We start from the raw sequence: 115,343 nt of genomic DNA on the forward strand, positions 1-115,343 counted from the left end.
TATTCCTGATGCCATTCATGGCCCAGGGCGTCGCGCAGCGTGGTGACTAGGTCCAGCGGGTTGTATTCCAGCGTGGTGGCATGGCCCATGGCGTCGATGATCTGGACCAGGTTGCCGCGTGCATCGCGGCGCAGGATGGTGCGGCGGCCCAGGGGGTCTATGCGGCCTGTGGAGGCGCCGGTGGCATCGGTGGGGGTCTGCTCGATGATCTGTTCGGGCGTGCCTTCCGCGATGACGGTGGCAACGATGTTGAAGCGCGCATCCCAGTGGTAGGCGGTGGTGCGGCCCAGGCCGTCCGTGTGGCGCGTGACACGCTCATGGGGCAGGTAGGTGAAGCGGTCGTCGTCCTCGCCGGGCACCGGCGTGTCGGCGCACCAGGAGCGCAGCACGCGGCCTTGGGGTCCTTCGATGTCGTACTGGGCGAAGTAGCGATGCCCGCTGGATTTGCGGTAGCCCACCAGCACGCCGGAGCGCCAGGCGTATTGGCGGTAGGGCTGGCTGCCGTGGTGCGTGGAGATGAGCTGGCCCTGGGCGTCGTAGGCTTACTGGGCCAGGGTCTGCGGGGCGTGCTCCGGGGCATGCAGGACCACGGCAGTCAGGCGGGCGCCGGCAAAGGCGTCCAGCGGCAGTGTGCCTGGCGCGCTCCAGTGCAGGTGCAGGCGGCGGCCTGCGGTGTCGCTCAGGCCGGCGAGCAGGGGGCGGGCAAAGGGCGCGGGTGGCTTGCCCTGTGTGGCGGGGGCAGCACCCTGGCCTGCGGCGTAGCGTGCACTCCAGGTCTGCATTGTGACGGGTTCGTCCGAGCCCAGGGCGTATTTCCAATGGAATTGCACGGTGTTGCCGTCGCGGTCCTGGAGCGCGGCCAGCGGCAGGCGCCATTGCTCGGGTGCTTCGCGGCGGAAGAGGCGGGACAGGCCTTCCTTGTAGGTGATGGCCCAGAGGTCGGGTTCGGGGTGGCTGAGCGTGAACTTTTCATAGATGTCGAAATGCTCGGCTCCCACGGCCAGGGAGGGCAATGTGACGTACAGGCCTGTGTCGTCTGCCAGCACGCACCGCGAGTGGCATATCAGATTCTGTAGTCAATAAAAATGACCATTTCTTAGCAGCTGTCTCTGGAATTAATTACTCGGATAGAATTGCTGTTATGGAGTTATATTGGAAAACCCGTGAAACTTAAATGCGTGGTAAGGCTTAAAAATACAAAAGAAGCCGTTTTTATGATTTTGATGAATTATCTGGTAATACGGATTTGATATTTTCCTGTGCATGCAGTGTTATTCTGGCCAGTTGCCAATCTATTAAGCTGAAAACTGCCTGAATTATAATATTTGATGGTAGTCGCCAATACAGCGAAAAAAGCGTTTCGCTATCTGCTCTTCTGTCGAAGGGTATTGCCATTTTTCTCATCACTACATCAGGAATTTCCCCAAATGACAGGCGAAAAGGAAGCAGACCTTCATATCCGAAGGATCCGAGATCTCCTCGTCTTTTGTATGTAATGGCACTTATTGCATTTTTTGATGAATTCTTGCTGCCATCATTCATTTTTTTCAGGTAAATTATAATCCCTTGAGATCTGCTGAGAGATGAAAATTCTTCAGGGCAGTCATTGTCATCAATAGACTGATGTAGTCCATGTTTTGAAAAAAAATCCAGCACTTCCGGAGCATCGTATGCTTTTCCCAAATGAATGCTGCCAATCATGTCTGGGAACGATGCTGCTGCCGTATCAAAATTTGGTTTCAGCATAACCTTGTCATGTATATTTTTCTTTCTTATATGGACGTGAGCTAAGCATGAACTACCTTTTCCCATGAATCCAAAATTGACAATCAGGTCGTATATGTGAAAAAGCTCCACAGGAGTATCGTAAATTATTCTGCTAGCTATTGGATCTCCAAAAAAGGTGTACGCGGGATCATTTTTCTTTGTCTCCATTGTGATGCCCGACAGAAAACTGCCCTGAAATCCTTGATAGGTTTGTACGCCATTGGCGAAGAAGGCAATCTGCTCAAGCACAAACGGGTCAGAGAAGGTTATTTGCTCTGAGTGCGTTAGTTCATAATCCTCCCTTTTCTTGAAAATGAGGCAAAATCCATTCCGTTCTGATCTAATGATCAGCGAATCTTTGGACTTTTGAGTTAATTCGTATTCGGCATCTGTATCCTCCTTGTCATCTGCGTCTTCTAGTAACTCCAATTCTTCCACTGTCATCGGGCGATCATGGATGTTATATTCTTCAAGAAAATCTTCCAAACGCTGATCTTTTGAAGAGCAACCAAGGAAATTAATTAGCGCCGAGGAAATTATGGAAGATGGGGTTTTCATGATCTGAGGCGGTTTATCTGATTTTTAGCAAGTCAGATTACTAGATATGGACGCATAAATATCCTGCTTAATCAGGGGCAAAGTCCATGTTTTCTTTTGCCATTTGTAGGAACGCCAAGCTGAAAGAATTCCAATTTACCCTCTTCGAAAGCGACTGTCCATACAACTCCGTCAAGAAAATAATTATCAATCTCCGGCATTCTGCGCTTAAGTTGTCCCAGTTTTTTTTCTATCGCATCCCTGCTGTCATTTGCGTTTAAACCATAAGGTAAAGGTCCGGTGTAAATTCCATTCTTTCCGACATCTCCAGATATTCTAATTTCAAGTTGACTAAATATGAATGCGCCTTCACTTTTGGGTGCTATTCCATTTCCTTTTGCATCGATTTCGAATGACATTGAAAGACCTTGTCCTTTTATTGGGATAAGCGTGTCCAATGACCGTCCTATTTTCGGTCGGCTCTTAATGCCATTTTTGGTTAAAAACTCGTCGAACGGTTCATGCGTGCTACTATGGCCTAAAAAAATCATCAGTTCTATTGCATTCATTTCTTTGCCTTTGTTCCGTTGGTGATGGCGTCCTGAATATATTGATCCCAATCCATGTTTCTCAACTCTTGAGCAGCTTTGTCATAGGCATCCTTGCATCCATGATCCTTGTTTTCCATAGCCTTGGAGATGGCATCTGTATTCCTTTTTACAGCTTCATTGAGGTTTCCCGCATCCTGAGAGATTCTTTCAGGAGTGTTTTTATACCGCCAAGTTTGTCCTTCAGCATGAATATCTGGAGGAACAGCAATTGTGGGTGCATTGTTTCGGACAGATTTTCTAATTTCTGAAGCTTGAGCATCGCTAATTTTTACACCAGAATCCCTTAGTTCATTGATCTTGTTTTCGGCAGCTTTTTCGAGAGCGGCACCTGAAGGAGTATGGTCTTTCTCTAGCCCGCTGCCTTTGAGCGATTTTTTGTCGTTGTAAGGCACCTTTTTTCCACAGTCCTTGTGCCTTTTGGGCTTACCTTTGTCCTTTCCTCCACCCTTACCGTCTGCTTTCTTTGCACCTGTTTCCTTGGCAGCCTTCCCTGCGGCTTCTTCGCTTGCTTCTCGTCCTATTTTTTTTCCTACAGCCTCTGTTGCCGCTGCTGCTGCCTTCTTCCCATACTTGGCCCCGGTGGCCGCCATCCCCGCGCCCGGGATCATGGCTGCCGCGCTCAAGGCAGCGTTGACTTTATCGCCCTCGGCAAGATAGATCAAAGCGTTGGCGCCGTCGGCAATTTCGCCTACGCCGGGGATGAGGCCCACGACATCCAGACCTGTGTGCACAACGTCGCTGCCCCAGCGCTGCCACCAGCTTTTTTCCTGGGCGACGGGCTTGATGGCGGGAGCCGTGGCTCCGTGGAGGTTGGGGGCCGTGTCGGGGATGACCAGTCCCGAGGTGTTGCCTATCGGCCCTGGAGAAGGGTAGGCGTTGGGCTTGACCTGTGCAGTTTGTGACTGCGCTGCAGGCAGTTGTTTTTTTCTGGTGGCCATGGCGCTTCAGGGCTTCTTCCAGTTCATCCACATCTTGTCGCCGGTGCGCACGATGGCCCGGCCATTGACGTAGACGGTCTTGCTGTGGTCAATGTCGTGGCTGATGCGCATATTGGTCTGGCTGACCACGCCCTTGCCTTGTCCGGGTTCATCGCCCATGACGTTGTCGACATAGCTCTGGTTGTGAAGGTAGACAGGCTTGCCTTGCAGGAAGACGTTGGGAGAGCACTGCCTGCTCTGGTTCATCTGGTGCGTGATGGGGTAGGGCACCGGGACGCCGTTCTTGCTTGGTGTCAGGCATACATCTGGGGTGAGCGAAACGATGCGAAACCGCCCGTCCTTGGATGCGATGTTTTCGTCAGCCACGGCGTGCCTCCTGAGGTTTCGCGCGTTCGCTGGCTGCGCGCTGCATTTCGGCATCCAGTTCCATGCCTGTGCCTTTGGGCCAGGTGCCCAACTCCAGCTGCCTGACATCTGTCTTGGCGCTGATGATTGCCCGCCTGACGGTAGTCACAGTGCCAGTCGCTAAATCCAGGATCACCGTGTCTATGTTCATGGGCGCAAACATCACCACGCCCACATTCAGGCGTACCAGCAGTTGCAGCTCCTGCGTGGGTAGCTTGAAGCGGAAAATGCCCTGGTATTTGTCGGCTGGAATGAGGTTCAGGAGCATGACCTCTTCGCCACCCTGCGGGTAGTCGATCTGCTGGTCTTCCGGCGCACAGTTCCAGTAGCGGTAGTCATGATCCAAAGGACTTTTGGGCCACTGGGATTGCTTCCATGCGTCGTCATGCGTCCCGGCTAGGGAAACCCGAGGACTCCACCAGCGTCCGATGGCGCCCACGCCTACGACCGGATAGTCCTGCTGTCCGTCATAAGGCTGGTTCAAGGCCTCAATCTGCGGCGCTGCGTAGTGCTGCGCGGACTGGGGCTGCTGCTGTGTGTGGGTTTCCAGTTTCGCAATGGCTTTGTCGGCGTCGTGGACCGCCTCGGGAAGCCTGCCGCAACCAATCGGATTGGGCGTGTAGAAGGCGGGGAGCGCGTCATGCGCCTGTTGGGCGATCTCGCGTTGGGACTTTGTGATCCTGACGTCGTCCCTGTCATCCAGAAACTCCTGCAGAAGTTGCTCCTGGCGAATGACATTGGGGCCCCCGAAGGCCAGCTCATAGCACAGCGGCACCTGAGTGACCGGTTTCGGGGCGCCGGGACGCAGCGCTCCGAGGCTGGTCAGAGAGCGCTCGAATTGCCGCGGTCCGGTGACCTGAAGCGTTTTGATGATGCTGTCTGCAAACCTGAAGCCGGCCGGCCACCGCTCATGAGGCTTGCCGTCTGGCGTATATGCAAAGGCATTGGTGAGGATGACATCGCACTTTGGCTTGTAAGGAGCAAGATCGCTTTCCTGCAGCACGCTGCTGATGTTCACGTTTGCGTAGAACTCGTCTGCGGTGCAAAGCGGTGTCTGTTGCTCGGGCGGCAGGACAGTGGGCTCTATGAGATCGCCATTTTTCTGTACCGCGCGCAGCGTGTAGGAGATGCGGCTGACCATGACGTGAAAGATCTCGCCATGTGGGTCCACATGCTGGAAGTATTGGCTGGGCCAGGGCGTGTGGTTGACCACCTCCGGCAAGGGGGCGGACTCCACCGGACTGGGCATTGCGTGGGAAGGGCGCTCCATTCGGGACTCCTCAGTTCAGGTCAATACGCTTGGAGTCGAGGCCGATGTGCTTACTGCCGACCACGTCGATGTTCTTGCCATTGATGGTGATCGTGCCGTCGCTTTTCATTACCAAGCTGGCAGCGCCCACGGTGATTGAGAGCTCGTCGCCGGCCTGAATGGCGTAGCGCTTTCCTACCGTGGTCTGCTGGTTGCCCTGGACCCTGACGGAACGGTCCACCAGCACCGTCGTGCTCTGGCTCAGCCCCACATTCACCACCATGGCCGCGCCCACATTGACGTTGTAGGCGGCGCCGATGTTCACCATCTTGGCCAGGCCCACGTTCTGCATGTAGGCCAGTCCGATGGTCTCTGTCTTGAAGCTGCCCACCTTGATCGACCAGTTGTTGCCGATCTTGTCCTTCTCGTTGCGGCCTATGGTCTTGCTGCGGTTCTTGCCGATGGAGATGTTCTCGTCGATGCCGACGTCTTCATTGCGGTTGTCGCCGATGCTGATCTTCTCGTTGTGGTCCACCCGCTCCGTGCGGTTGTTGTGCACGGTGATGGTTTCGTCGCGGTCCACGGTCTCGGTGCGGTCCCGGTGGATGACGTTGGTCTCGTCACGGTCCACGGTCTTGCGCCGGTCGTTGCCCACCCATTTGTCCTCGTCGTTCTCGACTTCGGTGAGCTGGTCCTTTTGCGCATGCAGCCACAGTTGTTCGGCGCCCGCCTTGTCCTCGAAGCGGATGGCGTTGGCGTCGCCCTGGCCGTTCTTCAGGCCCGCGCCCGGTGCGCCGCCCTTGCTGGATCTTGTCTTGATGCCCGATTGCGTGGCGTTGGCCGGCAGCGCCCAGGGCGGCATGTTGGAGGCGTTGTAGACGCAGCCCATGACGATGGGGTAGTCCGGGTCGCCGTTGAGGAAGTCCACGATGACTTCCATGCCGATGCGCGGGATGTGCACCGCGCCAAAGCCCGGCCCGGCCCAGCTGGTGGCCACGCGCATCCAGCAGCTGGAGTTCTCGTTCATGCCGCCGATGCGGTCCCAGTGGAACTGGACCTTGACGCGGCCGTACTGGTCGCACCAGATCTCTTCGCCTGCGGGGCCGACGACGACGGCAGTCTGCGGGCCCGTGGTGCGCGGCTTGGCGGTAATGCGTTCGGGTTTGAAGGGCAGGCTGGTGGGCTGGGCCTGGAGCACGAATTTCTGTGTCGAGCCCTCGCCGCTGCCGCCGTCGCTGACGCGCGGGTTTTCTTCGAAGGCGTAGTTCACGGCCGTGACCAGGTAGGCCTGGTTCTGGTCGCCGCGCGGGTAGTTGTCCAGCGTGAAGGTGTAGCCCGGCGCCATGGCGCGGTGGTTGGAGCTGCCCTGCACCGTGCTCTGGCGCGTGAGGCTTTGCTGCAGGCGCACGCGGATGTAGTCCTCGCCGTCGCCGGTTTCGGTGTAGCCGCCCGGCCATTCGTAGATCTCGTAGGCGTCGTGCGCATGGCCGGGCGGGTTGCGCCGCATGTTGGACAGCTCGGCGCGGGGCTTCTTGAAGTCGTAGTCGTCGTTGTAGTGCCGGCCGGGCTTGACGCGCTGGTGCAGCTCCCAGGCGTGTATGCATTCCTCGCGCGCCACGGCGGCCTTGCCGGGCGGGTGGAAGGGGATGACGGCGCCGCCCTGCAGCGGGTCGTGCGAGGCGACGATGTCGTCGCCCAATGTCAGCACGTGCTGGCCCGCGCTGTGCTGGTGGTAGTAGCAGATGCCCTCGTGCTCCATGAGGCGCGAGACGAACTGGAAGTCCGTCTCGTTGTACTGCACGCAGTACTCCCAGGTGCGGTAGGAGCGCGTCAGGCGCTGCTGCATGGGGTGGCCGTAGATGCCCAGGACTTCGTTGATGATGTCCGGCACGGTCTTGTTCTGGAAGATGCGAAAGTCGCTGCGGCGCGTGGCCAGCCACAGCCAGGGCGACAGGCGCGCGCGGTACAGGAAGTTGCGGTGCTCGTCCTGGCCGCGCATGCCGAAGGCCGTGACCAGGCCATCGATGTAGCGTTTGCCGCCGTCCTGGGTCTCCACCACCACGGTGGCGCCCTTGCCCAGCAGGGCCTTGGGATCGATGCTGTCGCTTTCGCTGAGCAGGTCGATCTCCAGGGCGAACAGATGGCTGATTTCCTCGCGACCCTGCAGCCGGCGCAGCTGCAGCTGGTCTGCCAGGGGGGTGTTGATGGTGACTCTGCGTGTCATGGTGTCGGATCTCGCGGTGCTTGGGGTGGAAGAGGGGTCGGGGCTTCAGGCCTGGATGGCGGGGCCTGCGTGCGCCGGTCGATGAAGGGCTTGCATGGGTGGCTGGAAGGTCCTCTGCTGCTAGCGGGCTGCGTACACCAGCCCAGGACGGGCGCCGTCGGCGTCATCCTGGGCGTCATCCATGACAGGGTCGCTGTCGAAGGGCTGGCCCAGCGCAATGAACTGGTAGTTGCCGCGCCGGTCGGTGAAAACCGCCAGGCCGCCCGGCGTCAGGGCTACGTTGAACCAGTCGTTGTCGGTTCCGGGCTGGTCCGGGTCCAGCGAGCCTGGCCGGCTCCGGGCCAGCACGCTGCCGGCCAGGCTCGCCTGGTTCAACGCCCGGGTCTGCCGGCCATCCGCGCCATACAGCCGTAGCTCCCCGGTGGCTTCGACCTTGCGCAGGCCCTCGCCCAGAGGGACGGAGCGCTTCAGGCTGGCCAGCACGAACCGGCCGCCCGGCGCCAGGTGCAGGTCGGGCGGGATGTCGTTGCCACCGCTGCGGAACTCGGCCAGGTGCACGATGCGCGCCTCTGCGCCCAGTGCCAGCGCGGCGCCCATGCCGCGCTGCCCGGGCAAGGCATAGATCAACAGCACATTGCCTGCCGACCATGCCTGGGCGCTGGTCCAGGCCATCGCATCCGCTGCCGCCCAGGCCCGGGCCTGCGTGGCCATGGCGGCGGCCGGATCCTTGTCCTGGGGCTGCACGGCCAGGGTTCCGTCAGCGGCGCGGGCCAGGCGGGGCAATGCATCGAAGCTGCCCAGATTGCGCGCTTGCTGCAGCGTCCAGCCCGGCAGGGCGAAGGTCAGCAGCTGGTAGGGCTTGCGACCGTCCGCATCGGGGTCCAGCCGGCTGCTGGCGACGATGTTCACCACCCCGTCACTGCTGTCCTGCGCATCCTGCGTGACGACAGGGCGGGCAAGGCAGCCGCCAGGTCGAACTCCTGGCCGTGGCAGCGCCGCAATGGCCGCAGGGCTGCCGCTGCGCTCTGACAGTTGAAAACTGCCTGTCTTGGTTTGCTGGACCAGGTCCAGCCTGTCAACGGTGCCGTTGCAGTACACGGCGTAGAGGTAGCGGTGGGGGCTCTGGACGGGTGCTGTGGGACCCGCTGTCTCAGCCATGCCCAGGCCAGGGCACAGCAGCGCCAAGCCGATGGCGCTGGCGGTGACGCTTCGGTGCATGGAAAGGGATTGCTTATTGCGCTGCATAGACCAGACCAGGCAGCCGGCTGTCGTAGTCGTCGGCGTCCAGGCCCACGACCGGGTCCAGGCCGAAGACATGTCCCAGTTCGACGAAGCGGTAATTGCCCAGTGGATCGGCGAACACGGCCAGTCCATCCGGGGTGAGCGCGATGTTGAGCCAGTGGCCGGCCGTGCGCGGTGTGTCGCGGTCCATGTCTTCCTTGGGCATCAAGACCATGGAGGGCCCAGCGACGCGGGCATCGTTCAGCGTGGCCAGCTGGCGGCCTTGTGCGTCGTACAGGCGCATCTCGCCGGTGGCGGCCAACTGCTGCAGGCCCCGTTCCATGGGTACGAGCTTGTTCAGGGTCAACAGCACGTAGCGGCCGCCTGGCGCAAGGCGCCATCCAGGGGCCAGGCTTTGGCCGGGCAGCGCCTGCAACGGCACCGTGAGTGCGCGCTCGCGGTCCGACAGCGCAAAGCCCAAGCCGTCTGCTCCCGGGAGGCGGTAGCTCAGCAGCACGCGGCCTGCCGACGTTTCCTCCGCCCGGAGATCCTCCAGGGATTCGCCACCGGCGTATGCCCTGGCCTGCTGTGTCAACTGCGTGCGCAGGTCGCCATCCGGCTTGTGGACAGCGACAAGGGAGCCGTCTGTGGCCCGGCGCACGTGCGGCTGGCCGTTTTCGAAGCGGCCCAGGTCACGGGTTCCGAGCAAGGTCCAGCCGGGCAGGGAAAACGTCAGCAACCGATAGGACTGTCGGCCATCGGCAGCGACGCCCGTGCCATCGCCTGCCACCAGATTCACCAGGCCTGCGGCCTGATCCTGCATGTCGCCCGTAGCTGCGGGGCGAATCTGGCAGCTGTCGGCGAAGGAGGTACTTGCGCTTTGCACTGGCACCGCAGGTGGTTCGCCACTTCGCTCGGAGAGCTGAAAACTGCCTGTCTTGGTCTGGCTTTTCAGATCGATTCGATCCACTCGGCCATTGCAGTACACGGCATACAGATAGCGATACTGGCTGCGGTCTGTGGGGTCGAGTGCCTTGGCCGTGGCTGCCGTAGCGAGTGTGGCCGAACGATGTGCAGCGGGCCCCATCTGGTCGGCGCTGGAAGAGCAGCCCACGGCCATCGCTATGGCAGCCATGGCTGCGGAAGCCTTCATGAGGTGAATGACGATAGAACGGGCGGGCATGGCTAGAAGTCCTCCCTGCCCAGCACGTTTTCTACATAGTTGGGATCGCCCTTGGTGCCGCGCTCTGAAACCGGAACCTGCTCCCATTCAGCCAGTCCCAGTGTTCCAGCGGGGTTGATCGTGACAAACAGCTGACCGTCCTGCTGGCGCACGCGGTACTCGTGGAGGCCATTGGCATAGCCGTTGAAGCCGCGCAGTGTGTCGCGTTCCAACTGCTCGGCCGTGTAGTCCGGCAGTTCCACGGGAATGGCAGGCAGCCCCTGCCTTGCCCGCGCCTGGTTCCAGGCAGCCACAAGGTTGCTGAATTGCTGGCTTTTGCGCACGGTGCGCGGGTAGTTGCGGGCGAAGCGCTCCTTTTCCTGATAAAGCGTCCAGCCGCCGCGCACATTCTCTTTCCAGCTCCAGGTCTGGTCTGCGGTAGGCGGTGGCGTTGTTAGCTGGCATAGACCCACACCGCCTTTGCCGTCACTGCTGTACTTGGGCCAGTGGCCGGGAGGTGACAGGAACTGATGTAGTGAACTTTCCTGCCGCATCTTCTTGCGGAACACGACTCTGTCTGCACCGATGCCGTTGGCGAATGCTCGAATGGCCGTGCTCGATGGGTTTTGGCCCACGATGAGCCAGCTGACGCTGGCACGGCGCTCCAAGCCTCCAGCACGCAAGATGACTTGTACGGTGAGGCTGCCACCTCGCACTTCGGTGAAGGGAATGCGCCAACTGGCGTTGGCACTGGTCTGCGACGCGATGGGACTGTGCTGGGTGCGCTGCTTGTTTCCGAACCGTGTTTTGCTGACATCGCTGCCGCCGTCGTAAATCAACGTGGCCGACCATTCATAGATGGGTGTGGCTCCCGCAGGCAGTGCTTCGTTCTGCAAGACGGCAGTCACGGTAATGGTGGGCATTTGCGCATCGGCGGTGATGACGAATTGAGATCCTGCGGGTTGGCTCGTAATGGCAAGCGGCATGGTCGAAGCTCTTTGGAATCGGGTGGATTGCGGTCCTAGCGCGATGCCTGCACAGCGCGGTCGCGATCCAGATGGAGCACGGCGGCGTCCAGCAGCGGGTCGCCGCCGGACTGGACGGAGGCGGTGAAGGCCGCGTCCACGGGCACGCGCAGGCGCGGGGTCACGCCTTGGGCTTGTGTTGCGGTGTTGTTGTCGCCAGCGGGGCCGGTTTCTGCGAGCAGGGGGACTTGCACGATGAAGCCGGCCGGCAGGTGCACGCGCGTGGCGGGGCCGGTGGCGCCAGCCGTGGCGCTGGTGGCGACGATGTCGGCACGCTGGCTGTGCTGCAGCCAGGCCGCGAACAGTTCGCAGGGGCCTGCGCAGCCGGGGCTGGTGAGCACGGCGACGGGGGCCGTGAAGGGCGTGCCCGAGGCGGCCAGCGGCAGCTGGGCCGGCAGGCCCAGGCCGCCGCGGCTGCGCCAGACGCGGGCGGCGGGGTCGAACAGGCGCTGGGCGGCGTCCTGCATGCGCAGCGGCTTGTCGCGCGTGTAGAGCGAGGCCAGCATGTGGGGCACCAGCTGGTAGGCGTCATCGCCCCGGTGGGCGCGCAGGTCGATGACCAGGCCCGTGACCCTGGCCTGGGTGGCTGCGGCCAGGGCGCCCTCCCAGCGGTTGAGCTGGCCGGTGGCGCCGTCGGCAAAGCTGTCGAGGGCGATGTAGGCCAGGTTGCCGCCCTGGGCGCTGCGCAGCAGGAAGGAGGCGAGGGCGGGCTCGGCCGCAGGCAGGGCCGTGGTGGCGGCTGCGGCGGCGTCCAGGCGCAGGGTCTGCTCCTGGCTGGCCGGGGGTGCGCCCGCTGCGGTGCGCAGGCTCAGCGTGGCGGGCGTGCCCAGGTCCAGCGCCAGCAGGTCGGCGCGGCGGGCTTCGGCACCGGCGCGCAGCGAGGCGGGGGCAATGCGGTCCAGGTAGCGTGCCGGGCTTTCCCCTTCGATGGCGAGGATGTCGCTGCCGGGCTGCAGGCCCGCCTTGGCGGCGGCAGAGCCTGGCGCCACGCTGGTGATGGCGATGCGGCCGTCCTCGCGCAGCCAGGTGCGCGGCATGGGCAGGTTGACGCTGCCGCGTGCCAGCAGCTGCGGGGACAGGCCCCGGTCTGTGCGGGCAGGCCAGGCCTGGCCGCCGGGCAGCAGAACGCGGTATTGGCCATCGCCCAGGCGCTGGCCCATTTCTGCCAGGGCCTGGGCCTGTGCGGCGCTGTCGCCGCGCTCTGCGGCGGTCTGCAGGCGCTGGCCGTAGTCGGCACGCAGCTTGCCGGCATCAAAGCCGCTGGCGGCGGCCAGCGGGTGGCGCTCGGCAATGAGGCCGATGAGGGCCTGGGCCGCATCGCCTGCGCCCAGGCGGGACAGGTCGATGTCCTGCGCGGGCTGGACGGCGTGGAAGGCCAGGGCGATTTCCCGGGCGCGGTCGAAGCGCAGGCCCTGCGGCTCCAGCGTGACCACGGTGTAGCCGCGCGGCAGGGTGACCATGGGGTCGTCGGCGGTGAACAGGCGCCCGTCGGCGCCAAAGCCGGAAGGGAAGCGCTGCGTGGCATCGCTGGCCCAGACCAGCAGCTTGCCGCCCGTGGGCTCCAGGATGTCGCCGCTTTGGCGCGGCCATTCGGTGCGCACCGAGCTGGCGCGCAGCATGGCGTGCTGCTCTATGGCGTCCAGGCTGCGCCGGCCCGCGCGCTGGGGCACGTCGGCGTGGACGGACAGGGCGAAGATGCGCACGCCCCGGCCACCGGGGCGCGCGCGGCCGGTGGACAGGTCATAGGTCGTGCCTTCGGGGTCGCCGGGCAGTTCGATGGCCACGCCGGTGCTGTCGCCGCGCGGCAGGGCCAGCCATTGCGACTTGGCTGGCGCCACATGGGCGGCCTGGCGCTGCACGAGGTACGGCCCCTGGTCCATGAGCGCGACCACGGCCTGGCCGCGCCGGGCGCTGTCCGTCCAGGCGTCGCCCAGCACGGCCATGACGCGGCGTGGGCCGCCCTGGTCGTCCTGCACGGGGGCGGCGCCTGAGGGCGGCGACTGTGCCGCCTCGGGCTGGGCCTGGTTGCGATCCCACCAGGCACGGGCCTCGCTGGCGGCACCGGTGGCCGCGTTGGTGGCCGTGCTGGCCGCGCTGCGGCCGGCCTCCAGCGCCTGCTGGCCGGCCGTGGCGGCGCCCGAGGCACGCTGCACGGTGTCGGCAGCCTGGCCGATGGCGCCCAGGTCCAGCGCCTGTGCGGCCGGGGCGGCCAGCAGCGCGGCGGCAATCACTGCCGTGGTGGCGCGTGGAAGACGGCGCCCGCTCATGCGGGCTCCGCAGCGCGGGTGCGCACGTCCAGCGTGAAGTCGTCGCCGCTGGCGCCGGCGTGCAGGCTTTGCAGTTCCTGGCCTTCCACGGTGGCCTGCAGGAAGTGGGTGGCCATGCGCGGCAGCAGGTTCTGGGTGAGGATGCCGTCCACCATGCGCGCACCGGACTCGACCTCGCTGCAGCGGCGGCGCACCAAGTCCACGGCGGCTTCGTCGAAGCTGAACTGCGCGCCGTGGCGCTCTTCGATGCGCCGCTGTATGCGCAGCATCTGCAGCCGGATGATCTGCTCCAGCATGGCGTCGGAGATGGGGTAGTAGGGCACCACCGTCAGGCGGCCCAGCAGCGCGGCGGGAAAGGTCTGCAGCAGCGGCTGGCGCACGGCCTGGGCCAGGCCTTCCGGCGTGGGCGCCAGGTCCGGGTCGCGGCACATGTTGGCGATCAGGTCCGAGCCCACGTTGGAGGTCAGGATGATGACGGTGTTCTTGAAGTCGATGTAGCGGCCCTCGCCGTCTTCCATCCAGCCCTTGTCGAAGACCTGGAAGAACATCTCGTGCACGTCGGAGTGGGCCTTTTCGATTTCGTCGAGCAGAACCACGCTGTAGGGGCGGCGGCGCACGGCCTCGGTGAGCACGCCGCCTTCGCCGTAGCCCACGTAGCCCGGTGGCGCGCCCTTGAGGGTGGAGACGGTGTGCGCCTCTTGGAACTCGCTCATGTTGATGGTGATGAGGTTTTGCTCGCCGCCATACAGGGCTTCGGCCAGGGACAGCGCCGTCTCGGTCTTGCCCACGCCCGAGGGACCGGCCAGCAGGAACACGCCGATGGGCTTGCCCGGGTCGTCCAGCCGCGCGCGCGATGTCTGGATGCGGCGCGTGATGGCCTCCAGGCCATGGCGCTGGCCGATGACGCGCTTCTCCAGCGTGTCTGCCAGCGAGAGCACGGACTGCACCTCGTCGCGCACCATGCGGCCCACGGGAATGCCGGTCCACTCGGCCACGACGGCGGCGACCACGCCGGCATCGACCACGGGCTGCAGCAGCGGGGCATCGCCCTGCAGCTCGGCGAGCTGGCGGCGCAGCGCTTCCAGCGCGGCCACGCTGGGGGGCTCGGCAGGTTCGGTTGCGGTGGCTTCGGCGGCCGTTTCCTGTGCCGCAGCGGACGGGGCTGCGGCGGCGCCGGTGGAGAAGACGGGCGGCTTCAGGCCCATGAGGGCGGCCTCGGTTTCCAGGATGCGGCGCGCCAGCGCGCTTTCCTGGCCGAAGCGCTCGGCCAGCGTGGCCTGGCGGTCGCGCAGGCTGGCCAGGTCGGTTTCCAGCGCCTGCAGGCGCTCGGCCGTGGGCAGGCCGAGGGCTGCCTCGCGCAGCAGCACTTCCTGCTCCACGCCCAGGGCCTCGATGCGGCGCTGCACGGCTTCAAGCTGGGCGGGCGTGGCATGCAGGGCCATGGCCACGCGCGAGCAGGCCGTGTCCAGCAGGCTGACGGCCTTGTCGGGCAGCTGGCGCGAGGGAATGTAGCGGTGCGACAGGCTGACGGCCGCGGCCACCGCGTCTGCGGCAATGCGCACCTGATGGTGGTTTTCCAGCTTGGCGGCCACGCCGCGCAGCATGTCCACGGCGCGGGGCTCGTCGGGCTCGTGCACCTGAACGAGCTGGAAGCGGCGGGTCAGGGCCGGGTCTTTTTCGATGTATTTCTTGTACTCGGCCCAGGTGGTGGCGCCGATGGTGCGCAGCGTGCCGCGCGCCAGGGCGGGCTTGAGCAGGTTGGCGGCATCGCCCGTGCCGGCCTGGCCGCCCGCGCCCACCAGGGTGTGGACTTCGTCGATGAAGAGCACGATGGGCGTGGTGCTGGACTGCACGGCGTCCAGCAGGCCGCGCAGGCGGTTCTCGAACTCGCCCTTCATGCTGGCGCCGGCCTGCAGCAGGCCCACGTCCAGCACGCGCAGCTCCACGCCCTGCAGCGGCGGCGGCACGTCGCCCTGGGCGATGCGCAGGGCCAGGCCTTCGACCACGGCGGTTTTGCCCACGCCGGCCTCGCCAACCAGGATGGGGTTGTTCTGGCGGCGGCGCAGCAGGATGTCCACCATCTGGCGCACTTCGTCGTCGCGGCCCGTGACCGGGTCCAGTTCGCCGGCCTTGGCGCGGGCCGTCAGGTCCACCGTGTACTGCTGCAGCGCACCGCCCTGGCCGGGCGCGGCGCCCGTGGCCTGGCTGGCTTCGCCCGGCGTGCCTTCGAGCCCGCTGCCATCGGCCGCGCGCATGCGTGCCTCGGGCGAGTCGGGCAGCAGGCGGGCGAAGGCATCGCTGAGCGCGGGCTCGGAGATCTTGTCGAATTCGCGCGAGATGGAGCGCAGCTCATTGGCCAGCGAGCGCGTGCGCACCATGCCCGACAGCAGATAGGCGCTGCGGATCTGGCTGTCGTTGAACATGAGCGTGGCATAGACCCAGCCGCGCTCGATGGCGGTCTCTATGTGCTCGGAGAAGTCGCTGATCGAGGTGGCGCCGCGGGGCAGCTGGTCCAGACGGCGCAGCACATCGGCGGCCAGGCGGTCGGAGGCGATGTCGAAGTGGCGCAGGATGCGGATCAGGTCGCAATCGTTTTCCTGCAGCAGCTGGTGCAGCCAGTGCACCAGCTCCACATAGGGATTGCCGCGCAGCTTGCAGAACACGGTGGCGCCTTCCAGCGACTTGAACAGCAGCGGGTTGAGCTTGCCGAAGAGGGATTGGCGGCTGATTTCTGTCATGGGTCTTGGGTGCTTAAAAAGAAGGGATAAATGGGCGGTCGGAATTGCCGGCTAGCGGCGGGGGCGGACTTCGACCTTGCGGCCCTTGGCCTGGCACTGCGCCAGCAGCCGGTCGACCCAGGCGCGTTCGACGAGGAAGCTGCTGCCGATGGTTTCCTGCGCCGTTTCACGGACGTCGGTGGCGAGGTGAATAGCCTTGGCTTCGGACAAGGCATCGCCATCCCATTGCGCTTCATCCGGCGATGGTTTGGCGGTGAAGCGGCGCTGTCCCAGATTGGCGATCTGGCCACCTTCGAGCCAGACCATCCAGACCGACGATCGCGCAGGGACTGCGCTGCGGTTGTGCTGTTGCACGAAGCAAAAGCGCTGGAGGGCTGCAGGCTTTCCGTGGCCAGTCGATGCCTGGCGGCTCTTCAAATGGATACGCAGGGCGGCTGGAGAAGGAATCAGGGATTGCGCCGGACGCGAGAAATCGGAGGCCCGCCCGCTTTCAGGCGCTGCCAGCGAAGGCAGGGCCAATCCCGCCAGGGTGGCCAGCAGACACCTTGCGAGCAGGCGACGGCCTTGCCTGAAACGGCATGGCCCGAGGAAGCGGTTGCGTCCGATATGCGGCATGCGGCTATCGGGCAGGAGCCACTTTGATGGTGCGGCCCTTGGCCTTGCACTGCGCCAGCAGTCTGTTCACCCAGGCGCGTTCGACGAGAAAGCTGCTGCCGTAGATTTCCTCTGCCGTTTCACGGACGTCTGTGGCGAGGTGGATGGACTTGCTTCGTGCCAAGCCTTGGCCGTCTTCTTCAGCCTCTTGCGCCGTCGCGTGGACCTGGGCCGGCAGCCGACCCAGATTGAGAATCTCGCCGCCGTCTTGCCAGATCATCCAGACGAAGGGTCCTGGATCTTCAGGTGGCGTGGAGCGCTGCTGGACAAAGCAAAAGTGCTGGGGCCTCCCCGCCATGGATGTGCCTGCACGCCTTTCCTTGAGCTGAAGGTAGGCGCGCAGCACGGTGGGCGAGGGGATGCTTGCCTTGCTGGGGCGCGAAAAGTCGGCGGGAACGGGATCTCGGGGTGCTGCTGGTGTTGGCGTAGCGGTGGGGTTGTCTGCCGTTTCAGATGTATGGGCAGGCGCGGAGACAGACAGAGCCAGCGTGGCCACTAGACATGCAGTCCATCGTATGCGGCAGGCGGGTAGCCAGGAACTCTTGGGTTGTGGCATGGGCATGGTGTCGGGAGTTGGTGGGACAGGGTCTTCAGTCCTGCTTGCGCAGTCGGGCATGCGTGTAGAAGGTGTTGCCCATGAGCGTGGCGTGCACCTTGAAATCCGGACCGGGCGAACCACTGCCTTCCGATCGCCAGGCATACAGGCCGGTGCTTGTGGGATCCGCAGCGAGCGGTTCGGAGGCAACAGTGATGGCCGCTTGTACAAACTGCTGGTACGCCGTCCGCTTGCCATGCAGGCCGTTGTTGGCGATCTGCAGGTAGTCCGTGAGGTTTTCCTGCATGTTTTGGTTCAGCGTGGGATAGGTCGGAAAGCCATGGAACTGCACCATGCCTCGGTCGTTGGCCTTGATGATGTCGGCGATGGTGGTTGCACCGCGGGCCATGAACTCCTCGGGCTTGCCGCTCTTGAGCCGGTTCTCGATGACGCGGCGCATCCAGCGCATGGACGTCAGGACGTCGGAAGCTTTCCATGCGACGTTTCGGGGGGCGCCGTCTGGCGAGAAGTTCTCGGCCAGCAGCAGGCGTACCAGCATCCCCTCCGTCGTCTTCTCCGCAGGCAGCGAAATGCTTTTCTCCACCTGCACGGTGATGGCTGCGGGCATGACGCTGAGCCCGGTTCCCTGCACCGCCACGATGCTGAGCTTGGTGAGCCCGGGCTGCTGCGCCACGAAGTCAAATTGCCAGCTGTCGGCGCGGGCGTTGTGTACGGGGGGCTGGGCCGCAAGAATGCTGGGCGCATCGATCCTGGTGCCCAGCTTGTAGGTCTTTGCGACGGCCTCGATCTTGACGCGCAGACGGTTGCCTTCGACCAGTGTCAGCGTGGAAGGGACCGGGGCGTTGTGCGGGAACTTGATCTGTACGGTGGGCATGTGTGCGAGCAGGGAAGTGGTGATTCAGTGGTTCGGTGATTCAGTGGTTCGAGGGCTGGGGCCGGGGCGCCGGCCCCGCACGGGCTGGCGGCGCTGGCGCAGCCAGGCTTCGGGGTCCAGGCGGAAGTCGCGCGCGTCCTGGGCGGGCTCGGCGTGGGTGAGCCAGGTGGTCCAGCCCAGCTGGGTGCTGCTGCCCAGCCGGGCGGCAGGCACTTCCTGGCGGCGCAGCACCAGCACGTAGTCCCAGGCGAATTCGATGCCCAGGTAGTTGCGCACCCAGTCCACCAGGGTCTGGAACAGTGCGGCCTGGGGCAGCAGCTGCCGGTATTGCTCCAGACCCAGCGGGCCGAGCACCAGGCGGAACTTGCTTTGCGCATCGGGCACGCGCGAGCCCACGACGGCGTCCACGCCCAGGCGCGAGTTGCAGGGGCGGCCCTGCAGCCGGGTCTGCTGCTCGGGCTCCAGCTCCAGGTGGTGCAGGCAGTTTTCTTCCAGCTTCACGGGAATCTGGAAGTAGTGCGACAGGGCCTGGCACAGTCCTTCGGGGTTGCGCGTCCAGCGGGTCAGATGGCCGGCCATGAAGCGCTTGGCGTGGTCTGGCACGTCGTCGCGCGCGCGCTGGCTGGGCAGGCCGGCGCCTATGAAACTGTCTATGTAGCGGCCAAAGGGGTCTTCGCCCGGGCGGTCCAGCGATGCGGTGGGCTGTGCGTCCGACCAAGCGCGGAACAGCAGCAGCAGCATGCGGTGGTGAAAGATGTCGGAAAAGCGTGCCAGCGTGGCGTCGTCATGCTGGCGCAGGCGCTCGCGCACGTATTCGGTGATGTGCGTGGGCAGCGGACCGTTGGGGCCGTAGAGGCCAAAGTTCCAGACCGTCATGCGCTCGGGCTCGCCGGCGCGCGAGGGCAGGATTTCGGCAATGGTGGCGGGGGCGAAGGCCAGCGACGGGTCCTGGCCCAGGCGCAGCGGCTCGTCCTTGGGGCGCGTGGCCTGGCCCAGGCGCGGCAGCGCGGGATGGCGCGCCTGCAGGTAGCGCAGGCTGTGCATCAGGTCGAACTGGTAGGGCTTGGCGCTCAGGCGCTGCCAGAACAGGCGCGCCCGGGCGTCGTCGGGCCCGGCGGCCTGCACGGGCGCACGCGCGGGCGCCGGAGCTTGAGCCGGAGCCGCAGACTGGAGGTGTTCCGGTTCGGGCAGGGGGGCGTGGGCGGCATTGCTCATATGCCGGGCCTTTGTCCGGGGCGCGGAGTCCAGCGCGCGACGGGGCCGCGCTGGCGCGAGTGCAGCTGCAGCTCGGTGAAGCTGTTGACGCCCACATGGCGGGCGAAGAATCGCTCCAGCACATTCGACAGGGGCCAGGGGCTGACGCCGGCCATGGCCGGCTCGTCCACGCTCAGGTGTACGCCCACGCCGCGGCCGTAGACCAGCTGGCGGTGCTGGGGCAGGCGGCGCGTGATGGGTTCGATGCGCATGCCCTGGATGGCGGCGATCTGCCCGGCCAGCTGGTGGTTGCCCAGGTCCAGGTACAGGCGCAGCAGCTCCTGCAGCGTGGCCGCGCCTTCCTCGTCGGACAGATCGGTCATGGCCAGGTAGTTCAGGCTCAGGTGGGAGATCAATCGCCAGGTCAGGCCTCCGTCGGCCACGGCGGGGATGGGCGCGCTGGGGCCGGCGATGGCGCGGGCCCATTCCACGGGCGCCGATTCCTGCAGCGCAAAGTCGCCGCCCGGCTGGTTGACGCGCATGAGCAGGGGCAGGTCGCGGTTGGTGCACAGGGTGTGCATGGACAGCTGCTTGAGGTCGTCGGAGAACGGGGCCTCGCGCTGGTCCACCAGGGAGATGAAGACTTCCGAGCCCAGGTACTGCGTGCGCGGGCCGCTGCGCAGGCTGCGCTCGGAAAACAGCCGGGGCTCGCGCCGCGTGGTGAAGTAGGCCTGCTCGGTGGAGTGCAGGCCGTGCGTGGATGCGTACAGCGGCGCGAATTCGCGGTCCTGGGTCTTGCCTTCGTGGTGGCCGGTGACTGCCTGCACGCCGTAGACCTCGAAGTCCAGCGGCCGCGTGCGGTCGGGGATGACGTGGTACTCGTGCACGTTGGAGGCCACATGCAGGCGGTCCGCCGTGTACTCGAACAGGTTGATGGCCGGAATGCAGTGCATCAGCAGCTTGGCCGCGTCGATCTGCGGCTCCAGCGTGGGCGCGGCGCGGCGCAGCAGCACGGTGATGCCCACGCCGTCATGGGCAATGCGGCGCATGCTGCGCGACAGGCCGTTGATCGAGAAGAACCGCTGCCGTGCGGGAAACGCAAAGTACTCGTGCAGCAGACGGTGGCCCTGGAAGGCGCGGTGCGAATAGGGAATCAGCGCCTGCTCGCTGTCATGGCCTTCGGCGCGCAGTGCATCGGGCTGCAGCACGTCCCAGACCTGGCGCGGGTCCTGCGGGTGGTGGACCACGATGGCCAGCGTCTGCGTGTGGATGAGCTCCTGCAGGTGGGAGGCGACGACATCGCCCGCATGGATGTAGACCCACAGCTGGTCCATCGCCAGCTGCATGCACTGCGAGGCGTCCAGCGTGGCCAGCTGCAGGCGCAGGTGGCCGCCGGCCTCGCCCAGCTGGGGCACCAGCGCATGGGGCAGGTCCAGCGCCGGGCCGCCCAGGCGCGCCTGGCGTATCTCCAGCGGCCACAGCGTCAGCGGCCCGCCGGTGCGGAATTCGCAGATGGTCTGCTCTTCCTGTGACTTGTGGGTGCGCAGCACGCTGCCAGAGGGCAGGGTGAAGCCGTCCACGAGGTTGCCTTCCTTGGCGCTGGGCTTGAGCTGGACCACCACCATGGATGGCGTGGGCGCCAGGTAGTGGGGGCAGACCATTTCCATCATGCGCTGGGACAGGCGCGGAAACTCCGCATCCATCTTCAGCTGGATGCGCGCGCTCAGAAAGCTGAAGCCTTCCAGCAGGCGCTCCACATAGGGGTCGGCCACATCGGTGTCGTGCAGGGAAAGGCGGCCCGCCACCTTGGGGAAGGCGGCGGCGAACTCGGCGCCCAGCTCGCGCAGATAGGCCAGTTCGCGGTTGTAGTACTCGACGAGGCGGGGATTCATGGTGTGTGTGGCGGCGTCCGGGCTCAGGCCCTGAGGTTTTGCAGCGAGACCTGGCCGGTCTCCAGGTCCAGGCTGGTCTTGAGCAGCAGCTCCAGCGGATAGGGCATGGACCAGAACTGGCAGCGGATCTCGAACTGCAGCGTGTTGTGGTGGTTGAGCTGCTCGGTGGAGGCCAGCAGCGTCACGGCCAGAGTCTTGGGCAGGATGCGCGGCTCGAAGGCCAGGATGCTTTCGCGGATGCTGCGCTCCACATGGCTCCAGTCCAGCTCGGAAAGCAGCTGGCCGGCCAGCGGCGGCATGCCGTAGTTGATGACCGAGCGCTGCACATGCTCCAGCCCCTCCATCTCCACGTGGTCCCAGGCATCGCGCGCATTGAGCAGCCAGCCCAGGTCGCGCAGCAGGGCCTCGCGCAGGCGGGATTCGTTCACGAAGACCGCATCGGGCCGCTCGGTGCGCAGATGGGGCTCATGGTCGGTCAGCCGGTCCAGCAGGGCGGGCTGCAGCCGGTCCTTGGCTGCGGTCGCCTGGTTCTGGCGCGTGCGCAGCGTGGGCATGGGGTTGAGGGGACTGGGGCGCATGCAGGGTCCTCAGGAGCTGAAGTGGCTGGAAAGGGAGGGCAGGCTGGAGGACTCTTTCCCCCGCAGCGCCTGCTCATTCACCCATTCCCGGCTTTTGCCGCGCACGCACCATGCGGGGTTGCTGACCCAGTCGGTGAAGTACATGCTGGGATGGCCTTGAAGGATGTTGCAGCGCTCGTATCCCATCCGGGGCATGGCGTAGTGCTGCAGTGGCGCAATCACCAGAAAGGACACGGCAATGGAAAGCACATTGATGGCGAGGACGCCCATCAGTGCGTACTCCACCTTCTTGAGCACGGTCTTGCTGCAGGGAATGGCATTGGCGATGACCGCTGCAACCATCACCAGCGGGAAGGCCAGCGCTGTGATGGCCAGTGGCGACAGCGGCGTGATCCTGACGGCGGGCGCGCGATCGAGCAGGCCCCGGATGTCGGGCGCAATCTCCGCCAGCACCAGGTACGCATTGGCCGCGAGCAGGGCCATGCCAAGGGGGATGGCCCAGATGGCGTTCCTGCGGTTCTGGCGGACGCGGTCTTGCATGGAGTATTCGGTCCCTGTCACTTCTGACGGTTGATGCTGCACAAGAGGCCGGTACTGCCGGGGCCGGGCGCGCAGGCGATGTCGCCGTCGGGCTGCTGACCGTTGTCCTGGTTCAGCTTCTTCCATTCGGGCGACTGGGTGTTGACGCGGTACAGGCCTTGAGGCGTGTCATCGGTCAGGGATTTCAGGGCGGAAATCACCTTTTGCTTGATCTGCCATTTCTGGTCGGCTGCATTCAGCGCCATGCCTGTGACCAGCACGGCCACGGCCATGGCGGCCAGCGGGAGCACGGCCACGGCGGTGGCGCCAGCCACGGCAGCGCCTATGCCAAGGCCCACCATGGTGGCCAGGCCGGCCTTGACGGCCTCCACGCCAATGCCGCCGACCAGGTCGTGCATGGTCTTTTCGTCGTTGAACATGAAGTCCAGCGACTCGATGAGGCTGGAGACCACCACGCCCAGGATGAAGCCGCCCCTGGCCACGTTCTGCAGCCCGCGCATGCCCAGGCCCATCTGCACCATGCGCGGGTTGGAGGCCAGGTAGCGCGTGCCGCGCAGCAGGTGGCCGCGCAGGCCCGCATGGCCCCTGATGATGATGTAGGTGCCGCTGGACGTGGTCTTGACGTAGGAGCCCACGCCGGCCATGCCCAGGGCCTGCAGGGTTCTGGCGATCATGTAGGCATCCATGGAGCCTAGGGCCGCAGGCGCGACCCAGGGCTCGTCCACGTTGGGACTCATCACCTTGGTCCAGTACTCGCCCAGCGGCGTCTGCGCCAGGATGGCGTGCAGCCGGGAGGCGAGCCGCGGGTCGATGCGTGCCTTGTCCGCGAGGATGCCCAGGTACTCCAGGGGCGTGAGCACCAGGACATCCAGCTGGCGCCGTTCCATCTCATCAGCGATGGACTTGGCGTAGTTGACTTGGAAGAGGGTGAAGGCAATCGATGCGGACATTGTGGGCAGGTGTCTGGTCTTGCGGGTGATGAAAAAGGGGCGGGGTATCAGGCAGCGGTGCTCAGCGTGAGCTGGCGCACCTGCAGCATGGGAAAGTCCTCGGAGTCGGTGACCCAGGTGCGCTGGCCGTGGCCGGCGACGTGGCCCGAGGATTCGTCAGGATCGGAGGCATCTGTGTCCAGCGGGCTCCACTGCGTGCGGCGCGACATGCGGACGGCGTCGTCATCGCCGGGCGCCAGCGGATAGCGCGCAGGCATGAAGCCCTGCAGCGCGCCGCCCTCGCGCAGCGTGACCTCGCAGGGCAGCCAGATCAGGTCGCGCAGGTCCTGCACGGGCTCGAAGCCGATCTGTGCAATGGCGTCGAAGGGCAGCCAGTAGTAGCTGCCGTGGGCCAGCAGCTCGCAGACGGGGCCGAGGCGGGTATCGCTGTCGGCCAGCCATTCGAAGCGGTGCTCGCCCATGTGGCCTGCGGTGGCGGGCGCCTCGTCCAGGGCGCGGGCGCGCAGGTCCTGGGCAGCTGCTCCTTCATGGGCCAGGGCGTCGATCAGGCAGGCCAGCCATTGCGCGGGCTCGCCCATGAGAAAGGGCTTTTTCTTGCCGGCGAAGACCTCGGCGCGCAGCACTTCGCAGCGGATGGCCTCGCGGTAGGCGCGCGCCATGGGCTCGCACGACGGGTCGAGCTGGGCGCACAGCTGCAACTGCTCCAGCGCCTTTTGCCATTCGCCCAGCACGCACAGCAGCTGGAAGTAGTAGACGCGCAGGGGCGCCGAGGCCGGGGCCTGGCGGATCTGGTCCTTCAGGGCCTTGAGTTGCTCGTCCAGGGAAAGCTGTGAGGTGAAGCTGGGTAGGGGCATGGTGAAAACGCAGGAAAAAGAGAGGGGCGGGGTGCGGCTGCGCCCCGGTCAGTCGTCGTAGGAGCGGCAGCCCCAGCGCACGGCGTCGGGCGCCTCGCCGGCCACATGGCCGATGACGATGCGCGGTGGCGTCTCGTCCAGGCCTTTTCTGAGCGGCATGGCGCGTGCGTACTGGGCGGGCAGTTCGCCGAAACCTTCCAGGTTCCAGCTGCTGCGCGCCTGTGGCCGGGCCTTGGTGCGCTGGACCAGCGCCTGCAGGCTGCCCGTGGCGCGCGCCGCGACAATGCTGCCGCTGCCGCCGCGCACGGTGATGGAGGACACCTGCGTTCCATCGATCTCCAACGGCGTGGCAAACAGATAAAGCAGGTCCAGGCTTTCGCCGGGCGCGCGGTCCACCACGGTCACGCCCTGGGCGCGCAGGCGCTGGGCCAGCGCTTCGTCGCGGCCGTCGGGAAACTCGATGCGGCAATGCAGGGCGTCGGTGAACAGGGTGGTGATGTCCGCTGCCGTTGCTGTTGTCGTGACGGGGGCGGCCTGCACCGTGGCGCAGGCCGTACCGGCCAGCAGCAGGGTGAAAAAAGCTTTGGAACAGGCGTTCATGGCGTGGCTCAATGGGCTCATCAGGGATGGCGGTAGATCTTGAAAGCGGGCTTGTGGGTGCGGTAGCCGGGCCCTGCCCAGAAGCCGTTCTGCTTGAAGTCCGAGATCCAGACGCTTCCGTCGAACATCTGCATGTGGCCGGCGGGCGATGAGGTGAAGCCCTGCATCACGGCCACATCGCCTTTCTTGTAGCCACCTTCGGGCATGGCGTCGTAGCGTGTGAAGCCGGCGGCCACCAGGCTGGTGCCGTAGTCCTTGGCATCGCGCGTGCGCTGTAGTGCGATGCCGCCAGCGCCGATCGCATCGCGCACATAGCGCGCGCAGTAGCCGGCCGAACTGGCGCGGGCATTGGTCTGCAGGGTGGCGACGGCGTTGTCTACATTCCAGGGCATGAAAAGCCTCTCTGAGTTGGGTCCTGGAGGGGAAAGCTTCTCCAGGCCTGTTTCTTGTTATGGGGCCTGGCCCTGGTGCGAGCGTGTCGGCACCAGGAGCCAGGTAGGCGGGCAGTCTTACTTCGCGCCCTGCTTCACGGAAGGCAGCTTGGACACCAGGCGCAGCGACACGGTCAGGCCTTCCAGCTGGTAGTGGGGGCGCAGGAAGAACTTGGAGGTGTAGTAGCCGGGGTTGCCCTCGACTTCCTGCACCTGCACCTCGGCGGCGGCCAGGGGCTTGCGGGCCTTGGTCTCCTGCGAGGAGTTGGCCGGGTCGCCGTCCACGTAATTCATGATCCAGTCGTTGAGCCAGCGCTCCATGTCGGTGCGCTCGCGGAAGGAGCCGATCTTGTCGCGCACGATGCACTTGAGGTAGTGCGCGAAGCGGCAGCAGGCGAACATGTAGGGCAGGCGCGCCGACAGGTTGGCATTGGCCGTGGCGTCGGAGTCGTAGTACTCGGCGGGCTTGGCCAGCGACTGGGCGCCGATGAAGGCGGCCACGTCCGAGTTCTTGCGGTGCACCAGGGGCATGAAGCCGTTCTTGGCGAGCTCGGCCTCGCGGCGGTCGCTGATGGCGATTTCCGTGGGGCACTTCATGTCCACGCCGCCATCGTCGGTGGGGAAGGTGTGGGCCGGCAGGTTGTCCACCGCGCCGCCCGATTCCACGCCGCGGATGGAGGTGCACCAGCCGTAGTACTTGAACGAGCGGTTGATGTTGACCGCCATGGCGTAGGCCGAGTTGGCCCAGCAGTACTTGCCGTGGTCGCCGCTGTCGGTTTCTTCCTCGAAGTCGAATTCATCGACCGGGTTGGTGCGCGCGCCGTAGGGCAGGCGTGCCAGGAAGCGGGGCATGGCCAGGCCGATGTACTTGGCGTCATCGGACTCGCGCAGGCTGCGCCAGGCGGCGTACTCGGTGTTGGTGAAGATCTTGGTCAGGTCGCGCGGGTTGGCCAGCTCCTGCCAGGATTCCATCTGCATGATGGCGGGCGCCGCGCCCGAGATGAAGGGGCAGTGCGCCGCGGCGGCCACCTTGGCCATTTCACCGAGCAGCTCCACGTCCGGCGGGCTGTGGTCGAAGTGGTAGTCGCCCACCAGGCAGCCGAAGGGCTCGCCGCCGAACTGGCCGTACTCCTCTTCGTACACCTTCTTGAAGACGGGGCTCTGGTCCCAGCCCACGCCCTTGAAGCGGCGCATATTGCGGTGCAGCTCCTTCTTGGAGATGTTCATGACGCGGATCTTGAGCATCTCGTCCACCTCGGTGTTGGTCACCAGGTGGTGCAGACCGCGCCAGGCGCCTTCGAGCTTCTGGTAGTCGTCGTGGTGGATGATGCGGTTGATCTGCTCGGACAGCTTGCGGTCGATCTCGGCAATGATGGCCTGCACCGTCTGGTAGGCATCGTTGGACAGCGTGATCGCCGAGCCCAGGGCCTGCTGGGCCAGCGTCTGCACGGCCGCTTCCACGGCTTCGCGGGCCTGGTCGGTCTTGGGCTTGAATTCCTTTTGCAGCAGGCTGCCGAATTCGCTGCCGGCCAGCGCCTGGGTCGATTGTTCGAGTTGGGTTGCGGTATTCATGACGTGCTTGCCTTCCTGATGTGCTGCCTCAAGCCTCGGATGCAGGGCCCAAGGCCTGCGGGGCAGTGATGTTGGGCGCGGCGGCCAGCGACTTGAGCAGCGCAGGGTCCTTGAGCACCTTGCCGATCAGCTCCTCGGCGCCCTGCTTGCCGTCCATGTAGGAAAGCAGGTTGTGCAGCTGGGTGCGGGCCTCCAGCAGCGAGTTGAGCGCGCCCACGCGCCGCGCGATGGCGGCGGGGGAGAAGTCCTCCATGCTCTCGAAGCTCAGGTCGATGTTGAGCTTGCCCTCGCCCGTCAGCGTGTTGTCCACCTGGAAGGCGACGCGGGGCTTGATGGACTTCATGCGCGCATCGAAGTTGTCGATGTCGATTTCCAGGAACTTGCGGTCGGCGATTTCGGGCAGCGGATCGACGGGCTTGCCCGACAGATCGGCCAGCACGCCCATCACGAAGGGGATCTGCACCTTCTTTTCCGAACCGTAGATCTCGACGTCGTACTCGATCTGCACGCGCGGCGCACGGTTGCGCGCGATGAATTTCTGACCACTCTTGCCGGTTTTGGTGAGCGACATGCGGGTGTTCCTTTCAAGAAAAAAATGGGTCGCAGAAGTAAAAAGCCTGGAGTCCCGCCTTGCGGCGGACCGAAGGGCTGAGGGCGCAAGAGGCCGTGTGGAAACAGGTGGATGGGGTGGGTGTCATGGGGCAGCCAGCTCCTTGAAAGCGAAGTCCGGGTCCAGCAGGTCCGTGTGTGGCCCTCATGTCTGCGGCTCCTGCAGGTGGGCGCCCGTGATCACTTCCACCTGGGCCAGGCTGTCGGGCGACAGTTCGCGCAGGATGTCCATGAAGCCCATGCGCATGAAGCGGGCGGCGCGGCGGATGAGCAGGGGGGCGGGGTTGGAGGGCTCGGTGCGCTCCACGAAGGCGGCGATTTCCAGCAACTGGGCAATCGCCTGTTCGCGGTTGCGCGCCGGGGCGGGTGCCGAGCCTGGCGCGGGGTGGGCCACCGTGCCGCCCTCTGTGCCGGTTTGTGCGGCCGGATCGGCTTCGGCGGCCGTGTCGGCATCGCCTGTGGACTGGGGCTGCCATTGCTTGAGGGCCAGCAGCAGCTGGCGCAGGCCGTCGAGCTCGGGCTGCTGGTGGCTGGGCAGGTGCTGTTCGCAGCAGGCGCGGATCTGGTCGAGTTCCTGCAGCGCAGGGGTGACGGCCAGCAGGGTTTCGTGGCCCTCGGCATGCGCGCGGGCCGAGGCCATGCGCAATTCGTCGGCGGTCAGGTGCGGCAGGTCCTCGGGCACGTTGCCCTTGGCCATCAGTTCGGCGTCGCGCACGCTGATCTGGCCCAGCGCGCCGCGCAGGAAGTCGGCGTTGCGCAGGTCACGCACAAAGCCTGTCACGTCCGACAGGGTGCCCAGGGCGTTCATGCGCATGAAGTAGTCGTCGCCATCCTCGGGCAGGGGGTGGACATGCTCCCAGTGGCGCTCCAGCAGGGCGCCGCACAGCTGCAGGCCCTGCAGCGTGCCGGGCAGGCCGTGCAGGATGGTCCAGGCGCGGCACAGCAGCACGGCCACGCGCAGGTCCTTGGTGCGCTGCATCAGGGCCGAGGCTTGGCGCTCCACGTCGCGCCAATCCGGTGGCTCGGCGGGGATGACGGTGTCGCCGAACTGCTGTTCTACCTTGCCCTGCGCAGCGCTTTCCATGGCCTGGAAATCGTTGTCATAGGTAAGGTCCGGGCCGCAGGGCGGCTCGGCGGCGGTCTCGGTCAGCAGGTCCTGGATATTGGCCATGGGCGGGTCGGTGTTGCTTGGGTATGGTGTGGAGTGGACGGTGCGATCTGGACGAACTCAGGCGCCCTTGAACAGCCGGGTGAACAGGCGGCGGTGCAGCACTTCGTGCTGGACCACCTCGTCAGGGGCGTGGCGCGGCGTGGCCGAGATCCACCAGACGGAGGTGGTGGAGCCCGGGCGCATGCAGGCGCGCCAGTCCATGCGCGGCAGGCGCGCGGCGTTGCCTTGCGAGGCGCCCATGTCAAGGTCCGCCAGCAGGCTGTGAATGGAGGTGCTGTCCGGCGTGCGGCCGTCCTGCTGGAACGGCCATTGCAGGGTGGCCAGCCGCTCATCGAGCTGCTGGGCCGACAGGGGCAGGCGCCGGGCGTCGATGAGCGCATCGCGTGCGCCGCTCAGAAAGCGTTCGATGTCCTGGTCCGACGCCGGCATGCCGGAGCTGCCGTCCACCGTGGCCATGATGGCCAGTGGAAAGAGCCGGCCGATGCGGTCGGAGCTGGGCCCGATCACGCCCACCATGGGCTGGCCCAGGATGGAGGCGGGGCACAGGAAGAACCACAGCGGCGAGTGCACGAAGCGCGTGGACCAGTTGTCGGCTGCATCGCTGCGCAGCTGGTCCATGCCGTTGCGCAGCCACTCGTCCCAGCGCATGGTCAGTGCGTGGGGCATGCGCCGGCCGACGAAATCGCCCTGGCTTGGCAGCTTGCCCCACCAGGCGGCGCAGGGTCGCTGGAGGGTCATGGCGTTCACAGCCGGTCCGGACATTCGAATTCCTCCATGGCCTTGAGCCGGAATGGGTTGAGGACGCTGCTGGTGGTGACTTCCATGCGCAGCTTGCGTCCGTCGATGGTGAAGATGGCCGTGAAACGCTCGGGCGAGTTGCCCGGCAGGATCTGGGCACGGTCGAACAGGCGGTGCAGCGCCCAGGGGCCTTCGGTCACGATGCCGGTGTTCTGGGCGCCGGCGGCCGTGATCTGCAGCCGGGCCTGGCCGGTGCCGCGCGTGCCCGGCCAGGAGACGGCCTTGGGGATTTGCGGGCCGTGCTGGTAGCGCACGATTTCGCCGTCCACGTCCAGCACCATCTGGGAGATGGAGGCGTCCATGTCCAGCGGCTTGATCTCCAGCCGGATGCCGGGCGTGTTGCCGCCTGCGCGGAAGAACACGTCGCGGATGGAGGCCGCGCGCTGGAAGGCGGCCAGCGAGGCAGAGCCTCCTACCGGCGTGCCGTCCACACCCTGCTTGAAGGTCCAGGGCACGGTGGAGATGTTCACCATGGTCTGCAGCTGGGTACGGAAGAACTCGTCCATGGTGCCGCCGGTGGCGAACAGGCGGGCGAAGTCGTCCGTGGTCACGTCGCGCGTGGCGCTGCGCGTGAAGGGGTAGCGGCCCAGGATGGCCCGGCGGCAGAAGTCGCCGATGGTGGCGTTGAGGTTGCCGCCCAGCGTGCTGCGCACGCTGCTTCCCACGAAGGACGAGGTGGACGTGGCCAGGGCCTCGTACATGCTGTTGAGCGGAGGCGGCACGCGCTTGGCTTCCGAGCGCACCTTCTCCAGCGTGCCGCTCAGCGAGGGAGGCACGCCGCCGCCCTGGATCACCTGCTGGCGCGCCGAGGCGATGACGGCCGCAGCCTCGTTGAGCACCTGCAGGCTGGCGGTGATGGGCGCCGGGCCCGAGCCGTTGCTGGTGGCAAGGCGCCGGTATTCGCGGAAGCGGAAGTCCACGATGTCGGCCTCCAGCGTGCCGGTGGCCAGCATGCCGCCCACGTTCAGCGGCTTGCCGGTCAGGCGGCTGAGCTGGTGCTGTTCCTCGCGGATGCGCTGCAGTTTCTCGCCCAGCCAGCTGCTGGTGCTGCCCGAGCTGCCGCCTTCCTGCTGGTCCGGGCGGCGGGCCAGCGTGGTCTCGCGGGCCACGGCGCGGATGAACTGCTCCAGGCTGGAGTTGGCGGACGAGTACAGGCGGGCCTGCTCGCCGGCCTGCTCCAGCGAGGCCGTGCGTATGGGGCGGATGTCGGCCAGGAAGGTTTCCCACAGGCGCGCGTACTCCATCAGGTACAGGCGCTTGACCTCGTTGGCCAGCTGGCCCGTGAGCACTTCCTGGGCCACGCTGCGCCGGCCTTCGGCCTGGCCCAGCACCCAGGTTTCCTCCTTGGCCAGCAAGGTGGTGACCTTGGGCAGCTCGTGCAGGAAGAGGCCGTGGTAGCCGTCATAGGTGAACAGGCCGCTGATGCCCTGGGTGAGCGGCTTGCCGCTGGCACGCGCAAAGACCTGGGGCGCCTCGGGCCCGCTGGCACGCACCACGCTGAAGTCGGGCGGCAGCTTGTCGCCGGTGTTCAGCAGCTGCTTGAGGCGGCTGTAGGCGCGCTGGGCGGGCGACATCTGGGCCAGGCGCTGGCGCACTTCGGCGACCAGGTTGGCGTCGATGGGCTGGGCGGAGACCACCACGCGGCCGTCGATGAGGCGGTCCAGGTGCTCGGACAGCTGGTCCACCAGGCCGGCCTGCACCAGATGCTGGGGCAGGGTGTTTTCCCAATCGCTGCGCAGCCAGGCCTTGACGAAGGTGGCGTCGAAGTGGTCGGGCTCATAGAGCATGAGATAGGCCTTGAGCGTTTCGTAGCTGGCCTCGGGGCTGCCGGTGCTGACCTGGCGCAGCGAGCGCGCGACATGGCTGCTCAGGCGCGGCAGCCAGGCGTCTTCCAGCAGGCGCAGGTAGGTGGCGTGGGCGGCCGTCTGCACCTTGGGCACCTGCAGCAGGCCCCAGCGCCAGCCCAGCGGGGCCGATTCCTCGAAGCGGCTGCTCTGCGCCACGCGCGCCGCGTGGTTGAGCATGGGCACCAGGGCGACCACGTTGTCGGGGTCGGTGGCCTTGGATTCCTCCACGGCCTGGCGCAGCGTGCCGGCGTTGTCGGCCACTTCGTTCAGGTAGCGCTGGTTGTTCTCGTAGCTCAGCGTCCAGGCCAGGGCCGCGCCGCCCAGGGCCAGCAGCAGCGCGCACAGGCCGGCGGCCTGCATCAGGCGCAGCTGGCGCTCTTTCTTGGCGTTGCGCCCGGTCAGGCCGGACTCGTTGAACATCACGTCCTTGAACAGCGACTCCAGGAAGTAGCTGCGGCCCTGCTGCGGCACGGCATCGGCCGGCAGGCGGCCACGCAGCGCAAAGCGGCGCGACAGGGCCGACATCACGCGGTCGAAGGGCATGCCCTCCTGCGTTCCGCTGGTGAAGTAGACGCCGCGCAGCAGCGGCTTTTCCTTGAAGCGCGAGGCGGAGAACGCCGCATCCAGCGTGTCGCGCACCACGTCCTTGAGGCCGGCAAACTGCTGGGGCAGTGCGTAGAGCAGGCTGCGGCGCGCAAGATCGGGCTCGGTCATCAGCCGCTGGGGCAGCAGGCGGTTGATCTGGGCGACCAGTGCGTCGAACTCCTCCATGTACAGGGCGCTGGCGGCCTGCGGGTCGCTGGCGGGCGAGCGCTGGGTCTTTTCGTCATAGGGATAGGTGAAGCCCCAGACCTGGGCGCGCTCCTCGCGGCTCATGGCGCCGAAGAACTCGTTGAAGCCCGCCAGCAGGTCGCTCTTGGTGACCAGCACGTAGACGGGGAAGCGGATGGTCAGCTCCTCGCACAGCTCGCTCAGGCGCAGGCCGATCAGCTGGGCCAGCTGGGCGCGCTCGGCGTCACTGGCACTGAGCAGCTCCTGCACGCTGAGCGTGACGATCACGCCGTTGACGGGCTGGCGTCCGCGAAAGCGCTTGAGCAGCTGCATGAAGCCCTTCCAGGCTGCCTTGTCCTGCTCCGCATCGCTTTCCTGGGTGGTGTAGCGGCCGGCCGTGTCCAGCAGCACGGCCTGGTCGGTGAACCACCAGTCGCAGTTGCGCGTGCCGCCTATGCCGGGGATGGCGCGCTTGCCGAACTGGGCCGCCAGCGGGAAGTCCAGCCCCGAGTTGATCAGGGCCGTGGTCTTGCCCGAACCCGGCGAGCCGATGATCAGGTACCAGGGCAGCTGGTAGATGTAGCGCTTGTTCCAGCGGCCGAACAGGCCGCCTTCGGTCTGGCCGAAGCGGGTCTTGCTCAGCGTGTCCAGGGCTTCCTTGAAGCGCGACTCCAGCTCGGCCACTTCCTCGGAGCCTGCTGCGGGCGTGCCGTCCGCCTCGCGCGGCGAGGTCAGGCGGGCCAGGCCGGTCATGAGGTGCTCGTTCATGCGCTGTGCGCGCCACCAGCGCAGCAGCAGGCGCAGGAACCAGAGGATGAACAGGCCGGCAATGATCCACCAGCGCACGGTGGGGCTGCCCAGCGGCTGGTAGGGCTGGATGAAGACGAGCGGGCCGACGAACCAGATGAGCAGGCTCAGGGCCACCAGGCCCAGAAGCTCCAGCATGTAGCGGTTGAACAGCCATGAGGCGATGCGACGGATCATGGGATCAGTTCCTGGTCTCGGGTGCGGCAGGCAGGGCCTGCAGTTGCTGGTCACGTTGCTGGGGTGCGACCAGCAGGACGATTTCCACCCGCCGGTTCAGCGCCCGGCCTTCTGCCGTGTTGTTGGGGGCGACGGGGTCGCTGTCGGCACGGCCCTCGGCATGCAGGCGCTGGCGGTCGCGCAGCGAGCCGCCCAGCATCTGGGACACGGCCTGGGCACGTTCCTGCGACAGGTTCCAGTTGGACGGGAAGCGCGCCGTGCGGATGGGCAGGTTGTCGGTGTAGCCGTTGACGACGACCTTGCCCGGCACTTCGTCCAGCGCCGCTGCCACGCGGTGGATGACCTGCACGTAGCGGGGCTTGACGACGGTGGCGGCCGGGTCGAACAGGCCGTCTCCGCGCAGGATGACGGTGCTGCGGTCGGCCTCGTCGCGCACGCTGACCAGGCCTTCGCGGATCTCGGGCTCCAGGAACTGGCGCAGCCGCGGCTTGATGGTGGCCACGGTGGCGGCCGCCGAGGTGCGCGGGAACCGGATCTCGTTGATGGCGGCGAACAGGTCGTCCGAACTGTTGGACAGCCGGTAGCTGAACCACAGGTAGATGAAGAACGCCAGCAGCAAGGTGATGGCCGCGGCCACCCACAGCGGCACCATGGCCCAGGGCGGCGAGGCCAGGCGCTGCACGCCACGCCAGTGCACGGACAGCAGGCTGCTGCGGTCGCCGCGCGTGGATTCGATGAGCTGCAGCAGGCGCGCCTTCAGCGTCTCCAGCTGGGCGCGGCCGTTGTCGATCACGCGGTAGCGGCCTTCAAAGCCCAGCATCACGCAGTAGTACAGCAGCTCGATCAGGTCGATGTGCTGGTGCGGCGTCTGCACCAGGCGGGCCAGCAGCTGGAAGAACTTCTCGCCGCCCCAGGTTTCGTTGTGCAGGGCGACCAGCAGGCTGTGCTTGGGCCAGACGCCGGCACTGCCCCAGGGCGTCTGGGCGGCGGTCTCGTCCAGCACCGTGCAGATGCAGTAGCGTGCACCGATGATGGTTTCCATGGGCACGCCGCTGGCGCCTGCGCGCTGCTCGAACTCGCGGATGTGCTCGAGCAGCAGTTGTTGCAGCGCGCGCGGGTCCTCGTTGGTGACCATGGCGCGGATCTGGGGGATGAGGTTCAGCAGCCGGTTGGCGGCGGCCACCAGCGGGTTGCCGCCGCTGACCACGTCGGGCAGGTTGGAGCGCAGCGGCTCCTGGCCGGCAGGCGCGGGCGCGGCGCTGGCCGCACCTTCGGCACGGCCCGTGTCGGCGTCGCCGCCCCAGGGCATTTGGTGGCTGATGTTGGAACTGTTCATGTCGGAAGATGCGTCGCGCCGTCAGCGGCGGATGGCCCAGAACTCCAGTTGCAGGTCGGGGAATTCGCCGGAGACGTGCATGGCAAGGCCGCCGGAGCTTTGCAGCTGGTTCCACAGATCGTGCGTGGTGTCCACCTCGAAATAGTTGTAGCCCGCGTGGTAGGGAATCTCGCGCGGGGCAATGGGCAGGGGCCGCAGCGTGACGCCGGGCAGGTGCAGGTTCACCAGGTCGCGTATGCGCTCCACGGGGCCCAGCTTGGTCTGGGTGGGGAAGTGGGTGCGCAGGAATTCCGGCGTGGTCTGGGCATGGGCGGCCAGCACGAAGTCGCAGGTGGTGAGCAGTTCGGTGGACGGGATCAGCGCCACGCGCACGCCGTACTGGCGGTCGTGCAGCGGGATCTGGATGGCGTTTTGCTCCAGCACCGAGGACAGGCTGCGCCGCAGCTCCAGCATCAGCGGAGGGAAGCTGCGCCGCAGGTCGTCATGGTCGTAGGCGGGCAGCACCTCGGGGCGGCGGCGCTCGTGGTCGAAGGTGGTCAGCTCGGCGGCCAGGCGCAGCAGTTCCTCGAACAGGCGCTCGGGGTGGATGCTGGCGGTGCGCACCCAGTGCTGGGCCGCGCCCGTCCAGTGGTTGATGAGCTGCAGCAGCAGGAAGTCGCCGACCTCGCCGATGCCGCCGCGCTCGGGCTGGATCATGCGCTGGGCCAGCACTTCGCCGCGCTGGCGCAGCAGGCCGTGGATTTCCTTGCAGAAGGTGTTGAGCACCGAGCTGGGCCCGTTGTTGACCACGGTGGGGATGAAGCCGGGCTCCAGCAGCACGCCGCCGCTGGCCTGGCGCTCCACCACATGGGCCACAGGCAGGCTGACCCAGCCTTCGGTCAGCTCGTGGGCGGGGCGCAGGCTCAGGCGCAGCCGGCCCAGCTGCACCTCGGCGGGCTGGGCACCCACGTCGTTGCTGTCCGCCACTTCGGTCACGTCGCTGAGATAGCGCGCAGGGCTCTGGGAGCCTTCGCCAAAGGTCACTTCGCTGCCCGAGAAGCGGCGCAGCGGCAGCGCCAGGTGGACCACCACGTCCTTGAAGTCCTTGCCGATGTCCAGCGGGGTGGGCGCCTCGTCGTCGCCCGGCAGCTGGAACGGCGTGCCGTCTGGCAGCACGCCGTGGGCCGAACGGATGCCCAGCTTGCCCATGCGCAGCAGATCGGTGTCCAGCTCCAGTTCCGAGAAGCCCCAGAAAAAGGGCTGCCCCGGCAGGCTGCGTGACTGCAGTTGCCGGAACAGGAAGCGCTCCTGCTGCTGGAAGTGCTGGGGCCGAAGGAACATGCCCTCGGCCCAGATGACTTTGCGTTGCCAGACCATGGTGGATAGATGTGCGTTTATTGGGATGCGGGTTGAATGCGGACGGTGACCTCTTCGCGGGTCAGGTGCACCTGGTAGCGCACGGGCTGCAGCTTTTCGGTGGAGCCCATGCCCCACCAGCGCCTGCGCAGCTCCACGGAGTTGGGCGCGACGGCCGAGGCGCGCCAGGTGCTGCGCTCCAGATCGCGGTAGGCGGCGAACAGGCCGAAGGCGCGCACATCGGGGTTGCCCTTGCGCTCTATGACCTGGCGCTGGCCGGGCGCGACCAGGAATTCCTCGCGCCGCACGAAGTCGCTGCCCAGCTGGCCGTCGTCCTTGTCCTGCAGGTCGAAGAAGCCGGCGCGGTCGAAGGCGGCGGAGGCGCGCAGCTCGTAGATGCGCAGCAGCACGGGCTTGGGAATGCCTTCACGGTCCGGGTTGATGTCCATGTCCGCCACCACTTCGAATATGGCGGTGGGAACGGCTGTGGGCGCCACTTCGGGCGCGCGGCTCAGGGGGTTGAGGGAGCCGCAGCCGGCCAGGCCGGTCACCACGGCCGTGCCCAGGCCCAAGGCGCCCAGCGTTTGCAGCGCCTGCCGGCGCCCCTGCGATCCCTGCGGTTCCTCTGATCTCCACATGGCTTCTCCTGTCTCGATGTCAGTCATTGGTTTCACGCGGGCAGATCCACACCGTCAGCGCGCTGAGGTTGTCCTGGTGCGGATTGCCGCTGGATACGACGCGGCCGACCATGCGCTGTATCCATTCGTCGGGGCGTTGGCTGGCGGCCAGCAACTGCTCCATTTCCGACTCGTGCATGCCTTCCCACAGGCCGTCCGAGCACAGCAGGAAGACATCGCCGGCCTCCAGGGCCACGGCGTCGGCGCGGATGCTGGGCGGCACCTGGCCCTCGGCGCCAATGGCGCCGGCCAGCACGTTGCGGTTGGGCAGGCGGCGCGGGTCGTTCTCCTCGTACAGGCCGGCGTGCAGCAGCTGCTGGACCAGGCTGTGGTCTTCGGTGCGCAGGTGCATGCGGCCCGCGCGGAACCAGTACAGGCGCGAGTCGCCCCAGTGCGCCCACAGGGCCCGGCCCTGCTCGGGATCGATGCACAGCACCACCACGGTGGCGCTCATGTGCATGCGCGAGACCGAGGTGGACTGCTGGCCGCTGACGCGGTGCTCCGCCTGGGAAATCAGGGAGGCCAGGCTGGCGGGGGCGAACAGCGGGTTCTGCCGGAAGCCATCCACCACGGCCTGCACGGTGAGCTGGGCGGCGAGCTCGCCGTGCCCATGCCCGCCTGCACCGTCGGCTAGCGTGCAGCACAGGCCGCCGGCGCCCAGGTCCATCAGGCCCATGGCGTCTTCGTTGCTGGAACGCCTGCCGCTGTGGGATGCGCTGGCCACCTGGATGCTGTAGCGGTGGCCGTCTCCGTCGAGGTAGGCGATCACGGCTGGCCTTTCACGGACTGCTCGGCGTTTTCGTAGGCCTCGACGAAGGTGCGGCCCGAGAAGGCCATCAGGTCGTCCTCGGCATGGCGGCGCAGCACGTCGAAGTTGTGCTTGTAGTCGTCCCACAGCGCGGCCTTGCGGCCATTGGTCAGCAGCTTGTCCAGCAGGCCGGGGTTGGTTTCGGTGCGGCGCTCCAGCTCGGTCGGATCGAACCGGGTCAGGGCCTCGGCATAGGCGGCGCGGATGCCGGCCATCAGGGCCAGCTGGTGCACATGCAGGTCCTGGAAGGCGTCCTGCATGGCGGGCAGCGGCTTCATGAAACCCGGGAAGGTCTGGTGGACCATCTGCATGAGCACGCCCTCGGAATTGGGCAGGAACTTGAGCGGGTTGTTGGCCCCCGTGGCAATGATGGTCACGCCGGCGCGGAACTCGCGCTTGATCTCGGAGCGCGCGGCCAGCAGGTCGATGGTTCCCTGCACCGCAATGCGCAGGGCCTCGCCGAAAGTGCGCATGAATTCCGGTGTGACCTCGAAATGGGTCTTGGCCGGGTTCAGGCCTGCGCCTTCCATGAAGGCTGCGGCCAGTGCCTGCAGATCGGCGTTGGCGGCCGGCTGGGGCTGCACGGGAATATCGACAGGCGCGGCGGTGGAGGGCAGGGCGCCGATGGGAATGGCGGCGTCGCCCTGGCCGAGGATGCTGGAGGCCGCGGGGATATTGACGTTGATGCCTGTGTCAAGGGGGGCCGAGGTAGGGGCAACGGCAGCCCTGGCGACGGGCGCAACATGGGCAAGACCGGACTTGAAGAGGTCCAGATCCAGTCCATTGGTGGGCAGCAGACCGTCCAGAGCGGCCGGCTCGGCGGGGATCTGGGGCACGGGCGCCGGGGCAGGCGCGGCAACCGGGATGTCCTGTGCCTGCGTCGGTACCTGCGTCTGTACCTGTGCCCGCGCCTCTACCTGTACAGGAAGCTGCTCCTGCACTGCAGGAATCACGGTATCGATCACAGGCGGGAGTGCGGGCTGGGCCGGTGCTGCCGCCTCCTGCGGTGGCGCCGGCTCTGCGGGCTGTGCATGCGACTGCATGCGCGGCAGATTGAAGGCCTGGCCCAGTTCGGAGCCCCGGCCCGAGGCCTGCTGCAGCGGCTGCGCATCGGGGGGCAGGCCACCCTGGTCGAACAGCGCAAGCGGGTCGAGCTTTTGGGATTGCTCGAAGCACGAAGGCAGGCCGGTATGGGAGGCATCATGCAAGGCCTCGGTGCTCAGGCCCTTGAGCGGCAGGGTGTGGACCATGCCGTCATGGCGCTGCTGTATCAGCTCGCCCGTGCCTTGCGATGGCAGGCCGGCCCAGCCTTCCTCCTGCTGCCGAGCCTGCTGGGGCGGCGGAGCAAAGGGGTCGAAATCATTGGGGATCAGCAGGGGGCGATGCTGCGGCTTGGCGGGCTGCGGCATGGCCAGTGCAGCCTGCTCGGGCGGGATGGCGCTCTCGATCGAAGGCACGGCAGGGGTCTGGATGGCATCCAGGCTCAGTGCCGTCAGGCCTTCCCAGGGATCGGCGATGCCGGGGGCGGCGGCAGGCAATACGTCTGCCAGCGGCGCTGCCTCTGCCAGCGGCGCTGCTTCCGGCAGCGGGGGCTGGGCGGCGACGGGAGGCGGGGCGATCTGGGGCTGCGGGGCGGCTGTGGCGGCTGGGGCCGCTGTCTGCGTTGCTTGCGCGGCCTGCGCGTTTTGCATTGCAGCCGAAGGCGGTGCCTCGAAAGGCGTGCCCGGCGCCACGGCGGCCAGGGTGTAGGCGCCGATACGGATGCGCGCACCCAGGGGCAGGCCCACTTCCTGGCCCGAACGCACGGGCTGCTCTGCCACCCAGATGGGATCACGCTCGCTCAGGTTCGCAACAAAGGCTCCCTCGGAATCCAGCCTGACCATGGCGTGCACGCGCGCGACGGAAGCGTCCGGGTCCGAGATGATGAGCTTGTTCTGGCCACTGCGTCCGATCGTGCCACCGGCCATGCCGAATACGGCATGCCAGTGGCGATCGACCGGAACGCCATCGTGGTCCACGACCCTGAGTTCGATTTTGTCCATGGAGTCTTAGGCTAGGCAGTTTTCAGGAAGCGTCGGGATGCCTCAGGAGGCTTTGCGCGCGGGCGCAGGGCGCTTGTTGCGCAGCGCGGCACGGGCGTTGTTGAACTCCCGGCCCCAGATGGGGTGGCCCTTTTCGGCCTCGGTCAGCTGGAAGGTGGGGTCCAGGGCCAGGGCCATGTCGAAGTGCTGGCGGCAGGGCTTGCGGCGGCCTTCCACGCAGTGGCTGAAGGCGATGTACTTCAGCGCCTTGACCTGGCTGCTCATGGGCAGTTCCTGTGCGGTGGACAGGGGCGTCAGCGCCGTGATGGCGTCCTCATAGCGGCCGTCCACATAGAGCTGGATGGCTTCGACCAGCTCCTGCTCCTTGATCACCACGGGGTCCACGGGCTTGACGGGCTCAGGAGGCTGGACCACGGTCGGGGCCGGCTCGGGCTCCACGGGCTTGGGCGCGGTTTCACACGCGGCCAGGCCGAAGGCAACGGCCAGGGCAAGGGTCAGGCGCTGGATGGAGTGAGGAATATTCAGGGTCATGGACATGGTCAGCGGGCATCAAAGTCATGGGAAAGGGTCACCGACTGGCCGTCGGTGATGCGGATCACCTGCCGATAGCTCTCGAAGCCGGGATTGCGCAGTTCCACCGTGTGGGAGCCTGGCGCCAGCTTGAGCAGCACGACGGGAGGGGTGACGCCGGACGGCTTGCCGTTGATCAGCACATTCGCCCAGGGGCTGACCCTCAGGCGCAGGTTGTGATCTGTCCGTGGCGTCTCAGACCGTGCGGCCAGTGCGGCGGAGCGCGCTGGAGCAAGGCCGGGTGTCAGGGCGGTGATCGAGGTGATCACGCGGCTGTTCAGTGCAAAGCCGCCGGCCGTGGGTGCCGCAGGCGCCGTGCGCAGCCGCTGCGCGGAAGGGCAGCGCTGGATCCAGCGGTCCTGGGCGCGGCTGTAGGCGTCCCGCCACGGCGTACCCGTGGTTTCGTAGGCTTGCAGTGCAAAGCCCGGGTGTGCGGAGAACGCGGAATCGAAGGCCGCCTCGCAGCGCGCCCATTCCTTGTGCGTGCAATAGGTGTAGGCCAGGTACTTGTGGGCGGAAGCCCGCTCCATGGGATCGGCCAGCCCGCCAAACAGCGCCGCCTGCAGCGCACGCTCGGCCTGGGCCAGGTCGCGCGCCTCGAACAGCGCAATGCCCTGCGCCAGCTGCGGGCGTCCTGCCGAGCCGGTTTGGGCGGGCGCGGTCTCTTCGCATGCCGCCTGGGAATGCGCCAGGCAGGGCAGGCCGAGCACTGCAGTGCACAGCATCCATCGCCAGCGGTGGTTCATCAGTCGAGCCATGGGCCGCGCTCATTCGAAAAGATGGTTCACGGTCACCGACTCGCCCTTGGTGACCGTGATGGTCTTGGTCACCGTGGAGGCCGCACCCGGGTTGCTGATGTCGATGCGGTACTCGCCCTCTGGAAGCTCCATCTGGGTCAGCGGCGGGCTGGTCCGTGCCGGGGCGCGGTTCACGGAGACATAGCCCCAGGGCACGACCCGGAACACCACCTTGCCCGTGGCCGCTGCGGGCTTGACGGGGCGGGCTTCGGTCTTGGGCGGCTCGGTCGGCAGCGGCTCGGACCCGGTGGCCACCGTGACGGGGACGACGGGCGTGCTCTGCTCGGGCTGCGAAGGGGCAATCTCGGGCAACGCGGCCTGCTGCTCGGGCGAGGTCATCGGCTGCACCTGCTCCGTGGAGGCCAGCGAGGCCTCGTTGAGCAATTGCTTGAGCAGCGCCTGGGCCTCGGTGCGGTGCTGTCCTTCGGGGAAGCTGTCCAGGTAGTCCTGCAGGCGGGCCAGGCTGGACTGGCTTTGCGCCTGCTGCCATGCCAGGCTGTCGCGTGCTGCCAGGGTCTTGGCGCGTGCCTGGTCCTGGGAATGGTCGTACCACAGCACGCCGCCGCCCGCGATGGCAGCCAGCACCAGGGCGCCGATGGCCAACGGTACGGCCATGCTGCTGCGCCTGGCCTTGGGCGCAGCCTGGGCCCCCGCAGCTGGAGGCCGGGCAGCCGGAGGCTTGCCTTGGACGGCCGGCGCTGCGGCGGGCTGCTCGGGAACCGGTGCCGGTGCTGAAGCCGGAGCCTGAACCGTAGCCTGAGGCGCCGGCATGCCTGGCAGTGCCTGGTCGATGTCGATGAACGGCCCGTTGCCCAGGCCCATCGGGTCGGCTGCAGAAGCCTGGGGCGCAGATGGGGGAGCCATCTGAGGCGTTGCCATGGCAGCAGGAGCGGGGACCGGCGATGCCGGGGCCGCGGGTGGAACCGTTGCAACAGGCGGCACGGGCAGCGCAGGTGTCACAGGTGCCACAGATGCAAACGGCATGACCGTCGCCACGGGCGCAACCTGCGGGGTGGGTGCGGGAACGTAGGTTTCCGTGATCGGCAGGAAACGGGGTGCCTGCGCGGATGCCGACTCGCTGGCCATGGCGGCCTGAACGGCCGCAGGCGTCGTGATCGGGATGTAGATGGGGCTGGGGCTGGGGCTGGGCTCCACAGACGCAGGCGCCGCCCGGTTTTCGGCAGACAGGCCCAGCAGGCTGCGCAGTTCGGCAATCGACTGGGGCCGGTCCTGCGGGCGCACGGCCAGGGCTTTTTGCATGCCCTGCAGGAAGGCGTCGGAGTAGCCGGGAACCTGCTCGGAAGTCAGCGGCTGCATGGGGTCCGTGACCATGCGCGCCACCGAGGTGGCAGGAGTGCGGCCCGTGGCGGCCTGGTGAATGAGGGCGCCGACCTGGTAGATGTCCGTCCACGCGCCCTGGGGCATGGCGCCGTCGTCCACGTACTGCTCGATGGGCGCAAAACCGGGCTTGAGCACCATGGTCAGCGCCTGGGTCATGTCGCCGATGATGCGGCGCGCGGCGCCGAAATCCAGCAGCACGGGGCTGCCATCGCGCTGCACGAAGATGTTGTCCGGCGCGATATCGCGGTGGAAGCAGTCCTGTGCATGCAGGACCTCGAGCACATCGAGCAGCGGGGCCAGCAGGGTGCTGAGCTGGGCCTGGTCGATGCGGCCCGACGATGCCTGCAGCACGCGGCCCAGCGTCTGGCCCTCGTAGTGGCGCATCACCATGTAGGCCGTGCCGCCGGCTTCGAAGAATCGGTAGACATGCACCAGGGTGGGGTGCGAGAAGCGCGCCAGCAGGCGGGCCTCGTTGATGAAGCTGCGCAGCCCGGCGTCGAACGCGCCACGGTGCTGCGAGCGCACATGCACCTGATGGGAGCTTTGCCGCCCGGCCAGGGCCGAAGGCATGTACTCCTTGATCGCGACCTCGCGGTCCAGCGAGAGGTCACGGGCCTTGTAGACGATGCCGAAACCGCCTTCGCCGATGACATCGAGCACGCGGTATTCGCCAATCTGGACACCTGCCGGAAGGCAGTTGGTCGAACATGCTGCTTCGCTATCCATGCAATCCCACCCAAGATGTTGTTTCACACCCTGGCGGGCGATGTCTGTCGCGCAGCCAGGGTGCCGAACCTGTTCGAGGCCATTGGACAAGGAGAAAGCCGGCATCACACCGGCAATCTGTCTCTGTAAACCGTTGGTTTTCCTCAATCAGCCTATTGTCTGAAGCCAGGGGCCAAAGACGAGCGTCATGGATTCGTCATGAATACAAGATCGTATTTCAATCAGACTCCGAATGCGGCGTGAGTGTAGCTTGAGTTCCGCAAAAAGCCATGACACGAATCGAATGGATATGAGGTGGATACATTTTTTTTCAGATGTATCCGCCGTAACAATTCAGTCTGCTCAATTGTTTGTATTTTGCCGGCCTTATCCACTATCATCGCGGCTCCAACAAAGGAGGGCGGTTCACGACAGTGAGGATTGCAGGCGATTGTCAATACATTCCTTGACCATCCAGGGTATGCGCCGCACTGATCTGAATCACGTGTTAAGTGAATCGGTTTCGTGCGCTCTACCCGAGAGTGGTTTCCCCTTTGTTCGCGTGTGAACTATCCGATGCAATCAGGCTATTGGGTTGCATGCGAACGTTTAATCCATTAGTTCGAGAGGTGTGCAATGTCCGTTGATATGTTCATGAAGGTCGAGGGCGCCAGTGGCGAGTCCCAGGATTCCAACCACAAGGGCTGGACCGACATCGACTCCTTCACCTGGGGTGCTACCCAGCCCAACACCATGTCCAGCGGCGGTGGTGCCGGCGCCGGCAAGGTGAGCTTCCATGACCTGAACGTCATCGCCAAGGTGGACAAGTGCTACCCCGCCGTGCTCAAGCACTGCGCCACGGGCAAGCACCTGGGCCAGGTCGACATCTCGCTGTGCAAGGCCGGCGGCTCGCAGATCGAGTTCACCAAGATCACCCTGACCGACGTCATGGTGACGAACGTGACCGTCAGCGGCGCCAACTCCTCTGACACCGTGACCGTGAACTACTCGTTCCAGGCTGCCAAGGTCAAGACCCAGTACTGGGAACAGACCAACCAGGGCGGCAAGGGCGCCGAGAGCCAGATGGGCTTCAACATCAAGGAAAACCGCGAAGCCTGAGCTTCCTCCCGCAGCTGTGCTGCTGCGGCAACCCGCGTCGGACTCGTCTGGCGCGGGTGTTGCCGTGGACGTGCGGGAATATGGCCTCCATCTATCGATGGAGGCTTTTCAGTATGGAAAGCCGAAATCAGGCTGTTGGGGGAATATCGGAGAGACGTGCCTTGAGGCCGCGTGGGTAACCGCGTGCCTGGCTGTTTTTTGTGTCATTTTTTTGACGTGGGCCAGCTTTCCATTCCTGTCAAAAGCTGAATGTCAGTAGGCTTGTCAATCTTTGACAAACACGAAAACCCATGGCCGCGGGCATGGGGAATCGACTTGCTCGCTGCACTATCGATGTGCAGAAAATTTCTGATAAAAATGGATTGCCGTGGATATGCGCAGGATTACCGCGCGTGGGTTCCTGTGTCTATTGATCAGGCACATTGAATGCCTGGTGCCGGGGCCTGCGAACCGTTGTGGTGCGTTTGGCCCGTACTGCGGCGAGTGGCGGAGCATACACGAACATCGGACGTTGTCGAGAATATTTTTGCCGGTCCAATTATTAAAACGCAATTCGTTTCTTTAATAAATTCCACTGCCAACTTGTGTACAAGAAAGAGTACTAAATGCGTGAATGGACCATTGCCCATTGCCGGCGTGCAAACCCGTCAGAGAGATTGCAGCAGCAATCGGCGTATACCCTGTCACCGCCCGCAAATCTGCCCGGTGCCGAAGGCATGGCCTCGCTCTTTTCCGCTGCCTTGAGCCGGGTCCTGGCTGGCCTTGGCTGTCGCCAACGGCAGGGGCGGTGTTCTCCAACCGGCATGGCAGTCGCATGAGCATCGCGGTTGCCTCCCCGCCCGTGTGCGAGACGCGCCAGGGGCCTGCAAGCAGCGCGCACTCGCTGGCCGCGCAGATCTACGCTTGCCTGAAGAACGACATCTTCGACTTCCGCCTGCTGCCCGGCGACCGCTTCAGCGAGGGCGAAATCGCCACGCGCATGCAGGTCAGCCGCACGCCCGTGCGCCAGGCGCTGTTCTGGTTGCAGCGCGATGGCTATGTCGATGTGCATTTCAAGAGCGGGTGGCAGATCAAGGCCTTCGACTTCAAGTACTTCGAGGATCTCTATGAGGTGCGAACCCTGATGGAGACCAGCGCCGTGGCCAGCCTGGTGGGCGAGTCGCTGAAGTCATTGCAGCCGCTGCGCGAGGTCTGGTGCGTGCCCGAGGAGCAGCGCGAGACCGACCCCGCCGTGGTGGCCTCGCTGGACGAGGCCTTCCATACCGGCCTGGTGGCCGCGACCGGCAACCAGGAGATGGCGCGCATCCACCTGGACATCACCGAGCGCATCCGCATCATCCGGCGCCTGGATGTCATCAAGCTGCCGCGGGTCTCGGCAACCTATGACGACCATGCCGCCATCCTCGCGGCCATCGAGGCTGGCGATGCGGCGCGGGCCCAGTCCTGCCTGAGGGAGCACATCGCCGACAGCCGGGCCGAGGTCAAGCGCATCACGTTCTACATGCTGCAAACGGCGCGCGAGCGCTATGGCGCCCTGACGCAGATGGCCTGAGGGCCGCAATGTGTTGCTGGAGGGCCTCTTCGGAGGCCCTTTTTCATGGCCGGGCCGCTGCGGGAAGGCGGCGGACATCCGTTCCGGCGCAGCAAAGCCTTCAAGTCGTGGGCAAGGGGCCTGCTTTTCCCCGCATCGCTGCGTCGGCGCCCCGGTAGTCTTCCTGCCAAACCGTGGACGGGCCTCGCGCCCGCGCCATCTGCCAACTCACAGGGAAGAGAACATGAGCATCAGAACCGACAACCTGAACGTGCAAAGCCTGCTGGCCCGCGCTCAATCCAAGCTCAACAGCAGCACGACGCAGGCGGCTTCGGATTCGGCCGGCAAGAAGAGCGCTGCGGAGACCAGCGCCACCAAGACGGACAGCACCAAGACGGAGACCACCGAAGCGGAGAAGGTGCGCAAGCTGGCGCCGTCGCTGACCAAGGCGCACGAGCGCATTGCGGCCCAGGCCCAGGCGGGATCGACCTCGCTGTCGGCGTTGGGGCAGTTCAAGTCATCCCTGGTGGACTTGGCCTCGGCGGGCAAGGATGTGGCCGCGCTCTCGGCCACCAGCACCACCCAGTCGGTGCAAGGCGCGCTGGAAAAGCTGGTGGCGCGCTATAACTCCAGCGTTGCCAAGGGCAGCGTGAGCGCGGCGGCCGGTTCTTCCACCGATGTGGGTGCCACCCGCGCCCTGCGCGAGCTGCGCTCGGCCATCATGAGTGTCACGGGCAGCGCGACCGCGCCCAGCCTGGGCAAGCTCGGCATCGTCCAGCGCCAGGACGGCACGCTGGCGGTGGATGCCAAGGCCCTGGAAAAGTCCATGGCCGCCGATGCCGCAGGCGTGACCTCGGCCCTGGCCGGCATTGGCAAGGCGGTGGAGAGCAGCGCCAACTCTGCGCTGTCCACGGGCAGCCGCCTCAGCTCGTCCATGGCCAGTCTGGGTGACCGGGTCAAGACGCTGCAGCAGCAGCAAAGTGCGGTGGTTGCCACGGCCGAGAAGCTGGGCGACTCCCTGGTCGGTTCGGCCAACTGGAACCGCATGGTGCTGGACGCCTACCTCAAGAACTGATTTCAGCACCATCCCCGCCCTGCATCCTGCTCCCGGAAAACATGAAAAACCTGCGCATCGGCCTCCGTCTCGGAGGCGGCTTCACCATTCTCTTGCTGATCATGCTGTTGATCAGTGTCACCAGCATCGTCAGCATGGGGCACATGGCCCGCTCGACCACGGAAATCACCGAGGTGGCCCTGGCCAAGGAGCGGATGATCAGCGACTGGTTCCGCAACATTCACTCGGGCTCGCGCCGGACCACGGCCATCGCCAAGAGCAGCGATCCTTCGCTGGCCACCTTCTTTGCCGAAGACGCGGCCGAGTCCTCGCGCCAGTCGGGCAAGCTGCAGGACCGCATCGAGCCGCTGCTGCAGACGCAGGAAGAAAAGGACATCTGGGTCGAGATCAAGAAGGCGCGCGCCGGCTACCTGGCGGGTCGCGACGTGGTGACCAAGGCCAAGGCCGAAGGCCGTGCAGAAGATGCCGAGCGCCTGTTCACCCAGGAGTACCAGCCCGCCACGCAGCGCTATATAGAGATCGTGCAGCGCCTGCTGGACATGCAGCGCGCCGCCATAGACAGCTCCGCCGGTGAAGTGCAGGTGCGCTTTTCTGCCAGCCGCGCCACCATCATCGCCGTGGTGTCCCTGGCCGTGGTGCTGGGCGCGCTGGCCGCGTGGTGGATCACGCGCGGCATCACCGTGCCGCTGGCCGAAGCCCTGCGCGTGGCGCGCACCGTGGCCAACAACGACCTGACCAGCCGCATCACCGTTGATTCGCGCGACGAAACCGGCCAGTTGCTGCAGGCGCTGCGCCAGATGAACGACAACCTGGCCCAGGTCGTGGGGCAGGTGCGCTCGGGTGCGGACAGCATCGCCACGGCTTCGGGCGAGATCGATGCGGGCAACCAGGACCTTTCCTCGCGCACCGAGCAGCAGGCCAGCTCGCTGGAGCAGACGGCTGCCGCCATGGAGGAGCTGACCAGCACGGTCAAGCAGAACGCCGAGAACGCGCGCCAGGCCAATCAGCTGGCCGCTTCGGCATCGCAGACTGCGGTGCAGGGCGGCAAGGTGGTGGCGGGCGTGGTGGACACCATGGGCGGCATCAGCGAGTCCAGCCGCAAGATTGCCGACATCATCGGCGTCATCGACTCCATTGCCTTCCAGACCAACATCCTGGCGCTGAACGCTGCCGTGGAAGCGGCACGTGCCGGTGAGCAGGGCCGTGGCTTTGCCGTGGTGGCGGGCGAGGTGCGTGCGCTGGCCCAGCGCAGCGCCTCGGCGGCCAAGGACATCAAGGACCTGATTGCAGACTCCGTGTCCAAGGTGGACGCGGGCACGCGCCAAGTGGCCGAGGCCGGTCGCACCATGGACGGCATCGTGCAAAGCGTGCAGCAGGTCAGCGACCTGGTGGCCGAGATCACGGCCGCCAGCCAGGAGCAAAGCAGCGGCATCAACCAGGTGCACCAGGCGATTTCGCAGATGGACACGGTGACCCAGCAGAATGCCGCGCTGGTCGAGGAGGCAGCAGCTGCGACCGGCTCGCTCAAATCCCAGGTGAATCAGCTGGCGGCCGCTGTGAGTGTGTTCCGCATCGACGGCGTGGCGCCGGCCCGTGCAGGGACAGGAGCAGCTTCGTCTTCAGTACCTGCCGCGCGGGCGCCTTCTGCGGCAGCGCCCATGCGTCCTGCGGCCCGACCGCTGGCCGCGTCCGCCCCTGCTGCTGGCACTGCACCCGCTGCTGCCGCGCGCAGCGCATCTGCTGCCCCAGCGCCTGCCGCAAAGCTGCCTGCCGCCAGGCAGACCGTGGCGGCCAAGGGCAATGACGACGGGGACTGGACTTCGTTCTGAGTCCGTCCGGCTCCGGTTGAGTTCTGCCGGGTTTAGCCGAGTTCAGCTACTTGGGGGCGCCCAGTTGGTACTTGGAGCCCTCGCCCTGGCCATCGGAAATGGCGGCGGCCTGGCCAGCGGCCGGGTTCACGCCGCCGGCATCTTCCTTGTTCGTGGCTCCTGCGCCGCTTGCGGGCTCCGATGCCTTGGCGGGCAGGGGCGCGGCTGGCGGCAAGGGCTCGTGCGGATCACCCTTGGCATGGGGCATGACCTGCTCGGCCATGATCACGGGCTGGCCCAGCAGGGGCTTGTCCGGCGGGGGCTGGTTGAAGCGCGGCACTTCGGCCATGGGAAATCCCGCGCGCGTCGACGAGGTCTCGCCCGAGCAGGCGGCCAGCGTCAGCAAAGAGGTTGCGGCGACGCCCAGGGCCAGCCGTCTGGCGAGTGTCGTGGCCTGCACAAATTCATGGGGCATGGTTGTTCTCCGATGTCGATCTTCCGGCCGACATGCTCCCATGTGTCCAGGACTGGTGGCGTAGGTCCATGCCGGATTCCCGGTGACAGGCCACCGCAATCCTTGCTCAGGGCTGGCTGCCGCTGGCCTTCCACGATCCATCGGACTGCTTGCAGAACCAGAAGCGCCAGTTTTCCGAGGTCTTTTTCAGGCGCACGTCGGCCGACAGCAGGCGGCAGCTTCCGGCCGAGCCGGTCTGCACGGTCTGCTGCGGCTGCAAGGCCATCGTCACGCGCTGGTTGGTACGGTTCGGGCGGCTGGTCCATTCGGTCACGGAGCCGTCGGCGGCCTCGTTGAGCACCTTGGCCACGGCGGCCTTTGCGTCGGGCAGGTCCCTGGCGGGAATGCGTGCGGCGATGGTGTCGTTGAGGAAGATCAACGCTGCGGCATTGGCACTGGTGGACACCAGCGAGGCGGCGGCGGCCAGCGATGCGACGGTGAGGGCAAAGGTTTTCATGCAATGGTTCCTGGAGTGTGGGCCGACGACCGCAGCGGGATGTCGGAAGGAAGGTATCGGGCCATGTTAACGGCTGCCGTGGTGGCGCCGTGCGTCGCGCACCGCTGAAACCAGCGCGGACTGCGGCCGAGTGTGGTCGAGTGCTGCCGAGGGCCGCGCAAAACCGTTACAGTCCCTGGCGGATTCCTTCGTCCATTTCCGCCAGAAATTCCACTGCATGCCACGATCTTCCAGCCACCAGACCACCCAGCGCTTTGCCATTCCATGGACGCTTGTTGCAGGCTTTGGTGCAGCGGCCCTGGCCACCCTGGTCATCGCCTTCGTCAATTTCCGGGCGTCCGAGGCGCGGGGCCAGGCCGTGAATGCCATGGACCGCACCACGCTGGCCATGCGCCAGCTCAGCCAGCTCAACGCCTCGCTCAAGGATGCCGAAACCGGGCAGCGGGGCTTTCTGCTGACGGGTGACCAGGCCTATCTGCAGCCCTACCAGCAGGCGCGCGATGTGCTGCAAAAGCAGCTGGAGGCGCTCAAGGCGCGCACGTCCAGCGACTCCGTCCAGCACCGGCTGCTGGACCAGATCGAGGACATCTCGACGCAGAAGCTGCGCGAGCTGCAGGAAACCATAGACCTGCGCAAGGCCGGCGACCTGGACGCCGCCATGGCCCTGGTGCGCCTGGACGTGGGCAAGAACGCCATGGACCGGCTGCGCGAGCTGATCGATGATCTCTACACCCGCCAGACCCGTGAGCTGGAGCAGCGCCGCCAGCTGTGGGTGGAGGCCTCCACCACCTCGACGTACTACTCCTGGGGCGGCTCCCTCATCTTGCTGGGCCTGATCCTGGCATCGGCCGCGCTGACGGTGCGCGAGTACCGCGTCAAGGCGCGCCAGTCGTGGGTGACGTCCGGTCTGTCCGGCCTGGGCCAGCAGTTGCAGGGCGACCGCCGGCTGGAAGACCTGGGCCAGAAAGCACTGGAATACCTGGCCACCTACCTGCGCGCCGAGGTGGGCGCCGGCTATGTGGTGGACTGCGCCGACGGCGGTCTGCGCCTGTTCGGCGGCTATGCCTTGCCGCGCGAGCGCCTGCAGCACAAGCTGCTGCCCGGCGAGGGCCTGGCGGGCCAGGCGGTCACCTCGCGCAAGCTGCTGCATGTCAGGGACGTGCCTGCGCAGCACCTGCCGATTTCCTCGGGCACCGGCCAGTCCAGCCCGTTGCAGCTGATGGTGGCGCCCGCCATGGAGAACGGCGAAGTGTTCGCCGTCATCGAACTGGGCTTTCTGCGCGGGGTGAGCGAGGCAGAGCGCAGCCTGCTGGAGCGGGCGTCCGAAATGCTGGCCGTGGCCATCCGCTCGGGCCTGGACCGTTCGCGCCTTGAGACCTTGCTGGAAGAAACGCGCCGCCAGTCGGAAGAGCTGCAGGCCCAGCAGGAAGAGCTGCGCGTGAGCAACGAGGAGCTGGAGCAGCAAAGCCGCATCCTGCAGGAGTCGCAGACGCAGATGGAGCACCAGCAAAGCGAGCTGGAGCAGACCAATGCCCATCTGGAGGAGCAGACCCAGCAGCTGGAGTACCAGCGCGAGCAACTGCTGCGCGCCCAGGGTGCGCTGACCGACAAGGCGCACGAGCTGGAGCTGGCCAGCCAGTACAAGAGCGAGTTCCTGGCCAACATGAGCCACGAGCTGCGCACGCCGCTGAACTCCACGCTGATCCTCGCCAAGCTGCTGGCCGACAACAAGCCCGGCAACCTGCAGGCCGATCAGGTCAAGTACGCACAGACCATTCATGCGGCGGGCAGCGACCTGCTGGCGCTGATCAACGATATCCTGGACCTGTCCAAGATCGAGGCCGGCCAGGTCAGCGTCCTGGTGGAGCCCATGACCATCGCCACCGCCTTGCAGGCGCTGATGGAGCCGCTGCGCCCCATCGCCCGCGAAAAAGGCCTGGAGCTGACATGGACGGTGGACCCCGGCGTGCCGGCCTCCATGCAGACCGACCCCATGCGGCTGGCCCAGGTGCTCAAGAACCTGCTGTCCAACGCGCTCAAGTTCACGGCCAAGGGCTCGGTCGAACTGCAGGTGTCCCGCGTGCCCGGGGGCATGCTGGCGTTTGCCGTGCGCGATACCGGCATCGGCATTGCCGAGCAGCAGCAGCAATTCATCTTCGATGCCTTCCGCCAGGCGGACGGCAGCACGCATCGCAAGTTCGGCGGAACGGGCCTGGGCCTGTCGATCTCACGTGACCTTGCCGGGCTGCTGGGCGGCACGCTGACCGTCTCCAGCACGCCGGGGCAGGGCAGCGTGTTCACGCTGACCGTGCCTGTGATCCTGGAGCTGGTGGAGCCTGGCCAGGCCTTGGCTGCCGCGCCGCTGCCCCGCCCGGCGCGGGAATCGCTGGCGAATGCGCAGACACAGACGCAGGTGCCGGTGTCATCGCCCGCGTCCGTGCCCGCCGTCGCCTCGGCCCATGTCGCGCCGGCTGCGCCCGCGTTCGCGCCGGCCATGTCGCCAGCCATGTCTGCGCCGATGCTGTCGCCTACCTCGTCCGCGGCGAATGCCCTGCGAAAGAGCGGGCAGAGCGGGCGCCGCATCCTCGTCATCGAGGACGATCTGCGCTTTGCCGACATTCTTTCCGAGCTCGCGCGCGAGATGGATTTCGAATGCGATGTGGCCAACACCGCGTCCGACGGCCTGGCCATGGCGGCAAGCAACCAGCCCAACGCCATCGTGCTGGACATCAACCTGCCCGATTTCTCGGGCCTGGGCGTGCTGGATCAGCTCAAGCGCAACCCCGTCACGCGCCACATTCCCGTGCACGTGGTCTCGGTGGCCGACTATTCGCAGGAGGCCATGGGACGCGGCGCCGTGGGCTACGCGCTCAAGCCCGTCAAGCGCGAGGAACTGGTCCATGCCCTGAAGCGGCTGGAGGCCAAGTTCACCCAGGACCTGCGCCGCGTGCTGGTGGTGGAGGACGACGAGCGCCAGCGCGAGAGCGTGCGCCACCTGCTCAGCCGCAGCGATGTGGACATCGTCTGCGCGGGCACGGCGGCGGCGGCGCTGGAGCATCTGCGCGGCGCCACCTTCGACTGCATGGTGATGGACCTGAACCTGCCCGACATCAGCGGCTACGAGCTGCTGCAGCGCATGACGGACCAGGACGATGTTTCCTTCCCGCCTGTCATCGTCTATACGGGCCGCGCGCTCTCGCGCGATGAAGAGCAGCAGCTGCGGCGCTTTTCCAAGTCCATCATCATCAAGGACGCGCGCTCACCCGAGCGCCTGCTCGACGAGGTCACGCTGTTCCTGCACCAGGTGGAGTCCGAGCTGTCGGCCGAGCACCGCCAGATGCTGCAGGTGGCGCGCAGCCGCGAGTCGGCGCTGGAAGGGCGCACGGTGCTGGTGGTGGAGGACGATGTGCGCAATGTGTTCGCGCTGTCCAGCATTCTGGAGCCCACGGGCATCCGCGTGGAGATCGCGCGCAACGGGCGCGAGGCGCTGGAAACCCTGGAAGCGCGGGGCACGGCGCAGGCCGGCATCGACCTGGTCCTGATGGACATCATGATGCCCGAGATGGACGGCTACACCGCCATGCGCGAGATCCGCAACCGCCCGCAATGGCGCCGCCTGCCCATCATCGCCCTGACCGCCAAGGCCATGAAGGACGACCAGGAGAAATGCCTGGCCGCCGGTGCCAACGACTACATCGCAAAGCCGCTGGACGTGGAGAAGCTGCTGTCGCTGGTGCGGGTGTGGATGCCCAAGTAGCAAGGAGGACGCGATGCCGCAGCTGAATAGGAGGACGCGATGCCTCAGCTGAAAAAAGCCCGCACCGCCGACATCGAGCAGCGCCTGCTGATCGATGCCATCTACCACCGCTACCACTACGACTTCCGGGGCTACGCCCAGGCCTCGCTCAAGCGGCGCCTGCAGTCGGCCCTGGTGCAGTTCGACTGCAAGACGCTGTCGCAGCTGCAGGACCGTGTGCTGCACGATACAAGCGTGTTCCCGGCCCTGCTCGAGTACCTCACGGTCCAGGTCAGCGACATGTTCCGCGACCCGACCTACTTCCGCTCGCTGCGCACCGAGGTCGTGCCGCTGCTGCGCACCTATCCCTCGCTCAAGGTCTGGGTGGCCGGCTGCAGCGCGGGCGAAGAGGTGTATTCGCTGGCCATCCTGCTGCATGAAGAGGGCCTGCTGGACCGCACCCTGATCTACGCCACCGACATCAATCCCCATGCGCTGAAGGCGGCCGAGCAGGGCGTGTTCGACATGGCGCGCGTGGCGGCCTTCACCGACAACCATGCGCGCTCGGGCGGGCACAGCTCGCTGTCGCACTACTACACGGCGCGCTATGGCCGTGTGGTCTTCGACAAGGGGCTGCGCGAGCACATGGTGTTCTCCGACCACAGCCTGGCCACCGACAGCGTGTTCGCCGAGATGCACCTGGTGTCCTGCCGCAACGTGCTCATCTATTTCGAGCGCGAGCTGCAGGACCGGGCGCTGGGCCTGTTCCGCGATGCGCTGTGCCATCGCGGGTTCCTGGGCCTGGGCTCCAAGGAGTCGCTGCGGTTTTCAGGGCATTCGGAGGCCTTCGAGGACTTCGTGCTCGAAGACCGCATCTACCGCAAGAGGGCCGGGCTGTGATGCCCGCGACCACGAACACACCCGCCTCGGACGCCGCCACAGCCTACGAGGCCATCGTGATCGGCGGCTCGGCCGGCGCGCTTGATGCGCTGTCCGTGGTGCTGCCCACGCTGCCCGCCAGCCTGCGCGCTTCGGTGCTGGTGGTACTGCACCTGCCGCGCGACCGGCGCAGCCTGCTGGGCCAGCTTTTCGGGCCGCGCTGCGCCCTGCCGGTGCGCGAGGTGCAGGACCAGCAATGGCTGGAGCCGGGCTGCCTGTACTTTGCGCCGGCCGACTACCACCTGCTGGTGGACAGCGGGCCCAGGCTGGCGCTGTCGCTGGATGCGCCCTGGCATTTTTCGCGGCCCTCGATCGATGTGCTGTTTGAGTCGGCTGCCGACTGCTATGGCGAGCGCCTGCTGGCCGTGCTGCTGTCGGGCGCCAACGAGGATGGCGCCCAGGGCATGGCCAGCGTGCACGCGGCCGGCGGCCTGGCGGTGGTGCAGTCGCCAGACAGTGCCGCAATGCAGACCATGCCGCGGGCGGCCCTGGCCCGCGTGCCACAGGCCCGGGTGCTGGCGCCGCAGGGCATTGCCGCGCTCATCGCATCGCTGCACGGCCAGGGGAGGCTTTGAATGTCCATTCAGCGCGCTCCCACCAGACAAAATACCGAGAGAGAATCCATGTCCCAAACAGATCGCGTCAAATGCCTGATCGTCGATGACATTGCCGAGAATCTGATCGCCATCGAAGCGCTGCTGCAGCGCGACGGCATCGAGTTCCTCAAGGCGCATTCCGGCCCCGAGGCGCTGGAGCTTTTGCTCGACCATGGCGATGTGGCGCTGGCCCTGCTGGACGTGCAGATGCCCGAGATGAACGGCTTCGAGCTGGCCGAGCTGATACGCGGCAGCGAGCGCACGCGCCACATCCCGCTCATCTTCATGACGGCCGGCTCGCGCGAGCACAATTGGCAGTTCCGCGGTTATGAAAGCGGCGCCGTGGACTTTCTGTACAAGCCCATCGACCCGCACATGCTGACCACCAAGGCCAACGTGTTCTTCGAGCTTCACCAGCGCAAGCAGGCGCTGGCCCAGCAGCTGCAGGAGCGCACCGAGGCGCTGCGCATCAACGAGATGTTCATGGCCGTGCTCAGCCACGACCTGCGCACGCCGCTGCAGTCCATCAAGGCGGCGGCCACCGTGCTCACGCGCCAGCCCGATCCCGGCAAGGTGGCCAACATGGCCGAGCGCATGCTCAGCAGCAGCCAGCGCATGTCGCGCATGATCGAGGATCTGCTGGACGTGACCCGCATCCGCCAGGCAGAAGGCCTGCCGCTGTCGCCCCAGTCGGCCAGCCTGCAGACGCTGCTGCAGCGCACGCTGCAGGAGGTGGAGACGGGCTTCCCGGAGCGGCGCCTGGAAAGCGAGATGCTGGGCAATCTGGAAGGCATCTGGGATGGCGAGCGCCTGTGCCAGGTGCTGACCAACCTGCTGGGCAATGCCATGCACCACGGAGATCCCGCGCAGCCGGTGCAGGTGACGGCCGATGGCCGCCAGGACGATCGCGTGTCCATCACGGTGCGCAACGGCGGCACCATTCCCGCGGAACTGCTGCCCACGCTGTTCAACCCGTTTCGCGGTGGTGAACGCCGGCCCGGCCAGCACCAGGGACTGGGCCTGGGGCTGTTCATTGCGCACCAGATCGTGCGTTCGCACGGCGGGCGCATCGATGTGCGCTCCGCCGACGGAGTGACCAGCTTCAGGGTGGAATTGCCGCGCGAGGCGGCGGTGGGAGGCTCCAAGGCCGTGCTGTGACGGCGGGAGCCGGGGGCGCCGGGGCGCGCGAAAGCGCGAACGCTTCAGTGGGCGGGGTTGCCGAGCGCTTCCTGGATGGAGTCCAGCAGCGTCTCCAGGTCCTCGATCTCGAAGGGCTTGAGTAGGGTCCGCACATGGGGGCCCCAGGCCATGGGGTAGGGCCCCAGGTCGTAGCCGGAGCACAGGATGATCCAGCGCTGGGCATCGGCCTCCAGCAGCTGCCGCGCCAGGTCGGTGCCTGACAGGCCGGGCAGGCTGACATCGGAAACCACCACGTCGAAAGGCTGGGCCGCATCCAGTTCCAGGGCCTGCTCGGCGGTGGCGCAACTGGTCACGAAGCGCGATTCGCTCTCCATCAGCAGGCCAATGGTTTCGCGCAGGTCGGCATTGTCTTCAACGTACAGGATTCGCATATCTCTTTGTTGCAGTGCATCATGCTGCTATCAAAAAGGCAGCATTGACGAGGGCTGATCATCCACACCCTCGGGCGGGCATCGCGTAGGACAGCATGCAAACTTTTCTGCCGCCGCCTGCATGGAGGCCGAGGCTATGGATTGTGCAATACAACGAAGAACGCCAGAACAAGGCTTGCGCGCGTTCAGCGGGTGGAGGCCTGCGGCGGGTCCAGAACATGCTTTTGCACGGGCAGGAATTCATCCGCCTGCCGTGAATAGTCCCAGCGCGTGAGCTCTCGGCGCCAGGCCGGGCCCTGTCCAGCCGAGTCCTCCTGCTGCTCCAGCGTGAACAGGCTGTTGGGCGCATGCGCGCGCAGCCGCAGCGATACCGCAGTGCCCGCCTGCGCCGCCCACAGCCCCGGCAGCGGCTGGACCAGGCCGGGGTCATGTCCATGGCCTGACAGCACCAACTGCGCTCCGGCGTCGCGCCAGGCCGCCAGGGCCGTTGCCGCGCGGTGCGGGCGGTGGCTGCGGTCCTGCGCATGGGCGGCTGCCAGCGGGTGGTGGCTGACCACAATGCGCCAGTCGCCGGGGCTGGCCTGCGCCAGCCTTTGGGCCACTTGCCGGATCTGGCTGGCCGACAGGCTGCCGCGCTGGTGGCGCCACCAGCGCGTGGTGTCCACGCCAATCACGCAAAAGCCCTGCTCTGCGCACCAGGGCTGCAGTTCGGCGCTGATCCAGCGGGCGTAGCGATCATGGGCATGGCCGCCCAGCCGCTCCCACCAGGCCAGCAACGGCAGATCGTGGTTGCCCGGCACAACCAGGCGGCGCGGTACGGGAAGGGCATCGAGAAACTCGCGCGCCTGGGCAAACTGCGCGGCCGTGGCACGCTGGGTCAGGTCGCCGGAGACCACCAGCAGCGCCACGGGCAGACGTGCGGCCAGTCTTGCCGCGGCGGCGCACACGGCCGGATCGTGGGCGCCGAAATGCAGGTCCGACATATGCATGAGCAAAGCCATGGGCGTTCCTTGTCCCTTGATGATCAGGAGGAGGGCCCGGCCTCGCCCGGCACGACCAGCCATAGCGGCTTCTCGCCCAGGCGAAAACGAATGGGCGGGGCCATCCATTCGCGCTCGCCATCAAAGGCCACCTTCAGGCGCCGCGGGCGCCGACCTGCGGGCTCTGCCACCAGCTCGGTGCAGGCCAGGCTGGCCACCGCATCGTCCTGCGCCAGCCGTCCCAACACGGCATTCCAGACCACGCGCGCCGGGGCCTCGCTGGCCTGCGGCAGCAGCAGCACGGCGGCCAGGTGCTGGCCGTCGGCCACGGCGCGGGCTTCGGCAATGCCCACGCGCTCCAGCTGCATCGGGTTGTTGCCCACGAACAGTGTGCTGGCCAGGTGCTCTTGCTGCTGCAGCGGCGCCTGGCGGTCGGAGCGCAGGGCGATGCGCCAGCGGCGCGCGCTGCCACCGCGAAGAATGCTCCAGATGGAGGCCGCAATGGCCACCAGCCGCGTGCGGCCAAAGCGTGTGGACGCGCGCTCGCGTTCGTCCAGCAGGCGCGGGTACAGGCCCAGGCTGGCGTTCACCAGGAACAGCCGTTCGTTGACCAAGCCCACGTTCACGGGCCGCATCTGGCCGGCCTGCAATGCCTGAAGAATGTCCTGCACGGCCTGGGCAGGCTCCAGCGACAGCGCCTGCTCGCGGGCGAAGTAGTTGAAGGTGCCCAGCGGAACCACGCCCATGGGCACGCCCCGCGCCCAGGCTGCGGCGGCCACCGCATTGATGGTGCCGTCACCGCCGGCGGCCACGACCAGGCCGCCATCCTGGCTGGCCCTGTCCACGGCGCGGGCGGCCAGGTGCACGATGTCGGCGCGTGCGCCAGGCACATGCCACTGCACGCTGCGCTGCTGCAGCGCGGGCACGCTGGTGAGGCGGGCGCGCAGCTGTTCCAGGTCGGCGCCTGGGCGCAGCGGCACGATCAGGTGGATGGGGCCGGCGGGGTCCAGACGGGGCGGGGGCTGCTGGCTCTCGGAATAGGTGGGCGTCATGGAAGGCGGGAGGCTGGAACAGGCGCCGATTGTTTCGTGGATTGCACCTGCATGTGCACCGGATCATGCAAGCGGCACACGTCAGCCAAAGCCGACAGGCAGGGCACCACAAGGCAGCAGCGGCTCACCAGCGACTCCCTGGTGGCTCACTGGTGGCTCACTCGTGCCAGGGAGAGCGGTACTCCAGCATCTGCGCCAGCGGCACCGGCCGCTCGAACAGATAGCCCTGTGCATGCTCGCAGCCCAGGGCGTGCAGCAGCCTGGCCTGGGCCTGCTCCTCCACGCCTTCGGCCACGACCTTGACGCCAAAGCCCTGGGCGATGCGCAGCACGGCGGTCACGATGGACTTGTCGGATTCGGACTCCGGCAACTGGCCGACGAAGCTCTGGTCGATCTTGATGCAGTCAAAGCGCAGGCGGCTGAGATAGGCCAGGGAGGAGTAGCCGGTGCCGAAGTCGTCAATGGCGATCTTCACGCCCAGCGCGCGGATGGCGGCAATGCGCTGCAGCGTGGCGTCGCTGTCGTCCAGCAGCATGGACTCCGTCAGCTCCAGGGTCAGCAGCCGGGCGGGCAGGCCGCTGGTGGCCAGTGCCTGCTCCAGTGTGGAGGCGAAGTCGGACTGGATGAGCTCGCGTGCCGACATGTTGACGTGCAGCTCGAAGTCAGCAGGCAGCCGGGGCAGGTGGGAGGCGATGTCGTGCGCCGCCGTGCGCAGCACCCATTCGCCCACGCTCAGGATCAGGTCCGACTCCTCGGCCACCGGAATGAAGACGCCGGGCGGCACCATGCCGCGCGTCGGGCTGTTCCAGCGCACCAGGGCCTCGGCGCCGACCATGCTGCCTGTGGCCAGGTCCACCACGGGCTGGTAGAACACGCGCAGCTCGTTGCGCTCCAGCGCCTGGCGCAGCTCCATGGCCAGCTGTGTGCGGCCCAGCATTTTCTGCGCCAGGCTGGGCTCGAACAGCAGGAAGGGGTGCGAGCCGCGCTGCGCCTCACCCAGCGCAATGCTGGCGTTGCGCAGCCACTCGGGCAGCGCGCCCGGCAGCAGCTCGCCGCTGACGGCGCCCGCGCAGGCGCGCAGCACGATGTCGTCCTTGCCCACGGAAAATGGCTGGTCGAAGATTTCCAGCAGATGGCGGCATTTGTCCTGCATCTGCTGCGGCGTGCAGTCATGCAGCCACAGCATGGCGAACTCGTTGCTGGCCGTGCGCGCCAACAGGGCAGGAAACTGCAGATGGTGGTTGCGCAGCCGCTCGGCCACGGCCCGCAGCAACTGCTCGCCCGTGCCGTGGCCCACATCGTCGCGGACGCTGCGGAAATTCTGCAGCTCCAGCAGGCACAGCGCGGCAGGGCAGGGCGTGTTGGCGGTGGATGCCGCATCGGCCTGCTCGATCAGGCCGGCGCGCGTGAGCAGCTGCGTCAGGCTGTCGTACTGCAGCAGGGTGCGCATGTGCTCGAAGGACTCCTGCAGCCGCTGCGCCATGTTGTGGAAGGCCGAAACCAGGGACGATGTCTCGACCAGGGACGTATCCGGCAGCGCCCCTACCGCGCTCCAGTCGCCCTTGGCCAGGCGGTTGGCCGCATCGGCCGTCACCGCCAGGGGGCGCAGCGCCCGGCGCAGGCACCACACACCCAGCCCCAGTCCCAGCAAGGCCAGGCCGAAAGCGAGGACCAGCGCATGCCGGCTGTCCGCCCGCATGCTGCTGACCAGATCGGATTCGGGCTGCAGCACCAGGATCCGCCAGTCGATGCCGCGTGCATCGTGGAATGCGGTGACCTGGCCATGGTAGATCTGCCCCTGTTCCTTGAAGCTCAGGTTGATGGTGTTCTGGGGGGCCGCTGGCGCCGACGGATCCGCGCTCAGATGGGGAGGCAACAGGGCGGCCAGGCTGCGCAGCGCAAGATCGGGACTTTCGGACAGCCGCAGGCGCACGGGCGGGTCATAGGGGCCTTCGCGCCGCTTCAGCACCGACAGCTCAGACGAGTGCGCCACCATGTAGCCCTGTGCGTCGACCACGGCGATATGGCCGTTGCCACGCAAGGGCTCGTCGCGCAGAAAGCGGTTCATGCTGCTCAGCCGCACATCGGCGGCCACCACGCCGGCCAGCTGGCCGGACACCCGCACGGACGTGGATGCGGAAATCGTGGTATCGCCGCGGTCGCCAGTCACCGTGTAGATGGGCGACCAGTGCGGGCCGTCTTTGTGGATGGCAGGCTGGTACCAGGGGCGCACGCGGGGGTCGTAGCCTGCAAGGCTGGACATGGGCGGGCCGGGCTCCAGCCCCTCGAAGATCTGCAGGGCGCCCTGGGTGCTGCGGTCCTGGAGAATCAGGCGGTAGCGGCCATCGGGCTCCAGCCGCACCCCCGTGTATTCGCCTTGTACGCCGCCAAAGCTCAACAGGCTGATCTGGTGGTGCTGGGCATACAGCTCGGTGAATGAGCGTGTCAGATAGCCATAGATGGGACGCAGGTCGCCGGGGGTGTAGAGCGCCTGCCGGGCCACGGTCTCGGCCAGAGCCTGCTGCACGCGCAGCGGTGTCTCCAGGTAATCGGCCAATTGGTGGCGCGTGGTGGTGGACAGGGAGTCGAGCAGCCGCAGGCTTTCGCGGTTGATGAGTTGGTCCACCTGGCGCTGCTGCCATGCCGCCAATAGCCCGGCCGTGACCACGAACACCGCTATGAAGGGGGCTGTGACTGCCGTGCGAAGTGAGAGCCTGAAGGCGGGCATGCAGAGGTTTCCGTAGCGTGCGCCGGGCAGCCAAGGGCCGGATCTGCCTGCGACAGCGGCCATTGTGCAGTGCCTTCGCAGCCCTGCGCCGCCGCCGCCGCAGTCCGCGCCTGGGCGCTCCTGTGGTTGATAGGAAAATTTGTTGATAAATGGTTTTCGGTAGAAAAAATGAATTCTTGATGGCGATTTACCAGAGCGCAAAGGCCGGGCCGTGGCCTGCGCAAAGCCAGCCATTGCGCCACTCGGCTTACATATCCGTTTACAAATTGATCGCCATTACATGTAGACATCACATGTAATGGCCGCTATGGTATCCGCATGGAACAAAAGACATCAGCCCATTACCAGCGCCTGCACCGGCAACGGCTGCGCGAACAGGGGCTGGTGAAAAAGGAGGTCTGGATTCTTCCAGAGTACGGCGCGGCATTGCAGCAATTGGAAAAGCAAATGCGCGTGCCGGGATTGCAACCGGAATCAATGGTTCTCATCCACAAGGAGGGCGGCATGGACAACAGCAGACAGGCATATCGGGATATTCACGCCTTGGCGGGCGATCTGCAGCAATCGGCACTGGTGCAGGGCGGCCGGCTCCATATCGAGGTGCTGGAAGGCGCAGACGCAAGTTTGCTGGTCAGCCTGCCCGAATTCGGCGATCTGCCGGTGCATGTGGCGCTCTCGGGCGACCAATTGGTGGTGGAGGCCTTTCTGTGGCCCGCCGACCAGGTGCACGACCGCGCCGGTCTCAACGAGCAAATGCTGCGCCTGCAAAAACTGTTTCCCTTCACCACGATGGCGCTGGAACCCCAGGCCCACGGCGGCGAGGGCTATGTGATGTTCGCCGCCCTGCATGCCAGCAGCAGCGAGGGCGACATCATTGCCGAGATCCTTACCCTGGCCGACAGCGTCATCCAGGCCACCGAGGCGCTCGCCCACTACCTGACGCCTGTGCCCGCACCCACATCCGCATCCGCATCCGCATCCGCATCCGTGCAGGCCTGACGCCCCGCCCGTTGAAGACACTGAGCCCCTAGGAGATCATCATGACCATCTGGAACAAGCTGGTGACAGCGTTGCGCGGCGCCGCCCACGAGGCCGGCGAGGCGGTGACTGACAGCCAGGCCCTGCGCATCCTGGACCAGGAAATCCGCGATGCCGACAGCGACCTGAACAAGTCCAAGGAAGCGCTGGCCGACATCATGGCCAAGCAGAAGCTGGCGGCCGGCAAGCTCAAGCAGACCCAGGAACGCATTGCCGAGTACGAGGGCTATGCCGTCAAGGCGCTGGACACCAGCGACGAGGCGCTGGCGCTGGAAGTGGCCGGCAAGGTCTCCGTGCTGGAGACCCAGCGCGACGAGGAGCAATCCCAGCTGGACGCCTACACGCAAAGCGTGGAGCAGCTGCGCGTGGCCATACAGACGGCGCAAACGCATATCAAGCGCCTCAAGCAGCAGGCCGACACGGTCAAGGCCACGGAAAGCGTGCAGCGCGCCCAGGCCACGGTGGCCGGCCGCTACGCAGGCTCGCAGACGCGCGTGCAAAGCGCGCTGGATTCTCTGGAGCGCATCAAGCAAAAGCAGGCCGAGCGCGGTGCGCGCATGGAAAGCGCGGCCGAGCTGGCGCGCGACAGCAGCGAAGACGCGCTGGATGCCAAGCTGCGCGCTGCCGGCATCACGCCCCAGGCGGGCAATGCGCAGTCGGTGCTGGAACGCCTGAAGGCGCAGCGCGCCGCAACTAACGGAAAAAGCGCTTGATGCGCGGCCGTTGTCCAGGCAGGCACTGCCAGGCCTGCCGCCTCGGCTGCCGGATTTGAGGGGAGGGGAAAAACATGTCTGCGTTCCTGCAATACGCGTTTGGCTTTCCGACTTTCATCTTTGGCGCCTTGCTGCTGTTCATGCTGCTGTACTGGCTGATCGCCATGCTGGGCCTGCTGGAGGTGGACTCGCTGGACCACTGGGTGCTGTTCGACGGCAGCGACCATGCGCACGGCGTGGAGCATTCGGTCAGCGCGCTGGCCGGGCTGCTGCTCAAGGTGGGCCTGGGCGGCATTCCGCTCACGGTCATCCTCACCGCGCTGTTCCTGATGTCCTGGCTGGCCTCGTATGTGCTGTGCCATTTCGTGCCCATGCCCCAGGGCTGGACCCTGGTGAACCTGCTGACCGGCTCCCTGGTGGCTGCGGCAGCCATGGTGCTGGGCTTTGCCGCCACCGTGCTGCTGCTGCGCCCGCTGCGGGGCATCGTCAACAAGGTGGCGCCTGCAGAGGAGCCCAAGGTGCTGCTGGGCCGCACCGGCCTGGTGCGCAGCGCCGTGGTGGACGGCACGCAGGGCTACGGCAGTGTCGAGGACGGCGGCGCGGGCCTGAACGTGCAGATGCGCTCGCCCGAGCGCGCACTGGGCCGGGGCACCGAGATCGTGCTCATCGAGCACCTGCCCGAGCACAACGCCTGGCGCGTGGTCAGCAAGGCCGAGTTCGACGGCACCGAGCTGCCGCGCTAGTTCCGGGATTCCCACAAGGCCCGAGCGTCCGTTCGGCGGGCGCGGCCTTTCCGTTTTTTCAGCGTTTTCACAGATAGCAATTCACAGGGGAGATTCGCATGAACATGAGCAACATGGAGTGGTACATCGTCGCTGGGGTGGTGATCGGTTCCGTCTTCGTCGTCATCCTCGGGCTGTTCGCCCTGGTCAAGGCCTTCTATATCAAGGTTCCGCAGGGCACGGCGCTGATCATCAACGACACCACGTCGCAGCCCAAGGTCAAGTTCACGGGCGGCCTGGTGCTGCCGGTGATCCACAAGAAGGAGTTCATGCAGATCTCGCTGCTGACGCTGGAGATCGACCGGCGCGGCAAGGAAGGCCTGATCTGCCGCGACAACATGCGCGCCGACATCACCGTGGCCTTCTACCTGCGCGTCAATGAAACGGCGGAAGACGTGCTCAAGGTGGCCAAGGCCATCGGCGTGGACCGGGCCTCGGACAAGACGGCCGTCAACGAGCTGTTCAACGCCAAGTTCTCCGAGGCGCTCAAGACCGTGGGCAAGCAGATCGAGTTCGTCAAGCTGTTCGAGAACCGCCAGGATTTCCGCGACCAGATCATCCATGTCATCGGCAACGACCTCAACGGCTATGTGCTGGAAGACGTGGCCATCGACTATCTGGAGCAGACGCCCAAGTCCTCGCTGGACCCCAACAACATCCTGGACGCCGAGGGCATCCGCAAGATCACCGAGCTGACGGCCAACCAGAACATCGTCACCAACGAGCTCGAGCGCAACTCCGACCTGGCCATCACCAAAAAGAACGTGGAGACCAAGGAAGCCATGCTGGCGCTGGAGCGCCAGCAGGCCGATGCCGAGGCGCGCCAAAAGCGCGAGATCGCCACCATCCAGGCCCGCGAGCAGGCCGAAACCCAGAAGGTGCAGGAAGAAGAGCGCCTGAAGGCCGAGCAGGCGCGCATCCAGACCCAGGAGCAACTGGACATCCGCGAGGAAAACCGCCAGCGCGAAGTGGCCGTGGCCCAGCAAAACCGTGAGCGTGCCGTGGTGATCGAGGTCGAGAAGGTCACGCGCGCCAAGGAGCTGGAGATCGTGGCCCGCCAGCGCGAGGTGGAGCTGCAGCGCATCGAGAAGGAAAAGGCCATCGAGGTCGAGAAGGCCAACATCGCCAACGTGGTGCGCGAGCGCGTGGTGGTGGAGAAGTCCGTGGCCCAGGAAGAGGAACGCATCAAGGAAGTGCGCGTGGTCTCCGAGGCCGAGCGCATGAAGCAGGTCACCGTGCTGACCGCCCAGGCCCAGGCCGAGGAAGACATGGTGCGCCAGGTCAAGAAGGCCGAGGCCGAAGAGGCTTCCTCGCGCCACAAGGCCGTGGAAGTCACGACCATGGCCCAGGCCGAGCTGGAAGCGGCCAGCAAGACCGCCGAAGCCAAGAAGAAGCTGGCCGAGGCCATCGAGGTCGAGCGCGCCGCGCCCGGCCTGGCCGATGCCAAGGTGCGCGAAGTCACCGCCGCAGCCCTGGAAAAGGAAGGCCTGGCCCAGGCCCGCGTGATTGCCGAGAAGCTGATGGCCGAAGCCAAGGGCCATCAGGAAAAGGGCCTGGCCGAGGCGCGCGTCATCGAGGCCACGGCCGACGCCAACGAAAAGCAGGGCCTGGCCGATGCCAAGGTGCTGGAAGAGCGCCTGCTGGCCCAGGCGCGCGGCGAAGCCCAGGTGGGCGCCACCAAGGCCACGGTCACGCGCGACGTGGGCATGTCCGAGGCCGATGTGCTGCGCGACAAGCTCTTCGCCGAGGCCAAGGGCCTGACCGAGAAGTTCACCGCGCTGGCCTCGCTGTCCGACCAGGCGCGCTCGCATGAGGAGTTCCGCATGCAGCTGGAGAAGAACTTCGAGCAGGCGCTGGCCGCCATCGAGGCCAACAAGAGCGTGGCCAAGGACCAGTCCGAGGTGCTGTCGGCCGCGCTCAGCAAGGCCAACATCGACATCGTGGGCGGCGAGGGAGCCTTCTTCGACAACTTCGCCAAGGCGCTGTCCGTGGGCAAGGCCGTGGAAGGCGTGGCGGGCAAGAGCCCCATCGTGCAGGACCTGATCAGCAAGTTCCTCAGCGGCAAGGGCGGCGCATCGCTGCTGAACGCGCTGGGCGACGGCAAGGGCCTGCCGCCCACGCAGAGGGTCGACTGAACGGGGCGGCCGCCCGGCCGCTCCCTCCACCGGCTGCCCAGCCTCCCGCATCCGCCTTCCTCCGCCTGCCTGCCTGCCAGTCAGCTGGCCGGGGAGGGCGTGAATGGTCCCTGACACGCGAAAGCCCGTGACGCCCATGTCCCAACCGTCCCCATCGTCCTCACAGTCCCTGTCCCCCGACACCGCGGCCTCCGCCGTGGACCAGGCAGTCGCCAGCGGCGGCTCCTACGAAGTGCTGGCCAAGCGCCTTGACGGCCAGGGGCAGGCGCTGGAGACGCTGGCACGCCAGCTCAACGAGGAGCGGCTGGAGGAATTCGGCCGCAGCCAGATGGAAGTCGTCGGGCGCATGCGCGTGCGCACCGAAAACAACTGCCTGGGCCGCGACATCGCCCAGGTCGGCGGCTACCTGCTGTTTGGCTACAACGTCTTCATGGGCCTGAAGCAGTCCACGCGCGTGGAAGACGTGTTCGTGCTGTACCGCCTGCACGAGGGAGAGCAGGGCTACGAGGTCACGCCGGTCGATCTCAAGGACAGCTTTCTGGGCATACAGAGCTTCGTGCAGGACTTCCAGGAGCTGTACGCCTACTACAAGAACACCCGGCTGATGCAGCTGGCCGTGCGCGACGGCAAGCTGCTGGCGAGCTTTCAGATTGGCGAGCGCCTGTCCGATGTGCGCGTATTCCGCTGGTCCGTGCCCGTCGATGGCCAGCCCATCCGCTACATAGACAACCGGGGCGAGCGCGACATCGAGCTGCCCGCACCGCATGACTTCGAGTGGCAGCGCGCCGGGCGCGAGCAACTGGTGCAGGGGCGCCACCCGCACATCAACGTGCTGGACAAGGTCTTCGTCGAGACCCTGGGCGGCACGCTGACCATCAAGGTCGAGAACAACACCAACGACGGACTGGGCATCTACAGCGAGCCCGTGCAGGAGAAGAACCAGTCGCTGGACGACGCCGTGTTCGAGTACGCCGCCGTCGGCAGCCTGATCCTGCTGAAGATCCTGCCCTACCGCGAAGAGCAGTGGCGCTACCTGATCTTCAACACCCTGTCGCGCCAGGTTCTGCGCATGGACGCCATCGGCGCGGCCTGCATCCAGCTGCCGCAGGACCACGGCATCATCTTCCCCGGCGGCTACTACCTGCAAAGCGGCGAGAACCGCTCGTTCGAGCAGAACATGCAGGGCATGCGCTACCGGCGCAGCATCCGCTCGCCCAACGGCGAGGATGTGCTCTACGTGTTCTACGAGCCCGAGAGCGGGCGCATGGCGCTGTTCAAGTACAACCTGATCGAGCGCGCGCTGCAGCCGCCCATCATCGGCCACGGCTATGCGCGCATGGACGACGGGCGCGTCGTCATCTTCGCGGCCGAGAGCAACGAGGCCTCGCGCGTGCACCCCATGCAGGTCTGGCGCACGCCCTTCGCCTCGGACGACTATGCGGCACGCCAGCCGCAGCGCGACAGCTTCCTGGGCCGCATCGGCAATGCCGAGCTGGTCAGCGGCATCTCCGACCTGTACAGCGTGCGCAAGGAAATCGCGGCCACCGAGGTCTCGCTGCCGCGCTACGAGCGCCTGATCGACGCCGCGCGCCGCCTGTTCGAGCGCTACCACTGGCTGGGCGCGCCGCAGCTCAAGGGCGTGCACGAGACCCTGCTGGGCATCGTCGCCACGGGTGATGCGGTCATCGACGAGTACGAGAAGGTCGAGAGCATCCGCAACGCCTCGGCCAAGGCCATGGGCGAGGTTTCCAGCCGCCACGGCCAGTTGCTCAAGACACTGCGGCTGGCCGACTGGAAAAGCATTGGCGAGTACGTGGACGCGCTCACCCAGCTGGGCCAGTTGCGCGGCCAGCTCATGGCCACGCGCGACCTGCGCTATGTGGACCAGGCCGCCATCGACACCATGGTGCAGGGCGTCAACGAGGCCCAGGCCGATGTCTCCCAGCGCACGGCCGCCTTCATTGCCACCGACGAGGCCATGCAGCCCTATGCCGACCAGCTGCAGGCACTGGACCAGGCCGCGCAGGCGGCAGCCACGGTGGCGCAGATCAACGAGCCGCTGGCGCGCATGGCCGACATGGCGGCCGCGCTGGACATGCTGTCCGAGCTCATGGGAAGCCTGTCCATCGACGACGCCACGCAGCGTACCCAGGTGGTGGATCGCATCTCGGCCGTCTACGCGCGCCTGAACCAGGTGCGTGCACGCGCCGAGCAGCGCCGGTCGGGCCTGGGTGGCGCCGAGAACGTGGCCCAGTTCGCCGCCCAGCTGGCGCTGTTCTCGCAAAGCATCGTCAGCGCCCTGGGCCTGGCGCAGACGCCCGAGAAATGCGACGAGCAGCTGGCGCGCCTGCTGGTGCAGCTGGAGGAGATCGAAAGCCGCTTCGGCGAGCACGAGCAGTTCCTCGGCGACATCATGGCCAAGCGCGAGGAGGTGCTGGAGAGCTTCGAGGCGCGCCGCCAGTCGCTGCAGGACGAGCGCCAGCGCAAGGCGCAGGGCGTGCTGGACGCGGCGCTGCGCATCGTGCAGAGCCTGCCCAAGCGCACCGAGAAACTGGTCAGTGCCGACGCGCTGCATGCCTTTTTTGCAGGCGATCCGCTGATCGGCAAGCTCAAGGAGCTGGCCCAGCGCCTGCGCGAGCAACTGCATGACCCGGTCAAGGCCGACGACATCGACGGCCGCGTCAAGAACCTGCGCGACCAGGCGTTTCGAGCGCTGCAGGACCGCACCGAGCTGTACGAAGGCGACGGCGCCATCATCCGCCTGGGCCGCCACCGCTTCAGCGTGGGCAACCAGGAGCTGGACCTGACCCTGCTGCCGCGCAACGGCGAACTGTTCCTGCACCTGGTCGGCACCGAGTATTTCGAGCCCATGGACAACCCGGAACTGGCCGCCCTGCAGGCCTACTGGGATGCCTCCACGCCGGCCGAATCGCCGCAGTTCTACCGGGGCGAATACCTGGTCCTGGAAGTGGTGCTGGCTGCGCGCCAGCGCCGTGACGGCTGGAGCGAGGCCCGGCTAGCCCAGTTGCTGCCCGACGAGGCGGCACTGACCCAGGCCATCCGCGAATTCTCCGCGCCGCGCTACCGCGAAGGCTATGAGCGCGGCATCCACGACCATGATGCGGCCCGCATCCTGCAGGTACTGCTGCCCCTGCGCGATGCCGCCGGCGTGCTGCGCTTTGCGCCCGACGCCCGTGCGCTGGCCCTGCTGTTCTGGAGCGCACAGGCCCAGGTGCAGCAGCCGCAGCTGGCTGCCGCCATGGCGCAGTGGCCGCTGCGCGCCCAGCAGGCCCAGGCCATGCAGCAGATGTTCGGCAGCGAGGCCGAACAACTGAGCCTGCGCACCGACATCTCCGAGCGCCTGCGCGCCTATGCCGAAGAGCGGGGCCTGCTGCGCGACCTGCTGCCAGGACAGGCGGCGCCCGCAGACAGCGATATCGACAGCCTGATCCACGGCGCCGCCGACTACCTGCAGGCCGAGCTGGCGCAAAAGGCCGTGCGCTTTTCCTTCTCCAGCTACAGCCAGTCGGCCATTGCCGCGCTGCAGGCTGCCGTGCAGCAGCAGGCCCAGCCGCTGCAGCGCTGGGAAGAAATGCAGGCCTACTGGCAGGGCGAGGACCGGCGCGACAAGGCCGTGGCGCCGCTGGACCAGCGCTGGCGCAGCGCGCTGCACTGGCTGCAGACCGCCTGCCGCACGCTGGACGACGGGCAAGGGCAGGCCTGGCTGGCCTATTGCGGCGAGGCTGCGGCATGGCTGTGCTGTGCCGGCCAGTTGCCCTGCAAGGTCAGCAGCGTGGACCTGCGCCACGAAGTGCCGGGCCTGCTGGGCCAGCATCCGCGCATTGCGGACGGCCGCATGTGGCTGCAGATCGACGACCTGGGCCAGCGCGCCGCGCGCCATTTTCGTACCTTTGTTCCCGAGTTCGGCCGCTACCAGGCGCTGCGCCAGCAACTGCTGCAGGACTGGCGCTCGCGCGTGCGGGTGGAGGAATTCAAGGCCCGGCCGCTGTCGTCCTTTGTGCGCAACCGGCTGATCAACGAGATCTACCTGCCCGTGATCGGCGACAACCTGGCCAAGCAGATCGGCGTGGCCGGCGAGAACAAGCGCACCGACCAGATGGGCCTGCTGATGATGATCTCGCCGCCCGGCTACGGCAAGACCACGCTGATGGAGTACGTGGCCAACCGGCTGGGCCTGATCTTCATGAAGATCAACGGCCCGGCGCTGGGCCACTCCGTGCGCTCGCTGGACCCGGCCCAGGCGCCGGACGCCACGGCGGCCAAGGAGCTGGAAAAGCTCAACCTGGCGCTGGAGATGGCCAACAACGTGATGCTGTACATCGACGACATACAGCACACGCACCCCGAGTTCCTGCAGAAATTCATCTCGCTGTCGGACGGCACGCGCCGCATCGAGGGCGTATGGAAGGGCCAGACCCGCACCCACGACATGCGCGGCAAGCGCTTTTGCGTGGTGATGTCGGGCAACCCGTACACCGAGTCGGGCGAGGTCTTCAAGATTCCCGACATGCTGGCCAACCGTGCCGACATCTACAACCTGGGCGATGTGCTGGGCGGCATGCAGGAGGTGTTCAAGCTCAGCTACATCGAAAACAGCATGACCTCGAACGCCGTGCTGGCGCCGATGGCCACGCGCAGCCTGCAGGACCTGTACCTGCTGCTGGACAAGGCGCAGGGCCGGGAGGTCTCGGGCAATGCGCTGTCGCACGACTACTCATCGGCCGAGCTGCGCGAGATCGAGGCCGTGCTGGCCCGCATGGTGCAGGTGCGTGAACTGGTGTTCAAGGTCAACCAGCAGTACATCCAGAGCGCCGCGCAGGACGACGGCTACCGCACCGAGCCGGCCTTCCGGCTGCAGGGCAGCTACCGCAACATGAACAAGCTGGCCGAGAAGATCACGCCCGTGATGAACGACCAGGAAATGCAGCAGATGCTGGCCGACCACTACCAGGGCGAAGCGCAGATGCTGACCACGGGCGCCGAGGAGAACCTGCTCAAGCTCGCCGAGCTGCGCGGGCAGATGAGCGACGAGGACAGCGCCCGCTGGCAGCAGATACGCCAGCAGTTCCTGCGCCGCCAGGCCGCAGGCGGCGCCAATGCCGACGCCGCCACGCGCGTGACGGCGCAACTGGTCGACCTGGTCGCCGCCACGCGCGAGGTGGCCCAGTCGGTGTCCCAGTCCCAGCAGCAGGCAGTGCAGGAAGACGCCGCCGGCCAGGCCCACGCATCGGCAGCGGCCGCGCAGGCCGCCGCCAGGGACGCTGACCAATCCCAGACGCTACAGGCGCTTCAGGCTCTGCTGGCGCGGCTGCTGCAAACCCAAAGCGCGGCAGGCGATTCGCTGCACGGCATACGCGAGCTGATGGCACAAAGGGCGGCCAGCGAGCCCGTCAGCACCCAGGCCAGCACCCCGTCGGAGGTACAGGCCGCCCAGGACCGTCAGGCCCTGGTCCACATGATGGGCCAACTGCTGACCCGGTCGCTGGCCCAATCCCTGGAGCCCGTGGTCACGCACCTGGACCAGGCCCGCCGCCAGCAGCTGGGCCTGCACCGCGTGCTGATGCAGGTGGCCACGCGCATGCAGGAGCAGATCGACGCCCAGCGCGCGGGCCGTCCAGTGCCGGCTGCGGGCGCCATACGCTCCGAGGAAATCGACAAGGCCTTCGAGCGCATGCAGCGCGGCGACGTGCCGCCTGCGGCCTAGGCGCATCGCCGGGGCAAAGCCGGGGCAGGGCGCACCGGCAAAGGCTGGGGCGCCTTGCTGGCGCTGCCTTCGCATGGGCCGGGGGCCCTCGCACGTCTGCATGCGCTGATCCGTCATCGGACAACCCGATGTCCCGGACGTTGGACCATCACCTACAACCCGGGGCGCGTCCCGAACCGATGCTTGGAGTGGCGTGTTCGCAGCAGTGTGCACGCCCCACGAACGAGCCAACACGATGGACGCCCCATGGAACACAACACCCAGCTTTCCGTTTCGCGCAGGGACCTGCTGATTGCAGGTGCCTCCACGGCTGCGGCAACGGCCGTGCCTCGATCGGCCGGCGCGCAAGTGCAGCCTCCCTCCATCCCCGAAGGGGTTCAACTGCCCGTCACCCTGCAGGTCAACGGCAAGGAACACCGCCTGGACCTGGACACCCGCACCACGCTGCTCGACGCCCTGCGCGAGCATCTGCACCTGACCGGCACCAAGAAAGGCTGCGACCATGGCCAGTGCGGGGCCTGCACGGTGCTGGTCAATGGCCGGCGGGTGGTGTCCTGCCTGAGCCTGGCCGTGATGAACCAGGGCGCCGCCGTGACCACCATCGAAGGCCTGGGCACGCCGCAGTCGCCGCACGCCATGCAGGCCGCCTTCGTGCGGCACGACGGTTTCCAGTGCGGCTACTGCACGCCGGGGCAGATCTGTTCTGCCGTGGGCGTGCTCGATGAAATCAAACGCGGCATGCCCAGCCATGCCAGCGAAGACATCGTGGCCCAGCCCCTGGTGTCGGCCCATGAACTGCGTGAACGCATGAGCGGCAACCTGTGCCGCTGCGGGGCGTATTCCAACATCGTCGATGCCATCACCGAAGTGGCGGGGGAGGGGCGGACATGATTGCCTTCACCTACGAACGCGCCCAATCCCCCGCGCAGGCTGCAGCCGCCGTGGCGGCCCGGCCGGGCGCCCGCTTCATCGCCGGGGGCACGAATCTGCTGGACCTGATGAAGCTGCAGATAGAAACCCCCGTGCATCTGGTCGATGTGAACGGCACCGGCATGGACACCGTGGAGCCCACGGCGCAAGGCGGGCTGCGGATTGGCGCATTGGTGCGCAACAGCGACCTGGCCGCCCATGCGCGCGTGCGCCGCGACTACGGCGTGCTGACGCGCGCCCTGGTGGCCGGCGCCTCGGGCCAGTTGCGCAATATGGCGACCACAGGCGGCAATCTGCTGCAGCGCACCCGCTGCCCGTATTTCTACGACACCAACATGCCGTGCAACAAGCGCGTGCCGGGCAGCGGCTGTTCGGCCATTGCCGGCGTGAGCCGCCAGCATGCGGTGATCGGCGGCAGCGAGGCCTGCATTGCCACCCACCCCAGCGACATGGCCGTGGCGCTGCGCGCACTGGATGCCACGGTGGAGACCATCCAGGCCGACGGCAAGGCCCGCGTCATCCCCATTGCCGACTTCCACCGGCTGCCCGGCAGCACGCCGCACGTAGAGACGGCCTTGCAGGCCGGCGAACTGATCACCTCCGTCACCCTGCCGCCGCCTCCGGGCGGCACGCACATCTATCACAAGGTGCGTGACCGAGCTTCCTATGCCTTTGCGCTGGTGTCGGTGGCTGCCATCGTGCAGCGCGACGGCAGCGGGCGCGTGGCCCTGGGCGGCGTGGCGCACAAGCCCTGGCGGCTGGAGGCTGCCGAAGCACAGATGCCGCAGGGAGCCAAGGCCGTCACCGACCGCCTGCTGGCAGGCGCCCGGCCCACGCAGGACAACGCCTTCAAACTCACGCTGGCCGAACGCACCCTCGCCGCCGTGCTGCATCAGGCAAGGAGCTGACGCTATGAAATTCGACACCCCCGCAACGGTCAACCCCATTGACCAGCTCAAGATCATCGGCCAGCCGATGAACCGCATCGACGGCCTGCTCAAGACCACCGGCACGGCGCCGTATGCCTATGAACGGCATGACGTGGTCCAGCACCCGGCCTATGGCTATGTGGTGGGCTCGGCCATCGCCAAGGGCCGCATACGCAGAATCGGGCTAGCGCAGGCAAGCCGCGCGCCCGGCGTGCTCGCCATCGTCACCGCACAGACCGCTGGCAAGCTGGGCCAGGGCAAGATGAATACCGCGCCGCTGCTGGCAGGCCCCGAGGTGGCCCACTACCACCAGGCCGTGGCCCTGGTGGTGGCGGAGACCTTCGAGCAGGCGCGCGCTGCCGCGCAGCTGGTCCGTGTGGACTACGAGCCCTTGGCTGGCGCCTATGACTTGGCCAAGGCCAAGGACTCCGCCGTGCCACCCGACAGCATCAATGGCGATTCGCCGGATACGGCCATTGGCGACTTCGACGGCGCGTTCGCCTCTGCCCCCGTGAAGGTGGACGCCACATACACCACGCCCGACCAGTCGCACGCCATGATGGAGCCCCATGCCACGCTGGCCGCATGGAAGGGCGACCAGCTCACGGTATGGACCTCGAACCAAATGATTGCCTGGGGCCAGGGCGAGCTGGCAAAGACGCTGGGCATTCCCAAGGACAAAGTGCGCCTGGTCTCGCCATTCATTGGCGGCGGTTTTGGCGGCAAGCTGTTCCTGCGGGCCGATGCCCTGCTGGCTGCATTGGGCGCCCGCGCGGCAGGCCGGCCCGTCAAGGTCGCACTGCAGCGCCCGCTGATGGCCAACAACACCACGCACCGCCCGGCCACCATCCAGCGTGTGCGCATCGCGGCAGGGCAGGACGGAAAAATCACCGCCATCGGCCACGAAAGCTGGTCGGGCGACCAGCCCGGAGGATCGGCGGACGGTGCCGTGGACCAGACCCGCCGCATGTATGCCGGCACCCATCGCATGACCGCCACCCGCCTGGCCGTGCTGGACCTGCCCGAGGCCAATGCCATGCGCGCCCCCGGCGAAGCCACGGGGCACATGGCCCTGGAGGTTGCCATGGACGAGCTGGCGGAAAAGCTCGGCATCGATCCCGTGGAGCTGCGCATCCGCAACGACACCCAGGTGGTGCCGGACAGCGGCAAGAAGCCGCAACCCCAGGCGAAGGAGGGCACCCCTGGCCAGGAGCACAAGCCGTTTTCCCGCCGTGAATTCGTGCAGTGCCTGCGCACGGGCGCCGAGCGCTTCGGATGGAGCCAGCGCAATCCCCAGCCGGCCCAGCAACGCGATGGCCGCTGGCTGATCGGCCTGGGCATGGCCGGCGCCTACCGAGGCGCGCCTGTCATGAAGTCCGCCGCCCGCGTGCGCCTGGACAGGCAGGGCATGCTCACCGTGGAAACCGACATGACCGACATCGGCACGGGCAGCTACACCATCATTGCCCAGACGGCGGCCGAGATGCTGGGCCTGCCGCTGCAGCAGGTGCGCGTGCGGCTGGGCGACTCCGGCTTTCCCGTGTCGGCTGGTTCGGGCGGGCAATGGGGTGCGGCCAGTGCCACCTCCGGCGTCTATGCCGCCTGCGTGAAGCTGCGCGAGGCCGTGGCGCGCAAGCTGGGCATGGACCCGGCGACGGCCGAATTCTCGGATGGGCATGTGCAGGCGGGCGGCAAGCGCCGGGCCCTGGCCAGCGCTGCCGGCGACGCCGACCTGACGGCCGAGGATGCCATCGAATTCGGCGTGCTGGACAAGAAGATGCAGCAGTCCACCTTTGGCGCGCACTTCGTGGAGGTCGCCGTGGACGCATTCACCGCCGAGGTCCGCGTGCGCCGCATGCTGGCCGTTTGCGCGGCCGGCCGCATCCTCAATCCCAAGACGGCCCGCAGCCAGGTCATCGGCGCCATGACCATGGGCGTGGGAGCGGCCCTGATGGAAGAGCTGGCCGTGGACACGCGCCTGGGCTATTTTGTCAACCATGACCTGGCAGGCTACGAGGTGCCCGTTCATGCCGACATCCCGCACCAGGAAGTGATCTTTCTGGACGAGGTCGATCCCATGGCCTCGCCCATGAAAGCCAAGGGTGTGGGAGAGCTGGGTATCTGCGGCGTGAGCGCAGCCATTGCCAACGCCATCCACAACGCCACCGGCGTGCGGGTGCGCGACTACCCGATCACACTGGACAAGCTGCTGGCAGGACTGGGGAGGCTGGCATGACAGGGGACTGCACCTGAGGCAGTCCGCTCAGGCCCAGGATTCTTGATGAACGAAGGCCGGTCACCTCTGGGTGGCCGGCCTTTTTGCATGTGGCCATCAATAGAACGCATAGCTTGCGCGTCCGTCGGCATTGGCCTGGAAAGGCTGGCGTGGAGATACTTTTTGCACTGGGGAATGTCGGCGCTGTGCGCTCCGAATGCAGGCCGCCCCCAGTTTTCCCACAGAAGAACCTGGCCTGGGCGCAAAGCGCCTGCCAGGGCAAAGAGACAACCTGCTCCGACAAGGACTTGTATGAAAGATATCCGCAAGACGATGGACGAGGGCGCCATGGCGCCGTTCCAGTGGCTGGCCGTGGCCATTTGCATCCTGCTCATCATGCTGGACGGCTTCGATGTGCTGGTGATGGCCTTCACCGCCTCGGCCGTCGCTGCCGAATGGAAGCTCAACGGGGCGCAGCTGGGCGTGCTGTTCAGCGCCGGTCTGATCGGCATGGCCCTGGGCTCGCTGTTCCTGGCGCCCGTGGCCGACCGCCGTGGCCGGCAACCCATCATCGTGCTGTGCCTGGTGCTGGTGTCCGTGGGCATGCTGCTGTCTGCGGCAGCGCGCAGCCATGTCGAACTGGCAGCCCTGCGCGCCATGACGGGCGTGGGCATTGGCGGCATGCTGGCCAGCGTGGGGGTGATCACCTCAGAGTATTCATCGAACAAATGGCGCAGCACGGCGATTGCGCTGCAGGCCACGGGCTATCCGATTGGCGCCACGCTGGGCGGACTCATGGCCGCCTGGCTGCTGACACACCATGGTTGGCGCTCGGTCTTTGTGTTCGGCGGCCTGGCCACGGCGCTGATGGTGCCCATCGTGCTGTGGCGCCTGCCGGAGTCGGTGGATTTCCTGGTGGGCCGTCGCCCGGCGCGTGCGCTGGAAAAGCTCAACCGCCTGATGGCACTCATGGGGCACCCCCCCATGCTGCAGTTGCCCGCGCAAGCCGGCGGTGACGTCCAGCAGGGCAATACGGTGGCCGCCTTGTTCAAGAACGGCCTGGCGCGCCCCACGCTCATGCTCTGGACCGGCTTCTTCCTGCTGATGTTCAGCGTCTACTTTTCCCTGAGCTGGACGCCCAAGCTGCTGGTGCAGGCCGGCCTGTCGGCACAGCAGGGCGTGACGGGCGGCGTGCTGCTCAACCTGGGCGGCATTGCCGGCGGCAGCCTGTTCGGCCTGCTGGCGGTCAAGGCCAAGCTGCGGCATCTGGCCATGGGCAGCCTGCTGCTGAATGCCTTGTTCACCGCGCTGTTCGGCCTGGCCTCGGCCAGCCTGGGCTGGGCGTTCGCCGCAGCGGTGGGCGTGGGCGTGTTCCTGTTCGCCTCCATGGCCGGGCTGTACGGGTTGGTGCCGGCCACCTATCCGGCCCAGGTGCGCGCCACCGGCATGGGCTGGGCCATAGGCATTGGGCGCATAGGCGCCATCGTGGCGCCCACCATGGCTGGCCTGCTGCTGGACGGTGGCTGGCAGCCTGCCTCGCTGTACTACGTCTTTGCCTTGCCGCTGATTGCCGCTGCGCTGGCCGTGTGGGCCACGGGCGCCGGCCGCGCCCTGGCGCCGGGGGGTGGCGCGCTGCGAGCGCCTGGTGCTTGATCCTTGAACCCCTATCCGTGAGCACGCGCCCGAGCGCCCAAGCGCTCAAGCGCAGGAGAAACACTTCCATGGCATTGGACAAACCCTATCTAGACGTACCGGGAACCACGGTCTTCGACGCCGAGCAATCCCGCCAGGGCTACTGGCTCAACCAGTTCTGCATGTCGCTGATGAAGGCCGAGAACCGCGAGCGCTTTCGGGCTGACGAGCGCGCCTATCTGGGCGAATGGGCCATGACGGCCGAGCAAAGACAGGCCGTGCTGGACCGCGACCTGAACCGCTGCATTGCGCTGGGCGGAAACATCTACTTCCTCGTGAAGATCGGCGCCACCGACGGCGTCAGCGTGCAGAACATGGTCTCGACCATGAGCGGCATGAACGAGGAGGACTACCGCCAGATGATGCTGGGCGGCGGACGCAGCATCGAAGGAAACCGCTACCTGCATGAGCAGGAACGACAGGAAAAAGGCATCTGATGGCACGCATCACCGCATCCGTCTACACCTCGCATGTGCCCGCCATCGGCGCGGCCATGGATCTGGGCAAGGCGGGCGACCCCTATTGGCAGCCGCTGTTCAAGGGCTTCGAGCACTCGCGCCAATGGCTCAAGGACAACAGGCCCGACGTGATCTTCCTGGTCTACAACGACCACGCGACCGCGTTCAGCCTGGACTTCATCCCGACGTTTGCCATCGGCACGGCCGCTGAATACCAGCCGGCCGACGAAGGCTGGGGCCCGCGCCCCGTGCCCAAGGTCGTCGGCCATCCGGAGCTGGCAAGCCACATCGCGCAGTCGGTGATCCAGCAGGACTTCGACCTGACCATCGTCAACAAGATGGACGTGGACCACGGCCTGACCGTGCCGCTGTCGCTGATGTGCGGCGAGCAGGACGCGCGCACGGGCGCCTGGCCCTGCCCGGTGATTCCGTTTGCCGTGAACGTGGTGCAGTACCCCGTGCCGTCGGGCCAGCGCTGCTTCAACCTGGGCCGCGCCATCCGCCGCGCCGTGGAAAGCTTCGACGAAGACCTGAACGTGCAGATCTGGGGCACGGGCGGCATGAGCCACCAGCTGCAGGGCGCGCGTGCCGGCCTGATCAACAAGGAGTGGGACAACCGCTTCCTGGACCTGCTGATCGAGAACCCTGCCGGTTTGGCCAAGATGCCGCATATCGACTACGTGCGCGAGGCTGGCTCCGAAGGCATCGAGCTGGTGATGTGGCTGATCGCGCGCGGTGCCATGGCCGATGTGGATGGCCCCGCGCCGCTGCCCAAGGTCAACCACCGCTTCTACCATGTGCCGGCATCGAACACCGCTGTCGGACACCTCATCCTGGAGAACGCAGCATGAGCCGGCCTTGCGTGGTACTTCTGCCGGGCCTGCTGTGCGACGAGACGGTCTGGCACGAGCAGCGGGCGGCCCTGTCCTGTGCCGGTGTTACCGAGTGCATTGTTCCGTCCTATGGCGCGGCGGCCACCATCGAAGACATGGCGCGCCTTGTGCTGGACTGCGTGGCGGCCGAGCGGTTTTCGCTGGCGGGCCATTCCATGGGCGGGCGCGTGGCCCTGGCCATTGCCGGCATGTCGCCCCAGCGCGTGGAACGGCTGGCCTTGCTGGACACCGGCATGGACCCCATCGCCCCGGGCGAGGCCGGCGAGAGCGAACGCGCCAAGCGCATGGCGCTCCTGCAGATCGCCCGGCACAGCGGCATGCGCGAGATGGGCCTGCAATGGGCGCGCGGCATGGTGCATCCCGACCGGCTTGATACGCCACTGTTTGGCGAGGTGCTCGACATGGTGGCGCGCTTCACGCCCGAGGTGTTTGCTGCGCAGATCAATGCCTTGCTGAACCGCCCCGATGCGGGCCATGTGCTCCGGCAACTGCGCTGCCCGACCCTGCTGGCCTGCGGTCGCCAGGATGCCTGGAGCCCGCTGTCACGCCATGAGCGCATGCAGGCCCGGTGCCCGGGCGCCGAGCTGGTGGTGATCGAGGACAGCGGCCACATGAGCACCATGGAGCAGCCGCAGCAGGTGTCGCGGGCACTGCTCGACTGGATGGGGCGCTGAGCGAGCGCTGCGCTCAGCCTAGCCCGGCAGATCGCCCACGGCCCGCCGGCAGGCCTGCATGAACAGCTCCAGGTCCTGCGATGCCGTGCTCAGCGCACGCGTGGCCAGCCCGATGCGCCTGCGTGTGGAAGGCAAGTCCACGGGCACGATGGACAACTGGCCGCCGTGGTCATCCTGCAGGGCCTGTCCGCGCGAGGCCAGGGCCAGCCGGCCCGTCTGCAGCACAAAGGCCAGCGTCATGGTCGGGCTGCTGGCGCGCAGGCTGGCGCGCGGCGGCTCCAGGCCCTGGCTGCGGAACAGCTGGACCATGGCGCGATCGGCCGGCGTGCCGGGCAGGGGCGAGACCCAGGGCCATTGCAGCAAGTCCTCCAGAACCAGCTGGCCGCGGTCCAGGCAGGCATGGCCGGCCGGTGCCACCACGACCAGGTCATCGTCGAACAGGTGCAACTGGCGTACCTCATCGGAGGGCATGTCGGCGCGCAGGGCGCCAGCGATGGCGTCGATGTCGGCGCTCAGCAGGTGCTGCACCAGGCTCTCGTAGGTGCCGTCCACGATGCTGACCTCGATGTCCGGGTGGCTGGCGGCCAGGCTGTCGACCGCGCGCGGCAGGAAGATTCCCACCGACAGCGGCAGCACACCGACCACCACGCGCCCCCGGATCTCGCCGCGCCAGGCGGAAATATCGCTGTCCATGCCGCGCACCTCGGCCAGGGCCAGCTTGACACGGCGCAGCAGCGCTTCGCCGGACGGCGTCAGCCGCGTGCCGAAGGCCAGCTTGTAGAACAGCTGCATGCCCAGACTGGTTTCCAGCCCCTGCAGCGCCGCATGCACGGCGGGCTGCGTCAGGCCCAGCCACTGCGCGGCCAGGGATTCGCTGCCGCAGTCGGCAATGGCCATGAGGGCGCGCAGCTGGCCCGCAGGCACGCTCTCGGCAAAACGCTCGGGCAGGGGAGGGCGCCTGGCCGCCAGCGTGGCGGCGGCCTGGGCGTCGGCCGCGCCGCTGCCCAGATGCTGGAGCATGGCTTCGATGCGGGCGGCCAGCTGGCTGCCCAGCGGGGTCGGCATCATGCCGCGCGCCCCCCGCATGAACAGCGGCAGGCCACAGGCCTCTTCCAGTTGCAGCACCGAGCGCGCCACGGCCGGCTGAGAAAGATGCATAGCCTGGGCGGCCCGCGTGGTGCTGCCGTGGCGCACCACGCCCAGCATGGCGCGCATGGCCCGCAAATGGCCTGCCAACTCGGGAAAACGCGAAGGATTGCTGGTGGCCGGGCCGGTCCAGGGGGCAAGGTAAAGGTTCATGGAAAGGCGCTGAACGGCACGTTGGAAAACCGTGTTTTGATTGTCCCATAAGAAAAACGCATTGATGGCCGGGGCTCCGGCATTGGCCGGATCGATGCCAGCGTGGAATGCTTGGGGCCTGGATCAAGACAGCCCATCGCAGGCTGCGAATTCCGGGGAGACAAGAAACATGAACCATGAAATCGACCGGCTGCTGGCCCGCCAGGCCTGCCTGGACCTAGTGCTGCGCGCTGCTGCCTTTGCGGATGCCGGTGATGCCCAGGCCCTGGCGCAACTGTTTGACCAAGACGGCCAACTGCAACGGCCCGGCGGCGAGGTGCTGGGCGGGCGCACGGCCATCGCCGCCGCGTACTCCCAGCGTCCTGCGGGCCGCATGACCCGGCATCTGGTCACCAACACGCTGGTGGAAATGCAAGGCCCGGACCGCGCCAGCGCGCGCAGCCAGGTGCTGCTGTGGTCCTGCGACGAGGCCGATGCCATCACGCCGCACGGCCGCCCGGCCCAACCGCGCCAGCTCGTTGGCGAGTTCGATGACACCTTTGGCCGCAGTCCTGAAGGCCATTGGCTGATCACGCGCCGCGTGGCGCGCTTCGTCATGTACCGGGACCTCCGGGGCGCCTGAAGCGCAGGGCGCCCAGCCGCTTTCTCCCATTTCCCCGCGCCCGCCACTCTCGCCTTTCCCAAGGCGCAGCGTTGCGGCGTGCTGATTCCGCAACGACAACAACAGGAGACAAAAGCATGAAACGCACTCTCAAGAGCATTCCCCAACCCCCAGCCAAGCGCCCACTGCGGGCTTGTCTGCCCCGCCTCGCCCCGCTCGCCATGCTGGCAGCAGCAGGCAGCGCCCAGGCCCAGACCGCCTCATCGGTGACGCTGTACGGCCATCTGGACACCGGGATCGAGCACCTGACGAATGTGCAAGGCGGCGGATCGCTGACGCGCATGCCCGGCCTCACGGGAACGGCACCGTCGCGCTGGGGGCTGCGTGGGAGCGAGGATCTGGGCGGCGGCCTGAGCGCCGTCTTTGCGCTGGAGTCAGGCTTCGGCCCGGATGCCGGCACCTTCAACCAGGGCGGGCGGGGCTTCGGGCGCCAGGCCTGGGTGGGGCTGTCCGGAGGCTGGGGCAGCGTCTCGCTGGGGCGCAACTACACCATGCTGTACTGGGCATTGTTCGATGCCGACCTGCTCGGTCCCAACGCCTTCGGCCTGAGCAGCCTGGACAGCTACATCCCCAACACGCGCACCGACAACTCCCTGGCCTACCGGGGGCGCTTCGGCGCCTGGAGCCTGGGCGCCGCCTACAGCCTGGGACGCGATGCCGTCAACGCCGGCCCCAGCCCGGCCGGCACCAACTGCGCCGGCGAATCGGCCACGGACAGGCAGGCCTGCCGCCAGTGGTCCGCCATGCTGAAGTACGACACCACGCCCTGGGGCTTTGCGCTGGCCGTGGACGAGATGCGCGGCGGCGCCGGCGCATTTGCAGGGCTCACGCGCTCGGACCTGAAGGACCGCCGCATCATGCTCAACGGCTATGCCGCGCTGTCACCCACCATCAAGCTGGGCGCCGGTCTGATGCGCCGCGACAACGACGCAGCCCAGGCGGCCTCGGCCAGCAACGGCGCCACGCCGCGCAGCACCCTGGCCTGGGGCGGCCTGTCCTGGTCCCCCAGCGCCGCCGTCGTGGTCGATGGCCAGCTGCAGCAACTGCGCTATGCCCAGGGCGGCGACCGCTCCACCCTGCTGACCCTGCGCGCCACCTACAGGTTCTCCAAGCGCACGGCGGTCTATGCCCAGGCCGCGCGCATTGACAACGGACAGCGCCTGGCCATCTCGGTCAGCTCGGCCGCAGCCGGCGGCAGTCCGCTGGCGGGCGCGTCGCAGACCGGCCTGATGCTGGGCCTGCGCCACTCGTTCTGAAACCGAAGGCCAGGCCGGCCGCATCCAATGCGACGCCTGGAGCGTGTGATCACCAGCGCGAAGAGCCGACGCGGGCACTTGAAAGTGCACACCACGCTCTAGATCTGTACAGCGCGGCCGATGAACTGAATGGGCCCTGTCGGGCGTCCGCTCGGGGAGCCGCCTTCTGGCTCCAGGGTGAGCTCGAAAAGCTGATTCGGCTGCAGAGGCGGCAACTGGTCTACCGGCACTTCGATGGCTTCGCCCGGTTTGACCAGACCCAGGGACACCGGCGCCTTCCAGCCGTCGGCCTTGGTCCAGAACTGCAGGGATTTTTCCGCCGGAATGGCATCCTTGCCCAGTGGCACAAGGCGCAGATGGCCTTCAGACTGGGCCTGGACCACCCACCCGGGGGCCTGATTCTGCGGCGCGGCCAGCACGACGAAATAGCGCGGGGCAGCCGGCGGTGATGCCTCTCGCACCAACAGCACAGCCGCGAGCAGTGCTGCAGCTGCAAAGCCGCCACCCGCCAAGCCGCGCCAAAGGGCGAGACTATCCCAGTGCCACCAGGCACCACGCTGTGCGCGGCCCTCTGGCCGGGCCGGCTTGACGCTGGCCGCGATGCGCTGCCACAGCGTTGCGGAGGGCTCGATGGGGGGAGCCAGCTGAACCAGCGGCAGGAGCCGTTGCTCCCATGCCTGCACGGCCGTGCGCAACGCAGGCTCGTAGGGCAGACGGGATTCGATGGAGCGGCGCTGGGCTGCATTGAGGGTGCCCAATACGTACTCGCCGGCCTGCATCTGGAGATCGTCCGGGGAGCCGTCATCCGTCGACTCTGAGGGATTGGGGTGGGTGTCGCCGCTCATTGCATGCACTCTCTCAGGGCACGCAGTCCGCGTTGAACCCAGGCCTTGACCGTACCAAGCGGTGCCTGCACACGCGCCGCAATTTCGCTGTGGCTGCAGCCGTCCACGTAGGCGTGCAACAGGCAGGCGCGGCGCTCGGGCTCCAGCCGGTCGAGGCAGTCGCCAAGACGACCCAGCGTCGCCTGCCGCTCCCATTCACTGCCGCCTTCCTTCCATGCCGAAAGTGCGGCCTGGGCGTCATGCGCTTCATGGGCCGTTTCATCCAGCACGGTTTCGCGTGCGCCATCCCGTACACGGTTGAGGGCGGCGTGCCGCACCACGCTGTAGATCCACCCTCGACCACTTCCGCGATTGCCGTCGAAGGTGGATGAGCGGTTCCAGATGGAGACAAACGCATCGTGCAGCACGTCTTCCGCAGCGGCGCGATCGCGGACGATGCGCAGTGCCACGCCGAGAAGAAAGCGCGCCTCGGCCTCATAAATCCGCTGCAAAGCATCGCGTTCGCCGCGTGCACATGCATGCAATGCTGCGTCATGGTCGAAAGCTTCGTTGTTCTGGGAGGCAGCGGGCGGCACGAAATGGAGCGAAGGGGGCGTTGCGGGAAATCCTTCGTCCAGTGTATCCGCGCCGCTGCCGGCTCTTACATGGGCTTCCAGAAGATGTAGTCGGCCTGGTACTTCACGGTGGTCTTCTGGCCCTTGTTGGCAGCCATGCAGGGCTTGTCAGCCGGCGCCACTCCGCCCTGGAGCGCCACGCGCTGGATGTAGCTCACACCCTCCAGCGAGCCGCTGCCCATGGCCGGGTTTGCCTTCACCAGCTGGTAAGGCAGATTGCCTGCGCCGGACGGCGCCACAGCCAGCTGGGTGGCGGTGAGTTTGGAGCCGTCGTTGGCCTCCCAGGTTGCAGGGGGGCCGTAGTAGCGGCCCACTTGTTTGCCCATGCGGTCCTTCAGCACAGCATCGGGTCCCACAAAGACCCATTCCGTCTGGCCAGGCGCGTTGGCCTTGTCGCGGCACTCGTAGGTGATGTCACCGCTGCCGACGGTTTCCCACGCGACCTTGTTCCCGGCAGGAACCTGGATGGAGGCGGGCAGCGATGCCTGGGAGAAAGTGCTGGCCGGCTTGTGCATCGAGCCACAGGCAGCGAGCAGGGCCGCTGTGGCTACAGCAAAAGAAACGGCGGCGGTGCGGGACGCGGAACGAGAGGTCAACATTGCAATTCTCCAAACAGTTTTGTGAAGGGGACTGAAGCAGCGCATTTTTTGGGCTGCTGCTGGTACTACCCGCCATCGCGTCGTTTGGATGCACCCCATGCAAAAATATTTTCGAGCAATGCCGGCGCCAGACTCCATCAGACTGCGGTTGGTGACATTCTTGACCTGCAGCACCCGGGCCACCTCGCCCGAGGCACGCTGCTCCCAGTAGGCCACGCGGCCGTTGAGCCAGGGCAGGGGAGAGAACTTGACGCCCGCTTCCCAGCCATCATTGATGGAGGGCCTGAGGTTGCGATCCTGCGTGCGGCAGGCGTCGATGCCCGAGTCGATCTCAAAGGTGGGCGAGCATGTCCTTTGACGGAACGAAGAAGGCAATGCCTGTCACCGCCGCCGAGAAGTCAAGGATGCGGTCGTGGAGCGGAGGCGGGCTTCCGATGAACATCCGTTCGAGCATCTGCTCGATCACCCACAGGTGCCTGGAATAACCGATGAAATAGGTTCCGTACTCCTTGAGTGCAGGCCTCGCGAAGGGCATGTTGTCTCGCAGGATGTCGTGCTCGACGCCGTCCTGCGTGATGGTGCACAGCGTCTTGTGTGACTTCTGTTCCGCCTCCGAGGCATCGGGAAGCTCGGTGTTGGTGAACTTCTTTCGCCCAATGATCTGCTCCTGGGCTTCGGTGCTCAGGCTTTTCCATGCCGGGAGGTCGTGGAGGTACTTCTGTACGACGACATAGCTTCCGCCCGCATGTTCAGGATCTTCCTCGCCCACTATCGTTGAGGCCGGCAGCGCCAGGCCGACCGGATTCGCCGTGCCATCGACAAAATCCAGCAGGTCGCGTCCGTCGAAGTACCGGAATCCGGCGACCTCATCCATGGCCGCGACTGTCCCTTCCAGGGCCTCCAGGAGCATCTGCTCGAACGCCACGATGAGATCCATGGACCTGGCGCGGATGTGGAACAGCAGGTCCCCCGAAGTAGAGACTGCCACATGGGTGGCGCCCCGGATTTCGCGGAATGGATGGAGCTCGGCCGGAAGCGGGGTACCGACGAGCGGACCCCACACATCGGCACCGATGCCCACGTTGCAGGTAAAAGTCCCGGTCACGTCCCGTACAAGGACGTTCTTGATCAGGCCGTCCAGATCGCCGAGCACGGATCGCACGGTGGAGAGGGACGCTGCGTCTCTTGCAACGGTAAGGACCAGGAAGGATGCGGCGATCGACAGCGCTGCATCAATTTGCTGGGGCTCGGCCTGGCGCGGGATCGTGGGTGTGGTCATTGGAAGTACCGGCAGATGGACGAAATGGGCGTCAGGGATGGCGCATTATCTGGCCCAACCGGCGCAGCCGGCCCAACCGGCACCAGGAGCAACATCACGGACGGTTTCGCCAGATCCTCACTCCCATTTTTTCGGCATCTTCCCGGTACTCCTGGATTTTCTGCTTCAGGTACTCCTGCAGCGGCCTGCCGACCAGGGAGTAGGGGTACAGGTCGAAATTCTCCAGAAGTGCCATATAGCCAGGAAGGCCCATCGCCTTTTGCAAGGTGTCGGACCAGTAGCATATTGCCGATGGAGGCGTGCCTGCCGCCATATAGAAACCCCTGACCGTCATCCAGGTCACACAGCTGTTTCCGGCAGAATTCGATTAGAGCTATGTTAGTTCATCTAAAGAGCTTCTATATTTCTGATTATTCGATCGAATGATGTAAATGACATCGATGTTGGATCAACCGCGCGTCTAACTTCTTGCGCAATACCATATTGCTCAAGATTTTTTACTAGGTCGCTTATAATTTTAAAAGACTCAATTCTTGTGTACATCCTTTTCCGCCTCTTTGATACATCTTTTTCAAATCGGGATATTAATTCATTGTATTCTGAATTTCTTGATGTTTCATTATTTTTTAGAATTAACAATAATGAATTACAAGCGGATTCTGCCTCTCTAAATATTCGGTCTGCAAAAGAAATATGTAGCTTGTCGCAGCAAGTGGAAAGGCCGCTTAAGTAGATTCTTGCATTTTCAACAGTCAGAGAATTGGTCTCAGATTGATCGCTGAGTGCATATGAAGCCAAAAGGGCATTTTCAGAATTATTCCGCAACATGCCTTCGCACACACCCCACTCGAAATAAAAACCGCGATGGTTTGGATTTTGACCGAAATTTCTAAATAGAGGGACAGCTTGATCTGCATTTTTCTGACGCCTGTATAAAGACGCAAGCTTAGTCAATACATTAAAAGATCCCTCAGTTTCGTAAACCTTAAGGGCTATGTCAATCGCAAGCCGTGTTTTTCCAGATAAGAATAGCTTCTCAACCATCTCAAATCGCCAAAACGCCAGGTCGTTAACTTGTTCAGTTCTTGCTCTTATCACTTCAGAAGTAGCAAGATCCACGTAGTAATGTGAAATATCCTCATCAAACCTATTTTCTAAAACATCAATTATAGCCGCAGCGATATATTTATGACGCGTAAAAATAGTTGTTGATGTGCTCGTAGCAGCCGCTTCCTTGCCGAGTTGACGAAGAACTTGACTCTGCAACTTAGGTATGGATATTTCCAATAGCCCTGCAAGTGCTGCGAAACTGAGCTTGTCAAACCCTTCAAAATGCATGGCGGCGATATATCCAAGCACGTCCTTGAGTGTGAAATCATTTTGCAGTTCAACCTCGTTCAACCGCATGAGCATTGATTCAGCATGCTCCAGCAAGTCATTCCCATGACGGGACATGAGAAGTGCGCCGAAAAAGGCATCTGAATTTCCTTTTGACTCCTTTCTTGCATAAAAGCGAAGCTTGTCTGCGCGTTCATCTTCAGGGAGTCTTGAAAGCTCTTCACCCAAGCCCTTGCTACCATAGTTACCCCACGACTTGACGATGAGTTCGGCATCTTTAATGCTAAGGTCTTTCAGTATTTCTTCTTTATATTTAGCCTTAAAAGTCCATGCTAAGCTCTTTGCTCCAGACGATTGCCAATCGGAATCCCTGCTTGCAAGTAAAAAATCAATTCGTCCAGTGAAGCCATTAAATCCTGCATCAATGAATTGCAAAATATCCTTCGCTACTTGATCTGCCTCATCGATGACAAACAGCCAGTCGTTGTGGCTCCGTAATATCTCTAAAAAATCAGTTGCGCTAAATGCACGTGTGTGATTTGTTCTGAAGAGTAGTTTTTTTGACTTATTTGTGCGCAATATCTCTAAACATGACTGTAGAAGTGCCGTTGTCTTTCCTTCGCAGCCAGCACCGAGAATAACGCAGACCAAAGGAATTGTTACTTCAGTGCGGAAATTTCTAATTACCTTACTAACAATTTCTCTTCTAGGAATAGAATCAGAAAGCGCAACAGACCAAGTAGGGGTGGCGCCATCAAAATATGCAATAGATTCATCTTCCTTGAGCTTCGTAGTGTAACGTTCGAGTGTGTCCAGATCCTTGATATCCCATCCTGCCAGTGGCGTACTTTTCGGCCTTTGTATATAATTTGACTTCGTTCGAGCTCGTGGTGCTTCAATTTCCCACCATTCACCGTTTCGGTAACTTTCGTGAAATCTGGTTCCATCAAGTGTCCAACACTGGTTGAGAAAACTCCAATTGAAAGGCTGGAATCGAAAAATACTATTATGTAAATCAGCTTCGCCCCACATAAAACCATTTTTCCACTTTCCTCCCTCAGGGCATTGCCATGCTGCTCCTGCTTGAACAGAAATAAATTCTCCTGATCCGTTTAGGCTGCTAGAAAATGACTCAGTGTGCATATGGCCATGCAAATAAATAGCATTTTTTGATCCTAAGAGTGCTTGAATTGCATGCCTATGTGATTGGTAGAGCCAATCAAGGGGATGGTGTCCAAGTACGAACTTGATTTGGCAATCTGATATTCTTTCCAGAGCCTCTCTTAGAATTGGTACGCCCGGAGTCAACGTTTCTTTATCTTTATCTCCATCACAGAGCCAAGCAGTATTAAGTCCAACAATGCCGATTTCAGATGAATTTATTTGCCGTTTAACGATGAATGCACCACTGTCAGAATTAATTAAATTTGAGATTTCGCATAAATTATGCTCAAAGAAATCTTGAAACCTCTTGGCAAGCATTTCCCGATTTATTGCAGACCCTATTTCCGGATTGAAAGACTTGGATTCAGGTCTAACAAATTTTTCTTTACTGAATTCTTGATTAATATTACGATTTAAATCGTGATTTCCAGGAACTGTAAATATATTGTCGAGATAATCATTTCCATAAATCTCTATGATCGGTGAAATGAGATGCTCAACAAACTGTGCATATTCAGATTTCTTTCCAGAATTCGCAACATCTCCCGTTATAAAAATAAAGTCAGGGTTAACTCCATCTTTGTGCAATTCTTTCAAATGCTGGACAATCTTATTTGCTGAAAAAGCTTGTTCAAACTCATTTACTCCGAAATGAAAATCGGATAAATGCAGCCACTTAACGGTACTCATTACTATAATGTCCTTCGTAATTATCATATACACCATCTGCCAGTATTTAGAGATAAAGGTTTAGGCGTTATTTCGAGAAATCGCGTTGCGTTGTTCAACTCGATCTTAGATCAGATTGCGTTCCGCATGAACGAACTATCGTGTATTTTCATAAAAACATAAAGATGTCAAGCATAAAACCTGTGGTGATATACGAACGTTTCGTGATGACCTGGCGCAGCGTCGTCCGTATGGTGCACAACCATGGCATTCGAATGTTCCCGATCACTTACCTCGTATCTCGAGGGGCCTCTCAGACTTCGCGGGTCTTTACACTCAGCGCAGCGTTCATAGGTGCGTCATTTCCCCCATAAAGCGAAAATCCGGACCATGTTGGTTGACAAGATGAAGGGCTTTGCTGCGCTGCTGCTGACTATGCTGCCTTGGACAAAACATTGCAGGTTGCCGCAGCGCGAAGAGGAATTGAAAGGGCCTTCTTCAGTCGCCGAGCCTGCTTCAACGGCGACGCCTACGGTGGCTGGAATCGAACTCGGCTGGCTTCGGGTGTTGACCTCCGATCAGCTGCCCGCTGTCGTGCGCGCAGAGAAGGCTGTGGATGCTATGTGGCGCCAGTCTCACCAGAGCCGTGAAGTCTGGGAGCGTGATCTGTTGCCGGCCATCCATCGATACGCAGCGTTCGTGCAATTGATGCCTGCGTCAGAGGCGCATCACCATGCCACGCCGGGGGACTACTTTCACACACCATCGAGATGGTGCTGGCAGCCCTGACCTGGCGCAACGCCATGCTGCTACCCGGTGGCTCTCAGATCGAGGAGATCGATGCGCAGCGCGACCAGTGGAGCTACGTGGTGTTCTTCGTCGCGCTGCTGCACGACATCGCCAAGCCCATAACCGATCTGCGGATCCAGTGACGTTGTGATGGCATGGCCGATTCGATTCGCTGGACACCTGCAGGCGGCAGTCTGGTTCAGATCACGGCCCGGCGTGCTGCCGCCGAATACCTGGTCGGTTTCACGCCCAAGAGCCAGCGCGACTACAGCGCCCACGGCAAACTGGCGCAGCTGCTGCTGTCGCGCATTGCTCCAAAGTCGGCACTCGTGTTCCTGGCCCAGACGCCCGCAGCCATGGACGCCCTGGAGCAGTATCTCCGCGGCCAGGACCGCGACAGCTTGGTGGCCCAGCTGGTGCGCCGAGCCGACCAGGCCTCGACGCAGCGCGCTCTGCTGTCGGGTCACAAGGGCCGCTTCCCGACCTCGAAGTCCAAGCCGTTGATCGACTTGCTGATGCAGGCCATCACCAGCATGCTGCAGGCAGGCACCGAGCTGCCGCTGAACCGCTCAGGTGGCGCGGCCTGGGTGTTTGAGGGAGCCATCTGGTTCGTGGCCAAGCGCTTGGCGGATTCGGTGCGCGAATGGATCAAGCGCAATGCGCCCGATGAGGCTGTACCAGGGGACTCGAAGAACGATCGGCTATTCGACACCTGACAGGACTATGGCGTCATCGACCTGAACCCGGCCACCGGGCAGGCTATCTGGCATGTGACCGTGCATGGAGAGGCATCCGAAGCTGCGGCAGATCGAGGAGGTTATGAGCACGACCTGGCCATGCTGAGATTTCCCTTGGCCAAGGTCTTTTCGCACGAGAGCAAGTATCAGGCGCCCATGCAAGGCAGATTGGTCCTGCGGTAAAAACGCAAATGAGGCCGGGGAGGGCGGGGCCTCATCACAGGCCGTGCAACTGCAGATTCCTGCGGCAGGTTCTGGTGGTAGGGAGGATGCGGCAGGCCATGCACCCGAAGCTGCAGCACTACCAGCCAGTGCTCGCACGCCTGCAGCTGCAACTGCGCCCAAGGCGCCCAGCAAGCAGGAATTGAAGCTTGCGGCAGTCATGCGTGAACCGGCGTTCAGGGCACCATCTGCTGCGGCAAAGTCGCCTGCAATGCAATCCGAAACTGGCACAGCACATCAGGCACGAAAGATTGATGCAACGCCAGTGAGCCCCCGGAATACTCCTGCACCCGGACGTGCCCCTGCAACGGCTCCAGCAGAAGCTGGCCCAGCAATCAAGGCAGAACCAGTACCTGGACCAGTTCGGCAACCTGAGAATGCTGCACTACCAGCGCCGCCGCTGGCGGCGGGATCTTCAATCGATTTTGACCCAGGCGATGCAGCCTACCTGCTCGACCAGAGTGACTTCCTCGATGAGGCCGAAACTGCAGCAGCGATGCGACCCAAGAAAGGCCCACGGCCACCGAAGCCCGCGCGGGCCAGGGAGGAGGGCGGTGCGGTGCGCGAGCAATCATCAAAAGCTGCCGCAGGCCTGGACGAGGCCCAGGCTACGCCAGAGCCTCCAGCACAGCCTACAGCCCAGATCCTTTCATCTGAACCTGCAGCAGTGCCTGCGCCCGAGGCGACGCCACCAATGCCTGTCCCTCCTACTCGGCGCGCCGCGAGCGTCGCTTCGGAGTTCCGGAGCCTGAGCGACGAGCTCGATGACTTGCCCACGGTCGTGGTGCGTTCCAGGACCGAGCCACAGGCCGCACGCTCAGACGACCCACAGCCGGTGCTGCTCTTGCAGCAGCTACCCAAGATCGATGGCCAGGAAAGGCCTACGCACGAGCCCAGCGAGTTGGACGGGGGCAGCAGTGCATTTTGTCGAGCAAGGCATGGCGTTGGTTTCGCCGCTGATCTTCAAGAAATTTGCTCAGGAACATGCCGACCTGGCAGAAAGCCCAACTGAGCTGGCCACGAAGGACTTATGAGATTCAACGCACTTTCTAAAAACCAAGAGCCGAAGGTGGATCTGGATGTGGACCAGCGCCTTGGTCTGTGGAGATCGAGGCCTTGGCAGCACCGGGCGCTGTATCGCTGGAACGTATTGACAGCATATGCACGCGGGGTGGTCTCGGCCCGCCATCTCTGGGATGCCTTGCTCAATCCTCATCAGGTAATCATGTTGCCGTTTCGAGCGCCGCAGCGTGGGATGATTTTTGTGTGTCCTGCGGCTGCGCGTGAGTACAGGGAGATGTGCGAGTCAGACACCTGGGCCAGCACAAAGCTGACGCGTGAACTGGAGGGACCTGAGCAGCCGACTGGTGCTCGGGACATAGTTAGTGACTGCCACTACTGTGATCCGCTTAAAAGCTCACTTTTTAGAGATCATCTGACAGATACGATGTATATTATGTTAAATAATAAACGCAGATAACGGCCTGAGAGCCAAGGCAAGGCACTCCTCCAGTGCCTTGCCAGCTTCGTTTTCAGCTGTTCAGGACGGTTTCCAGGCCTTCAAGCTCCTGCTTCAGTAAAAGCGCGGTTTCCTGTGGCTCGAACTGGCGCTGCAGCAGCGGGATGGTGAAGACGTAGCTTGCATCGTGCACGCCGTGGGTTTCATCGCGGCGCAGGACGTAGGCCAGTTGCAGGCGTGCCAGGGACCGGCGCAAGGCCTGGGCCTGGCCGGTGGCGCCGTGGGACTGGACCAGGGCGTCGAGTGCGGTCAGGCTGGTCTGTCCTTGCTGGGCCGTGTGATAGACGGCGATGCGGTCCAGGCGACAGGCCTGTTCGTCGGTGCTCAAGCGGCCCCATCCCACCAGCGCGTCCTGCACGGGCTGGGATGCCATGGCCTGGCGCAGGTGGCGTTCTTCGATGACGCGTTCATCGGGTCCCAGGGCTTCCAGGCATTCCTGGCAGAGGATGGCGACCAGGTTGGCGCGCCTGCCGCTGGCCTCTATCAGCCGCTCGGCCAGAGTGTCGTTGGCAAAGCCCAGGCGCAGCCTGCGCAGCGGTTCGGTGGCCAGGGCGTGGCATGCCGCTGGCTCCAATCCCCCAATGGCCAGGATTTCGCCGAAGTTGCGCAGCGGCGACTGGTAGTCGAGCAGCGCTGCCGCGTACAGATCCCAGAATCCCGCCAGCATGAACCAGCAACGGCCCTCCTCGCTCAGCGCACGCAAGGCGCTGAGCTGGGGGTAGCCATTGCGGGCTTCGTCGCGGAAGAACAGGTCGGCCTCGTCGATCAGCAGGTACAGCCGCCTGCCCTGCGACTGCTTTTGCAGGTGTTCGATGATGGCCTCCAGCGGTGTTTCCACGGGAAGGCCGAACTGCGTGGCCAGGCGCGGCGTGAGGCGGTGGTCGCGCAGCGAGATGTAGTGGCAGGCGATGGCCGGATGCTCCTGCAGCCGCCGCTGCACGGCCTTGAGCAGGCTGCTTTTGCCGAGCTGGCGTCCTCCCACGACCAGGTAGTTGGCCGGTTCGCGGTTGAGCACGCGGGCCAGCAGGCGCTCGCGGCCAAAGAAAACGTCCTCGCGCGTTACGCCGCCGCGCGTCTGGTAGGGCGATATGCGCGTGACCTGCAACTGCGTGGCCAGCAGCCGCAGCAGCACCTGGTCCGGAGCGCCGCCCAGCAGCCATTCGGTCTGCCCCGGGCTGTCCAGCAGCACGTGCAGGTTGGCGCGGTCCTGGGCATGGCGCTGCAGCAGCGGCATGGGCGACTGCGGATGGTGCGGGCTCACGATGAGCACCACATCGCCGCCGGTTTGCAGCAGGCGCAGCTGGCGCACAAGCTCGCCCTCTTCCAGCTCCGCCGGGGGTGCATAGACCAGGCAACGGCCCAGGGCGATGGGCAGCTCGGGTGGCAGCGTCCACTCGAACATGTCGCCGGGCACGGGCCACTCGCCTTGCGCCGTTTTGCAGACGGCGGACAGGCGTTCGGCCAGGGCCCGCACGCGGGCGCCTGGGCTTGCGCCGGCAAGGCGCAGGGCCCGCTGCCAGTCCGGCGGGCGTATGCCTGCAGCGCGCAGGACGGCGGAACGGCGGCCGGTCAGCCGCAGCAGCCGGTCCAGCTGGGGCAGATGCTGGTAGGGCTTGCGGCGCAGGCGCTCGGGCTTGAGCTGTGCCGGGCCTATCAGCGGATGGCGCACCAGCCACAGCAGGGCCAGGCAGCCAAAGACCAGTGCGCTGGTCCAGATGACGCTGCGCAGCCATCCAAAGGGTTCATGCTCGGGCTGGCCCGGCGAGGGGCTGCAGTTCAGCGGCAGGTAGCGCGGCGGAGTCGGAGGCAGGCCGCCCTGGCAGCTCCAGTCCCAGCGTTGCCTGTCCAGTTGCAGCAGGACCTGGGTTCCGGCGAGCACGCCCATCTGGCTGTCGCGCACCACGTCCGCCTGCAGCACGAATGGACTGGGCGAGCTCATGCGCACGCGTGGTTCGGCAATGTCCGGCGCCACGCTGGCCAGGTCCTGCGGCCAGCTTTCATGCTGGCGCACATAGTCCATCAGGGCCAGGCGCCACAGGATGATTTCGTTCCAGACCCGGCCCGAGCTTTCCGCGCCCTGCAGGCTGCTGCGGGTGACGGGGTTGTAGCGGGGCAGCAGGATGGCCGTGCCGATGAACAGCGTGACCAAGGCGAGCAGCGCGGCGCGCCACCAGGATCTGGGCAGTTGCACAAGCCGGCCCAGGCCGCTCATGCCTGCAGCACCGCCACGGCGGCTTCGCGGGCAATGTCGCAGCGCCAGTGCAGATGGGCGCCCTCACCTGCTCCGCGCACCTGCAGCAGATTGCCCCAGAACAGGCGCCGCAGCACGGCATCCTGCAGATAGGGGCGTGCACGGCCCAGCGATGCCGCATCCACCAGCCCGCGCAGTTGCTCGCGCGTGGCAGGTTCCTGCGCCAGGGGCAGCAAGGTCTGCCACAGGCGCGCGCTGGCCACCAGATGGGCGCGCAGCAGGGGCGAGTGCACGGAAGCGACGCCCACGCCCTGCTCCACCAGCCATTGCAGCGCTTCCTCGAAAAGCGCGGGATGCCCGCCCGTCAGCGCCTGCAATGCCTCGATGACCTCGGCCGGCCAGGCCGTGCCGGGCCAGCGCTGGCGCGCCATCAGGGCCAGGTCTTCCAGCGTGGGATCGGGCCAGTGGGCCACCTGGCCGATGTTGAGCAGCGACAGGTCACCGCTGCGGTACTTGAGGTCGGCCAGGGCCTCGCTGCCGCACAGCAGCAAGTGCAGGCGGCCGCTGTGCATTTCGCTGAGGCTGCGCAGAATGCCGGCCAGTGTCTCGCGCAGCTGCGCCGTGCCCTGCTCGAAGCGGCTGACCAGGCAGAACAGCCGGCCGCCGGCCAGCAGGCGCTTTTCCAGCAGGGCCTCGAATTCGTAGTCCGAGCCCACTTCGCCCAGCCCGCATTGCCGGCCCAGGGCCGCAAAGTAGTCGGCCGCAGCCGTGCTCACGCTGTAGGGCGGCTGGATGTGCAACACCGCCTCGGCGCCATACTGGGCGCGGGCGCGCAGCAGCAGTTCCTGGCGAAACGGGGGCTGCCCCCAGTGCGCGGGCGACAGCAGCATGGTGATGGCATAGGGCCGGGCCTGGGCCAGCTGGGCGAAAAGCCGGTCCATGAAGCCTGCAAAAGGCTGGGCGCCGGCGGCGGGGGCCTGCAGCGGAAACTCCGTGGCAAAGCCAGCGGCGGAGAACAGGCGATTGGTCTCCGCCTCCGTCAGGCGCAGGTACTGGGCGCAGGCGGCCAGCCGGTCGCGCGAGCGTGGATTGGGCAGGGAAACCCCATTCCTCCAGTTGTTGACGGCTTCCCGGCTCAGCCCGATCTCGGTGGCCACGCCCGAGGCGCTGGCGCGGATGCGGCGCATATACAGCCCCAGCAAATGGCCGAAATCCTCGTGAACGCCTGGTGCCACGGCAGCCCCCTGTTCAATGGCAGTGGGCTGCATCAGCGACGGCTCCGCTCAGGAAAACAGCGCCTGCTGGCGCAGATCCGTCCTGCCGGGGCCATGGTCCGTATCCTCATCCTGTTCACCCTCTCCTGGGATTCAGCTGGTCTTGTGCAATTTGTTTCATTTTGCCGAGCGCGGATTGTCTCAGGATGCGGCATCCCCGCCACCCTGCCCCGCAAACTCCCGTCGCGCGCCGGCCATGCGGTACAGCGGCAGCACCACCGCCAGCACCAATCCCAAAGCCAGCCAGAGCCACAGTCCCTTGCCTCTGAAGGCCAGGGCCGCAATGACGGTGAAGGCCACGGCCTCGCACAGCCCGCGAAAGCCGGCCCGCAGCATGAACAGCCCCACGATGCCCTGCACGGGCGACACGCCGCTCTTGCGCAGGCTGGCCATGGTGTCCAGCAGGGCCTGCACGGATTCCTGGGCCTGGCGGTCACGCTCCTGGTCCCGCTCGCGCAGCCGGGTGATGGTCATGGGCTGGGCCGGATTGGTGAGGGCGGTGCCGTCGGCGCCCTCTTCCTGGCCGGGCTGCGGGTAGACCTCGCCATCCGTATCGACCAGCACCTGGCGCTCCGGGTAACGGGACAGCCAGGCGTGGTGGCTGACCCATTGGCCGGCATCGAAGTGGTAGCGCTCGCTCTCGCCCACCTGGTCGTAGAAGACATGCAGCACCGCCGCCTGCAGCCCGTGCTGGAACAGCGTCTCCAGCAATCGCCAGGGCATGCCGGCCGTGGTGCGGGTGTCAAAGCCCAGCTCCAGGTGCTGGGGATGGCCCAGGGCGCTGGCATTGACCCAGTCGTCATCCCACAGCGCGGACCGGTCCAGGGCGGGGTCCAGCTCATGGATCCAGCGCTCGGCCTGCTCCCAGGACTGCCGGGCCAGGTACTGGCAGATCAGTTGCACGCGGCGCAGCTGCAGGGGCGTATCGAAGAACAGATAGAGGTGATGGACGTTGCTGGACATGGCGGGCCTGAGGCGTTTGCAGGAATGCCGCGATTGTTCAATTGCAGCCGCCAGCCGGCCCTCCCAGGCCTGTCCAGCACGCGGCTGGCAGGCGCTCCCACCGGTTGACATTCTGTCCACTGCAAGAAGCGGGATGCAGGCGCTGCGGCGCCGCCCTAGACTGCGGCAATTGCCCACAGCGCCCATACCGCCAACCCAGCCCGCCATGCACAACCTCGGTCTTTTCGACAACGAAGCTTGCGAATCCGCCCCGCCCTGCCACTGGACGCAGATGGAGCACCAGCTCGATGAGCAAGGCTGCGCGCGCCTGCCCGGCCTGCTGGATGCGCAGCAGTGCCGCGACCTGGCCGCTCTTTACGCAAGGGAGGACGGCTTTCGCTCCCGCATCGTCATGGCACGCCACGGTTTCGGGCGCGGCGAGTACCAATATTTCGACTACCCCTTGCCACCGCTGCTGCAGCGCCTGCGCGAGCAGCTGTATCTGAGCCTGGCGCCGGTGGCCAATCTCTGGAACCAGCGCATGGGGCTGGAGGTGCGCTATCCGGACCGGCTGCAGGACTTCCTGGCGCGCTGCCACGCGCAGGGCCAGTTGCGGCCCACGCCGCTCATCCTTCAATACGGTGCGGGCGACTACAACTGCCTGCACCAGGATGTCTATGGAGAGCATGTGTTTCCGCTGCAGGTGGTGCTGCTGCTGTCGCGGCCCGGGCAGGACTTCACGGGTGGCGAGTTCGTCATCACCCAGGCCGATGGCGACCGGCAGCGGGCCGACGTGATGGCACTGGACCAGGGCGATGCGCTGGTCCTGGCCGTGCGCCACCGGCCCGTGCCCGGGCGGCGCACCGGCTACCGCCGCGTGGCCATGCGCCATGGGGTCAGCCGCATCCACAGCGGCCATCGCCATACCGTGGGGCTGATCTTTCATGACGCACTTTGATGGATGGCCGGTATGAGCACGCTGGATCTTTTCGCCGATGAACAGCCCACCGGGGCCGAATCCATAGGCCCCCAATCCGTGGTGCTGCGCGGCCATGCCCTGCCACATGCCGCGCAGCTGCTGGAGGCGGTCGAAGGCATTGCGGCGCGGGCGCCGCTGCGCCATCTGGTCACGCCGGGCGGCTTCACCATGTCGGTGGCCATGACCAACTGCGGCGCGCTGGGCTGGACCAGCGACAGGCGCGGCTACCGCTATAGCGCCATCGACCCACTCAGCGGCCAGCCCTGGCCCGCCATGCCGGCCCTGTTTGTCCGGCTGGCGGGCGAGGCGGCCGCTGCGGCGGGGTTCGAAGGTTTTGTGCCCGATGCCTGCCTCATCAACCAGTACCTGCCCGGCACCCGGCTTTCCCTGCACCAGGACCGCGACGAGCGCGACCTGGGCGCGCCCATTGTCTCGGTGTCCCTGGGCATGCCGGCCACTTTTCTGTTTGGAGGATTGGCGCGGGCGGACAGCACGGCCAGGGTGCCGCTGCAGCATGGCGACGTGGTGGTCTGGGGCGGCGTGGATCGGCTGCGCCATCACGGCGTGCTGCCGCTCAAGGACCAGCCTCACCCGCTGCTGGGCGGGCGGCGCATCAATCTCACTTTTCGCAAGGCGGGCTGAATGGTTGGACGGTCTGAAATGGATAGGCTCAACAGCCAGGATCGCTTCGCGCGCCTGAATTGGGCGCGGATTGCCGCTGAGCTCGATGCCGAAGGCCATGCCCTGCTGCCGCAGCTGCTGACTGCGGATGAAAGCCGCGCCTTGGCCCGCGAGGCGGCCGCCGCGTCTGGCCTGCCGCCCTCCATGCAGGCATGGCGCCCGGTGCTGTACGGGCATCTGCTGGCCCTGGCCAACCGCTGGCGCGAACACATGGGCATGCAGCCTGAGTTGCCGGGCTGCTTCGAGGATTTCATGCGTGCGGGCAGGCAAGCAGGCCAGACGCAGCCGCAGTCACAGCCACAGCCACATCTGCTGCGCGTGCCGCAAGCGGGTCATGCCCCGCTGCGTTCATACAGCGAAGGTGCGGCGGTGTTTCCGCTGCAGCTGGTGCTGCTGCTGTCCCGGCCGGGCCAGGATTTCGAGGGCGGCGAATTCGTGATGACCGAGCAGCGCCCGCGCATGCAATCGCGCCCCATGGTGCTGCCGCTGGGCCTGGGGGATGCGGCCATCATCGCCACGGGGCCGCGCCCGGTGCGCGGTGCGTCAGGCTTTTACCGCGTGCACCTGCGGCATGCCATCAGCCGCGTTCACCGTGGCGAGTGGCTGGGTCTGGAGCTGCTGTTGCACGACGTGCCCCAGGCGCCCAAGGCTCTGCAAACAGAGCGCTGGCTATAATGCCGCGCCTGCAAAGGCATCCGTGCAACAGGTGTCCGCATGCCAGCCATGGGGATGAAACGGGAACAAGGTGACTGCCAGCAAATGCTTTTTGCGCTGCCGGCACAGGCCTTGGCTGCCCCCGCAACGGTAAACAAGTCAAGGCGCTCCATGCCTGTCCCGCCAGTCTCCGCAACCCTGCGGAGGGGCGATGACAGGCTGTCACTGATTCATGGCGTGGTCTGCAACATGCAGCTTTTCGCGGGTGGATTGGGAAGACGGGGCGCTGGGCGCAAGGCATGTCCTTGCGCCGCTTGTGAGCCCGGAGACCGGCCTGCTGCGTTTCTCGCCTGCTGTGCAGGCGTTTTCTTGACTGTCTGCGGGGTGCGGATGGCAACGTCCTGCGCCCTTTCCTCCCACGCTGGCTGGAGAGGTGGCAGTGCCTTGCTTTCGCATCAGACGGTCGAAGACCGATGTTCGAAATGCATTCTTCCTTTTCCAGGGTTTCCAGCGCTCGCGCTGCCCAGTCCCTTTCCGTGCGGCTGAGCCCGCTGGCCCTGGCCTGCGCCTTCATCTGCCTGCCGGCGCAGGCTCAAACACAAACCCCCACCCCAACGCCCCCATCAACCGCCCTGCCCGAGGTCCAGGTCACCGGCCAGGCCGAACGCATCGGCCAGCAACTGGCCCAGCCTGCGCGCTCTGCCAGCCATACCGGCGTCTCCAACCAGGAAGTGCCGGCCAGCGTGGATGGTGTTTCTGCCGAGCAGATGCAGGAGCGCGGCGACTACGCCCTGGTGGACGCCGTCACGCGCACCGTGGGCCTGACCTCCAGCAGCACGCCGGGCAATGGTGGCCTGTCCTTCAGCAGCCGCGGCTTTGCGGGCGTGAACTCCGTGGGCGTGGCCGAAGACGGCATGGTGCTGGGCGTGGCCGCCGGCACCACGGCCTATCCGGGTGACAGCTGGGGCTACGAGCGCATCGACGTGCTGCGCGGCCCGGCCTCGCTGATGTATGGCAGCGGCACCATGGGCGCCACGGTCAACGCCATCCGCAAGCAGCCCAGCCGCACCAGCTCGGCCGAGGTGCTGGTGGGCGCGGGCACGGACGACACGCTGCGCCTGGGCCTGGGCGTGACCGGCGCCCTGGGCGCCTATGCCAGCTACCGCATCGACAGCTACACCGCACGCAGCGCAGGCGAGCGCGATCTGGACCAGTCGCGCAACGGCAAGTTCATGAGCACGCTGCGCTTGGAGCCCACGAGCGACCTGCAGATCGACCTGATTGCCGACCGCAGCGTGCAAAAGCCCAGCCGCTACTGGGGCACGCCGGGCCTGGACGGCAAGGTGGTGGAGTCGCTGCGCGACCGCAACTACAACGCCGAAGACAGCGTGCTGCGCTATGCCGACGAGCGCCTGCGCGCCAAGGTGCAATGGAAGGCCAATGACTGGCTGACGGTGCGCAACGAGCTGTACCACGTGAAGTCCGACCGCCACTGGCGCAACATCGAGGCCTACGCGCTCAACCCCGCCACCTGGACCGTGGGCCGCTCCGACTACCTGGAAATCCTGCACGACCTGGAGCAGACCGGCAACCGCCTGGGCCTGAACGTGGACCGGGGCTCGCACAAGATCGCCATGGGCTGGGAGGCCGCGCGCATCAACCTGCGGCTGTCCAACAACTCGCCCTATGGCGGCTCGTCCACGGTCTCGGCCTGGGATCCCGTGCATGGCAGCTGGGCCAGCCCCGATCTCACCGCCGCCAAGACAGAAACCGGCGTGACCCAGCATGCCCTGTACCTGGAAGATGCCTGGCGCATCAGCAACCGCTGGCTGGCCATGGCCGGCCTGCGCCGCGATGTCTACGACTTTGCCAGCCACTCGCTGGTGGGCGGCACGGATTTCAACAAGACGCTGGCCGCCACCTCCTGGCGCCTGGGCCTGACCTATGAGCTGGCCCGCAACACCCATGTCTATGGGCAGATCAGCTCGGGACACGATCCCGTCAACAGCCTGGTGTCGCTGAACCTGGCCAACACGGCTTACAAGCTGAGCAAGGGCCGCCAGGCCGAGATCGGCATCAAGCAGCAGGTGGCCGGCGGGCGCGGAGAGTGGACGCTGGCCGTGTTCGACATCAAGAAGGACGACATCATCACGCGCGACCCGGACCGGCCGGCCATCTCCATCCAGGGCGGCAGCCAGTCCTCGCGCGGGGCGGAAGCCACCGCCACCTTCCAGGCCACGCCCGCCCTGCGCCTGGAGGGCAATCTGTCCTATGTGGACGCCCAGTTCGACAAGCTCATCGAGGCCGGCGGCAACCGCGCAGGCAACCGTCCGCAGAACGTGGCCAAGACCACGGCCAACCTTTGGGGCCACTACCGCGTGGGCGCCTGGCAGGCCTCGCTGGGCCTGCGCTACGTGGGTGACCGCTTTGGCAACAACGCCAATACCGTGAACCTGCCCGCCTACACCGTGGCCGACGCCGCGCTGAGCTGGCAGGTGGACCCGCGCACCACCCTGAGCCTGATCGGCCGCAACCTGGCCGACAGGGTCTATGTGGGATCGAGCTACGGCAGCCAGTTCCTGGTCGGGCAAGGCCGCCGCTTCGAGATCGCGGCCCATATCCGGTTCTGATGGCCATGGCGCGCTCCAAAAGCCTCCACGGTCTCCACGGCCTGTGCGCTGGCGCCCTGGCGGCCACCCTGCTGCTGGCCGGCTGCTCGCGCAGCGATTCCGGCACCACCAGTGAACTGCCGGCACCGGCTGCCGCACCGCAGGCGGCCGTGACCGTCAATGTCTGCGGCAGCCCCGTGACCTACGCCAGCGCACCGCTGCGCGCCGTGACCCATGACGTGAACATCACCGAGATGTTCCTCTTTCTGGGCCTGGGCGATCGGCTGGTGGGCTACAGCGGTATCACGCAGGCCAAGCAGATCGACCCGGCCTTCCAGGCCCAGCTGGCCCGCGTGCCGCGGCTGGCGGAGCGCGAGATGAACCTGGAGGCCATCCTGGGCGCCTCGGCAGATTTCGTCTTCGGAGGCTGGAGCTACGGTTTTCGCCAGGGCCAGATCACGCCCGAGGTGCTGCAGCGCCACGGCATTGCCTCATATGTGCTGTCCGAATCGTGCATCCGCGTGGGGCCGCGCAGCCAGGTGGCGCTGGAAGACGGCCTGACCGACCTGCGCAACCTGGGCCGCATCTTCCGCATCGACGCCCATGCCGAGCAACTGGCGCAGGGGCTGGAGCGCGACCTGAAGGACCTGCGCGAGCGCATGCAGGGCGTGCGGCAGCGGCCTTCGGTCTTCGTCTACGACAGCGGCCAGGACATCCCCGTGACCGTGGGCCGCTACGGCATGCCGCAGGCCATGATCGAGGAAGCGGGCGGGCGCAACATCTTCGACGACATTCCCAGCAACTGGCCTGCAGGCAACTGGGAGGACGTGGTGCAGCGCAATCCGCAGTGGATCGTCATCATCGACTACGGCCAGCCCCATGCGCAGGGCAAGATCGACTTCCTGCTGGCCAAGCCCGAGCTGGCCGGCGTTGATGCCATCCGCGAAAAGCGGTTCTTCGTGATGACCTATGCCGAGGCCACGCCCGGCCCGCGCAATATTGCGCGGACCCGCGCCCTGGCGCAGGCCCTGCACCCCGACCGCATGCCGGCGCCCAGCCATGCGGCCAACTGACTCCCGCTGGCCCAGGCGCCCGGGCGCCGCCCGCCTCTGGTGCCTGCTGCTGTTCGCGGCCCTGTTGCTGGTGATGACGCTGGCCATCACCTGGGGGCCCGTGGACATGCCGGCGGGCACGGTCTGGCGCATTGCCTGGAGCCGGCTGCTGCAGGTGCTGGGCATGCAGCCGCCGCCACTGGAGGGCATCACGCCGCAGCACCAGCAGATCGTCTGGCTGATCCGCATGCCGCGCGTGCTGCTGGCGGCCCTGGTGGGCGCGGGGCTTGCCGTGGTGGGCACCATCATGCAGGCCATGGTGCGCAATCCGCTGGCCGATCCCTATCTGCTGGGCGTGTCCTCGGGCGCGTCGGTGGGCGCGGTGGCCGTGCTGGCCTTCGGTGCGCTGGCCTCGGCCGGCATGTACGCCCTCACGGCCGGGGCCTTTGCCGGGGCGCTGGCGGCCACCGTCGCCGTCTACCTGCTGGCGCGCTCCCAGGGCCGCATCCACGCCACGCGGCTGATCCTGGGTGGCGTGGCCATCGGCTATGTGCTGGCGGGCGTGACCAGCCTGATCACTCTGTCATCGGGCCAGCGCGACCTGGCCAATGCCCTGCTGACCTGGACGCTGGGCAGCCTGGCCGGCACGCAGTGGGAGGAACTGGGCATTCCCGCTGCCGTGCTGGCCGCGGGAATGCTCTGGCTGGGGCTGCAGACGCGCCCGCTCAACGCCCTGCTGGCCGGTGACGAGGCCGCCGCCACGCTGGGCGTGGACACGGCACGGCTGCGGCGCGCACTGTTCCTGGCGGTGTCGCTGCTCACGGGCACCATGGTGGCGGTCAGCGGCGCCATCGGCTTTGTGGGGCTGATCGTGCCGCACGCCGCGCGCATGCTGGTGGGCACGGACCACCGGCGCGTGCTGCCCGTGGCCGCCCTGGCCGGCGCCCTGCTGCTGGTGCTGGTGGATCTTGTCGCGCGCACGGCCTTTGCGCCCATGGAACTGCCCGTGGGCGTGATCACCTCGCTGATCGGCGGACCCTTCTTCGTCTGGATGCTGGTGCGCCAGCCGGTGCAGGGAGGGCGCGGCCCATGAAGCTGCAAGCCCAGGACCTGTGCTGGAGCGCCGATGCCCGGCGTGCCGACGCCCGGCGCATCGTGGACCAGGCCAGCCTCGCCCTGCACAGCGGCGAATGCGTGGGGCTCATCGGCCCCAACGGCAGCGGCAAATCCACCCTGCTGCGCATGCTCTACCGCGTGCTGCGCCCCGACGCGGGCTGCGTGCTGCTGGACCAGCGCGACATCCGGGACATGACGGCGCGCGAGTTCGCGGCCCAGGTCTCGGTCCTGGCGCAGGAGGCGCCGCAGAGCTTTGATTTCACCGTGCGCGAGGCGGTGATGATGGGCCGCATCCCCCACCAGTCCCCCTGGGCGGGCGACAGCGCCGAGGACCTCGCCTGCATGCGGCAGGCGCTGGCCCAGGTGAATGCCTTGGCGCTGGAGGAGCGGCGTTTCTCCAGCCTTTCCGGCGGCGAGAAGCAACGCGTTCTCGTGGCCCGCGCGCTGGCCCAGCAGCCTCGGCTGATGCTGCTGGACGAGCCCACCAACCACCTGGACATACGCCATCAGCTGGAGTTGATGTCACTGGTACGGCGCCTGCAGATCAGCAGCATCGTCGCCCTGCACGACCTCAATATCGCCGCCCACTACTGCGACCGTCTCTATCTCATGGAACAAGGCCGCATCGTTGCCCATGGCACACCGGCCCAGGTACTGACCCCGGCCACCATCGGCCAGGTCTACGGCGTGGCTGCGGAGGTGGACATCCATGCCGCCACCGGCCGGCTGCGCATCAGCTTCATTCCCGATGAACTCCTCTGAAACATCCATTCCGCCCGGGCCCGACGCCGTCATCGTGCTGGGCCGCGGCGGCACGGGCGCAGCATCGCGCCAAAGCCTGATCGAACTGGCCGATGCCTTGCGCCAGACGCTGGAGCCGGCCTGCAAGGTCGTCACATCCTTCGTGGACAAGGCCGCCCCCTCGCTGCCCGCGGCGCTGCAGCAGTGCCTGCCGGCCCGCTCCATCGTCGTGCTGCCCCTGTTCTCGCCCGACGAGCCTGCCCTGCTGCGCTGGCTGCACAAGCTGGCCATGCGCTGGCGCTCGCAGTTGCCGGACCAGGGCGTGCAGGTGCGGTTTGCCGACCATCTGCTGGGCGCCCCCGCCATGCCCGCGCTGCTGCTGCCGCAGATCAGGCAAGCACTGCAGACCCCGGATGTGGCCGAAACCGCAGGCGACCAATGGCAGCACGATCCCCAGGCCTGGTCCCAGGTGCCGGACCACCAGCACCACGCCCTGGTCTGCACGGGACCGCGCTGCACCGCCCTGGGCGCCGTGGCCGTCTGGCAAAGCCTGGGCGAGGCCGTGCAGGCCAGCAGCGAACTGCGTGCCAGGCTGCGCCTGCTGCAGACCAGCTGCCAGTACCCCTGCAACCATGGTCCGCTGGCCATCGTCTATCCGGACGGCGTCTGGTACGGGCGGCTCACGGCCGAGAATGCCGCCGAAGTGATCGAAACCCATGTGCTCTCGCGGCAGGTCTGCGCGGAGCACCATGTGCACGGGCCTGTGGAGCTGGGGACGCGGGCTTCGTGATGGATCAGGGCTGTGCCGCCTCCAGCTCCGCCAGCCTCACCGCCACAAAATCCCGCAACGCACGCACCAGCGGCGTGAACTGCCTGCGGCTGGGGGCGACCAGGAACAGCGGAACGCACTCGGTCGTCCAGTCGGTGCACAGCGCAAGAAGGCGGCCCCGGGCCAGGTCCTCGGCCACGTCGAAATACGACTTGTAGGCAATCCCCCGCCCGGCCACGGCCCAGCGCCGCACGGCATCTCCGTCATTGGCCACATTGCGGCCGCGCACCCGGACATGGACGGGCTCTGGTACGGCTGCCCCCTGCCCTGCCGGCCAGAAGCTCCAGCGGTCGTGCACTTCCTCGCCCAGCATGAAGCACAGGCAGTCATGGCCGGCCAGGTCGTGGGGCGTGGCGGGGGCGCCACGCTGCTGCAGATAGGAAGGCGCGGCGCAGAGCACGCGGCGGTGCGTGTCCGACAGCGGCAAGGCCACCAGGCTGGAATCCTGCGGCCTGCCATAGCGAAAAGCCGCGTCCACGGGCTCGCTGTAGACATTGGCCGCGCGGTCGGACAAGTGCAGGCGCAGATCCACGCCTGCGTGCTGGCTCTGGAACTCGTCCAGCCAGGGCATGAGCACGTTGCGGCCCAGGTCGGAGGGGGCGGCCAGTTGCAGCGTGCCGCGCAAAGCGGCCTGGCCGCCAGCCAACTGGTCGCGCACCTGGCGCAGGCCGGCCAGCGCGGGGCGGCAGTGCTCCAGAAACAGCTCGCCCTCCTGCGTGAGCCGCAGGCTGCGCGTGGAGCGCACGAACAGGGTCACGCCCAGCTCTGCCTCCAGCCGCTTGAGCGCTGCGCTGGCCGCAGCCGGGGTCAGGTCCAGGGCACGCGCCGTGGCCGAGAGGCTGCCGCTGTCTGCGGTGCGCACGAAGATATCCAGGTCTTGCAGGCTTTTCATGGGCATTCGCCAGGCTTTGATTTTCAAAAACTATTTGAAGCTTAGTCCAACGAGAAAGCCATTTGTCGTGCTTGCGCCAACTGGGCGCAGGGCCTGGGATGGAAGCCGGTTTCCATCCTTTGGCAGCGGATCTTGGCGCCCCGGCAACCGTAGTATGGTTGCCGCCATGCAGCTCAAACATTTCGCCGGTGCCCTGGCTGGCAGCCTTGTGTTCGCCACAGCCACGGCAGGGGTCACCGCAGCCAAGACCCCCTCCTATCCCGATGCCGATGCGAGCGACCCCGCAAAGCTGGGCTGGATGGTGGGCTCGCCGCCACCCCCGGACCGGATGCTGCGCTTCGATGACGGCTCCTATTTCCAGTTTCCCGCCATGCGCTGGAGCGTCTCGCACTTTCGCCAGCTCATGCCCACGGTGAATGTGTCGCGCGGCCTGGCGCCTGCGGCGCCGCTGGCCCAGGCGCTGCGCGAAGACATCGACGAGCTGCGCTTCACACCCCTGGGTGCCAGCCAGCCCATGACCTGGCGCGATTCGCTCAAGGCCAACTACACCGATGGCATCGTGGTGCTGCACAAGGGCCGCGTGATCTATGAGCGCTACTTCGGCGTGCTCAAACCCGAAGGCCAGCACGGCGCCATGTCGGTGACCAAGTCCTTCGTCGGCACGCTGGCGGCCATGCTGGCTGCCGAGGGGCAGCTCGACCCCTCGCGCCGCGTGTCGGAGTACGTGCCCGAGCTGGCGGCCTCGGCCTTCGGCAATGCCACGGTGCGCCAACTCATGGACATGACCACGGGCATTCGCTTCAGCGAAGACTATGCGGATCCCCAGGCCGAGGTCTGGGCGCACGCGGCAGCGGGCAACCCGCTGCCCAAGGCCAAGGACTACACCGGGCCGCGCAGCTACTACGAATTCCTGCAGACCGTGAAGCCCGAAGGCGTGCACGGCAAGGCCTTCGGCTATCGCACGGCCAATACCGATGCGCTGGGCTGGGTGCTGGCGCGCGTGAGCGGCCAATCGGTGGCCGATCTGCTGTCCGAGCGCATCTGGAGCCGCCTGGGCGCCGAGCAGAATGCCTACATGTCGGTGGACTCCACGGGCACGCCCTTTGCAGGCGGCGGCCTGAACCTGGGCCTGCGGGACCTGGCGCGCTTTGGCGAGATGCTGCGCAACCGGGGCCAGTTCAACGGCCAGCAGATCGTTCCCGCAGCGGCCGTGGACGATATCCGCCGTGGCGGCGATGCGGCGGCCTTTGCCAAGGCCGGCTACAAGCTGCTGCCGGGCTGGACCTATCGCAACATGTGGTGGGTCACGCACAACGCCCATGGCGCCTTCGCGGCGCGCGGCGTGCATGGCCAGACCGTCTACATCGATCCCAAGGCACAGATGGTGATTGCGCGCTTCGCTTCCCACCCGGTGGCTGGCAATGCGGCCAATGACCCGACCTCGCTGCCCGCCTACGAGGCGCTGGGCAGGCTGCTGGCTGGGGAGCGCTGAGGCGCTGAAGGGGCGCGAATTTCCCGCATAGGCTTCGGCGGCCAGGGGGCACCGCCTGCAAGGACGCGTATTGTCAAGAAAATTTGCTAACGTATGTAGCATCTTCTTGCAATAAGTAATTCTTCTATGTTCCAGTCCCTGCGTGCGCGACTCATCGCGCTCAGCGTGGCCATCGTCACCGTGGCCATGCTGGCCCTGGCCATTGCCAACTTCCTCACGGTGCAGCGCCATGTGCTGTCCACCCTCGACGACCAGAGCCGCCAGCTCGTGAACGCCCAGGCCCAGGTTCTGGGCGAATGGGTGGCGACCAAGCGCCTGCTGACCCATACCCTGGCGCAGGCGGTCGATACGCCGGACCCGCGTGCCGTGGTCCAGGCGCTGCGCGACGGCGGCGGCTTCTCCGACGCCTATTTCGGCTACACCGACAAGCGCATGTTCTTCCTCAACGAGATGGCTGCCGACTACGACGTGACGGCCCGTCCCTGGTTCAGGCAGGCGCTGAAGGAAGGCCGGCCCATCGTGACGGCGCCCTATCTGTTTGTCTCTCCTCCCGAAGTGGGCGTGACCTTTGCCGAGCCCGTGGGCCCGGCCGGCAATCCCGTCGCCGTGGTCGGCACCGACGTGCTGCTGACCACCGTGGTGCGCACCGTGGGCGCCATCCGGCCCACGCCGGGCAGCTTTGCCTTCTTGGTGGATGAGGCGGGCGCCATCGTCACCCATCCCGATCCGGCACTCACGCTCAAGCCCGTCTCCGCGCTTTCGCCCCAGTTGCGTGCCGACGCCATCCAGGCCCTGCCCAAGGAGGACACCGGCATGCGCACGGCCGTCGGCGGCAAGGACTTCCTGCTCTACGGCCAGGGCGTGCCCGGCACGAACTGGCAACTGGTGGTGGCCGTGCAGCGCGACGAGGCGCTGTCCGCGCTGGGTTCGCTGCTCAAGGTGTCGGGCGCCATCGTTGCCATTTCGTTGATCCTGGCGATTGCGCTGCTGGGCGCCGTCATCGCCCGCGTCACGCGCCGGCTGGCCGTGGTGCGCGATGCGCTGGAAGACATCGCCTCGGGTGACGGCGATCTCACGCGCCGCCTGTCGGTGCAAGGCAATGACGAACTGACGCAGATCGCACGCGCGTTCAACCACTTCACCGACAAGATCGCCTCGGTGCTGGTGCGCATCCGGGAATCGTCCGAGACCGTGCGCCATGCCTCCACCGAAATCGCCAGCGGCAACCAGGACCTGTCGGCGCGCACCGAGCAGCAGGCCAGCTCGCTGGAGGAAACGGCTGCCGCCATGGAGCAGCTCACGGCCACCGTGCAGCACAACGCCGAGAATGCGCGCCAGGCTCGCCAACTGGCCAGCAGCGCCTCGGACATCGCCACGCATGGCGGCACCGTGGTGGACCAGGTAGTGCGCACCATGGGCGGCATCGAGCAGTCCTCGCACCGCATCGCCGACATCATCGGCGTGATCGACTCCATTGCCTTCCAGACCAACATCCTGGCGCTGAACGCCGCCGTGGAAGCAGCCCGTGCCGGTGAGCAGGGCCGCGGCTTTGCCGTGGTGGCCTCCGAGGTGCGCACGCTGGCCCAGCGCAGCGCCACGGCCGCCAAGGAGATCAAGGCGCTGATCGACGATTCCGTGGGCCAGGTCGATGCCGGCAGCCGCCTGGTGCAGGACGCGGGCGCCACCATGGGCAAGGTGGTGGAAAGCGTGCAGCGCGTGACCGCCATCGTCACCGAGATCAGCAATGCCAGCCAGGAACAGAGCACGGGCATTGCCGAGATCGGCACCGCCGTCAGCCAGATGGACCAGTCCACCCAGCAGAACGCGGCCCTGGTCGAAGAGGCCACGGCCGCGGCGCAGTCGCTGCAGCAGCAGGCCGCGCAACTGGCGGACGTGGTGGCAGGCTTTCGGCTGGACAGCGAATCATCCCGGTCCAGGAGCATCGCCCTGCATAGATGAAATCGGCGCCGCACGGCAGGCAACCCACCGCCGTGCCCCATCGCCCTGCCCCGGCGGCGCCGGTCCGGTTACTGCAGCGCGATTGCGGCCTGCCGTACCAGCTTCTCCGTGCGAGGGACCTCGGTTTTGACGAACGCCTCGAAGTCGGCAACGCTGCCGCCACGGGCTTCGGCGCCGGTGGCCACCAGGCGCTCGCGGAACTCAGGGGTGTTCAGCAGCTTGTTGATCTCGGTGTTGAGCCGGGAGACCACGGCCGGCGGCGTGCCGTGGCTGGCCACGATTCCGTACCACGGGGCGATGTCAAAGCCTGGATAGCCTTGTTCGGCAATCGTCGGGATGTCCGGGGCCATGGCGGCGCGGCTTGCAGTCGATACGCCCAGGGCCCGCAGCTTGCCGGCCTTCACCTGGGGCAAGGCGGTCATGATGGTGTCGAAGTACAGGGAGACCTGGCCCGATATCAAGGCCGGGATGGCCTCGGCCGCACCCTTGTAGGGCACATGCACTATGTCGATGCCGGCGGCCTGGCGCAGGAACTCGCCAGCCATGTGCGAGGTCGTGCCGGCCCCGAAGGAGGCATAGGTCAGCTTGCCGGGGTTTGCCTTGGCATAGGCCACCATCTCAGCCAGCGTACTGAACGGCAGGGACGGGTTCGCCAGCAGCACATTGGGCGTGACCGCCACGATGGCCACCTTCTCGAAGGCGTCCGGGTTGTAGCTCAGCTTCTTGTACAGAAAACGGTTGGTGACCATGGAGGCCGGCCCGCTCATCAGCAGGGTGTAGCCGTCGCCCGGGGCCCGGGCCGCGGTGTCGCTGCCGATCATGGCGGCCGCACCCGGCTTGTTTTCCACCAGCACGGGCTGCCCCAATGAAGTGCTCAGTCCGGCGCCAACCTGCCGGCTCAAAAGATCCGTGGCGGACCCGGCCTGAAAGGGAACGACGATGCGAATGGGCTTGCTGGGCCAGGCGCCGGCCCCCTGGGCAGAGGCTTGAGCGGCAGCGACAAGGGCCAGGGCGGACAGCAGGGCCGTGGCCAGGGGAGTGCGGAGCGTTTGGAGAGGCATGGTCTTCATCAGGTTGGAGAGCAGGCATGGCGAAGGAACAGGTTCCGGCTGCCATGGGAAAATGCATAGATATTTAGATATTTGTATCCAATCATGCAAAAGACTAGCAAGCAATAATCGAACCAGCTCTAGGGAAAACCGCCTCTTGCCATTACCTGCACAGGCATGGCTGCGTGGAAACCGGCACAAACGGGGTCCCGGGAGGCGCAGGCAGGTCCCCGTAGAATCGGCGGGCCCCTGCCCTGGGCGAAAGACACCGGATAAACCATGCTGACCGACCGACGCGCCTCGTTTGACACTGTCCATGCCACGGCACAGGAAGAGGCCTACCAACACATCAAGCGCGGCATACGCACGGGCGAACTGCGCCCGGGCATGCGGCTGGCACCGGATGACATCGCGGCCGAAATTGGCACCAGCCGCATGCCCGTGCGCGAGGCGCTGAACCGCCTTGCCACGGAAGGGCTGATCGTCAACCGCCCCAACCGTGGCTCGGTGGTCCGGGTGCTGACCGAAAAAGAGGTGCGCGAGGTGTTCGCCATGCGTTCGGTGCTGGAGGGCCTGGCGGCCACCCTGGCGGCCGAGAACGTGACCACCAATGACATCCACGATCTGGAGCAATTGCTGCAGCGCATGCACCGCAGCGGCCTGAATGCATCGGAATGGATCACGGCGCACCGCCAGTTCCACGAGCGCCTGTGCACCATTGCCGACGCTCCCCAGCTGATGCGGCAGATCGCGTCCCTGCACTCGGTCTCCGAGCCCCTGATGCGGGTGTGGCTGGAGGGCAAGCCATCGACGGACTACGTGCACGACAGGCACGAAGAACTCATAGGCGCATTGAAGGCCAGGGATGGCGCAAAGGTGGAAGCCCTGATGCGCGCCCACATCCTGCGCACGCTTCCAGGCATCCTCCAGGCGAACCAGGCCGACTGAATCCGCACTGAAAGCCGCGCCGGCCCCTTCGCTGTCACGACAGCCTGGAGCCAGCGCGCAGGCTGCCGTCCGTCAGGAGCGGTTGGCGCCCATGGCGCAGCCGTCCTTTCGATGGTCGGATGCGCCGTGCAGTACGCCGTTGTCCCAATCCACCCGAATGGCCTGGGCGCCGCCGATGGCAGGATAGCCGGGCGCCACCAACTGGTAGCCCTGCTGCTCCAACGCCAGCGCGACATGCTGCGGCAAGGTGCTTTCGACCTCCACCTTGTCGGTGCCGGGAATGGGGAACAGCCGTGGCAGATCGCTGGCGGCCTGGATATCGCAGCCGTAGTCGATCACCTTGGACAGAAAGTGCGCATGGCCCATGGCCTGGTAGTGGCCACCCATGACGCCGAACACCAGCTCCACGCGGCCATCCTTCGTGGTCATGCCCGGGATGATGGTGTGCAGGGGCCGCTTGCCGGGCCCGATGCAATTGGGGTGGCCCTCAGTCAGTTCAAAGCTCTGGCCCCGGTTGTGCAGCAGCACGCCTGATTTGGGCGCCATCAGGCCGGAGCCGAAGGGGTGGAAGATCGAGTTGATGAAGCTGGCGCAGTTGCGATCCTTGTCCACCACCGAGATGTAGACCGTGTCCTTGTGCTCCGCTGCCGCATTGGTCGCCGGGGTCTTGAAATGCTCCGGGAACTCGCCGTTGCGCAGCTGGGCGGCCAGCTCCTGCGACAGCAGATAGTCGATGTCCACATCGGCAAAGCGCGGATCGGCCAGCAGCGCATCCCGCACCCGGTAGGCCATGCGCGTGGCATCGATCTCGGCCTTCAGCCGCTCGGCCGAGAGCGGGTCCGTGCCCGGCTCCAGTCCCTGCAGAATGTTCAGCAGCAGCAGGGCAATGATGCCTTGGCCCGGAGGGGGGCACTCGTGCACCACATGGTCTCGGAACCTGCTCTTGACCGGCTGCACGAACTCGCCACGATAGGTGGCGAAGTCCTCAAGCGTGTGCACGCCACCGAGGCTGCGCAGATAGGAGACGATGTCCTGCGCGACCTCCCCCTCGTAGAAGCCGGCACGGCCCTGCTCGGCGATTTTGCGCAAGGTGGCGCCCAACTGCGGCTGGCGGTGAACCGATCCGATGGCCGGTGCCTGGCCATCGACCAGCATGATGTCGCGCGCGGTGGTGGCGGCCAGCAGTTGCGTGTGCATGGCCCAGTCGGTGCCGGCGCGCGGCGCCACGGCATAGCCCTGCTCGGCGAAGCGGATGGCATCTTCCAGAAGGCGGCCCATGGGCAGCCGGCCGAACCGGTCCGTCAGGGCGACCCAGGCGTCCACGGCGCCAGGCACCGTGACCACGTAGGGCGACTGGCGGCGCAATTGCTTTTCCTCGCCCGAGGCAAGAACGGCCTTCAGGGAGGTGGCCTGGGGCGCCCAGCCGGCGCCGTTGTAGGCCGTGATCTGATCGGAGCCCTTTTCGCTGTACAGCGCAAAGCAGTCTCCTCCAATGCCGGTGGAGCCAGGCTCCACCACGCACTGGACCGCACAGGCCGCGACGGCGGCATCCATGGCGGTGCCGCCGGCCTCCAGGATGCGAACAGCGGCCTGGGTGGCGGCCGGGTGCGAGGTTGCCGCCATGCCGTGCGTGGACATGACGACGGAACGGCCAGGATTCTGGAAATTACGCATAACGGTTCTTCTTCCTTGTGTTGCTGGGACTTGGATTTCGGGCACTGAATGGGGGCCGGGAGGCTGCCAACGCTTCTTTCAGCGGACCGCCATCGACGCAGGGCGCGATGGCAGCCTCGAGATTACCGTATCCTGATATCTTTGTATCCAATTTTTCCAAAGATACCCAAGCAATCACCATGCCTGGATTGGCCGTACACAATGCACCATCAGAGTGCGCCCTGGACCCTGACAGCCAAACCTAGAATGACGACCGGGCTCCGCCCACCCCCAGAACCATCACCATGCCGCCACTTGCTACCCCCTCGCCCGATGCGGCACAGACCAGTGCCCACGAAGAGGCCTACCAACACCTTTCTCATGGCATCCGCATGGGGCTGCTGAAGCCGGGCGACAGGCTGGTGGCCGATGACATCGCCAACTCCATCGGCATGAGCCGCATGCCGGTCCGCGAGGCGTTGCGCCGGCTGACTGCGGAAGGCCTGTTGGTCATGCCGCCGAACCGGGGCGCGATCGTTCGGGAGCTTTCCGAGAGCGAGGTCATCGAGGTTTTCGAGATGCGTGCCGTGCTCGAAGGCCTGGCCGCAGCCATGGCCGCCAGGCGCTGCACCCAGGCGGATGTGGACGACCTGCAGGACCTGCTTTTGAAAATGAAGCGTTGCGAGAGTGACCAGTCGGAATGGATCACGGTGCACCGGCGCTTTCACGAGCGCTTTTGCCGCATCAGCGCAGCCCCGCGCCTGTGCGAGCAGATCTCGGCCCTGCATTCGGTGGTCGAGCCGCTGATGCGGATCTGGCTGGAAAACAACGAGCCCTCGCCGAAGTTGCAGGAGCACCACCAGCAACTGGTGGCCAGCCTGCAGGCCGGTGACCCGGATCGCATGGAGCGCGAAGTGCGCGCGCATGTGCGTGGAACGGTAGACAGCATCACGCAGGCCATGCGCAGACATCGGCCGCCCCAAGGCAAATCGCGCGCCAAGGCCTGACCAAGGCCTGGGCGATACGCCCTAGCCCCGCCTGTCCTTGAGGCGCGTCATGGAGCGGCGCGCCGCGGACAGGCTGCCGCGCCGGCCCAGCGAAAGCCCCGCGCCGGCATCCGGCAAGGCACCGCCAGCGGCCAATCGCTGCTGCGCCTCCAGCAGGCTGCGCAGGTCCGCCGCACGCTCCTGCGCCAGGGCGGCCGCATTCTGCGCGGTCTGCAGCTGGGAGTGCAGGCTCAGCTGCTCCTCCTCGCTCTTTTCATAGCGGCCTTGCAGCTCTGCAAGGCGGGTCGCGGCCTTGCGCTCCTGCTCGGTGGCTGTCTTGCGCGCAGCCGCCAGTTCCTGGCGTGCACGGTCCACTTCGTTGAGCATGTGGCGCTCATTGCCCGCGTATTGCTCGGCCATGCGCTGGCGCTCCAGCGCGGCGGACTGCATTTCCTCGCCATGCTTTTGCTGCAGCGCCTCGCGCTGGCGGGCCGCTTCGGCCAGCGCATCGCGCATTTCCTCAAGGCGCTCGTCGCGGTCCTGCAGCTGCTGCTGCATTTCATCCAGCCGGCGCGACAAGTCCTGCGACTGCGCCTGGGCCACTTGCAGGGCCTGGTCCATGGCCTCTTTCTGCGCCTGCATGGACGCCTCGCGCCGCGCCATTTGCTCTTGCTGCTCCTGCAGCTCGGCCTGCGTGGCCTGCGCCGCTTCCTCGCGCGATTGCAGCGCGGCGCGGGCGGCCTCCATGGCGGCTTCCTGGGCTGCATCCCAAAGCTGCTGGGCCAGGCGCTGAACGGGATCGGGCACGGACGAGGGCAGCAGCTCGCCCTGCCCTGCCGCCACGCCCAGGCGCTGGCCCAGAGTGGCAAACCAGGTCTCCAGCATCGGGCTGACGGTATTTGGTGAGCCTCGGCCGATTTGCTGGCGCACGCGCTCGATGGTCGGCCGCAGGCCCTGGGCGATCAAGGCGTCTGCCGCGGCCCAGACATCGGCTTCCTGCACGCCGCGGGTGGATGTTTTTTGCATATCGTGAACTATTTTCCAGATTACCAACGATAAGTGATTGTTATCGTGAGTTATTTTAATATTGCGTAATACATCATATGTGTCATGTATTAAATATTACATATGAAATTTTCATACAGTATGGATACGCACATTACACGGCTTTGCCCAGGCAAAAGGCCGCTGCAGCCTCTGGAAAGCCTGGAAACTGAACTTTGCATGGCCTGCACGGCCACAGGCTCCGCGGCGGGCGGCCATGCTGCGCCGGGCGACAATCCATGGATGCGCAACGGCCCCTTTTCGCTGATTCCCCAAGACCAGCCTCTGGAAGACACACAGCAAGGCAGCACCCTGCCCTCTGCGGGGCTGGAGCCTGCCGC

Annotated in this window: 93 protein-coding genes, 1 pseudogene and 1 riboswitch (2 of these 95 running past the window's edge); of the genes and pseudogenes, 37 read left to right on the top strand and 57 right to left on the bottom strand. The window is 65.8% G+C overall.

Translation table 11 applies throughout. The annotated features are described in order from the left end of the window. The 37 genes from DELCS14_RS14665 to DELCS14_RS14825 all read right to left on the bottom strand — a co-directional run. Positions 1-464, bottom strand: the 5' end (the start) of a protein-coding gene (locus DELCS14_RS14665; protein WP_049801402.1) for an RHS repeat-associated core domain-containing protein. 2,626 nt of this gene lie to the left of the window's left edge; only the first 464 of its 3,090 coding nucleotides appear in the window; the start codon lies at positions 462-464; its stop codon lies beyond the left edge, outside the window. Positions 465-542: 78 nt separating this feature from the next. Continuing rightward, positions 543-1,046: a hypothetical protein gene (locus DELCS14_RS31230; RefSeq protein WP_049801403.1), complete on the bottom strand. Its 504-nt coding sequence runs from the start codon at positions 1,044-1,046 to the stop codon at positions 543-545. A 166-nt stretch (positions 1,047-1,212) separates the two neighbouring features. Beyond that, positions 1,213-2,325: a hypothetical protein gene (locus DELCS14_RS29970; protein WP_013802341.1), complete on the bottom strand. Its 1,113-nt coding sequence runs from the start codon at positions 2,323-2,325 to the stop codon at positions 1,213-1,215. A 71-nt stretch (positions 2,326-2,396) separates the two neighbouring features. After that, positions 2,397-2,873, bottom strand: coding sequence for a hypothetical protein (locus tag DELCS14_RS29975; RefSeq protein WP_013802342.1), 477 nt, complete (start codon positions 2,871-2,873; stop codon positions 2,397-2,399). Beyond that, positions 2,870-3,853: a hypothetical protein gene (locus DELCS14_RS29980; RefSeq protein WP_013802343.1), complete on the bottom strand. Its 984-nt coding sequence runs from the start codon at positions 3,851-3,853 to the stop codon at positions 2,870-2,872. The genes DELCS14_RS29975 and DELCS14_RS29980 overlap by 4 nt, the downstream gene beginning before the upstream one ends. A gap of 6 nt (positions 3,854-3,859) precedes the next feature. Next, positions 3,860-4,219, bottom strand: coding sequence for a DUF4150 domain-containing protein (locus tag DELCS14_RS14670; RefSeq protein WP_012205695.1), 360 nt, complete (start codon positions 4,217-4,219; stop codon positions 3,860-3,862). Then, the gene (locus DELCS14_RS14675; protein WP_013802344.1) at positions 4,212-5,528 is read right to left on the bottom strand and encodes a DUF2169 domain-containing protein; all 1,317 of its coding nucleotides are present in this window, start codon (positions 5,526-5,528) and stop codon (positions 4,212-4,214) included. Before DELCS14_RS14675 ends, DELCS14_RS14670 begins: the two co-directional genes overlap by 8 nt. Before the next feature lie 10 nt (positions 5,529-5,538). After that, the gene (gene tssI, locus DELCS14_RS14680) at positions 5,539-7,731 is read right to left on the bottom strand and encodes a type VI secretion system tip protein VgrG (RefSeq protein ID WP_013802345.1); all 2,193 of its coding nucleotides are present in this window, start codon (positions 7,729-7,731) and stop codon (positions 5,539-5,541) included. A gap of 120 nt (positions 7,732-7,851) precedes the next feature. Beyond that, positions 7,852-8,949 (bottom strand): hypothetical protein, encoded by a 1,098-nt coding sequence (locus DELCS14_RS14685; RefSeq protein WP_013802346.1) that lies wholly within the window; start codon positions 8,947-8,949, stop codon positions 7,852-7,854. 13 nt (positions 8,950-8,962) lie between these two features. Beyond that, positions 8,963-10,135 carry a hypothetical protein gene (locus DELCS14_RS14690; RefSeq protein WP_013802347.1) on the bottom strand — a complete coding sequence of 391 codons (1,173 nt, stop codon included), beginning with the start codon at positions 10,133-10,135 and terminating at the stop codon, positions 8,963-8,965. Between the two features lie 2 nt (positions 10,136-10,137). Then, positions 10,138-11,100 carry a hypothetical protein gene (locus DELCS14_RS14695; RefSeq protein WP_013802348.1) on the bottom strand — a complete coding sequence of 321 codons (963 nt, stop codon included), beginning with the start codon at positions 11,098-11,100 and terminating at the stop codon, positions 10,138-10,140. 35 nt (positions 11,101-11,135) lie between these two features. Then, positions 11,136-13,406, bottom strand: a complete 2,271-nt coding sequence (locus tag DELCS14_RS14700) for a S41 family peptidase (protein WP_013802349.1) — start codon at positions 13,404-13,406, stop codon at positions 11,136-11,138. Continuing rightward, positions 13,403-16,144, bottom strand: a complete 2,742-nt coding sequence (gene tssH / locus DELCS14_RS14705; protein ID WP_013802350.1) for a type VI secretion system ATPase TssH — start codon at positions 16,142-16,144, stop codon at positions 13,403-13,405. Before tssH ends, DELCS14_RS14700 begins: the two co-directional genes overlap by 4 nt. A gap of 51 nt (positions 16,145-16,195) precedes the next feature. Next, entirely contained in the window at positions 16,196-16,759 is a 564-nt protein-coding gene (locus DELCS14_RS14710; protein WP_013802351.1) for a hypothetical protein, read from the bottom strand. Positions 16,760-16,763: 4 nt separating this feature from the next. Continuing rightward, the gene (locus DELCS14_RS31235; protein WP_228676892.1) at positions 16,764-17,018 is read right to left on the bottom strand and encodes a hypothetical protein; all 255 of its coding nucleotides are present in this window, start codon (positions 17,016-17,018) and stop codon (positions 16,764-16,766) included. Between the two features lie 370 nt (positions 17,019-17,388). After that, positions 17,389-18,228: a hypothetical protein gene (locus tag DELCS14_RS14720; RefSeq protein WP_013802353.1), complete on the bottom strand. Its 840-nt coding sequence runs from the start codon at positions 18,226-18,228 to the stop codon at positions 17,389-17,391. A 24-nt stretch (positions 18,229-18,252) separates the two neighbouring features. Continuing rightward, positions 18,253-19,443 (bottom strand): type VI secretion system baseplate subunit TssG, encoded by a 1,191-nt coding sequence (tssG, locus tag DELCS14_RS14725; RefSeq protein WP_013802354.1) that lies wholly within the window; start codon positions 19,441-19,443, stop codon positions 18,253-18,255. Next, entirely contained in the window at positions 19,440-21,314 is a 1,875-nt protein-coding gene (tssF, locus tag DELCS14_RS14730) for a type VI secretion system baseplate subunit TssF (RefSeq protein ID WP_012205684.1), read from the bottom strand. The genes tssG and tssF overlap by 4 nt, the downstream gene beginning before the upstream one ends. 23 nt (positions 21,315-21,337) lie before the next feature. Then, entirely contained in the window at positions 21,338-21,892 is a 555-nt protein-coding gene (gene tssE, locus DELCS14_RS14735; protein WP_012205683.1) for a type VI secretion system baseplate subunit TssE, read from the bottom strand. Between the two features lie 9 nt (positions 21,893-21,901). After that, positions 21,902-22,432 carry a hypothetical protein gene (locus tag DELCS14_RS14740; RefSeq protein ID WP_013802355.1) on the bottom strand — a complete coding sequence of 177 codons (531 nt, stop codon included), beginning with the start codon at positions 22,430-22,432 and terminating at the stop codon, positions 21,902-21,904. A gap of 17 nt (positions 22,433-22,449) precedes the next feature. Continuing rightward, on the bottom strand, positions 22,450-23,382 hold the full coding sequence (locus DELCS14_RS14745) for a hypothetical protein (protein WP_013802356.1): 933 nt from the start codon (positions 23,380-23,382) through the stop codon (positions 22,450-22,452). A 47-nt stretch (positions 23,383-23,429) separates the two neighbouring features. Next, on the bottom strand, positions 23,430-24,236 hold the full coding sequence (locus DELCS14_RS14750; protein WP_013802357.1) for a type VI secretion system accessory protein TagJ: 807 nt from the start codon (positions 24,234-24,236) through the stop codon (positions 23,430-23,432). A gap of 48 nt (positions 24,237-24,284) precedes the next feature. After that, positions 24,285-24,836 carry a hypothetical protein gene (locus DELCS14_RS14755; protein ID WP_013802358.1) on the bottom strand — a complete coding sequence of 184 codons (552 nt, stop codon included), beginning with the start codon at positions 24,834-24,836 and terminating at the stop codon, positions 24,285-24,287. 20 nt (positions 24,837-24,856) lie between these two features. Beyond that, entirely contained in the window at positions 24,857-25,228 is a 372-nt protein-coding gene (locus DELCS14_RS14760) for a hypothetical protein (protein WP_013802359.1), read from the bottom strand. A 117-nt stretch (positions 25,229-25,345) separates the two neighbouring features. Next, positions 25,346-26,839 carry a type VI secretion system contractile sheath large subunit gene (tssC, locus tag DELCS14_RS14765; protein ID WP_012205676.1) on the bottom strand — a complete coding sequence of 498 codons (1,494 nt, stop codon included), beginning with the start codon at positions 26,837-26,839 and terminating at the stop codon, positions 25,346-25,348. Between the two features lie 28 nt (positions 26,840-26,867). Continuing rightward, positions 26,868-27,410, bottom strand: coding sequence for a type VI secretion system contractile sheath small subunit (gene tssB, locus DELCS14_RS14770; protein ID WP_013802360.1), 543 nt, complete (start codon positions 27,408-27,410; stop codon positions 26,868-26,870). Between the two features lie 183 nt (positions 27,411-27,593). Further along, the gene (gene tssA, locus DELCS14_RS14775) at positions 27,594-28,619 is read right to left on the bottom strand and encodes a type VI secretion system protein TssA (protein WP_013802361.1); all 1,026 of its coding nucleotides are present in this window, start codon (positions 28,617-28,619) and stop codon (positions 27,594-27,596) included. 57 nt (positions 28,620-28,676) lie between these two features. Next, on the bottom strand, positions 28,677-29,381 hold the full coding sequence (tagF, locus tag DELCS14_RS14780; protein WP_013802362.1) for a type VI secretion system-associated protein TagF: 705 nt from the start codon (positions 29,379-29,381) through the stop codon (positions 28,677-28,679). Next, positions 29,363-33,019 (bottom strand): type VI secretion system membrane subunit TssM, encoded by a 3,657-nt coding sequence (gene tssM / locus DELCS14_RS14785; protein ID WP_013802363.1) that lies wholly within the window; start codon positions 33,017-33,019, stop codon positions 29,363-29,365. Before tssM ends, tagF begins: the two co-directional genes overlap by 19 nt. 4 nt (positions 33,020-33,023) lie before the next feature. Next, the gene (locus tag DELCS14_RS14790; protein ID WP_013802364.1) at positions 33,024-34,355 is read right to left on the bottom strand and encodes a DotU family type VI secretion system protein; all 1,332 of its coding nucleotides are present in this window, start codon (positions 34,353-34,355) and stop codon (positions 33,024-33,026) included. 21 nt (positions 34,356-34,376) lie between these two features. Further along, complete coding sequence (gene tssK, locus DELCS14_RS14795) at positions 34,377-35,711, bottom strand: type VI secretion system baseplate subunit TssK (RefSeq protein ID WP_012205669.1); 1,335 nt, start codon at positions 35,709-35,711, stop codon at positions 34,377-34,379. Positions 35,712-35,728: 17 nt separating this feature from the next. Further along, a complete protein-coding gene (gene tssJ / locus DELCS14_RS14800) occupies positions 35,729-36,328 on the bottom strand; it encodes a type VI secretion system lipoprotein TssJ (protein WP_013802365.1) in 600 nt (199 codons plus the stop codon). A gap of 19 nt (positions 36,329-36,347) precedes the next feature. Beyond that, positions 36,348-37,136, bottom strand: a complete 789-nt coding sequence (locus DELCS14_RS14805) for a protein phosphatase 2C domain-containing protein (protein WP_013802366.1) — start codon at positions 37,134-37,136, stop codon at positions 36,348-36,350. After that, positions 37,133-39,217 carry a type VI secretion system-associated FHA domain protein TagH gene (gene tagH / locus DELCS14_RS14810; RefSeq protein ID WP_013802367.1) on the bottom strand — a complete coding sequence of 695 codons (2,085 nt, stop codon included), beginning with the start codon at positions 39,215-39,217 and terminating at the stop codon, positions 37,133-37,135. The genes DELCS14_RS14805 and tagH overlap by 4 nt, the downstream gene beginning before the upstream one ends. Before the next feature lie 42 nt (positions 39,218-39,259). After that, on the bottom strand, positions 39,260-39,748 hold the full coding sequence (locus tag DELCS14_RS14815; protein ID WP_224986306.1) for a TssQ family T6SS-associated lipoprotein: 489 nt from the start codon (positions 39,746-39,748) through the stop codon (positions 39,260-39,262). 8 nt (positions 39,749-39,756) lie between these two features. Further along, positions 39,757-40,545 carry a PEGA domain-containing protein gene (locus DELCS14_RS14820; protein ID WP_013802368.1) on the bottom strand — a complete coding sequence of 263 codons (789 nt, stop codon included), beginning with the start codon at positions 40,543-40,545 and terminating at the stop codon, positions 39,757-39,759. Between the two features lie 9 nt (positions 40,546-40,554). Then, a complete protein-coding gene (locus DELCS14_RS14825) occupies positions 40,555-42,651 on the bottom strand; it encodes a serine/threonine-protein kinase (protein WP_013802369.1) in 2,097 nt (698 codons plus the stop codon). A gap of 615 nt (positions 42,652-43,266) precedes the next feature. Here DELCS14_RS14825 and DELCS14_RS14830 point away from each other — a divergent pair. The 4 genes from DELCS14_RS14830 (at position 43,267) to DELCS14_RS14845 (ending at position 48,184) form a co-directional block, all read left to right on the top strand. Continuing rightward, complete coding sequence (locus DELCS14_RS14830; protein ID WP_013802370.1) at positions 43,267-43,749, top strand: type VI secretion system tube protein Hcp; 483 nt, start codon at positions 43,267-43,269, stop codon at positions 43,747-43,749. Between the two features lie 814 nt (positions 43,750-44,563). Then, a complete protein-coding gene (locus DELCS14_RS14835) occupies positions 44,564-45,301 on the top strand; it encodes a GntR family transcriptional regulator (protein WP_013802371.1) in 738 nt (245 codons plus the stop codon). 223 nt (positions 45,302-45,524) lie between these two features. Then, the gene (fliD, locus tag DELCS14_RS14840; protein ID WP_013802372.1) at positions 45,525-46,355 is read left to right on the top strand and encodes a flagellar filament capping protein FliD; all 831 of its coding nucleotides are present in this window, start codon (positions 45,525-45,527) and stop codon (positions 46,353-46,355) included. Between the two features lie 41 nt (positions 46,356-46,396). Continuing rightward, positions 46,397-48,184: a methyl-accepting chemotaxis protein gene (locus DELCS14_RS14845; RefSeq protein ID WP_013802373.1), complete on the top strand. Its 1,788-nt coding sequence runs from the start codon at positions 46,397-46,399 to the stop codon at positions 48,182-48,184. A 46-nt stretch (positions 48,185-48,230) separates the two neighbouring features. Here DELCS14_RS14845 and DELCS14_RS14850 read toward each other — a convergent pair whose 3' ends face one another. Beyond that, entirely contained in the window at positions 48,231-48,638 is a 408-nt protein-coding gene (locus tag DELCS14_RS14850) for a hypothetical protein (protein WP_013802374.1), read from the bottom strand. Between the two features lie 106 nt (positions 48,639-48,744). Then, on the bottom strand, positions 48,745-49,134 hold the full coding sequence (locus tag DELCS14_RS14855; protein ID WP_013802375.1) for a hypothetical protein: 390 nt from the start codon (positions 49,132-49,134) through the stop codon (positions 48,745-48,747). Positions 49,135-49,351: 217 nt separating this feature from the next. Between DELCS14_RS14855 and DELCS14_RS14860 the strand changes: the two genes are divergently transcribed. From DELCS14_RS14860 to DELCS14_RS14875, 4 genes are read left to right on the top strand one after another with little or no spacing between them, the layout of a single operon-like run. Continuing rightward, positions 49,352-52,891, top strand: coding sequence for a response regulator (locus tag DELCS14_RS14860; RefSeq protein WP_013802376.1), 3,540 nt, complete (start codon positions 49,352-49,354; stop codon positions 52,889-52,891). A 39-nt stretch (positions 52,892-52,930) separates the two neighbouring features. Continuing rightward, positions 52,931-53,770 carry a CheR family methyltransferase gene (locus DELCS14_RS14865; RefSeq protein ID WP_012205655.1) on the top strand — a complete coding sequence of 280 codons (840 nt, stop codon included), beginning with the start codon at positions 52,931-52,933 and terminating at the stop codon, positions 53,768-53,770. Further along, entirely contained in the window at positions 53,770-54,384 is a 615-nt protein-coding gene (locus DELCS14_RS14870) for a chemotaxis protein CheB (RefSeq protein ID WP_013802377.1), read from the top strand. The genes DELCS14_RS14865 and DELCS14_RS14870 overlap by 1 nt, the downstream gene beginning before the upstream one ends. Before the next feature lie 48 nt (positions 54,385-54,432). Then, positions 54,433-55,563 carry a hybrid sensor histidine kinase/response regulator gene (locus tag DELCS14_RS14875; protein ID WP_043796145.1) on the top strand — a complete coding sequence of 377 codons (1,131 nt, stop codon included), beginning with the start codon at positions 54,433-54,435 and terminating at the stop codon, positions 55,561-55,563. Between the two features lie 44 nt (positions 55,564-55,607). Here the strand turns inward: DELCS14_RS14875 and DELCS14_RS14880 are convergent, their stop codons facing one another. The 4 genes from DELCS14_RS14880 to DELCS14_RS14895 all read right to left on the bottom strand — a co-directional run bounded on the left by DELCS14_RS14880 (position 55,608) and on the right by DELCS14_RS14895 (position 60,799). Further along, on the bottom strand, positions 55,608-55,976 hold the full coding sequence (locus DELCS14_RS14880) for a response regulator (RefSeq protein WP_013802379.1): 369 nt from the start codon (positions 55,974-55,976) through the stop codon (positions 55,608-55,610). A gap of 185 nt (positions 55,977-56,161) precedes the next feature. Then, positions 56,162-56,977, bottom strand: coding sequence for a metallophosphoesterase (locus DELCS14_RS14885; protein ID WP_013802380.1), 816 nt, complete (start codon positions 56,975-56,977; stop codon positions 56,162-56,164). Positions 56,978-57,000: 23 nt separating this feature from the next. Beyond that, complete coding sequence (locus DELCS14_RS14890) at positions 57,001-58,008, bottom strand: diacylglycerol kinase family protein (RefSeq protein ID WP_013802381.1); 1,008 nt, start codon at positions 58,006-58,008, stop codon at positions 57,001-57,003. 157 nt (positions 58,009-58,165) lie between these two features. Further along, positions 58,166-60,799 (bottom strand): EAL domain-containing protein, encoded by a 2,634-nt coding sequence (locus DELCS14_RS14895; protein ID WP_043796148.1) that lies wholly within the window; start codon positions 60,797-60,799, stop codon positions 58,166-58,168. A gap of 441 nt (positions 60,800-61,240) precedes the next feature. On the opposite strand from DELCS14_RS14895, the gene DELCS14_RS14900 reads away from it, so the two are divergent. The 12 genes from DELCS14_RS14900 to DELCS14_RS14955 all read left to right on the top strand — a co-directional run bounded on the left by DELCS14_RS14900 (position 61,241) and on the right by DELCS14_RS14955 (position 78,920). Continuing rightward, on the top strand, positions 61,241-61,735 hold the full coding sequence (locus DELCS14_RS14900; protein WP_228676753.1) for a YjfI family protein: 495 nt from the start codon (positions 61,241-61,243) through the stop codon (positions 61,733-61,735). A 41-nt stretch (positions 61,736-61,776) separates the two neighbouring features. Continuing rightward, complete coding sequence (locus DELCS14_RS14905; RefSeq protein ID WP_013802384.1) at positions 61,777-62,487, top strand: PspA/IM30 family protein; 711 nt, start codon at positions 61,777-61,779, stop codon at positions 62,485-62,487. 74 nt (positions 62,488-62,561) lie between these two features. Then, positions 62,562-63,230, top strand: a complete 669-nt coding sequence (locus DELCS14_RS14910; protein ID WP_013802385.1) for a hypothetical protein — start codon at positions 62,562-62,564, stop codon at positions 63,228-63,230. Between the two features lie 98 nt (positions 63,231-63,328). Beyond that, positions 63,329-65,404, top strand: coding sequence for a hypothetical protein (locus tag DELCS14_RS14915; protein WP_012205645.1), 2,076 nt, complete (start codon positions 63,329-63,331; stop codon positions 65,402-65,404). Between the two features lie 136 nt (positions 65,405-65,540). Continuing rightward, positions 65,541-71,129 carry a DNA repair ATPase gene (locus DELCS14_RS14920; RefSeq protein WP_228676754.1) on the top strand — a complete coding sequence of 1,863 codons (5,589 nt, stop codon included), beginning with the start codon at positions 65,541-65,543 and terminating at the stop codon, positions 71,127-71,129. Positions 71,130-71,375: 246 nt separating this feature from the next. Further along, positions 71,376-72,020 (top strand): aldehyde dehydrogenase iron-sulfur subunit PaoA, encoded by a 645-nt coding sequence (gene paoA / locus DELCS14_RS14925; protein ID WP_013802387.1) that lies wholly within the window; start codon positions 71,376-71,378, stop codon positions 72,018-72,020. Then, positions 72,017-72,967, top strand: a complete 951-nt coding sequence (locus tag DELCS14_RS14930) for a xanthine dehydrogenase family protein subunit M (RefSeq protein ID WP_013802388.1) — start codon at positions 72,017-72,019, stop codon at positions 72,965-72,967. The genes paoA and DELCS14_RS14930 overlap by 4 nt, the downstream gene beginning before the upstream one ends. 4 nt (positions 72,968-72,971) lie before the next feature. Continuing rightward, a complete protein-coding gene (paoC, locus tag DELCS14_RS14935; RefSeq protein WP_013802389.1) occupies positions 72,972-75,224 on the top strand; it encodes an aldehyde oxidoreductase molybdenum-binding subunit PaoC in 2,253 nt (750 codons plus the stop codon). Positions 75,225-75,515: 291 nt separating this feature from the next. Continuing rightward, positions 75,516-76,856 (top strand): MFS transporter, encoded by a 1,341-nt coding sequence (locus DELCS14_RS14940; RefSeq protein WP_013802390.1) that lies wholly within the window; start codon positions 75,516-75,518, stop codon positions 76,854-76,856. Between the two features lie 68 nt (positions 76,857-76,924). Next, positions 76,925-77,332: a protocatechuate 4,5-dioxygenase subunit alpha gene (ligA, locus tag DELCS14_RS14945; protein WP_013802391.1), complete on the top strand. Its 408-nt coding sequence runs from the start codon at positions 76,925-76,927 to the stop codon at positions 77,330-77,332. Continuing rightward, positions 77,332-78,204 (top strand): class III extradiol dioxygenase subunit beta, encoded by an 873-nt coding sequence (locus tag DELCS14_RS14950; RefSeq protein WP_013802392.1) that lies wholly within the window; start codon positions 77,332-77,334, stop codon positions 78,202-78,204. The genes ligA and DELCS14_RS14950 overlap by 1 nt, the downstream gene beginning before the upstream one ends. After that, positions 78,201-78,920, top strand: coding sequence for an alpha/beta hydrolase (locus DELCS14_RS14955; RefSeq protein WP_013802393.1), 720 nt, complete (start codon positions 78,201-78,203; stop codon positions 78,918-78,920). Before DELCS14_RS14950 ends, DELCS14_RS14955 begins: the two co-directional genes overlap by 4 nt. Before the next feature lie 18 nt (positions 78,921-78,938). Here the strand turns inward: DELCS14_RS14955 and DELCS14_RS14960 are convergent, their stop codons facing one another. Further along, complete coding sequence (locus DELCS14_RS14960; protein WP_013802394.1) at positions 78,939-80,219, bottom strand: LysR family transcriptional regulator; 1,281 nt, start codon at positions 80,217-80,219, stop codon at positions 78,939-78,941. Positions 80,220-80,388: 169 nt separating this feature from the next. Between DELCS14_RS14960 and DELCS14_RS14965 the strand changes: the two genes are divergently transcribed. Further along, entirely contained in the window at positions 80,389-80,841 is a 453-nt protein-coding gene (locus DELCS14_RS14965) for a nuclear transport factor 2 family protein (RefSeq protein WP_013802395.1), read from the top strand. A 116-nt stretch (positions 80,842-80,957) separates the two neighbouring features. Further along, complete coding sequence (locus DELCS14_RS14970; protein ID WP_013802396.1) at positions 80,958-82,136, top strand: porin; 1,179 nt, start codon at positions 80,958-80,960, stop codon at positions 82,134-82,136. 98 nt (positions 82,137-82,234) lie between these two features. Here the strand turns inward: DELCS14_RS14970 and DELCS14_RS14975 are convergent, their stop codons facing one another. The 6 genes from DELCS14_RS14975 to DELCS14_RS29985 form a co-directional block, all read right to left on the bottom strand. Then, entirely contained in the window at positions 82,235-82,981 is a 747-nt protein-coding gene (locus DELCS14_RS14975) for an anti-sigma factor (protein WP_013802397.1), read from the bottom strand. Next, positions 82,978-83,556: a sigma-70 family RNA polymerase sigma factor gene (locus DELCS14_RS14980; RefSeq protein ID WP_013802398.1), complete on the bottom strand. Its 579-nt coding sequence runs from the start codon at positions 83,554-83,556 to the stop codon at positions 82,978-82,980. The genes DELCS14_RS14975 and DELCS14_RS14980 overlap by 4 nt, the downstream gene beginning before the upstream one ends. A 65-nt stretch (positions 83,557-83,621) precedes the next feature. Beyond that, the gene (locus DELCS14_RS14985; RefSeq protein WP_013802399.1) at positions 83,622-84,194 is read right to left on the bottom strand and encodes a DUF3455 domain-containing protein; all 573 of its coding nucleotides are present in this window, start codon (positions 84,192-84,194) and stop codon (positions 83,622-83,624) included. A 331-nt stretch (positions 84,195-84,525) separates the two neighbouring features. After that, positions 84,526-85,473, bottom strand: a complete 948-nt coding sequence (locus DELCS14_RS14990) for a Dyp-type peroxidase (RefSeq protein ID WP_013802400.1) — start codon at positions 85,471-85,473, stop codon at positions 84,526-84,528. A 94-nt stretch (positions 85,474-85,567) separates the two neighbouring features. Then, entirely contained in the window at positions 85,568-85,816 is a 249-nt protein-coding gene (locus DELCS14_RS14995) for a hypothetical protein (protein ID WP_216595203.1), read from the bottom strand. Positions 85,817-85,860: 44 nt separating this feature from the next. Then, positions 85,861-88,665, bottom strand: a complete 2,805-nt coding sequence (locus DELCS14_RS29985) for a metallophosphoesterase (RefSeq protein WP_013802401.1) — start codon at positions 88,663-88,665, stop codon at positions 85,861-85,863. Between the two features lie 414 nt (positions 88,666-89,079). Here DELCS14_RS29985 and mobH point away from each other — a divergent pair. After that, positions 89,080-90,149 (top strand): annotated as a pseudogene (gene mobH / locus DELCS14_RS31240) (MobH family relaxase). 1,181 nt (positions 90,150-91,330) lie between these two features. Next, a complete protein-coding gene (locus DELCS14_RS31400) occupies positions 91,331-91,426 on the top strand; it encodes a hypothetical protein (protein ID WP_267234582.1) in 96 nt (31 codons plus the stop codon). Positions 91,427-91,924: 498 nt separating this feature from the next. Here the strand turns inward: DELCS14_RS31400 and DELCS14_RS15005 are convergent, their stop codons facing one another. From DELCS14_RS15005 to DELCS14_RS15015, 3 genes are all read right to left on the bottom strand, one after another. Then, positions 91,925-94,123: an AAA family ATPase gene (locus DELCS14_RS15005; protein ID WP_013802403.1), complete on the bottom strand. Its 2,199-nt coding sequence runs from the start codon at positions 94,121-94,123 to the stop codon at positions 91,925-91,927. Continuing rightward, complete coding sequence (locus tag DELCS14_RS15010) at positions 94,120-95,370, bottom strand: hypothetical protein (protein WP_013802404.1); 1,251 nt, start codon at positions 95,368-95,370, stop codon at positions 94,120-94,122. Before DELCS14_RS15010 ends, DELCS14_RS15005 begins: the two co-directional genes overlap by 4 nt. Positions 95,371-95,517: 147 nt before the next feature. Then, positions 95,518-96,339, bottom strand: coding sequence for a hypothetical protein (locus tag DELCS14_RS15015; protein WP_013802405.1), 822 nt, complete (start codon positions 96,337-96,339; stop codon positions 95,518-95,520). A gap of 205 nt (positions 96,340-96,544) precedes the next feature. Here DELCS14_RS15015 and DELCS14_RS15020 point away from each other — a divergent pair, with 205 nt between their 5' ends. The 8 genes from DELCS14_RS15020 to DELCS14_RS15055 all read left to right on the top strand — a co-directional run bounded on the left by DELCS14_RS15020 (position 96,545) and on the right by DELCS14_RS15055 (position 104,940). Beyond that, positions 96,545-97,276: a 2OG-Fe(II) oxygenase gene (locus tag DELCS14_RS15020; protein ID WP_043796155.1), complete on the top strand. Its 732-nt coding sequence runs from the start codon at positions 96,545-96,547 to the stop codon at positions 97,274-97,276. Positions 97,277-97,288: 12 nt separating this feature from the next. Beyond that, positions 97,289-97,939, top strand: a complete 651-nt coding sequence (alkB, locus tag DELCS14_RS15025; protein WP_013802407.1) for a DNA oxidative demethylase AlkB — start codon at positions 97,289-97,291, stop codon at positions 97,937-97,939. An 18-nt stretch (positions 97,940-97,957) separates the two neighbouring features. Then, on the top strand, positions 97,958-98,653 hold the full coding sequence (locus tag DELCS14_RS15030; RefSeq protein ID WP_013802408.1) for a 2OG-Fe(II) oxygenase: 696 nt from the start codon (positions 97,958-97,960) through the stop codon (positions 98,651-98,653). A gap of 12 nt (positions 98,654-98,665) precedes the next feature. After that, a riboswitch (cobalamin riboswitch) is annotated at positions 98,666-98,985 on the top strand. A 120-nt stretch (positions 98,986-99,105) separates the two neighbouring features. After that, the gene (locus DELCS14_RS15035; RefSeq protein ID WP_013802409.1) at positions 99,106-101,262 is read left to right on the top strand and encodes a TonB-dependent receptor; all 2,157 of its coding nucleotides are present in this window, start codon (positions 99,106-99,108) and stop codon (positions 101,260-101,262) included. Then, complete coding sequence (locus DELCS14_RS15040; protein ID WP_013802410.1) at positions 101,262-102,314, top strand: ABC transporter substrate-binding protein; 1,053 nt, start codon at positions 101,262-101,264, stop codon at positions 102,312-102,314. The genes DELCS14_RS15035 and DELCS14_RS15040 overlap by 1 nt, the downstream gene beginning before the upstream one ends. Then, the gene (locus DELCS14_RS15045; RefSeq protein WP_013802411.1) at positions 102,301-103,386 is read left to right on the top strand and encodes an iron ABC transporter permease; all 1,086 of its coding nucleotides are present in this window, start codon (positions 102,301-102,303) and stop codon (positions 103,384-103,386) included. Before DELCS14_RS15040 ends, DELCS14_RS15045 begins: the two co-directional genes overlap by 14 nt. Then, positions 103,383-104,171 carry an ABC transporter ATP-binding protein gene (locus DELCS14_RS15050; RefSeq protein WP_013802412.1) on the top strand — a complete coding sequence of 263 codons (789 nt, stop codon included), beginning with the start codon at positions 103,383-103,385 and terminating at the stop codon, positions 104,169-104,171. The genes DELCS14_RS15045 and DELCS14_RS15050 overlap by 4 nt, the downstream gene beginning before the upstream one ends. After that, a complete protein-coding gene (locus DELCS14_RS15055; protein WP_228676758.1) occupies positions 104,158-104,940 on the top strand; it encodes a (2Fe-2S) ferredoxin domain-containing protein in 783 nt (260 codons plus the stop codon). Before DELCS14_RS15050 ends, DELCS14_RS15055 begins: the two co-directional genes overlap by 14 nt. 4 nt (positions 104,941-104,944) lie before the next feature. On the opposite strand, the gene DELCS14_RS15060 is transcribed toward DELCS14_RS15055, so the two are convergent. Next, entirely contained in the window at positions 104,945-105,871 is a 927-nt protein-coding gene (locus DELCS14_RS15060; RefSeq protein WP_013802414.1) for a LysR family transcriptional regulator, read from the bottom strand. A 166-nt stretch (positions 105,872-106,037) separates the two neighbouring features. Between DELCS14_RS15060 and DELCS14_RS15065 the strand changes: the two genes are divergently transcribed. After that, positions 106,038-107,363, top strand: coding sequence for a serine hydrolase (locus DELCS14_RS15065; protein WP_013802415.1), 1,326 nt, complete (start codon positions 106,038-106,040; stop codon positions 107,361-107,363). A 126-nt stretch (positions 107,364-107,489) separates the two neighbouring features. Next, complete coding sequence (locus DELCS14_RS15070; protein WP_013802416.1) at positions 107,490-109,322, top strand: methyl-accepting chemotaxis protein; 1,833 nt, start codon at positions 107,490-107,492, stop codon at positions 109,320-109,322. Positions 109,323-109,390: 68 nt separating this feature from the next. Here DELCS14_RS15070 and DELCS14_RS15075 read toward each other — a convergent pair whose 3' ends face one another. Then, the gene (locus DELCS14_RS15075) at positions 109,391-110,383 is read right to left on the bottom strand and encodes a tripartite tricarboxylate transporter substrate binding protein (RefSeq protein WP_013802417.1); all 993 of its coding nucleotides are present in this window, start codon (positions 110,381-110,383) and stop codon (positions 109,391-109,393) included. A gap of 267 nt (positions 110,384-110,650) precedes the next feature. Here DELCS14_RS15075 and DELCS14_RS15080 point away from each other — a divergent pair, with 267 nt between their 5' ends. After that, the gene (locus DELCS14_RS15080; RefSeq protein ID WP_012205610.1) at positions 110,651-111,319 is read left to right on the top strand and encodes a GntR family transcriptional regulator; all 669 of its coding nucleotides are present in this window, start codon (positions 110,651-110,653) and stop codon (positions 111,317-111,319) included. Positions 111,320-111,391: 72 nt separating this feature from the next. Here DELCS14_RS15080 and DELCS14_RS15085 read toward each other — a convergent pair whose 3' ends face one another. Beyond that, complete coding sequence (locus DELCS14_RS15085; protein WP_013802418.1) at positions 111,392-112,993, bottom strand: gamma-glutamyltransferase family protein; 1,602 nt, start codon at positions 112,991-112,993, stop codon at positions 111,392-111,394. A 284-nt stretch (positions 112,994-113,277) separates the two neighbouring features. Between DELCS14_RS15085 and DELCS14_RS15090 the strand changes: the two genes are divergently transcribed. After that, entirely contained in the window at positions 113,278-113,979 is a 702-nt protein-coding gene (locus DELCS14_RS15090) for a GntR family transcriptional regulator (protein ID WP_013802419.1), read from the top strand. Positions 113,980-114,000: 21 nt separating this feature from the next. On the opposite strand, the gene DELCS14_RS15095 is transcribed toward DELCS14_RS15090, so the two are convergent. Then, on the bottom strand, positions 114,001-114,984 hold the full coding sequence (locus DELCS14_RS15095; protein ID WP_013802420.1) for a DNA-binding protein: 984 nt from the start codon (positions 114,982-114,984) through the stop codon (positions 114,001-114,003). Positions 114,985-115,245: 261 nt separating this feature from the next. Here DELCS14_RS15095 and DELCS14_RS15100 point away from each other — a divergent pair, with 261 nt between their 5' ends. After that, positions 115,246-115,343: the start of a site-specific integrase gene (locus DELCS14_RS15100; RefSeq protein ID WP_043796768.1), read on the top strand. It continues 1,054 nt past the right edge of the window; 98 of the gene's 1,152 nt are visible here — the first part of the coding sequence; the start codon lies at positions 115,246-115,248; its stop codon lies beyond the right edge, outside the window.

This window comes from Delftia sp. Cs1-4, from assembly GCF_000214395.1.
GTDB classification, from domain to species: Bacteria; Pseudomonadota; Gammaproteobacteria; order Burkholderiales; family Burkholderiaceae_C; genus Comamonas; species Comamonas acidovorans.

Bases quoted from the DNA above. Each gene is read 5' to 3' on its own strand.
- tagH (WP_013802367.1), bottom strand. From the start codon at position 39,217: ATGGACAAAATCGAACTCAGGGTCGTGGACCACGATGGCGTTCCGGTC.
- alkB (WP_013802407.1), top strand. From the start codon at position 97,289: ATGAGCACGCTGGATCTTTTCGCCGATGAACAGCCCACCGGGGCCGAA.
- DELCS14_RS14720 (WP_013802353.1), bottom strand. From the start codon at position 18,228: ATGCCCACCGTACAGATCAAGTTCCCGCACAACGCCCCGGTCCCTTCC.
- DELCS14_RS14870 (WP_013802377.1), top strand. From the start codon at position 53,770: ATGCCCGCGACCACGAACACACCCGCCTCGGACGCCGCCACAGCCTAC.
- tssJ (WP_013802365.1), bottom strand. From the start codon at position 36,328: ATGTGGAGATCAGAGGAACCGCAGGGATCGCAGGGGCGCCGGCAGGCG.
- DELCS14_RS14915 (WP_012205645.1), top strand. From the start codon at position 63,329: ATGAACATGAGCAACATGGAGTGGTACATCGTCGCTGGGGTGGTGATC.
- tssG (WP_013802354.1), bottom strand. From the start codon at position 19,443: ATGAGCAATGCCGCCCACGCCCCCCTGCCCGAACCGGAACACCTCCAG.
- DELCS14_RS14970 (WP_013802396.1), top strand. From the start codon at position 80,958: ATGAAACGCACTCTCAAGAGCATTCCCCAACCCCCAGCCAAGCGCCCA.
- DELCS14_RS15010 (WP_013802404.1), bottom strand. From the start codon at position 95,370: ATGCAGCCCACTGCCATTGAACAGGGGGCTGCCGTGGCACCAGGCGTT.
- tssM (WP_013802363.1), bottom strand. From the start codon at position 33,019: ATGATCCGTCGCATCGCCTCATGGCTGTTCAACCGCTACATGCTGGAG.
- DELCS14_RS14965 (WP_013802395.1), top strand. From the start codon at position 80,389: ATGAACCATGAAATCGACCGGCTGCTGGCCCGCCAGGCCTGCCTGGAC.
- DELCS14_RS14895 (WP_043796148.1), bottom strand. From the start codon at position 60,799: ATGGCCGCTGTCGCAGGCAGATCCGGCCCTTGGCTGCCCGGCGCACGC.
- DELCS14_RS14745 (WP_013802356.1), bottom strand. From the start codon at position 23,382: ATGTCCGCATCGATTGCCTTCACCCTCTTCCAAGTCAACTACGCCAAG.
- tssH (WP_013802350.1), bottom strand. From the start codon at position 16,144: ATGACAGAAATCAGCCGCCAATCCCTCTTCGGCAAGCTCAACCCGCTG.
- DELCS14_RS14790 (WP_013802364.1), bottom strand. From the start codon at position 34,355: ATGAACAGTTCCAACATCAGCCACCAAATGCCCTGGGGCGGCGACGCC.
- DELCS14_RS29975 (WP_013802342.1), bottom strand. From the start codon at position 2,873: ATGAATGCAATAGAACTGATGATTTTTTTAGGCCATAGTAGCACGCAT.
- DELCS14_RS15095 (WP_013802420.1), bottom strand. From the start codon at position 114,984: ATGCAAAAAACATCCACCCGCGGCGTGCAGGAAGCCGATGTCTGGGCC.
- DELCS14_RS15080 (WP_012205610.1), top strand. From the start codon at position 110,651: ATGCTGACCGACCGACGCGCCTCGTTTGACACTGTCCATGCCACGGCA.
- DELCS14_RS14885 (WP_013802380.1), bottom strand. From the start codon at position 56,977: ATGGCTTTGCTCATGCATATGTCGGACCTGCATTTCGGCGCCCACGAT.
- tssK (WP_012205669.1), bottom strand. From the start codon at position 35,711: ATGGTCTGGCAACGCAAAGTCATCTGGGCCGAGGGCATGTTCCTTCGG.
- tagF (WP_013802362.1), bottom strand. From the start codon at position 29,381: ATGTCCGGACCGGCTGTGAACGCCATGACCCTCCAGCGACCCTGCGCC.
- DELCS14_RS14755 (WP_013802358.1), bottom strand. From the start codon at position 24,836: ATGAACGCCTGTTCCAAAGCTTTTTTCACCCTGCTGCTGGCCGGTACG.
- DELCS14_RS14880 (WP_013802379.1), bottom strand. From the start codon at position 55,976: ATGCGAATCCTGTACGTTGAAGACAATGCCGACCTGCGCGAAACCATT.
- DELCS14_RS14750 (WP_013802357.1), bottom strand. From the start codon at position 24,236: ATGCCCCTACCCAGCTTCACCTCACAGCTTTCCCTGGACGAGCAACTC.
- DELCS14_RS15035 (WP_013802409.1), top strand. From the start codon at position 99,106: ATGTTCGAAATGCATTCTTCCTTTTCCAGGGTTTCCAGCGCTCGCGCT.
- DELCS14_RS14835 (WP_013802371.1), top strand. From the start codon at position 44,564: ATGAGCATCGCGGTTGCCTCCCCGCCCGTGTGCGAGACGCGCCAGGGG.
- DELCS14_RS15090 (WP_013802419.1), top strand. From the start codon at position 113,278: ATGCCGCCACTTGCTACCCCCTCGCCCGATGCGGCACAGACCAGTGCC.
- DELCS14_RS14865 (WP_012205655.1), top strand. From the start codon at position 52,931: ATGCCTCAGCTGAAAAAAGCCCGCACCGCCGACATCGAGCAGCGCCTG.
- DELCS14_RS15045 (WP_013802411.1), top strand. From the start codon at position 102,301: ATGCGGCCAACTGACTCCCGCTGGCCCAGGCGCCCGGGCGCCGCCCGC.
- DELCS14_RS14695 (WP_013802348.1), bottom strand. From the start codon at position 11,100: ATGCCGCTTGCCATTACGAGCCAACCCGCAGGATCTCAATTCGTCATC.
- DELCS14_RS15065 (WP_013802415.1), top strand. From the start codon at position 106,038: ATGCAGCTCAAACATTTCGCCGGTGCCCTGGCTGGCAGCCTTGTGTTC.
- DELCS14_RS29980 (WP_013802343.1), bottom strand. From the start codon at position 3,853: ATGGCCACCAGAAAAAAACAACTGCCTGCAGCGCAGTCACAAACTGCA.
- tssA (WP_013802361.1), bottom strand. From the start codon at position 28,619: ATGGCCAATATCCAGGACCTGCTGACCGAGACCGCCGCCGAGCCGCCC.
- DELCS14_RS14985 (WP_013802399.1), bottom strand. From the start codon at position 84,194: ATGTTGACCTCTCGTTCCGCGTCCCGCACCGCCGCCGTTTCTTTTGCT.
- DELCS14_RS29970 (WP_013802341.1), bottom strand. From the start codon at position 2,325: ATGAAAACCCCATCTTCCATAATTTCCTCGGCGCTAATTAATTTCCTT.
- DELCS14_RS14710 (WP_013802351.1), bottom strand. From the start codon at position 16,759: ATGCCGCATATCGGACGCAACCGCTTCCTCGGGCCATGCCGTTTCAGG.
- DELCS14_RS14760 (WP_013802359.1), bottom strand. From the start codon at position 25,228: ATGCCCTGGAATGTAGACAACGCCGTCGCCACCCTGCAGACCAATGCC.
- DELCS14_RS14690 (WP_013802347.1), bottom strand. From the start codon at position 10,135: ATGCCCGCCCGTTCTATCGTCATTCACCTCATGAAGGCTTCCGCAGCC.
- paoC (WP_013802389.1), top strand. From the start codon at position 72,972: ATGAAATTCGACACCCCCGCAACGGTCAACCCCATTGACCAGCTCAAG.
- DELCS14_RS14845 (WP_013802373.1), top strand. From the start codon at position 46,397: ATGAAAAACCTGCGCATCGGCCTCCGTCTCGGAGGCGGCTTCACCATT.
- DELCS14_RS14930 (WP_013802388.1), top strand. From the start codon at position 72,017: ATGATTGCCTTCACCTACGAACGCGCCCAATCCCCCGCGCAGGCTGCA.
- DELCS14_RS15040 (WP_013802410.1), top strand. From the start codon at position 101,262: ATGGCCATGGCGCGCTCCAAAAGCCTCCACGGTCTCCACGGCCTGTGC.
- tssI (WP_013802345.1), bottom strand. From the start codon at position 7,731: ATGACACGCAGAGTCACCATCAACACCCCCCTGGCAGACCAGCTGCAG.
- DELCS14_RS15060 (WP_013802414.1), bottom strand. From the start codon at position 105,871: ATGAAAAGCCTGCAAGACCTGGATATCTTCGTGCGCACCGCAGACAGC.
- DELCS14_RS14825 (WP_013802369.1), bottom strand. From the start codon at position 42,651: ATGGATAGCGAAGCAGCATGTTCGACCAACTGCCTTCCGGCAGGTGTC.
- DELCS14_RS14675 (WP_013802344.1), bottom strand. From the start codon at position 5,528: ATGGAGCGCCCTTCCCACGCAATGCCCAGTCCGGTGGAGTCCGCCCCC.
- DELCS14_RS15055 (WP_228676758.1), top strand. From the start codon at position 104,158: ATGAACTCCTCTGAAACATCCATTCCGCCCGGGCCCGACGCCGTCATC.
- tssF (WP_012205684.1), bottom strand. From the start codon at position 21,314: ATGAATCCCCGCCTCGTCGAGTACTACAACCGCGAACTGGCCTATCTG.
- DELCS14_RS14955 (WP_013802393.1), top strand. From the start codon at position 78,201: ATGAGCCGGCCTTGCGTGGTACTTCTGCCGGGCCTGCTGTGCGACGAG.
- DELCS14_RS14940 (WP_013802390.1), top strand. From the start codon at position 75,516: ATGAAAGATATCCGCAAGACGATGGACGAGGGCGCCATGGCGCCGTTC.
- DELCS14_RS15015 (WP_013802405.1), bottom strand. From the start codon at position 96,339: ATGTCCAGCAACGTCCATCACCTCTATCTGTTCTTCGATACGCCCCTG.
- DELCS14_RS15020 (WP_043796155.1), top strand. From the start codon at position 96,545: ATGCACAACCTCGGTCTTTTCGACAACGAAGCTTGCGAATCCGCCCCG.
- DELCS14_RS14685 (WP_013802346.1), bottom strand. From the start codon at position 8,949: ATGCACCGAAGCGTCACCGCCAGCGCCATCGGCTTGGCGCTGCTGTGC.
- DELCS14_RS14830 (WP_013802370.1), top strand. From the start codon at position 43,267: ATGTCCGTTGATATGTTCATGAAGGTCGAGGGCGCCAGTGGCGAGTCC.
- DELCS14_RS14920 (WP_228676754.1), top strand. From the start codon at position 65,541: ATGTCCCAACCGTCCCCATCGTCCTCACAGTCCCTGTCCCCCGACACC.
- paoA (WP_013802387.1), top strand. From the start codon at position 71,376: ATGGAACACAACACCCAGCTTTCCGTTTCGCGCAGGGACCTGCTGATT.
- fliD (WP_013802372.1), top strand. From the start codon at position 45,525: ATGAGCATCAGAACCGACAACCTGAACGTGCAAAGCCTGCTGGCCCGC.
- DELCS14_RS14975 (WP_013802397.1), bottom strand. From the start codon at position 82,981: ATGAGCGGCGACACCCACCCCAATCCCTCAGAGTCGACGGATGACGGC.
- DELCS14_RS15050 (WP_013802412.1), top strand. From the start codon at position 103,383: ATGAAGCTGCAAGCCCAGGACCTGTGCTGGAGCGCCGATGCCCGGCGT.
- DELCS14_RS14905 (WP_013802384.1), top strand. From the start codon at position 61,777: ATGACCATCTGGAACAAGCTGGTGACAGCGTTGCGCGGCGCCGCCCAC.
- DELCS14_RS15030 (WP_013802408.1), top strand. From the start codon at position 97,958: ATGGATAGGCTCAACAGCCAGGATCGCTTCGCGCGCCTGAATTGGGCG.
- tssB (WP_013802360.1), bottom strand. From the start codon at position 27,410: ATGTCGCTCACCAAAACCGGCAAGAGTGGTCAGAAATTCATCGCGCGC.
- DELCS14_RS14740 (WP_013802355.1), bottom strand. From the start codon at position 22,432: ATGCAAGACCGCGTCCGCCAGAACCGCAGGAACGCCATCTGGGCCATC.
- DELCS14_RS14910 (WP_013802385.1), top strand. From the start codon at position 62,562: ATGTCTGCGTTCCTGCAATACGCGTTTGGCTTTCCGACTTTCATCTTT.
- tssC (WP_012205676.1), bottom strand. From the start codon at position 26,839: ATGAATACCGCAACCCAACTCGAACAATCGACCCAGGCGCTGGCCGGC.
- DELCS14_RS14700 (WP_013802349.1), bottom strand. From the start codon at position 13,406: ATGAGCGGGCGCCGTCTTCCACGCGCCACCACGGCAGTGATTGCCGCC.
- DELCS14_RS14990 (WP_013802400.1), bottom strand. From the start codon at position 85,473: ATGACCACACCCACGATCCCGCGCCAGGCCGAGCCCCAGCAAATTGAT.
- DELCS14_RS14875 (WP_043796145.1), top strand. From the start codon at position 54,433: ATGTCCCAAACAGATCGCGTCAAATGCCTGATCGTCGATGACATTGCC.
- DELCS14_RS14855 (WP_013802375.1), bottom strand. From the start codon at position 49,134: ATGAAAACCTTTGCCCTCACCGTCGCATCGCTGGCCGCCGCCGCCTCG.
- DELCS14_RS14820 (WP_013802368.1), bottom strand. From the start codon at position 40,545: ATGGCTCGACTGATGAACCACCGCTGGCGATGGATGCTGTGCACTGCA.
- DELCS14_RS14890 (WP_013802381.1), bottom strand. From the start codon at position 58,008: ATGACGCCCACCTATTCCGAGAGCCAGCAGCCCCCGCCCCGTCTGGAC.
- DELCS14_RS31235 (WP_228676892.1), bottom strand. From the start codon at position 17,018: ATGATCTGGCAAGACGGCGGCGAGATTCTCAATCTGGGTCGGCTGCCG.
- DELCS14_RS15075 (WP_013802417.1), bottom strand. From the start codon at position 110,383: ATGCCTCTCCAAACGCTCCGCACTCCCCTGGCCACGGCCCTGCTGTCC.
- ligA (WP_013802391.1), top strand. From the start codon at position 76,925: ATGGCATTGGACAAACCCTATCTAGACGTACCGGGAACCACGGTCTTC.
- DELCS14_RS14860 (WP_013802376.1), top strand. From the start codon at position 49,352: ATGCCACGATCTTCCAGCCACCAGACCACCCAGCGCTTTGCCATTCCA.
- DELCS14_RS31400 (WP_267234582.1), top strand. From the start codon at position 91,331: ATGGCGTTGGTTTCGCCGCTGATCTTCAAGAAATTTGCTCAGGAACAT.
- DELCS14_RS15085 (WP_013802418.1), bottom strand. From the start codon at position 112,993: ATGCGTAATTTCCAGAATCCTGGCCGTTCCGTCGTCATGTCCACGCAC.
- DELCS14_RS15070 (WP_013802416.1), top strand. From the start codon at position 107,490: ATGTTCCAGTCCCTGCGTGCGCGACTCATCGCGCTCAGCGTGGCCATC.
- DELCS14_RS15005 (WP_013802403.1), bottom strand. From the start codon at position 94,123: ATGAGCGGCCTGGGCCGGCTTGTGCAACTGCCCAGATCCTGGTGGCGC.
- DELCS14_RS14900 (WP_228676753.1), top strand. From the start codon at position 61,241: ATGGACAACAGCAGACAGGCATATCGGGATATTCACGCCTTGGCGGGC.
- tssE (WP_012205683.1), bottom strand. From the start codon at position 21,892: ATGCGCCCCAGTCCCCTCAACCCCATGCCCACGCTGCGCACGCGCCAG.
- DELCS14_RS14815 (WP_224986306.1), bottom strand. From the start codon at position 39,748: ATGACCCTGAATATTCCTCACTCCATCCAGCGCCTGACCCTTGCCCTG.
- DELCS14_RS14960 (WP_013802394.1), bottom strand. From the start codon at position 80,219: ATGAACCTTTACCTTGCCCCCTGGACCGGCCCGGCCACCAGCAATCCT.
- DELCS14_RS14850 (WP_013802374.1), bottom strand. From the start codon at position 48,638: ATGCCCCATGAATTTGTGCAGGCCACGACACTCGCCAGACGGCTGGCC.
- DELCS14_RS14950 (WP_013802392.1), top strand. From the start codon at position 77,332: ATGGCACGCATCACCGCATCCGTCTACACCTCGCATGTGCCCGCCATC.
- DELCS14_RS29985 (WP_013802401.1), bottom strand. From the start codon at position 88,665: ATGAGTACCGTTAAGTGGCTGCATTTATCCGATTTTCATTTCGGAGTA.